Origin of the sequence: Streptosporangium sp. NPDC020145 (assembly GCF_040631275.1) — a bacterium.
Classification (GTDB): Bacteria; Actinomycetota; Actinomycetes; order Streptosporangiales; family Streptosporangiaceae; genus Streptosporangium.
On the sequence record NZ_JBEXZT010000030.1, the window covers coordinates 1 to 82036 of the forward strand.

Consider the following 82036-nt stretch of genomic DNA (forward strand, 5'->3'; position numbering starts at 1 on the left):
TCGCAATCACGAAGGATCACGCGATGGCCGTCCTCATTCACGGCGCCACGCCATCTAGCTGGGGAAACTCATACACCACGTCCGTGGACGCAACCGAGGGTGCTCCCCGCGCACGCAGGGATGGTCCCGCGGGATCACGCTGCTGGTTGGCCGAGATGGTGTGCTCCCCGCGCACGCGGGGATGGTCCCCCGCGAGACATCCGAGACCTGCGCGATGTCTAGTGCTCCCCGTGCACGCGGGGATGGTCCCAAGCCCCAGGTCATCCGGGAAATCGCGCAGCAGTGCTCCCCGCGTATGCGGGGATGGTCCGTGCTCTGGGATGGCGCTTTGGTTGGCCAGGGGGTGCTCCCCGTGTATGCGGGGAAGGGTCGCGTTCGTTCGTTGGGCGTTGTGCGGTGTGACCTCTGCCGAAGGCTTGCCGGTGACCGGTCGGGGTGGGTGCGCCTGCCGTACCTGCGAGTGGGTGACGGTCCCGGCGTGAGGCGTCAGGTGAGGAGGTGCATGACCCTTTTCGCCTGGCGCCTCAGGGTGTCCGGTGGGTTGTGGGGGGTGGCCGGGCCGGTGGGGCCCAACTGGAGGAACCACAGCAGGGCGATGAGGCGGCGGAAGCCGTTTACGCGGTTGGCCTCTTCCAGGGTGAGGGTGAAGTGAGCCAGGAGTTTCTCCGCGTCGAGGGTGCCGTCGAGGCGGGAGATGTGTTCGACCACCTCGCCGAGTTCGAAGGCGCGGTCGTTGTGGCCGGAGTCCTCCCAGTCGACCAGCCGGATCCGGCGCTCGTGGTCGTCCCAGAGGTAGTTGGCGTGGTTGCCGTCCGCCAGGCCGATGACGGGTGGGAACGGGTTCACGGTGAGTTCGTCCGGGGCGGTCGAGGACAGCCAGGCGACTCCCGCGCGGTAGGCGTGCCGTACGAGAGGGTCGTCGCCGAGGTCGAGGCACCTGTCGGCCCAGGTACGGGCCTTGTTGACGGCCACGGCGGGACCCCAGGGGGCGGGCTGGAGCGTCCGCGCCACCGTGGCGGGAATCCGGTGGAGCCGGTTCAGGGCGGCGGCCAGCGCGCCGATCTGCTCGTCGGTGGCGTGTGTTCCGCGCAGGACACGGCCGGGGAGCCTGCTCATCGTGATCGTCGGTGGGTCGGCGCCGAGCGTGGCCCTCACGGGGGTGGGGGCGAGGCCGGGGGCGTGTTCGGCCAGGAGTGTCAGTGTCGTCCACTCCCGGTGTGGCTCTCCTCGGTCCCACGAGGCGTATCGCTTGGTCACGACGTTGTCGCCGAGTTCGAGGTCGTGGGTGCTGAACCGGTCGGCCATGCGTTCGCCGTACGCCTTCTCCGTTGTCCGGGATGGGACGGGACGAGGTTATCGAAGGGCGCCGTTCGGCAGACGGGAAACGTTCTTCTCGGGCGGGTCGGGTACGGCGGACATTCCGTGTCCTCACATGATCGGTATGACGTCTGCCCCGGTGGCGGGATCGGAACGGTCGGCCGTGCACGTATGTGACGGAGTTTCGGTCACTCGCCTTCCGGGTCGGTCTTTCGTGTGGAGAGGGAGGCGGCGATTAATGTCGCTCCGCCGGCGACGATGAGGACGGTGATCGGGATCCGGACAAGGCTCCTCGTGTCCGTGCAGCCGCTCTGAGGACCGATATTCCGAAACGATTCATCCTCGGACGTGAAATCGGTCTCGAAGAACACCGAACCGCATTCTCCTCCTTCTGCGGTGACGGGCATCATTCCGGCGAGGACGCCTGAACCCACCAACAGGAGGCCGATGAAAGCGAGCACCTTGGCGTTCATGCATTTCCCTTCGGTCGGTCCTGGTCGCAGCGGATCATTCCATGACGGCCCGTGCGGGGGAAGGCCGCCGGTGAAGGCGCCGTGGCCCTGGTTGGGCGCCGCCACCTGTCGACCCCTGGTGAACCGGGCCCGCCCCGTCCGTTCACCCATGCCGCCGGTTCGGTGAAGGCCGTCCGGTTGGCGAGTTTCCGGTCTGCCGTAACTCTTGGGGCGTGATTGTAAACGAGCCTTCCAAGCCATCCGTAAACGTTTCCATAGCGCCATTGCATGGAAATTTGTGGGGTATTCCAGATTCGAATTCGGGACCAGCTTGAGGGCAGGTTCAGGCCCATTTCATCCGGGCTCTCTGCAATCCCTTCACCCCCCGAGGGAACTGTGAGAGGAGTCATCGAGAGTGAACCGCATTCACAGGACAGGTGCGATCGCCATGCTGGCGGCGGCGGCCATGACCGCGGCCTCGACGTCCAGCGGCGCGCTCGCCGTCGCATCGGGTGCCGTGCCGTACGGCAAGGCCGCCTCCGCCGGTACGCCGGTGTTCGCCCCCTCCGACCCCCAGTCCCGCCTGCGGGCCGAGTCCGCGGCCGACGTGGCCATCGCGGCCCAGGCCAAGCGGCTTCACAAGGGAAGCGGCGAGACGCTGACCCTGGCCGAGAACGTCACGGGCGCGTTCGGCGTGCAGTATCTGCGGTATTCACGCACCTACAAGGGGCTGCCGGTGTACGGCGGCGAGGTCGTTGTGGGCACCGACCGGTCGGGCGGCGTGGTCCAGCAGGTGACCACCGGGCAGACGGCCGACATCACCGTCGGCACCGTGGCGAAGGTCACCGGCGAGCGGGCCGTCGCGATCGCCCGATCCCAGCTCGCCACCGTGGAGAGCGCGGGCGTGCCCGCGTTGGTGGTCCACGCCACCACGGCGACACCCCGGCTGGCCTGGGCGGTCGACGTGTCCGGCGCGACCACGAGAGGCCCGAGCGTGCTGCACGTCTTCGTGGACGCCCGCACCGGCGCGGTGATCGACAAGGTGGACGAGGTCAGGGAAGGTACGGGAAACAGCTACTACAACGGCAACCCCGTCACCATCTCCACGTCCGGATCGTTCGGGTCGTACACCATGTCCGACCTGACTCGGCCGGGCCTCAAGTGCGGCAACCAGAGCGGGCAGGTGTACGCCCGAGCCTCCGACTCGTGGGGCAACGGCACCGGGACCGACCTCGTGACGGCCTGCGTGGACGTCATGTTCGCCGCGCAGACCCAGTGGAACATGCTCAAGAACTGGCTGGGTCGTAACGGTCACGACGGATTGGGCCACGGCTTCCCCGGCCGGGTCGGCCTCAACGACGTCAACGCGTTCTGGAACGGCAGTTACACCAGCTTCGGCCACTCCAGTGACAACCTGCGCCAGGTGACCTCGCTGGACACGGTGGGCCACGAGTACGGGCATGCCATCTTCCAGGGAACGCCGGGCGGAGCGGGCAGCGGTGTCGAGACCGACGGCCTGAACGAGTCCGCGGGCGACATCTTCGGCGCGCTGACCGAGGCGTACGCCAACGAGCCCGTCACCCTCGACCCGCCGGACTACATGGTCGGTGAGGAGGTCAACCTGGTGGGAACCGGGCCGATCCGCTACATGTACAACCCCTCCCTCGCGGGCGACCCGAACTGTTACCCGTTGCCTTCGAACATCGATCCCCACAAGGCTGCGGGGCCGCAGAACCACTGGTTCTACCTGCTGGCCGAGGGCAGCAACCCCGGAGGCGGCAAGCCCAGCTCCCCGATCTGCTCGGGCGGGCCGGTGGAGGTGGTCGGCATCGGCATCCAGAAGGCGGGATTGATCTTCATGGGAGGGCTGCAGGGCAAGACCCAGCCGTGGACCCATCGCGCGTCGCGCATCGCCACGCTCAGGACGGCCAAGACGCACTTCAACTGCTCCTACGAGTTCAGCGCGACCAAGGCCGCGTGGGACGCCGTCGGCGTGCACGCCCAGTTCCTCGAACCGACCTGCCCGTAGCGCACACGTGACGGCCACAGGAGGGCCCCGGACGGGAATCGGCACGCGTCCGGGGACACTCCTGGAGCCGCCCTGGCGCCGTCAGTAGTACCCCTTCTGTCCGTCGAGGAGTTCGCGCATCGCGTCCAGGTGGCCGACGTGGCGGGCGGTCTCCTCGACCATGTGGATCAGGATCCACCGCAGGGTCGGGGCGTAGTCCGGCTGCCCGCCGACGTCGTCCAACGAGTGGGCCGCGGTGATCTCGTTCGAACGCGCGTACTGCGCCTCGAACTCGTCCAGCAGCCGGGCCAGCGGTACGCCGTCGGCCATCATGTCGGCGTTGAACGGCAGATCCTTCCGGAACTGCGGGTTCGTCTCCTCGGGCTCACCGAGGAAGATCACGTTGAACCAGCAGTGCTCGGTCCACCGCATGTGCGAGACCAGCCCGGCCGGTGTCATCAGCGGAGACTCCGGCAGCACGGCACGGTGCTCGTCCTCGGCCCGCAACCCCTCCAGCTTGTGGCGCACCAGCACCCGCTGCAGGTCCAGCCACCCGACCAGCTGGGTCCGCTCATCCGCGACGAGGGGAGGCCGTCGCTCGTAAAGGCTCATGCCCGGAACCTAACCGCCGGACAGGCCCGCCGTACGGCCGGAGCGGACGTCGATCGTCAGGCCCGGGGGAGCCGCAGGACCAGCCGTGTCTGCGGGCCGTCTCCGACGCTGAGGTCGCCGCCGTGGTCGCGGGCGATGTCCCGGGCGATGGGCAGCCCGAGCCCGGTCCCTCCGGCGTCGCGTGAGCGGGTGCGGTCAAGCCGGGTGAACCGTTCGAACACCCGCTCCCGCATCTCCGGTGGAATCCCCGGACCGTCGTCCACGACCTCCAGTACGGCCTCGTCGCCGTGGCCCCGTACGACCACCCGCACCATCGAGTCGCCGTACCGGTCGGCGTTGGACAGCAGGTTGGTGAACAGGCGGGCCAGCCGCAGCCGGTTGCCCCGCACGTACACGCCGGGCTCGACGTCCAGTGTCAGTGAGAGCCGGCAGGGCCGCCGCCCGCTCTCGTCCTCGACCATTCGTCCCAGGTCGAAGCGCTCCTGCGAGACGGGCGCCCCCGCGTCGAGCCGGGCCATGAGCAGCAGGTCCTGCACGATGTCGGCCAACCGCTGCACGTCGTCCAGGGCCGCCCGCCAGTCGGCCTCGGTACGCTCCTCCATCCCCGCCTCCAGGCGCACCATCAGACCGCTGATCGGGGTGCGCAGCTCGTGGGAGGCGTCGGAGACGAAGCGGCGCTGCCGTTCGACGGCGTTCTCCAGCCGGTTCAGCGTCTCGTTGGCCGTGGCGGCCAGTTCGGCCACCTCGTCCCCGGTGGACGGAACCTCGACACGTCCGCTGAGGTCCTCGGCGCTGAACCGTTCCAGGGCTTGCCTGATCCGTTCGACGGGTGCCAGGACGCGGCCGACGCCGTACCAGGCGCCCCACCCCATCAGGGCCAGGAGCAGCGCGGACGAGCCGAACAGAAGGGCGGGCAGGAGGGGCGAGTTCACCATGAACGGTTCTTCCATGGCGGCGTAGGCCACGACCGGGCCGTACACGGTGGCGCGGTTGCTGGTGCCCACGATCACCATGCAATGTGACCCCGCGCACACCCGGTCGTCGACCCGCGAGTCGCCTCCGGTCGGCCTGGCCCGCGTCAGTGGCGGACGGCCCTCCAACCTGCGGGAGGAGACCAGGACACGGCCCTGGTCGTCCACGATCTGCAGGAGCCGGACGTCGCCCTGCGGTGGGATCTGCCCGGGGAACCGCCGGTCGTCGATCATGGTGGTGAGGTGGCGGCTGGCGGCGGCGGCCTGGTCGGTGAGCTGGGCCCGCACCCGCGCCGGGTAGGTGACCGAGATCGTCGCCGCTCCACCCAGGATGACCAGGCCGAACGCGACCACCGTCGTGATCGTCATCCGGGCTCTGATGGAGTGAGCGCGCGCCATGTGTCCGACTGTGCCAGGACCACCACAAACACCAGGTCAAATGCCCTTCCGGGGGTGAACTCGTGGTCGAAAGGTCACCGGCCGAGTGGTACGGCTTCCGCACCCTGACGACCTTCATGGGGTTTGGGCGTGGGGCCTGGACGTGAAAATCGACGATGGACAAAGCTCTACGTGTTTGATTCATTACATAAGGTGTTGGAAATGCTTGAGTGATCTTCCCGAATCGGTCGAAAAGGAAAAATCACGATGAAGGCAACGATCTCCACCGTACGAATCGCCGCCGGTCTGTGCGCCCTGGCAGTCAGCGGGGCGATGCCGGCCGTCGCCCCCGCCGCGTCGGCGGCGACCTCGGTCCCCGCCCCGTTGTTCAGGGCGAAGCTGATGGTCAACCACAGCGGCAAGTGCCTGGACGTCCCCGGCGCGAACCAGGCCGCCGGGCAGCCCGTACAGCAGTGGCACTGCTACGACGCCCCCGACAACCAGACGTGGAACCTCGTCGCCGCCTACAACAGCGACCTCGCGGACGGGTTCGTCGCGGACAACTACTACACGATCCGCGCCCAGCACAGCGGCAAGTGCCTGGAGGTCCAGGGAGGGGCCACCACTGACCAGGCGTCCGTCATCCAGCAGGCCTGCGACACCACCTACCGCACGACCCAGCAGCAGTGGAAACTCGTCCAACGGCCCAACGGCTACTTCAGCCTGGTCGCCCGTCACAGCGGCAAGTGCCTGACGGTCCCGCGAGGCAACCTCACCGACGGCGTCCTCGTGGTCCAGCAGGACTGTTCGAACGACCTGCCCTACCAGGAGTGGAAGCTCCTCTGAACCACCTGTCATGACCGGCCGCCGCGCTGTGGAACCGCTGACAGGTCCTCGCGCGGCGACCGGTGGGTGTCGGTACCGGCTGACAAGATGACCGCCATGCCTTACGACCCCGCCCCAGCCCCGGTCCGCGAGGAGTTCCACGGTCTTCTAGAGCACCTCGACGCCGTTCGGAGTCGGCCTTCCGGCCGTGTCCTCACGGGCATCACCGACCTTGACGCCCTTCTCGTCTCCCTGAGTCCCGGCACCCTGTCCGTCGTGGCCTCCCGTCCCGGTGTGGGAAGCACGACCCTGCTGCTCGCCTTCTGCCGAGGCGCCGCCCTCACCGACGACACTCCTACTCTGCTGGTCAGCTACGAGTCCTCCCGGCGTGACCTGCTCACCCGCATCGCTTCGGCCGAGGCCCGCGTCAGCCGGCACGCGATACGCCGCGGCACCCTGAACGACATCGACCGCGACAGGCTCGCCCAGGTGACACCCCGCATCGCCGAAGCCCCGCTGTTCCTGGCCACTCCCGCCGACTGGACCCTGGGCGAGCTGAGCGCCCGCATCACCCGTGCCTGCACCGACGAGCCCGCGGCCCGCCTGGTCGCCGTCGACGGCCTGCGGCACATCCGCCCCGACACGCGCGGCGGCACCCACGAGCAGGAGATCGCCGAAACCGTCCAGACCCTCAAGGCGCTCGCCGTACGGCTGGAGGTCCCCATCATCGTCTCCACCGACCTCGACCTCCCGTCCGAGGCGGGTTCCAACCGGCCGCCGGACATGTACACCGACCTGTGCGCTCCCGTCGCCCGCACCGCCGACCTTGTCGTCCTGGTGCACCGCGACGACGCAGCCGAGCGCGAGTCCTCCCGTGCGGGGGAGGCCGACCTGATCGTGGCCAAGGACCGCAACGGCCCCACGGCCTTGGTCACCGTGGCCTTCCAGGGGCACTACGGTCGCTTCGTCGACATGCCACATGATGTGGACATGCCTCCGCACGGCTGATGTTCCGGCTCGCGGTGGGGCGGACGGCCGCGCGCTGTCGGGTTGTTGGCGAAGGGGTTTTCGATGATCGGCAGGCTGCAGTGCGTGGTTCTGGACTGCCCGGACGTTCTGGAACTCGCACGGTTCTACCGGGCGCTTCTGGGCGGCGTGGTCAATCGGCCCGATCCTCGGTGGGCGGTCGACGACGACTTCTCGACCCTGCACACCGGTTCTGGTCTTGTGCTCGCGTTCCAGCGGGTGGAGGACCACCGGCCGCCCCGATGGCCTGACAGCGCGCACCCGCAACAGTTCCACCTGGACATCGACGTCCCCGACCTCGACCGGGCCCAGAACGAGGTCCTCAGCCTCGGCGCCACCCTGCTCCACACGGACCCCCGAGGCTGGAGGATCTTCGCAGACCCGGCGGGTCACCCGTTCTGCCTGCTCAGGGGGTGAGGCGGGGGCCTGCTGTGAACCGTCCCCACGTGCGCGGGGACGGCCCCAACTAGACAGGATCGACGCCCACCACTGGAAAGTGCTCCCCGCGCACGCGGGGATGGTCCCCCGGGGTTGATCGGGAGCGTGATGTCGTACTGGTGCTCCCCGCGCATGTAGGGATGGGGTCGTAGGGTCGGGGGATGTTGGTTTGGGTTAATGGGCCTTTTGGGGGCGGGAAGACGCAGACGGCTCATGAGCTTCGGCGGCGGTTGCCGGGCAGTGTGATCTGTGATCCGGAGCATGTCGGGTTCGGTCTGCACCGGATGCTGCCGCCGGAGCTGCGGGGCGACTTCCAGGACCTTCCCGCCTGGCGGCACGGGGTTCACGAAATGCTTGAGCTGGTCCTCGGCAAGTACGACGGGCCGGTGATCGTGCCGATGACGGTCGTGGAGCCGGAGTACTTCGGGGAGATCGTCGGCCGACTGCGGGAGAACGGCCACGACGTACGGCACTTCGCGTTGCTGGCCGACCGGGCGACCGTGTTGCGGCGGTTGCGTGAGCGCGGCTTCGGCCAGGTCGTGCGGTTCTTCGCAGGGCGCAAGGTCGCACTGAGGAGGGAGAGCTTCGCCGTGGCCAAGCTCGACCGGTGCCTGGAGCGGTTGCGCGGTGAGGAGTTCGCCGAGCACATCTGGACCGACCACATCACCGTCGCCCAGGTCGCCGACCGGATCGCCGCCTCGACCGGCCTGAAGCTCGCCCCGAACACCGACGGCCGACTACGGGGTCGTGTCCGCCGGGCGGCGACGGGCCTCAGGCACATTCGTTTCGACTGAGCGCCGCCTCGGTACGTGAGCGGACCGTCTCCCGGGGGTCAGGCGCATTCGTTTCGACTGGGTGTTTCCGTACGTTTCCGAGGGTGAGGCGAATTCGTGGCAGGTGGAAAATTCTTCCCGGGAGGCTGAAAATCGCCTTCGGAAAATAGAATGATATTCATGGAGGACGAAAAGGGGTACACGGAACGGCACGCTCTGTCATTCGGGGGTGTCGCCCAGGTTTACGACGACGCCCGGCCGGATTATCCGGACGAGCTTTTCGAGTACATCGCGGGAAGGCTCCCCGGGCCGAAGGTGCTCGAAGTCGGGGCGGGCACGGGGAAGGCCACGATGGGGCTTGTCGACCAGGGGCTCACGGTGACGGCCGTGGAGCCCGATCCCCGGATGGCGGCCATCCTGCCGAGCCGCGCCGGGGGGCAGGTCGGGGTCGAGGTGGCGACCTTCGAGTCGTTCGCGGCGGCCGGGCCGTACGACGGGCTGGTCAGCGCGCAGGCCTGGCACTGGACCGACCCGGAGACCCGGATGGACCGGGCCGCCGCCCTGCTGCGGCCCGGCGGGTTCCTGGGGCTGGTCTGGAACTGCGGCCCGCTCAGGCAGGAGGAGGTCGTCGCCGCGATCCGCGCGATCTACGACGACTTCGGGCTGTCCGACCTTGAGCGGCCCGCCGAGCCGATCACCGGGGCCGAGGCCGAGGTGATCCAGGATCCGGAGACCTGGCCGGGCGACGAACTCGACGCGCATCCCGGGTTCGAATATCTCGGCAGCGTCCTTTTTTCGTGGCAGGAGACGCTCAGGGCCGCGGAATTCGGCGCCTACCTGCGTTCGACGTCCTATTTCCAGACACTTGGGCCGGAGAGAGGTGAGTCCCTGATCGGGAGAATAACCACGATGATTCACCGGGATTTCGACGACCTGGTGACCGTCGACTGGACCACACAGTGTTATGAGGCCGTGAGGCTGGGCTGAACCAGGGCTCCGGACTCCATCGCGACCCAGATCGCGCCGTCGGGCCCGACCGTGAGCCCATGGGGTTCGGCGCCCTCCAGGGGATACTCCTCGATCCGGCCCTCGGTGGTGACGCGGCCCAGCTTGCCCGCGCCCCACTCGGTGAACCAGAGGGCGCCGTCCCGGCCGGTCACGATGGCGTGCGGCCTGGCGGCGCGGTCGGGCAGCGGGAACTCGCTGATCGCGCCGGAGGTGTCGATCCTGCCCACCTGGCCCGCGCCGATCTCCACGAACCACAGGGCCTCGTCCGGTCCGGCGCAGATGCCCACCGGGGCGGCGCCCGGTGTGGGCAGCGCGTACCGCGTCACCTCGCCGTCGACGGTGACGCGGCCGATCGCGTCGCCCTGGTTGAGGGTGAACCAGAGCGCGCCGTCGGGTCCCGCCGTGATCGCCGACGGCATCGCGCCCTCGGTCGGCAGCCGGTGGAGGGTGATGTCGCCCGACGTGGTGATACGTCCGATCCGGTCGCCCTGGAGCTGGGTGAACCACATGGCCCCGTCGGGGCCCGCGGCGATGCCGTACGGCGACTGCACGTCGAAGGCGGTGACCGTGCCGTCCAGGGTGATCCGCCCGATCCGGCCACCGGCGAACTCCGTGTACCACAGCGCCCCGTCGTGCCCCGCGGTGATCACCGTGGGCTGACCGTCGGCGGGATCGAGCTGGAAGATCGTGGGTTCCTCGCCCGGCACGACCCGCCCGATCCGCCCCTGATGGACGAGCGTGAACCACAGCGCGCCGTCGGAACCGGTGACGACGCCGTAAGGTGAACCATTGATCAACATATGTCGCCCCCTGAGAGTTCGATCTCCGTGCCGGTGAAACGGCGCCGCAGCGCCCGGTCGTGCGTGACCACCACGAGTGCGCCGCCGTAGCCGTCGAGCGCCTCTTCGAGCTCCTCGACCAGAGTGAGCGAGAGGTGGTTGGTGGGCTCGTCGAGCAGCAGCAGGTCGTGCTCGCCCGCCAGCAGTACGGCCAGCGCCAGCCGTCGCCGCTGTCCCACCGACAGGGCGCCGACCTTGAGTTCGAGCGCCTCCGGAGGGAACAGGCCGGTCGCCAGCAGCGCCTCCTCCTCTCCGCCGTAGGTCTCGATGACCGTCCTGTCCGGATCGAACGCCACCTCCTGCGGGAGGTAGCCGGTCCGTGCGCCCGCCTCGGCCGCGATCGCGGCGAGCAGCGTCGACTTGCCCGCGCCGTTGGGCCCGTGGATGAGCAGCCGGTCGCCCGCCGCGATCCGCAACCGGTCGAGGCGCACGAGCGTGCCCGTACGCCCACCGGCGGGCGCGAACGTGCCGTGGAAGCGCAGTGGCCTGGGCGGGCGTGGGACCGGGTTCTCCTCCAGGCGGCGCAGGCGCTCCTGGGCCTGCCGTACGCGTGAGGCCACCGAGCTCTGCACGCGCCCGGCGTTGCGGTCGTAGGCCATCTTGTTGTTGTCCTTCATGGCCCGGCCGACGGCGACGCGGTGCGCGGTGGTCGTGGCGAACTCCTTGACCTGCCGGATCTCCTCCCGCCAGTCGGCGTGGGCCTGTTCCCGGCGCAGCCTGGCCGCCGCCTTCTCGGCGAGGAACCCGCTGTAGCCGCCGCCGAACCTGGTCGTCGTGCCGTCCTCGACTTCGAGGATCGCCGTCGCCACCCGGTCAAGGAAGGTCCGGTCGTGTGAGACCGTCACCACGGTGCCCCTGTGCTCGCGCAGCCGGTCCTCCAGCCAGGTCACCGCCGCCTCGTCGAGGTGGTTGGTCGGCTCGTCGAGCAGCAGGATCTCCGGCGAGGCCGCCAGCACGCACGCCAGCCCCAGCCGCGCCTGCTCGCCGCCGGACAGGCTCGACAGCACGCGTGAGCGCTCGATCCGTGACAGACCCAGCCCGTGCGTCGCCTTGTCCACCCGGGCGTCGGCCTCGTAGCCGTCTCTGGCCTCGAACGCGGTGAGCAACTCGCCGTACCTGTCCATGTCCTGTGCCTCGGCGGCCTCCTGGATGTCGCGTTCGAGCGCGCGCAGCTCGGCCAGGGCGGCGTCGATCGCCTGCTGGACGGTGTGGTCACCCGGCAGGCCGAGGGTCTGGCTCAGATAGCCGACGCCACCCGCCGCCGAGACCGTCACCTCGCCGTCGTCCGGCGTCTCCGTCCCGGCGATGATCCGGAGCAGCGTGGACTTGCCGGAACCGTTCTCGCCCACGATCCCCGCGCGTTCGCCGGGGCGGACGCTGAGGGTGACCTGGTTGAGGACCCGGCGTTCGCCGTAGGACTTCGAGACTCCTTTGAGGGAGAGCTGTGTGGTCAGTGAAGAACTCCAATCGCAACTCGTGTTGCTTTAGGCTAGCAGGGTCAAGGCGCCTAATGCAACTGGAGTAGACTTTGGAGCAGCGTCCCGGTGGTCGCAGCGCTCGCGTGCGCGACGCCGTACGGCAGGCGACCCTCGCCGAACTGGCCGAACGCGGTTACGGCGGACTGACGGTGGAGAACGTGGCGATCCGCTCAGGTGTCCACAAGACGACCGTGTACCGCCGCTGGGGGAGCGTGGAGGGGCTGATCGCGGACGCGCTGGAGCTCGCGCGTGAGGAGCCGTGGCCGATGCCCGACACCGGCTCCTTCCAGGAGGACCTGCGGGAGATCGTCCGGCTGGTGCAGAGCGGGTTCGCCGACCCCGTCGCAGGCCCGGTCTCCGCCGCGTTCGTGACGGCCGCCGTGCAGAACGGCGACGCCGCGCGATCCCTGCACGACTTCTTCACGGCCCGCCACGAGCAGGCGGCCGAGGTGGTACGGCGGGCCGTCGAACGGGGCGAGGTGCCCGCGGGCACGGACGGCGCCGACGTGATCAGGACGGCCGTCGCCCCGGTCTACTACCGGCTGTTCGTCACCCACGAGCCGGTCACCGAACACGACGCGGTACGCGCTGCCGACGCCGCTGCCGCCGCCGCCCGCGCGGGCGTCTTCTCGGCACTCCAGCCGTAGACCCTGACCACGGCCCGCGAACGGCCCGCCGTCGGCGACGGCCGATCCGGGCACGGATCGACGTGGGTCTCCCGCGCTTTTTGGGAGAGACGTGCGCCAGGCCCCCGGGTTTCCCGAGCCCCGGGGGCCACTCGCATCCAGGGATGCCCTTACCCGGCGGCTCCCAACAGCACTGCCGATCCCTGGCTCCCGAACCTCGTGTGGTGGGTGGGGGAAGATGCCGTTTCCGCCCTCCCACCGACCGAGGAGACCCCGCTGAGACGGGGGACGCCGTTGCCCGTCCCGGGAGGCACCGCAGTCCTTTCCGTACTCCACGAGGTGGGAGGGCGTCATGGACAACTCTGTGCCGACGGCGGACGCCGAACAATCCGGGACGACATCCGTAGGGGTACGTGGTTTTTGCCCGCCGTACCCACGGACCCCACCGACCCCACGACCCCGTGGCTCCCGGTCCACGATCCCCCGTGAAGAAGGGTCAGTCGTCGAGTAGGTCGGTTCTGGATTGTTTGCCGAGTTTCTTGAGGGTCCTGGCGACGTGTTGTTCGACCGTACGGGGAGACAGGAACAGCGCCTGGGCGATCTCGCGGTTGGTCCGGCCCTTCGCCAGCAGTCTGGCCACGTCCTGTTCGCGGGGGGACAGCACGTCGCCGTACCCCCGGCGGCCCCGTTTGGACGGTTTGACCGTGCCGTGGCTGCGCAGGCGGTACCTGCACCGGTCGGCGTCGCGGGGCGCGCCCATCGCGGCGAAGTCGTCGGCCAGCGCGGACAGTTCCTCGGTCGCCCGCGCCGCCTCGGCGCCGCCCCGGTCCATCCGGCACAGCGCGGCCTGTTCGGCGGCCAGCGCCGCGTAGTACGGCGCGGGCAGCGCGCGGTAGAGGTCCCTGGCCCGTTCGTAACCGTCGAGGGCCAGGGCCGGGTCGCCGGAGGCCCGGGCCAGCCAGGCCCCGGCCATCTCCAGCGCGGCGGCGGCCATCGGGGTGTCCTTGCCCTTGATATTGCGTTCCAGTTCCCGGGTGAGCTGCCTGGCGTCGTCCGTCCTGCCGACCTCGACGAGTACGGCGACCGCGACGGGGACGAGTTCCCCGGTCCAGGACCAGACGCCCTTCGCACGCGCGACGGCCAGGCCGCGTTCGATCTCGGCCAGGGCGAGCGCGTTCTGCCCCTGGGCGAGCCTGAGCCTGGCCAGGCCGGCGAAGCCGCCGATGGCGATCGGGGTGATGGCGTCGTGCGGGGCGGCGACGCCGGTCACGGCCAGGCGTTCCTCCGCCTCCTCCCAGTCGCCACGGACGATCGCCAGCGAGCCGAGGACGAGGGAGAGTTCGCTGGCGACGGGGAACAGGTCGTGGTACTCGTCGAGCAGGTCGGTGGCGCGTTCGGCCAGGCCGTTCCACTCGCCGAGGAACCAGGAGAGCCTGGTCTGGGTGGCGCGGGCGGTGCTGACGACGAACGGCGCCCCGGAGTCGATGGCCAGCCGCAGGCCCGTCTCCAGCAGGGTCCTGGCCTGGTCGTGGTGGCCGACGCAGGTGCAGGCGTCGGCCATGTTGCAGTGCACGCGGGCGAGGTGCCGCTGTTCGCCGGTGGTCAGCGGGGCGGGGGGCGACAGGAACGCCAGCTCCCGCAGGACGCTCGGGTCGCCGGTCTGTATCAGCGACGACAGGTGGTTGGCCAGCAGGGACAGGCGCACCTCGCCCTCCGCGGCCCTGATCAGCTCGCGCAGCCGTTCCCGCCACAGCAGGACCTGTGCCACCGGAGCCGTGCCGTAGAAGGGCTGCGCCAGGACGGAGACCCCTCTGGCGAGCAGGTGGGGGCGTTCGCCGAGCTCGTCGAGGGCCGTCTCGATCACGGCGCGGCCCGCTTCGAGACCGCCGATCTGCCGCACCAGGAGCATGCCGAGGAAGAGCCGCACCTCGCCCCTGGCGGCGGTCGAGAGCCGGGGGTCGCTCAGCAGCCGTTCCAGGGTGGCCACCGGGTCGTACTGGTCGAGACCGGTGTGCGCGACCTGGCCGAGTTTGACCGCCAGCCGGTCGACGTCACGGGCGGGCAGCCCCGGGTATCCCAGCAGGCGCTGGAGCAGTCCGGTGGCCGCCGAGACGTCGCCGACCTGCGCGGCCAGGTCGGCGGCCCGCTCGCCGTAGCGCAGCGCGAGCGCGGCGTCCCCGGCGTGGTGGCTGTGTTCCGCCATCCGTACCACGGGCCTGGGGACGCGGTGTTCGAGCGCCCGCAGCGCGCGGGCGTGCAGCCGCTGCCTGTCGTAGCCGGGCAGCGTGTCGTAGACGGCCTGCCGGGCCAGCGAGTGGCGGTAGCCGTAGGAGCGCTCGTCGATCTCGTACAGCACGCCGTTGCCGAGCGCGGAGGCCAGGGCCTCGTGACAGCGCCGTTCGGTCAGCCCGGCGACCTCGCTCAGCAGCCCGGCGTCGACGGGCGTCTCCAGTACGGCCGCCGCCTGCGCGAGCCGTACGGCGGGCAGGGGCATGCCGGTGAGGCGTTCGGCCATGGCCTCCCGCAGCAGCACCGGGACCTCGACGTTCTCCAGCAGTTGCCGGGTCGCCCGGCCGCCCTCGGCCGAGTCGCGCAGGGCGAGCAGGGTCTCCTCGACGACGAAGGGGATGCCGGCCGTGCGTTCGTACAGTTTTCCGGCGAACCGGGTGGAGATGGTCCTGCCGAGGAGGGCGGCGGCCAGGACGCGCACCTGGGCGCGGTCGAGGGGGCGCAGGTTCACCAGGATGCTCGCCGCGCCGGGCGGGGGACGGTAGGCGCTGCCCAGCGGCACCCCGCCGGGCACGTCCTCGCGCCGGTAGGTGACCACGATCGACAGGTTGCGCGGCAGGTCGGCCATCAGGAAGCGGAGCAGGTGCCGTGAGCCGTCGTCGGCCCACTGGAGGTCCTCGACGACGAGCAGCGCGGGCCCGACGCCGGAGAGCAGTTCCCTGACGGCGCGGAACAGCCGGTGGCGTTCCGACCGTGGGTCGCCGGTCGGCTCCGGCGCCTCGGGCAGGTAGGCCGACAGTTCGGGCAGCAGCGCGCGCAGCACGCCGGTGACCGGGTTGAGCCGGTTGCGGGCCAGGGAGGGCGGGACGGGCGGGTGGGCGAGACCGCCGAGCGCCTCGATGACCGCGCCGTAGAGGAACGGCTCCCGCAGCGACTGGCAGCGGCCGAGCATGATGCGCAGGTTCCGCAGCGGGGGACGGCCGAGCAGCTCTCTCAGCAGCCTGCTCTTGCCGACTCCGGCCTCGCCCTCGATCATGGCCACCGCGGGCTGTTCGGAGAGCGTCGCGGTCAGTGACTCCAGCTCGGTCTCACGTCCCACGAGGACGGGTGACGCCGTTCGCGCCGGACCGTACGCCTCGTGCCTTGGAGCCGTGGCCATCGCATGCCCCTGTCCGCATCGCCGTGCAGCACCACGTGGAGTGAAAGCGTAAGTGAACTCATAGTGGTTGTGAACACCAGTTTTTCGGTGGATTACGTAGCTCTACGGAGGTTCCTACGGATTGCGTTGTGTTGGTCCCAGGGAGATGGTGCTTCGGTACGGCTGTTGGGCATCCCCTGACGTTCGGACGGGGGGTATGACGAGGAGACGATGAGGACGCGAAATGTCCATGACGGCGCATCGGCAATCTCGTCCGTGCGTGTTCCTTGAGGGTGAGTGCCGGGAGAGGACCCCGGGGCGGTGGGCGACCTGCTGGGCGAGGTGCTGGGCGGCGCGTTGGGACGCGAGCTGGGACGCCCGGTGGGGTACGGTCCGCCCGGTCGGCCTGCGCGCGTTCGCGGCCACGCCCTCCTCGGTTCCCGACGCCCGTGCGTGGGTGCGTGAGCTGCTTGAGGACCTTGACGGCGCGTCCTGCGCCGACCTCCTCGACGACGTGTTGCTGCTGCTGAGCGAGGTGGTCACCAACGCCGTCGTGCACTCCGACTCGGCACGCCACGAGGAGGGGCTGGTGACGGTGCGTGTCGGCGTGGGCAACGGCACGGTCCACGTCGAGGTGCTCGACGCCGGATCGGCGACGGGCGGCCCCACCGTACGGGAGGCGACGGCGGACGGCCTCGGCGGCCGGGGGCTGTTCCTGGTCGACCTGCTGTCGGCCGACTGGGGCTCGCACTGCGGCGACATGGGCGGCGCCGTGTGGTTCAGGGTCGGCGCCGACCACTCCAGGAGAAACACCCTGACGGGCTGATTTCCCGTAAGGGACACGTCGTCCGGCGGGACTCGCTTCCCTCCCGTCGATAGCATGGGGCGCGTGGGAAGGCGCTGATGCTTACAAGACTAGAGGTCGACGGATTCAAGAATCTCCTGCAGTTCGAGGCGGATCTTGGCCCTTTCACGTGTATCGCGGGCGTCAACGGCACCGGAAAGTCGAATATCTTCGACGCCATTCAATTCATCAGTCTCCTGGCGGACAAGCCTCTGATCGAAGCAGCCCAGGAGGTTCGCGGTGTTCACGGTGAACGCCTGGGTGATCCGCGCGATCTTTTCTGGAACGGATACTCCGGTTCTCGTCACACGATGCGGTTCGCGGCGGAGATGATCGTTCCAAGTGAGGTCGAAGATGATTTCGGCCGTCTTGCCATGCCTACGACCACCTTCCTGCGCTACGAGCTGGAGATCGGCTACATTCCCCCAGGGGGGATCGAGAAGATCGGCCGCCTCAGCCTTCTGGCGGAGAACCTCCGGCACATCAAGCTGGGGGACGCGCCGGACAGGCTCCGTTTCCGGCACAGCGCCGGTCGTTTTCGTAAGGCGGTGCTTCACGGGCGCAGGGCGGGCACCGCCTTCGTCTCGACGACGAAGGACGCCGACGGTCAGCCGATCATCAGCATTCACCAGGACAGCGGCAACAGGTTGAAGGAGATTCCCGCTGCCGCGTTCCGGGCACCCGCGACGGTCGTGAGCACCGTCACGAGCACTGAGGATCCCACCATTCTGGCCGCCCGGAGGGAAATGCAGTCCTGGCGGCGGCTGGCCCTCGAACCCTCCGCGCTCCGCACGGCTGACCGCTACGTCGACCAGCGGCAGATGGACCCGACGGGGCGGCATCTCGCGGCGGCGCTTTTCCGCATCGCCTACGAGGACGGTGACCCGGAGCGGGTCTACGCGAGGGTCGCCGGTCGGCTGGCCGACCTGTCGGGTGTCGACGTCAGAGGGCTTCGGGTCGACCACGACGACGTGCGGGAACTGTTCACGGTGCAGCTCGTCGAGTCGGGTGGGCTCGTCCTGCCCGCGAGGAGCCTGTCCGAGGGGACCCTCCGCTTTCTGGCCCTCTGTGTTCTCCTGGAGGATCCGTCGGTCGAAGGGCTTCTGTGCATGGAGGAGCCGGAGAACGGCATACATCCGGCGAATCTCAATGCGATGGTTCATCTGGTGGAAGATCTGGCGGTTGACGCCGAGGAGGCGCCGGGTCCGGACAATCCATTCCGACAGGTGATTGTGAACACCCATTCGCCCGCGGTGGTCCAGTTGGTCGATCCCCAGGACCTTCTTTTCGCCGAGGCAGATATCCGACAGGCACCGGACGGCACGATGACGCGCGCTCTCCAACTGCGCCCTCTCGCGGGTTCCTGGCGGGACAATGAGAATTCGACGGGCAGGGCCGTTACCAAGGCGGATATACTGCCTTACCTTACGGCCCCGCCCGGAGCTCAACTCACCCTGGGGATCGCGTGATTCTGCGTGTCTTGTTTCTTGGCGAAGGAAGCAGTGACGGCGGTATCACAACTCATATCAGGCGTATAGCGACCGAATACGGTTTCAGGGTCGTCGTCACCGATCCCCTCACGGAGAGATTCCCCCAGTCGCGCCAGAGGACGGTCAGGTCGAAACTGGAGACGATCAAGGAGATCGGCGGCGTCTACGAGCTGGTGATCGTCCACCGTGACGCCGACGGCGACGGCAGGGAGCGTCGTCTGCATGAGATCAGACAGGCCGTCGAGGCGGTCATGCCGGACACTCCCTTCATGGGAGCCATCCCGATTCGCATGACCGAGGCGTGGCTCATGTTGGACGAGCGCAACATCCGGCAGGTCGCGGGAAACCCGAACGGCAAGATGGACCTGGGGCTCCCGAAGCCGGCGTTCGTGGAGAGGATTCCGGACCCCAAGGCCATGCTCGCCGAGAAACTCGCTCTGGCCTCGGGGCTGTCCGGCCGGAGGCTGGACAAGTTCAAGAAGCGTTTTCCCGAGCATCGCCGTCAGTTGCTGGACCGCATCGACCCGTTGGGTCCCATCTGTGAGGTCTCCTCGTGGAGAAGCTTCAACGAGGACCTTCTGGCCGGTCTGAGCCAGGCGGCCGGTCTGAGTTCGGGCTGATTCCCTGTCCGGTCAGACGCCGAGTTCGTCGCAGAGGTCGGCGTAGCGGTCCAGGTGGTCGGGGTTGCTTCGGTAGGTGCCGAGGCCGATCGTGTCGAACTCGTCCATCGGGGGTTTCGCCTGGACGCCGAGCAGGGCGAGGGCGTCGTTGATCGAGGCCTGGTCGGCCGTCAGCCGTCGCTCACCGGCGAACGCCACGGCCCACTGGTCGCCGAAGCCGGCGAAGTACTCGGTCTGGATGATCCCGAACCGTGGCTCCTCGGCGCCGGTCACCTCGCGGACGAGGTCGCACAGCACCGTCTCGCCGGGGAAGGTGGCGGGGAGGCCGTCGGGCAGGTCGAGTCGTGTGTCACGGTCCCGGGTCGCGGCCCAGTAGGCCGAGAAGTAGTGGTCGATCGGGAGGACGCTGACGCCGTCGCGCACGAGTTCGGCGCGCAGCCCCACCGAACGGGCTCGGTCGGCGTCGATCCGCCCGGCCACGACGAGAGCGCAGATATGGTGTCCCACGCCCGAATCCTACTGTCCGGTTACATGCCCTTTCGGGGGGTAACCGGTGTTGAACGGCAATGTTGGACGTTCCGAAATGGCCCGCTGAGCTGCGGATATATGGCGAGAAAAGCCTTATGTCATGAGATCGATATCACATTGACATTGCCCTGAAATATCAGCTCCATCACTGTGCGTCGTCCGAACTTGTTCCGGAGTGCCGTTTACCCGGAATGTGGCGGCAACGGATGTAATCGCTGCTCGGGGAGGCGGTGCCATGCCGAGGCCTACGGCACTGGTCGTGCGCCGCGCGCTCAGTGAACCACTGCTGTTGTTCGCGGCTTTCGGGGCGATCCTGCTCGCCACGACCACACTGGTCGGGCTGAGCGTCTACGCCACCTCGGTGGTCGACGCGGGTGTCCGCCGTACGCTGGAGACCGTTCCCATCGAGGTCTCCGGCGCCATGGTCAACGCGCCGGTGCACGAGGGCACCTTCGAGGCGACGGACAAGGCCCTGCGCGCGCAGGTCGCCGAGACCTACGCGGGCCTGCCCGTCGTGGTGACGGTGCACGGTCAGTCGGACTCCTACGCCATGCCCGGCCAGGAGCGCAGGTCCAAGCCGGAGCTGCTGAGGTTCGGCACCCAGCAGGGTCTCGCCGAGCACGCCCGGCTCGTCAAGGGCGCCTGGCCGAAGACCGGGACCGAGGTCGTCGAGGCCGCGATCACCGGCGTCGTCGCGCGGGACACCGGAATGGCCGTCGGGGACTCCTTCACGGTCGAGGGACGACTCGACAAGTCGAAGGTCCGCGTCAGGATCGTCGGTGTCTTCGAACTGAAGGACTCCCACTCGGGCCGCTGGGCGGGGCAGCCGTTGCTCACCCGGGGCATCGAGGTCGGCGGCTACGTCACCCACGGACCGCTCATGGTGTCCGAGGGGGTGTTCCTCGACCGGTTCGCCGCGGGCACCTCGGTCTCCTGGCTGGCCGTTCCCGACCTGCGCTCCCTGCCGAGGGAGGGGCTGCGTCCCCTGGCCGCCGAGGTCGGCGCCATGCAGGGGGTGCTCAAGCGAAGGCCGGGCTGTGAGGGCTGCACACTCGCCACCCGGCTGCCGGAGCGGCTGAACCAGCTCGCGACCGCGACCCTGGTCGCCCGCTCGACCATGCTCGTGCCGGTATTGCAGCTGCTGTTGCTGGCCGCCTACGCGCTGACGCTGACGGCCCGGCTGCTGGCCGACCACCGGCGCACGGAGACCGCGCTGCTGCGCTCCCGGGGCGGCGGTGCCGTACGGCTGGCGCTGCTCGCGGCGGGGGAGGCGCTGCTGGTCGCGCTGCCGTGCGCCGCGCTCGCCCCACCGCTGGCCCTGCCGCTGCTCAGGGCGGTCAACGCCATCCCCTGGGCGGGGGCGTCGGGCACGTCGGTCGCGGTCGACGTCGGGCCGTCCGGTTACCTCACCGCCTACGTGGTCTCGGTCGCGGTGGCGCTCGGCTGTGCCGTACTGATGACGCTGCCCGCGCTCAGCGGCTCCCGCCGCACCTATGTGGCCGAGCAGACGGCGCGTGGGCGCGGCCAGCGGTACGGCCCGCTCCAAAGGGCGGGCGCGGACGTGGTGCTGCTCGTCGTCGCGGCGCTCGCGGTGTGGCAGCTGCAGCACTACGGCGCCCCGGTCACCGCGACCGCCGGGGGCGAACTGGGCATCGACCCGCTGATCGTGGCCGGTCCCGCCGTCGCCCTGCTCTGCGGTGGCGTGATCGGGCTGCGCGTCGTGCCGCCCGTCTCCAAGGTCGCGGAACGGCTCGCCGCCCGCCGCGTCGACCTGGCGCCCGCGCTCGGCGCCTGGCAGGTCAGCCGCCGTCCGGGACGCTACTCGGGGCCCGCGCTGCTGCTGACCATGGCCGTCGCGATCGGTGTGGTCAGCATGGCGACCACCGCCACCTGGCGCGGCTCCCAGGAGGACCAGGCCAGGCACCAGGCCGGGGCCGACCTGCGGGTGGCCGCGCCGCCGGAGAACGCCGAACTGGGACCGCTCGGCAGGGCGGCGGCCTACACGTCGCTGCCCGGCGTGACCTCGCTCAGCCCGGTCTACCAGAGCGGCGGCGAACTGGCGGGTGAGGAGACGACCCTGCTGGCCGTCGACGGGAGCGAGCTGCCCGGCATGCTCAAGCTCCGTCCCGACCTGTCGAAGGAGACGATCGGCACGCTCGCCCGCGGGCTCACCGCGGCCCGCCCCAAGCTGCCCGGCCTGGCGGTCCCCGGACGCCCCGACCGGCTGCTCGTGCGGACCCGCCTCACCGTCCAGGACCCCGCGAAGACCGAGGACTACGCCAACACGGGGCTGATGCTGACGCTCGCCGACGGCGCGGGCACGAGGTATCCCGTCCGCTTCTTCCCCGGCCTCGGGGAGCGGGAGACGGCACTCGACCTGACGCCGCTGCGCGGGCGGAGCGGGCGGCTGACCTACCCGCTGACCGTCGCCTCGATCGTCGTCGACGTGCCGCTGCCGATCGAGGGGGCCGGATTCGAGGCGGCCGTGCTCGGCGTCAGGACGGGAGACGGCGCCCAGATCACCGTGCCGGAGGGGACGCGGCTGGTCCACGGGCTCTCGGCCACGACCGCCAAGGAACGCGGCTTCGAGACCGGGGAGGGGCTGTTCACCGCCTCGTTCGAGGCCCCGCCGCGCCGCGAACCGTTCGACGCGCTCGCCCCGCAGCGGGTCACGGTCACCCCCGTGGCGAAGGAGGTGCGGGAGGAGACGGTGTTCTTCAGTGAGGGAACCCCGCAGGGCGACCATCTCGGCCCGCTGCCGATCGTCCTCACCGCCGACCTGGCCGCCAAACTTCGCCTGACCACGGGCACGACGGCCAAGGTCACCTTCGACCGGCACACCACCGTGATCAAGGTCGCCGGGATCGTGGAGGGGGTGCCGGGGACGACGTCCGGTGTGCCCGCCGTACTGCTCGACTGGCAGACGATGCAGGTGTGGGACATGCTCGGCCATCGCAACCCGCGCATGCCGACCGAGTGGTGGCTGAGCACGGACGGGGCCGAGACCACCGGGGCGGCCGCCGAACTCAGCCGCCACCCCGGCTGGGAGACGACCGTGGTCGACCTGTCCTCGCTGGCCGACGGCCTCAGGGACGACCCGCTCGCCGGCGGGCTCAGGGGGGCGCTGACGCTCGGCTTCCTGGCCGCGCTCTCCTTCGCCGTCCTCGGCTTCGTCGTCAACGCCGCCGTCGCGGCCAGGGAGCGAACGTCCGAGTTCGCCATCCTGGGCGCCCTCGGCGTCGGCTTCCGGCAGGTGTTCACGATGCTCGCGGTCGAACAGGCCTTCCTGATCGGCCTGTCCCTGGCGGCCGGGACCGGGGTCGCCGTGGTCGTCGCGTCGCTGGTCGTGCCGTACATCGTGCTGACGGGCCAGGCCACGGCCGTGACCCCGAGGGTGCTGCTGGACATCCCGTGGCCGGCCACGCTGGGGCTGCTGGTCACGGTCGCCGTGCTGCTGTTCGCGATCGTCGCCGTGCTGGCCCGTGCGCTGCGGCGCCGGGGCATGGGCGGCGCCCTGCGGATCGGGGAGGACCGATGAACCCCTGGACACAGGTACGGGTCAACCGGGGCGTCGCCGCCGTGCTCGGCCTGCTGGTGCTCAGCGCCTGCCTGCTGGTCGCCGCCGTGCCCAAGGTCACCCAGACCGCCTACGACGAGGCACTGCGTGACGCCATGGCCAAGAGCGAGCCGAAGCGTACGGACCTGACGGTGGTCAGCAGGCGCAACGGTCCCCCGCAGGAGCCGCTCACCCCGGCCGTGCTGCTGGACGCGGACCGGAGGTTCAGGGCGGAACTGCCCTCCGCACTCCGCCGGGCCGTGGCGGCGCAGGGCGCCGGGAGCAGCCACCACATGGTGCGCAAGAGCGAGAACCCCGTGTTCGCCGTGGACGGCGAGGTGCGCTCCTACCAGTACCTGAACCTGGGCTGGGTCTCCGGCACCGAGCGGTATGTCCGCTATGTCGAGGGCCGTCCGCCGGGAGAGCCGAAGAAGCTGGACGACGGACCGCTGTTCGAGGTGGCGCTGGCGAAGCAGGCCTCCGAGGAGATGCGGATGCCCGTCGGCTCGACGGTGCAGCTCGGCGGCCTGCAGAAGCTGTCGGCCACGGTCACCGGGCTGTTCGAGCCGATCGAGCCGGACAGCGGCTACTGGCGGCACAACGAGGCCTTCCGCCGGGTCATGAAGATCCGCAAGCCCGGGGCCGACACCGACGACTGGTACGCCACCGGGCTGGTCGCCGGAACCGCCCTGCCCGAGCTGGGCGCGATGTACCCCAACGTCACCTACCAGTGGGTGATCGGCGTCAACGGCCCCGCGGTCACGACCCTGCGGGCACCCGAACTCGCCGAGGCGGTGCGCGCCTTCCGGGGGGCCGTCCCGGTCGTGCTCGACGGCACCTCGCCCGGCTCCCTCGACACCGGGCTCGACTTCCTGCTCGACGAACACCTGAGCCGCATGCGCGTGGCGGAGTCGCTGCTGCTGTTCGTCATCGGGGGCCTGCTCACCGTGTCGCTCGGTGTGATCGCGCTGGTCGTACGGCTGCTGGCCGAACGCATGCGCCACAGCCTGGTCCTCATCCGGGCCAGGGGAGCCTCCCTGCCCGGGATCGCCGCGACGACCGCCGCGACGGTCGCGGCGGTCGCGGTGCCCGCCGGGGTGGCGGGCTACGCCCTGTCCTACGCGCTGCCCGGACCGCTCACCCTCTTCGTGCACCTCGGCCCGCTCGTCGTCGTGGCCGTCACCGCGCTGCTGGCCGCCGGGCAGGCCCTGGACCACCGGTGGCCGCGCGCCGACCGGCGTGACGACGTCGCGACCTCCCGCCCCTCGCCCCGGCGGATCACCGCCGAGGCCGCGGTCGTCGTGCTCGCCCTCGCCGGGACCTACCTGCTGCGTCAGCGCGGACTCACCACCCAGACGGGCGAACGGGGCTCCGACCCCTTCCTGATCCTGGTGCCCGCCGGGCTGACCGTGGCCGTCGCGCTGGTCGTGCTGCGCTGCTACCCCTACCCGCTGCGCCTGGCCGTACGGCTGGCCGCCAGGCTGCGGCCCGCGGTGCCGTTCCTCGGCCTGACCCTCGCGGCCAGGGCCAGGCCCGCCGCCACGCTGTCGGTGCTGATCCTGCTGCCCGCGCTGGCGGTCGCGGTGTTCGGCACCGTGATCTCCGGCGGGCTGGCCACGACGCAGCAGGCCTCGGGGTGGCAGCAGGTCGGCGCCCGCGCCCGGCTGGACAGCGCCCTGCCCCTCACCCCGGAGGCGGTCGAGAGGATCAGGCAGGTTCCCGGGGTCAGGAACGTCGTCCCCGCGACGCGGAGCACCGCCATGGTCAGACCCGACATGCAGCAGGTCATCGTGCTCGGCGTCGACACGCGCGCCTACCGGGCTCTGCTGTCCGGCAGCCCTCTGGTCCTGCCGGACGCGCCGGTGCTGGTCTCGCCCGACCTCGCAGGCCGGGGGCCGATCGAACTGGTCGCCAGGACCTCGCGCGCGCTGACCCCCGGCGGCGTCGCCGTCGGCCTGCCCCGCATGTACGGCGGCGGCCCCCTGGTCGTGGCCCCGCCGGACGGCTCCCCGGTCAACACGGTGTTCATCGACGGCTCCGGCATGGACGCCAAACAGCTGAGGGCCGCGGCCGGCATGCCGGACGTGCAGGTGACGAGCCTCGACGACGTCCTCGCCGACATCGTGGGGGCGCCGTTCACCGCGACGATCGAACGGGCCTTCACCGTCGTCACGATCGCCCTGGTCTGCTACGCGCTGGCCGCGGTACTCGTCGCCCTGGTGACCGGCGGCGCCGACCGCACCGGCACCCTGTCCCACCTGCGGGCCCTGGGACTGTCGACGGCCCAGGCCCGCCGGCTGACCGTGCTTGAGATCGCCCCGATGATCGTGCTGACCGCGCTGGCCGGGATGCTGCTCGGCCTCGCGCTGCCCGCCGTACTGGGGCCCGGGATCGACCTGCGGGCCTACACCGGGGGTCTCGCGGTCGAGGTCTATCCCGCCGACCTGACCACACCGGTCCTGTTGACCGCGGGCCTGGCGGCGGCGGCCGTCCTCGGGGCCTTCGTGTACGCGACGCTCGGGCGCGCGGTCGCCCCGCGCCTGAGAGAGGGAGAGTGACGGTGAGCGGACTGGCGGACACCTCGCTGGCGGAGCTTGAGGCCGAGGCCGTACGGCACGGCCCCGCCTTCGGGGAGGGCGCGCACATCCTGTGCGACAACCTGGTGCGCATCTACAAGACCGAGGGCGTCGAGGTGGTCGCCCTGCAGGGTCTCGACCTGCTGATCGAGAAGGGTGAGCTGGTCGCGATCGTCGGAGCCTCGGGCTCGGGCAAGTCCACGCTGCTCAACGTGCTGTCCGGGCTCGACGTGCCGACCGCCGGGGTGGCCAGGGTCGCCGGGGTCGACCTGCTGGCGATGACGGCGCGCGACCGGCTGAGGTACCGGCGCCAGGTGGTCGGCTTCATCTGGCAGCAGACCTCCCGCAACCTCCTGCCCTACCTGAGCGCCGCGGAGAACGTCGAACTGCCGACGCGCCTGGCGGGCAGGCGGCGGCGCGACCGGGCCACGGAGCTGCTCGACCTGCTGGGCGTCGGGTACTGCGCCAAACGCAGACCGGCGGAGATGTCCGGCGGCGAACAGCAGCGGGTGGCCATCGCGGTCGCCCTGGCCAACTCCCCGCAGGTCGTCCTGGCCGACGAGCCGACCGGAGAGCTGGACAGCGAGAGCTCGGAGGCGGTGTTCGCCGCGCTGCGCGGGGCCAACCGCGAACTCGGCGTCACCACGGTGATCGTCACCCACGACGCCATGGTCTCCGGGCAGGTGGACCGGACCGTCGGCATCAGGGACGGGCGGACCAGCAGCGAGACGCTCCGCCGCGCCTCCTCGGACGGGCTGGTCGTGGCGGAGGAGTACGCCGTGCTCGACCGCGTCGGCCGCCTGCAGCTGCCCAGGGACTTCACGAGCGAGCTGAACATGGAACGCCGCGTCCGCCTGCGGCTGGAGAGCGACCACATCGGCGTCTGGCCTGAGGAGGTCGCCGACGGTCCGGGCAGGAAGGCCGGCGAGATGGAGGACGAGGATGGGGACTGAGGAGTCGCTGGTCGCCGTCGAGGGGCTGCGCAGGGTCTACCGGAGTGGCCCCAAGGAGGTCGTCGCCCTGCGCGAGGTGTCCTTCGAGGCGGCCCCCGGGGAGCTGGTCGCGGTCAGGGGGCGTTCCGGGTCGGGCAAGACGACCCTGCTCAACCTGGTCGGCGGCCTGGACCGGCCGGACGCGGGCCGGGTGACGGTCGCCGGGCACGAGGTGACCGCGCTGCCCGAGGAGGGGCTGCTGGCCCTGCGCAGGGACGTGGTCGGCTTCGTCTTCCAGTCGTTCGGGCTGATCCCGGTGCTGTCGGCGGCCGAGAACGTCGGGGTGCCGATGCGGCTCAGCCGTACGCCGACGGCCGCGCGTGAGGACCGGGTGCGGGTGCTGCTCTCCCTCGTCGGGCTGGCCGAGCACGCCGACCAGCGGCCCTACGAACTGTCCGGAGGCCAGCGGCAGCGGGTGGCCGTCGCGCGGGCGCTGGCCAACCGTCCCCGGCTGCTGATCGCCGACGAGCCGACCGGCCAGCTCGACTCGCAGACCGGCCGCCAGATCATGCGGCTGATCCGCGCCCTGGTCCGCAGCGAGGGCGTCACGGCGCTGGTCGCCACGCACGACCCCGCCCTGATCACGCTGGCCGACCGGGTCCTCGAACTCCGTGACGGGGTGCTGGCCCCCGCCTGACCGGCGTCAGGGCATGTGGACGACGCGCAGGAAGGCGGGCAGCAGCCAGGGACGGGGCCCGCCGATCGTCACCCGGCCGCTGAGCAGGGCCCGCAGCTTGCCGATGCGGCCGAACATCATCAGGTTGAAGACCGCCGGGTCGAAGGTCACCCGCACGTCCGGCCGACGCCCCGGTTCCCCGAGCGTCACCCGCCCGTCGCGCAGGACCATCGTCACGGTGGTGATGTACGGCGAGCGGAACTCGACCGCGATCGGGCGTTCGGAGCGGGGCTGGCCGGTCTCCAGCAGTCGTCCGGAACCGTGGCGGACGACCCCGGCCATGAACAGCTCGACGAAGAAGGCCGCGTCCGCGGAGGCGATCCGCCACGTCATGCCGAGGGCGCGTCCCATGTCGTGGCCGTGCAGCAGCAGTTCGTTGAGCAGGTGGGCGAGGATCCCGGCGACCGGGACGCGGGAGCCGCCGAGCCAGGAGACCGGCAGCGTCGGGTCGAAGTCCTCGGTCGAGGTGAGCAGGTCGTCGATGTGGGTGTTCAGCAGTTCGGCGAGCCTGTGCGGGTCGCGTTCGGTGAAGTCGCGCAGCGTCAGCTCGTTGAAGTCGTCGATGTCGTCGACGGTGATGTCGTCCAGCCACCCGTCCAGGACGGGGAACGGGTTGGGCACCTCCGCGGGCCGTACCAGGGAGGTGTAGAGCCAGGCGACGACGGTCAGGTGGGCGGCGGTCTCGGAGACCGACCAGCCGGGGGTCACCTCCGCGCGGGCGTCGGGCGCCGAGACGACCATCTCGGTGAACCGGTCGCCGACCCGCCTGAGGGAGGAACGTACGGACTTCCACTGGTCATGGGTGATGGGCGCGGCCACGTCTGCCTCCATGTTTTCGCGTGGGGGTTCGTGAAAGGCGTTTCGCGGGCCGGAATGGCGTTTCCCGGGAGGGGAAGCCGATCCGCCTCCACGAGACGGGAGCGGCCGAAAACTCCATCACCGTAACATCCGAACATACGAACCTAATGGCCGATGACGTGGTTTCTCCACCAGGAAGCAGCCCGATGGGGGATATTCCGCGATCAGGTATGGCCTGACCTTGAGAAACGCCCGGGGAACGCGCTGTGGGCCGAGTCGGTCCCCTTTCCCCGGGCGGGCTCGGTCGGGTACCGGCCGGCGGTCGGGGCTCGGATCGCCTTTCTTCGGCCGCCGTTGTGAGGCCCGTGTTCTCGGCGTGAGGGGCGGACGGGGGTCCGGAGGCCTGAGGGGCGCTCCGGTGCGGGTCCAGGGCGGGGCGCCGGACGGGCATCAGGGTCGGCCAAAAACATACTTTCGTGACCTATGTCCATGTTTCGGATGCTTAGGGATGTCGTAGTCGCCGGTGGATTGCCATCTTTGCCCAGGTAACACGACAGACCTATTCCAAACGGGCGCTGTCAACATATTCTCCGAAATAGAGCAATTTGGAAGATGTGCAACCCGAATCCGGCGATGATGTTCGCTCTGCGAATTGGTCGTGTTGAATCCGTGTTTTCGGTCGCGCACACCGGGAGATCGGAGGGTTTTTCGATTGATGGTGGCGTTTTTTTCGGGCCGCCGTATTCGCCTGACCCTGTTCACCGCACTCCATGCTGGAGGTTTGTGCATTGGTATCCCATCACCATTTGGGCACGTCGTTCGGCGCTCCGGCGTCGGACTGGCTGAACGTCATCACTCCGGCTGAGGGACGGCCAGGGCGGTACGGCGCCACGTTGTGTGTGGACCAGAACCACCCCTTCTTCTTCGACCACCCCCTCGACCACGTCCCGGGCATGTTGCTGGTGACCGGACTGCTCGACCTGCTGCGCGACCACGCGGTCCTGTCACGGGACCACCGGGTGCGCCTGTCGTTCGAGTTCACCTCGATGTGCGAACTCGGTCCCGGGATCGACCTGTCCGCCGAACTCTCGGACGAGCGGGGGGAGTGGACCGTACTGGCCCTGCAGGAGGACCGGCCGGTGTGCGCGGGCACGGTCGCCCTCACGGAGGAGCCGAGGTCGGAGTCCCCCGAGGAACAGGGCCCCGTGGTGTCCCCGGCACCGATCGAGGGAGGGCTCGCGCACCGCGCCGACCCGAGGAACGTGCTGATCGGCGAGCCCACGATCTCCCACGACGGTGAGAGCACGGGTTCCCACGACGGTGAGCGCGAGGAGTACGTGGTGCCGCTCGTCCCCCCGCCCGTCGGGCACTTCCTGTTCAGGCACGGCAACGAGCACTACGGCCTTGAGGAGATGATCGAGGCGGGGCGGCAGTTCGCGACCGCCGCCAGTCACCTGGCGCACGAACGGCCCCGCGACGCGGTGATGCTCTGGCTCAGACTGGCCGCGGACCTGCCCGCCGCGCCCCCACGCGCCGAACGGCTCACACTGCGCTGGCCGACCCAGCCGCCCCGGGGCAACCGGGGCACCTTCGACCTCACCGTGAGCCGTGGGACGGCGACCGGCCAGGGCGTGCCGATCGGCTCGCTGTCCTACGGCTCCAGAGCCCTCAGCCCCGCCTCCTACCAGAGGATTCGCCAGAACGGAGAACAGGAGTGAGCGGCACCCCCTCACCGGTCACACCCAGGGCGTGGACCGGCTACATCATCCCCGTGCTGTTCCTGCTCGCCGTGACCGCCAACGTCGCCGGACTGGTCGTGCACCTCGGCCGGGCGGGTGAGCCACCGCACCTGGCCGCCGCAGTCTTCGCCGTGGCCAACCTGGTCTGGGTCGCCCTGGAGACGCCCGTCACGTTCCGCAGGCCGTCCGCCCCGCCCCGCGAGGTCGCCACCCTCCTGTTCTACGGAGGCGCCAGGGTCGCCGTGATCGCCGCGGCGCTCCTGGGGCCGTTCCCCTGGCAGCGGCTGAGCCCGCTGGCCGTACTGCCCGCCCTGATGTTCGTCTCCGGGGTGGCGCTGCGGCAGATCGCGATGCGCACGCTCGGGCAGTTCTACTCGCACCACGTGATCCGCCGCGACGACCACGTGATCGTCCGCACCGGGCCGTACCGGGTGGTCCGTCACCCCGCCTACGCGGGCATGCTGCTCGGGCACACCGGGCTGGTGCTGTTCTTCCTCAACCCGTTCAGCGTGGCGCTGCTGGTCGTCCTGGCCCTGGCCATCGCCAGGCGCATCCACGTCGAGGAGCGGGAGCTGCTGGCCATCCCCGCCTACCGCGACTACGCCACCGGCCACCCCCGCGTCGTCCCCGGAGTGTGGTGACCGTGACCCCCGACGAACTGCTCACCACGACCAGAGCCGTACGGCGCGGCCTCGACGAGAGCAGGCCGGTCGACCTGGAGCTGGTCAAGGAGTGCCTGCGCCTGGCCCTGCAGGCCCCCAACGGCTCCAACAAGCAGAACTGGCGCTGGATCGTGCTGACCGACCCCGGCCTGCGGGCCGGGATCGCCGACGTCTACCGCCGCGCCTTCCTCGAACGGATGGCGCCCCTGTTCGCCCGGCTCGACGAACTCGACCCGCGCACGCGACGCATGGCGACCGACGGCCGGGACCTGGCAGAACGGCTCCACCGCATCCCGGTGCTCGTCATCCCCTGCCTCGAACTCGCCGACGGGCACCTGCCGGAGGGCAACCAGGCCGGGCTGTGGGCCTCCCTGCTGCCGGCCATGTGGAGTTACGCGCTGGCCGCGCGCAGCCGGGGCCTGGCCACGACCTGGACCAGCGTCCACCTGGACCGGGAGAAGGAGGCGGCCGAACTGCTCGGCCTGCCGCCGAACGTGCGCCAGGGCGGCCTGCTGCCGACCGCCCACAGCCTCAGGACCGACTTCGGGCCCGGCCCCCGTCTTCCCCTTGAGGAGGTCCTGCACATCGACGGCTGGAACGGCCCTCTCAGAGACGGCCCTCGCGAAGGCGGTCCCCAGGACGGCTCTCGCGAGGACGGCCCCGGGAAGGAGCAGAACCCGTGACCCCCGTCCCGGAGCCGCCCGTGCTGCGGGTGGACCTCCACGACGTGACGCGGGTCGGCAACAAGTTCGCCAGGCTGGAGTCGATGCGGCTGGCCGGTCTGCCCGTGCCGCCGCTGTACTGCCTGCCCGCCGAGGCGTTCGACCTGGTCGTGGGGAAGGTCCGTGACGGCCTGCCCGCCGTGCCGCCGCTCGGTGACGCCGGGGCGGTGAAGGCCTGGGGCGAGGCCGCCACGGCGGAGGTGGCCCGGCTGGCCGTCCCCGGCGAGCTGGCCGATGCGGCGCTGGCCGCCTTCGACGAGGTGATCGGCCCCGACGGGCTGGCGGCCGTACGGGCGTGCGTGGTGCCCGCGGCCGGTCTGACCGGTGAGGACGACGCCGCCGACCCGTTCGCCGGGATGAGCGACAGCTTCCTGTACGTGCCGCGCCGTGACCTGCTCACCAGGATCGTGGGCTGCTGGGCCTCGGCCTACAAGCCGGAGGCCGTGCTGTACCGGCTGCGCGCGGGCGCCGACCCGACGGCGACGCGGGTCGCCGTCGGCGTGCAGCTGATGGTGCCGGGAACCCGCTCCTTCGTCGCCTTCAGCCGTGACCCGCGTGACGGCTCCGCCCGGCACGTGATCGCCGCGGCCCTCGGGATCGGTGAGGGCGTGGTGCAGGAGAAGGCCGACGTGGACCACTTCTTCGTCAGCCACGCCACCGGCGAGGTGACCGAGCGGACGGTCCGCAAGAACCGGATGGTCGGCCCGCCCGGCGAGGACGGCTCCGGGGACCTCGCGCTGCTGGCCGTACCGGACGAGCTGGCCGGCAAGCCGGTGCTCGACCGGGAGCGGATCTCCCGGATCGTGGAGGCCCTCACCAGGATCGAACGGCACTTCGGCTGTCCACAGGATGTGGAGGGCACCTTCACCGAGGACGGGCGGCTGTACGTGGTGCAGGCCAGGCCCATGGCGGAGCCCCCAGAGGAGAGACCGCGGACCCGGCAGGTGCTGTGGAGCAACCACAACATCACCGAGAGCTACCCCGGGGTCTCCGGGGCGCTGACCTACTCCCTCGCCCGCGACTTCTACCGGTGGATCTTCACCGACCTGTACCGGCGGATGGGCGTGTCCGAACGTTCGCTGCGCCGCGACAGGCACCACCTGGAGCGGATGGTCGGCATGGTGGACGGGCGGGTCTTCTACCGCCTCGACGCCTGGTACGCCCTGCACGGCAGGCTGCCGGTCTTCGAGTTCGTCAGGGGGTGGTGGGAACACTCGATGGGGCTGGCCGACGACCCCCGCTCGGTCCCGCCCCGCCCCGGCTGGCCGCTGCGGGCCCTGCGGATCGCCCCCGGCTACCTCCGCAGGGCGCTGCGCCACCCCCGTGACGTGCGCGAGTTCATGACCTGGTGGGACGGGGTCGCAGCCACGGCCCACGAGCGCATCGACCACGCCGAACCTGCGGAACTGGTCGCCTTCTACCGGCGGCTGTGGGCGCAGGTCGCGGTGCGCTGGGGGATCACGCTGACCAACAGCGTCTTCAGCATGACGGTCGCGGGCACCCTCGACCGCCTGCTGCGCCGCTGGGCCGGGCAGGACGGCCGCGCCCTGATGCTCGGCCTGCTGTCCGGCGGCCCGGACAACCGCTCGCTGGCCGCGCTGCGTTCCGCGATCGCGCTGGCCGAACTGGTCGGCGCGAACGGGCCCGCCCGCGAGCGGGTCCTCGCCGCCGAACGGCCCGAGGACGCCAGACGGGCGTGGGAGGAACTGGTCGAGGGCCGGTACGGCTCCGCGATCGCCGGGGCGGCCGCCGCGCACCTGCGCCGCTACGGCGACCGCGCGGCCGGTGACCTCAAGCTTGAGGAGCCGACCCCCAGGCAGCGGCCGTGGATGGTGCTCGACATGGTCCGCCCCTTCGTCAGGCAGGGTCTCACGGTCGCCGCGAGCCGGGCCGAGGAACTGCGGGTCCGCCGGGAGGCGGAGCGGGAACTGCGCGAACGCTGCCCGGGTCTGCTGCGCCGTACGGCGTTGCGGCTGCTGGCGGCCGCGATGCGCGGGCTGGTCAAGGCGCGGGAGGACACCAGGTTCTGCCGCACCGAGCTGTACGGCCTGTCCCGGGGAGTGCTGTTCCGGCTGGGGGCCGAACTGGCGAAGGCGGGTCACCTCGACCGGGCGGACGACGTGATCGACCTGACCGTGCAGGAGGTCCTCGGCGCCTTCGAGGGCACGCTGCCCGGCGCCGACCTGCGTCCGCTGGCCGCGCACCGCAGGAAGGAACGGGAGTTCAACGAGACCCTGCCCGCCCCGCCGTCCCGCCTGCTCACCGGCGAGGGCCTCGCCAGGGACGTGGGGGCACGGCGGACGGAGCCCCGGGAGCAGGAGGGAGATCCCCGGCTGCTGCGCGGCCTGGCGTCGAGCGCCGGAGTCGTGCGCGCCCGCGCCAAGGTCGTGGCACACCCCTCGATCCCCCCTGAGGCCTGCCAGGACAGAATCCTCATCGCCAGGGAGACCGACCCCGGGTGGCTGTTCCTGATGAGCGCCGCCAGGGGACTGGTCGTCGAACGCGGCACGCTGCTGTCCCACACCGCCATCACCGGCAGGCTGCTCGGGGTGCCGACCGTCGTCGCGGTCGCGGGCGCGACGACCCGCATCCCCGACGGGGCCCTGATCGAGCTGGACGGAGCCGCGGGGACCGTACGCGTCCTCTCCGAGGAGGGCGAAGAGTGATCAACCGCCTCGGGAGATACGTGCTGGGCAGCTACCCGCCCGCCTTCTACCTTCCCTACGGGGTGAGCTGGGCCGTCGGCGTCACGGCCCTGTTCGCCCTGGCCGACCCGCGCGTCACCGGCTGGCGTCCCGACGTCGGGGTCGTGGTCGCGGCGCTGACCTTCGCGATCGACCTGCTGCTGATGCGGGCACTGGACGACATCAGGGACCTCGACTACGACCGCGAGCACAACCCCGGACGGCCGCTGCCCAGCGGCGCCGTCCGGGTGGGTGACCTGGCGGTCCTCATCGCGGCCGGTGTCGTGGTCGTGCTCGCGCTCAACGCGGGCCGGGGAATCGCCCTGGTCATGCTGGCCGTGCAGCTCGGGTACGCGCTGCTGGTGCTGGCGGCCGACCGGCTGCTCGGGTGGCCGCGCGGCGACGACGTGGTGACCGGCCTGCTGGTCAGCTTCCCGGTGCAGATCGTGATCAACCTCTACCTCTACGCCGGGGTGCTGCACCAGACGGGCCTCGGGCCGGACTGGCACGCGGTACCGGTGCTGCTGACCGCGGCGACCGCCTACCTGCACCTGGAGTTCGCCCGCAAGGTCACCCGTGAGCTACGGCCCGGCGAACGCAGCTACGTCACGGTGTGGGGAGCGGAGCGGACGGCGGTCATCTCGACGGTCAGCGCCGTGGTGTCCGTCGTGGTCGCGCTCACGATCACCCCGGCGTGGGGATGGCTGCTCGTGCTGCCGCTGGGCTTCGTCGTTCTCGGCGCGAACCGGTTCTGGAGGGGCCGGGCCGTACGGTGGCCGGTGCTGCCGCCCGCCCTGTTCCTGCTGTCCAGCTTCGTCCTCTATCTGGTCGTGGCCCTGCTCGGAAAGGACACCGGATGACCACCCGCCGCTTCCCCTTCCCCGAGGGGCCGGACGCCCGGCCGCCGAAGGAGTACGAGGAACTGCTCGGCCTGCCGGGCCTGCCCGAGGTGACGCTGTCGAACGGCAGGCAGGCGCTGCTGGTCTCCCGGCACGCCGAGGTCAGGGCGGTGCTGTCCGACGACCGGTTCAGCCGGGCCGCCTTCTCCGGGCGGCCGATGTTCGCCCGAACCCCCGAGTCGCTGGCGCTGGCCACCAGCGACCCGCCGGTGCACACCCGCAGGCGGCGGGCCGTACTGCACGCCTTCACCGCGCGCCGGGCCAGGCAGCAGACGCCCTGGCTGCGCGAGGTCGCCGGGGAACTGCTCGACGACCTGGAGAAGGGCGAACGGCCGGTCGACCTGGTCGACGGGTTCACCGTGCCGCTCGCGCTGCGCGTCATCACCGAGATGCTCGGCGTCCCCTGGGCGGACCGGACCATGCTGCGCCCGCTGGTGGACAGGATGATGTCCGCGGGCCGGTTCGCCCCCGAGGAGGTGGCCGAGGCGCACGCCGAGTCGCGGCGCTACTTCACCGCCCTGGTCGCGGCCAGGGGCGAGGAGATCGCGGCCGGACGGCCTGGGCCCGACCTGCTGACCGAACTGCTGACCGCGCCGGAGGAGGAACGGCTCAGCGTCGAGGAGATCGTGGTCTTCGGCGCCGGGCTGCTGATGGCGGGCTACGAGACGACCGGCAACCAGCTGGCCATGTGCGTGCTCACGGTGCTCCAGGACCCGGCCCTGGCCGCCCGTCTGCGCGCCGAACCGGACGCGCTCGCCCCCGCCGTCGAGGAGATGCTGCGCTGGAACGCGCTCGGCTCGACCGGCGGAGCGCCGCACGTCGCCACCGAGGACGTACGGCTCGGCGAGACCCTGGTGCGCGCGGGCCAGGTGGTGGTGCCGCTGATCGACGCCGCCAACCGGGACCCCGGGATGTTCGCCGAACCGGGACGGTTCGACCCGGCCCGCGAGGTCAACCCACACCTGGCCTTCGGGCACGGCAGGCACTTCTGCCCCGGCGCCCACCTGGCCAGGGCCGAGATCCACGTCGGCCTCGGAGCACTGCTCGAACGCCTTCCCGGGCTGACGCTCGCCGTACCGGCCGAGGAACTGGTGTGGCGGCGCGGCATGTTCATCCGGGGACTGCGGGAGCTTCCGGTCCGCTGGTGAACCCTCCCCGCCCGGTCACGGCCGGGCGGGGTGTTCCTCTTGCGGGGTGCCGCCGGCCCGTCAGGGCCGAGCTGGAGGAACCACATCAGGGCGATGAGGGACCTGCGCCTCGCCCAGGGACGCTATGGCGTCCTGCGGGGCGGCGGCTGGAATGAACATGCGTCGGCAGGTGCGTACCGCCTGCCATCCGACCTACAGCACCTGGGCGACCGGGTTTAGCTGCGCGGCAACGCGTGTGCTGAGCCGTCCGATTTTCCAGGTCAGGCGGTATGAGCGCCCTTAGGCTGCCGGGCATGAACACACTCGTCACCGGCGGTGCCGGATTCATCGGCTCCCACATCGTCGATGCCCTTCTCCAACGGGGCGACACCGTCCACGTGATCGACGACCTCTCCAACGGCAGGACAAGCCGCCTGCCCAAGGGCCCCATGCTCTGGGAGATCGACGTCACCGACGCCGCCTCGGTCACCGCCGTGGTCGCCGAGACGCAGCCGCAGGTCATCTATCACCTGGCCGCGCAGATCGACGTCCGGACGTCGGTCACCGACCCGGCGCGCGACGCGGCCGTCAACATCGGCGGCACCATCAACCTGCTACAGGCCGCCCGTCAGGTAGACGCCAAACTCGTGTTCGCCTCCACCGGCGGAGCCCTGTACGGGACGGAGGCGCCCATCCCCTCCGACGAGCAGGTCCAGCCCGCGCCCGAGGCCCCGTACGGCACGGCGAAGTACTGCGCCGAGCAGTATCTCGGCCTGTTCAACCGGCTGTACGGCACCCGCCACACCGCGCTGCGGCTGGGTAACGTCTACGGGCCCCGCCAGGACCCCGCAGGCGAAGCCGGTGTGGTGGCGATCTTCTCCGGCTGTGCCCATACCGGCCGACGACCCACGATCTTCGGTGACGGCACGCAGACCCGCGACTACGTGTACGTCGGCGACGTCGCCGCCGCGTTCCTCGCCGCAGGCGACACCCGGGTGGGTGGGGTGTGGAACATCGGCACCGGCCAGGAGACCAGCGTCGTGGAGCTGATCAAGCACATCGGCCAGGCCGCCGGCCGCGACATCGAACCGGTCTTCGCCGCCGCCCGGCCCGGTGAGCTTCAGCGCAGCGCCCTGAACGCCGTCGCCGCCGAACGCGACCTGGGATGGACGGCCACCACTCCCATCGAGCAGGGAATCGCCCGCGCGTACGCATGGGTGCGCGACGGCCAGCCCGAGCGGGCGCTCTCCTAGGGAACGCTTCCACAGCGTGTCCCCCGTCATCACTGTGTGAGCGCTCCCCGACACGCGCAAGGCCTCGGTACCGTGTCAGCACCGAGGCCTTGCGTGGAGGTGGGTGGTCAGGCGTCGAAGGCGCCGGTGTTCACGCGGCCGATGAACGAACGCCACTGGGCGGGGGTGAACGCCAGGGCTGGGCCGGAGGGGTCTTTGCTGTCGCGGACGGCAACCAGGCCAGGGAGGTTGGTGGCGACTTCGACGCAGTTGTTGCCGCTTGTGCTGAGGCTGGATTTGCGGAACTTGGCACCGTGCAGATCAGTGGAAATCATGCTCGCTCCTCGCCGCAGCGATGAAGGCCGCGGACTCCTCGGGGGACAGCGCCACGTCGGCCAGGCGCTCGAAAAGCAGCATAAGACGTCGGACCTGCCCGTCGGCTTCGACGTACACCTCTCCCGCAGGACCTTCCGCGTAGCCCACATCCGGGTCGCCCGAGTCGCCGAAGGACATCACGCAGAAGCGACCTTCCATGCTGGCCACCACGACGGTCGCGCGGATGGGCAGAACCTGGATGATGATGTTTGGCCAGTCCACAACCTGAAGGATGTCGTCAAGCTGGTGCTTCATGAGTTCGGAGCCGCCCAGCGGACGTTGGAAAACAGCCTCGTCGATGACCGCGTGCAATGTTGGGGCCGAGGGTCCTACCATGCGCAGTTTGCGGATCATGCGGGCGTCCACTCGGCGCTGCACTTCAGGTTTGCTCAGGTCAGGGCGTCCGGAACTTATGACTTCTCGGGCGTAGCCCTCGCTTTGGAGTAGGCCAGGAATCAGTAGCGGCTCCCACATGCGGATGAGCTTGGCCTCGGCTTCGAGTGCGATGTAGGAGCCGGTGAACACGTCCGAATAGGCCGTCCACCAGCCACGTTGACCGGCTTCGCGGCACAGTTCGATCAGGCCGGCCTTGGTCGCGGAGTCCGCACCGTAGAGGTCGCAGGCGTTGGAGACGTCTGTGACGGACGGTGCGGTCCTCGCGTTCTCGATCCTTGAGATTTTGGCGGGGGACCAGCCGAGCCGCCGGGCTGCCTCGTCCGCGAGCAAGCCCGCTTTTTCACGGAGTTGGCGCAGGTCACGGCCCAGGCGACGGTGGCGGACTGTGGGGGACTTCATGGGCATGGGCACCAGTGTGGAGGGGTGCCCGCGTGGATTTCCACGGATCTCGTTTTCGCGTTCCCCTTGCACGCGTGCAATTGCACGCGCATCATTGGGTGCTGTGGCCCGCGACAGTGAGTGAGGGTGTCGTGACAGGATTCGATGGAGAGAGTGCTCAGGCCGCGAGGCCAGGGCCGGGCCTCTGCTTCAACGGAGGGCATCTCCGTTGGGCGCAGCCCAAGCCGCCGCGGTCCTCAATCTTTCGTGTTCACGACTCGGGGCCGGAAACCTCGATCTTCGTCTCGTGCGCGGGCAGAATCCGCGTCTCCTCACCGATTTCCAGCACAAGGACCGGCACCCCCTCAGGCATGTCGAGAGATTCCTTCTCGTCCGCCGATGGCATCCGTGCCGAGATCAGAGCCGGTCCCTCCACCGTCAGCACTACACGCTCAGCTTGCTCCCGTATGTAGCTGCCTTCGCCTCGAACCGTACGAACCACTCCTTCGGTTCGTAGTAGGGCCAAAGCATCTCGTACGGTGTCCACCCCCACTCCGTACTTGTGGGCCAAATCGGCTTCGGCTGCCAGTCGCTGGCCCGGCGAAAGCGTCTTTTTGGCGATTTGCTGCCGGAGATCGTCCGCGATCTGCCGATACAGAGGCACGTGGCGACGCAATCGAGGAGGCATTGCCCTATGGCATCAGGCCATAAGGGTGCTCGGCCTTTGGGCCATATGGCCATAGGCCATGGATGAAAAACGGACCTGCCCGACGTCGCGACCGCCGGGACAGGCCCCCTATCAGGAAGGTGTCTCCTGACGTGAGCAACAGTAGTGCTCCGGACTCCAGCCCGAACACGTCGATCCGGGACGGTTGCGGCTGCTTCGCCGGTGCCGTGCCCCTGCCGATGGGGTGCGCCCGGTGTGGGCATGCCCCCTATGCCCACGGATGTTCGCGCCAGGACGGGCACGAGTACGTGCAGCCGTCCGGGCTGTTGATGAACGCCCGTCTCCAGGCCCTCCGCGAGTACGGCCCGCAGCTTCTTCCGGCTCCCCGGCCTCCGGTGGAGGTGGCTCCCGCCGAGGTGGTTCCGTTACTGCCTGCTCAGCGGCGTCCCGAGCCCGATCCCGATCCTGAGGTGCCCGCGATGGTTCCGGCCGCGAGGGCCGTACCGGACGGTCCTGTGGAAAGGGCTGGTCAGGGGCGTTCTGCTTCCGAGCCGGTGTCCCAGGCCGTGACCGTCGTACCGGGTGGTCCTGTGGAGGAGGGCGGCGCTTCCGCGCCGGTGCCTGTGGACAGGCTGGTTGCCGCTCCGGTTGTGCCGGTACGGCCTCCGTTGCCCAGGCGGGTTCGGCGTCCGTTCCCCATGGTTCCTCGGTCGGGGGTCATCTGGACGCGGGTGCACCGGCCCGGCCGCCTGGCCGTACGGCCTCGATGTCCCGTTGCTCGTGCTCGTACGGCCTGTCGGCCTCGGGCTTCGGCTGTTTCTTGTCCCGCAGGGCAGGCCCGTCTGGCGATCACCTCGTCGGTAAGAGCCTCTGATCGGATCACGGAGGTCCAGATCATGCACGACACCCCCAACCGCCCGGTGATCCCGGGCTGGCGGTTGATCATCAGTGACGCGGGCCGGTTCTGGGCCTTCCGCAACCACCTCTTTCCCCGCGTCGCCGTACGGGCCGGGGCGCAGTCGGCTGTGGACGCCGACACCTTCGACGAGGTTCAGGAGGCCGTGGCCGAGCAGGAGAGGACCGCCCACGACGCCGTTGCGGGGGTGACCTCGTGACCGGACGGCACAGGGACGGTCTGCCGTACGCGCCGGTGTATCGGCGGGTGTGGGATGGGCCCGCGCGGGCGGAGGCCGAGCGGATCGACCTGGCGTGGGCTGACTGGACGGTGCTCTACAGCCTGGGGCGGCGCTGTTTCTACGCGGTGGCGGCCTGGGAGGGCCCCCGGCCGGTGATCGTGGAGGACCCCACGGGTGACGGGTTGGAGGAGCGGATGCGGGAGGCGGAGATGATCCGGGCGATGCGGCTCTCGCCGCGGTCTTCCCCGGCGCCGGTTCGGCGTAAGAGGGGCGGGGCCGGTCGTCCGTCCTCTGGGGCGCGGAACGAGGTGGTCGGCGGGGAGCAGGGTTCGCCGGGTGAGGAGACGGCATCGGCTGGGGGACGGCCTTCGCCGGGTGGGGAGACGGTGTCCGCCGGGGGACGGCGTTCGCCGGGTGGGAGGGCGGCATGATGCCTCTCGTCGAACCGACGTGTCCAGTGGATGGTGTCGCATATCCCAGTTGCGACAGCTTGCGACGGGCTCATCCTGACTGGCTGGTTTTCCACAGCTCACGGTCCGGACTGTGGAGCGCCTATCGGAGTGTCCTGTCCGGCAGGCCGTGTCCCGGGGACGTGCTGCTGGTGCGGGCCGGGTCGGTCGGGGAGTTGGAGCGCAAGCTGACCGCCCAGGCACCTCCGGTGGTGCCGCCGAGCATCCAGGCCGTGGCCGTCGCCCGCGCGCTTCGGACTCGGACCGCTCGGGTCGTTCAGGCCGTATGCCCTGGTCAGGCCATCGCGCCTGGTCGGTCTACGGCGTTGCGCAGGTTGCTGCGCTCCCCATAGCCGGTACGGCGGCTCGCCGTACTCCTTGAGCGTGCGGTCCAGGGATGAGGGACCTGGACCGCACACAACTCCGGAAAGCCGGTACGGCGGGCGGGAAGGCTCATGACCCGCCGTACCTCCTCAGACGTGCGGCTCAGGTGGGAGGGACCTGGGCCGCACACCCTCGCGAGACGGCTTCCGCGCACGCCGGGACATGGCAGGGCGTGTTGGGGAAGAGGGAGCCGTCTGGCGCGCCGGTCCCGTGTCCCCACACGCGGGGCCGGTCCTCCTCCAGGGTGCCCGGCCGTCGTGCTCCCCGGCTCGGGGCCGGGCACCCGCCCCCTCACCCCGACAAAGTCATGAACTCCGGACCCCCACTGAGTCTCACAACCCAAGCGATCAGAAGCCCAGCCCGCACACCCTCCGCCAATGAAGGAGAAGCTCCTTGTCCCCCCTCAAGGCCGTCGCACCGGATGGCACCTTCACCACCGGCCCCGACACCACAGAACGCCTCCTCACCCCCGGCGAGGTGGCCCGCGTCTTCGGGGTCGACCCCAAGACCGTCAACCGGTGGGCGCTCACCGGGCGCATCCCCTCGGTCAGGACCCCCAGCAACCAACGCCGCTACCGCCAGAGCGACATCGACGCCCTTCTCAACCCCCCTGACGGCCGTTCAGGAGGCCGGGATCGATGAAGGGCGAACAGAGGAACCAGCTGGCCGCCCTGTGAACGTCGCCGAAACAGTCTCCCCGCCCGGTCGAGGCCGGGCGGGGAACCCGTCAGCGCGGGCCCAGGTTGATCGAGCCGAACACGTCGCCGGCCTGGATGACCGTCCCGTGGATCGTGGCGTCGCCGCCGATGGTGTTGGAGACGTCGTGGCTCTGCCGTACGACCTTGGCCGTCTCCTGTGCCCAGGCGGCCAGCTCGTCGGCGAAGGCGGGGTCGGCCGTGGCGCGGTCGATGAGGATGCCGGTGATCTCCTCGGCCTGCCCGGTGGTGCCGCCGGGGGCCGCCTCAAGGGCGGCGACCTCGCCGGAGTCGCCGCCGAAGCGGTTCCTGGCCAGGGTGACCAGCGAGGTCCAGGCGCTCTTGCCTACCTCACCCGCCGCGCCACCGACGAGGGCGGTGACGATCGCGGTGAGTACGGTTGGGTCCATGACGGCGCTCCTGTGCTCTGATCGGCTGCCCGCGGGCGGGATGCCGCCCGCGGATCGATCATGGCCGAAGTCGGGAGCGTCAGGGAATGGGTTTGTCGGGATCGCGGAGTTCGGCCAGCAACTCGTCCCGGTCGGCCAGCAGGTTCGCCAGGATCCTGCGGGTGGCCACCATCAGGTCGGCCAGGTCGGGGGTCGAGAGCGCGTACACGACGGTCGCCCCGTCACGGGTGGCGTTCACGATCCCGGCGCGGCGCAGTACGGCCAGCTGTTGGGACAGGTTGGAGGCCTCGATGTCGAGTTCGACCAGGAGGTCACGGACGGGCAGCGGGCCGCGTTGCAGCAGCTCCAGAACCCGGATGCGGAGCGGGTGCCCCAGCGTGCGGAAGAGGTCGGCCTTGACCTGGTAGAGCGGCGCGGGCATGATCAGGACGCCCCGTCGGCGTGTGCCCGCGGCCTGGCCGCGAACGCGTTGACGCCGCCCACTTCTCGTGGACCGATGACCTCCTGCTGGATCCAATCGAGGAACACAAGACACTTATAATCTGGCAAATTGCATAATTGTTCAAATCGTCAGGTTTCTAGGTAGGATGAGGCCGTGTTCTGTTCCCCAACGCCGCTCGGCAGACCCGATCCCGGTCGATACGAGGATGGGGTAGGGCGTCGCTGGGTACAGGTACCGGCGAACACAGCCTGACCTGCCGCGCCAGGCTGGATTCGCCGGCGACGCGACGGTGACAGTAGGTCAGCACGGCCGTGTGAGGGAGTACAGCCAATGGGGCGGGGTCGAGCCAAGGCGAAGCAGACGAAGGTGGCGCGCGAGCTGAAGTACAGCAGCCACGGGATTGACTTCAACCGGCTGCGTGAGGAACTCAGCGCGACCGGGGGCTCTGCGAAGGAGGACCGGACGGAAGAGCCCGTGGAGGAGCTTCCCAACCGGTAGGTTCCCCGCGCCGGATCGCCGAGCCGTACGGTGCCGGTGAAGCCACACGAGGTCTTACCGCGTTGGCGCAGCCGTACGACACGAACGAGACCGTGTGGCGCGACGGAGCCTTATATGACCGGCCGCCGGAGTCCGGCGGCCGGTCCTTCGGATTCCGTGGGGTCAGGGGGTCATCGGGAAGAGGCCTCCGACCAGCAGCGCGCCGATCGCGATCGTCAGCGCGTACGTCTCAAGCGGGACGAGGTCACGTTCCCCCGAGTGCGTACGGCTGCCCGCGAACAGCGCGAAGAAGCACCGCATCACGGTCATGCCGTTGACGCCGACGGCCCCGGCCAGCGCGAGCCAGACGACCGGTGACCCGGTGACCGAGCCGTGGATCAGCAGGTGGCCGCCCACGAACCCCAGGGAGAGCGGGAAGCCGACCGTGGCGAGCCCGCACAGCAGGAACGCCACGGCCAGCCGGGGGGTCCTGGCGAAGTTCCCGCTCGGCGCGCGCAGCGACAGCGTGCCGCGCCGCGCCTCAAGGGCGGCCAGCGTCATGGCGAGCCCGGAGACGGCCAGCGCGGAGGCCTCCCAGGTCAGCACCGCCCCGGAGACCGCCTCCGGCGAACCGCCGAGCCCGCACGTCACCAGCCCGGTCTGGCTCATCGTCAGGAAGGCCAGCGCGCGCCTCGCCTTTCCCTGGACCACTCCGAACAGCGCGGCCACGACGGCGGTCGCGCCGCCGAGCAGCGCCACGTCGTGGGCGAGCGGAACCGGCAGGTCGAGCTGGGCGAGCAGGCCGAGGGGCGCGGTGTGGAAGACGACCACGACCCCCAGCGGGACCCGCTCGACGAAGCGGGGATACCAGCTGTGCAGCGGGACGACCGCGAACCTGGCCATGATCGCGAGCACCACGAGGACGCCGCCCGCCGTCCGCCAGCCGGTGGCCGACAACGCGGTGCCCACCCCGAAGAGCAGGACGCCGGGCAGGTGGTAGGCGGCGAAGAGCCGGTCGAGCCGGTCGCCGCCCCGGCTTCCCTCGCCGCCGCGCAACCCGGCCCACACCAGCCAGGCCGACAGAGCCCACAGCACGACGTCGACCGCCTGGTGCCGTACGGCCACGAAGCCGCAGGAGACCGCGAGCAGCCGCAGGATCCTGGCCAGCGTCGCGGGCGGGTGGGAGGCCAGCGGGCTCATCGCGACGACCAGCAGGCCCGCCGCGCACGTCGCGACGACGACGAGCCTGGTCGTGCCCTCCGGCAGCGGGGCGTGTTCACCGGAGAGGAACGGGACGAACCCTCCCGACCAGGGCAGTACGACGGACAGCGCCGTCGCGGCCGACGCGCAGGTCACCGCGGTACGGCGGGCGGCCTGCCGGTCGGCCACCCGGGCGACGACCACGGAGGACACCAGGAACAGCACCGCGACCAGCGAGGGGACAAAGGTGATCATGACGTGCGCCCCTCTCTCACGGGAACGGTGGTGTCACCGGCGCTCAGCAGCCGCGCCCACCGGTCGTCCAGCGACTCGGCCCGCCTGACCAGGCGCGCCAGCCCGCCGACCAGGTGGTCGCGCAGCCACGCGTCGAAGTAGCCGCGTTCGAGCGCGTAGCGGTACAGCCACGCCCGCGGGCCCGCCGGGACGAGCCGGTCCAGGTGCCTTCCCGTCGGCGGCAGCGGCGCGCCCAGCGCCTGTTCGAGGTGGTGGTGGTCGTGGATCAGGCTCGGCGAGCGCAGGATCTGGGCGGTGCGCAAAGCGGCGTGCGCGACCAGGTGCGCCAGCGCGAGGTACCGCAGCCCGAACCCGACCTCGACCAAAACCACCCCGATCTGGGTCATCGAGGCGTAGGCCAGTGTGCTCTTGATGTCGGTCTGGGTACGGCCGACCAGGGTGGCGTGCACGGCGGTCAGCGCGCCGACCACCACGATCGCCGCCCGCACCCCCGGCGCCCCCGACCAGGCCGACTCGGTGCGCAGCAGGAGGTACGGCCCCATGCTGACGGAGATCGCGCCGTAGAAGACGGCGCTCGACGGCGTCGGCCCCTCCATGGCGCGGGGCAGCCAGCCGCCGAGCGGGACCTGGGCGGCCTTGCCCATCGAGGCCCACAGCAACGCCAGGCCGACCACGAGCGCGTCCCCGCTCGACGTGGGAGGAAGGAAGAGCGCCCACCCACCGCCGTTGACCCCGGCCACGCTCGACGAGCCGGTGGCGTGGTGCAGCCACACCACCGCGACCAGCAGGCCCACGTCACACGCCCGGTAGACGAGGAAGGCCCGCAGCCCGTGCTCGACCGGCCTCCTGCGCTCGTGGAAGAACGCAATCAGCAACGCCGAGGACAGCCCGGCCAGCTCCCAGCCGACGAGGGACAGTTCGAGGGCGCCCGCGAGGGCCACCAGCTCGACGCCCGCGCCGAACAGCGCCAGCAGCATGTAGAAGCGCAGGTAGCCGGGCTCCCGGTGCAGGTAGCGCCGGGAGAAGACGCCGATCAGGCCGCACAGCAGCGCGGCCAGGATCGCGAAGGGCAGCGAGAGCCGGTCGCCGACGAGCAGCAGGTGGAACTCCGACTCCCCGCTGCCGAACCAGGTGCCGACGGGCACCGTCACCAACGTCCGCCCCTCGCCGACCATGACGCAGGCCAGCGTGAGCGCGGCGGCCGTCGCCAGCCCGAAGGCCAGCGCGACGGCCGTCGAGACGGCCCGCTCGACCCGCCGCCGCCCCTGCCAGGCGAACACCGCCATCAGGGCGAACGCCCCGAGCGGGAACCCGGCGACCGAGAGCAGCAGAAACCGCTGGAGGGTGTCGTTCACGACGCCTCCTCTCCGACCAGCTCCGGCTGCGGTGCCGTATCGAGGGCCGCCGTCACGTGGGCGAACCCCAGGTGCTCCCGCCTGCCCGCGTAGAACTGCGCAGAGCGGTGCACCGTGGGGAGGGCCTCCCCCTCGGGGACGTACGGCACGAAGCCGCCCCGCTCGAAGACGTGCATCGCGTCCGACGACGGGCTCCACGCGACGAGCTGGATCCACCCGTTGCTCACGAGCCGCTCCAGTACGGCGTGCGCCCCCACGATCGCGGCCAGCCGCTCGGGCTCGGTCTCGACGACGAGCAGCAGCCGTACCGGCTCGTGGATCTCGACCATCTGCCAGGGCAGGCCCGTGCGCAGGTCGGAGGCGTGGCCGTCCATGACGCCGAGCAGGCCGACGATGTTGTGCGGCAGTTTCGTGCCGCACCCGTACCCCGCCGGGTCGACGTAGCTGAAGTAGTACTCCAGGTTGATGCCCGCGCAGACCGGTCCCGCCGCGAGCAGCAGGTTCGTCAGCAGGTCCCCCGACGGGTCGCCCTCCGGGTCGTAGGAGACGAGGAAGGCCCGCCGGTCGAGGAAGAGCCCCCGGGTGCGCGACCTGCGCCCGACGACGCCGATCGCGTTCGTGGCGTGGCCGTACTCGGGCCTGGGCTGGCCCAGGTCGACGGTGTGACTCTCGACGTGGGCCAGCGCCGCGTCGAGCGGCAGGTCGAGGGGGGCCGACTCGAACCTCCGGCAGCGTTCGTGCGCGTCCAGGACGCACGCCCGCGCCATGATCCGCTTCGCCTCCTCGACCGCGTGTCTCGACCGCTCGGGGACGAGGTCCTCGTCGTAGTAGGTCATGGAGTCGTCGCAGGTGTTGTGGTACGCCCCGACGAACCAGGTGCCGTCCGGGATGTCCAGGCCCAGGTCACGCAGCCCGGCGCGCACTCCCGGGTGGTTGGCCATCGCCGCGAACGCGCGCGCGTTGGGGCCGCCGCGCCCGCCGCCGGTCGCCCCGCAGTCGTGCGCCGACTCGTGCGGGTTGTTGAGGCTTGAGGAGCCGTGACCGACGATCAGCACGACGGGCGCCAGTTCACGGCCGAGCCCGGTCGTCCGCAGGGCGGAGGAGACGACCTGCGTCATCTCCGGCACGGAGTACCCCCGCCGCAGGCCGTCCTCGGTCTCCACGGCGCCGGGGGCCCGCTCGATCGCCAGCCTGGTCACGGCCCCGCCGCCGGGGTCGTGGTCCAGGCGCCGGGACCAGCGGTGGAACCGGCGCGGGAACAGGCAGCGGCCGACCAGCGTGACGACCTGGGTCGCCCCGAGGCCGAGGGAGATCACGCTGCCGCGCGCCAGGGTCCTGCTGCCCACGGCCAGGCCCAGGCTCAGCCCGCCCCGGCCGTGTCGTGAACCCGGCTGCCGTGGCGTGCGGGACTCTGCGGGTTCCTCGACGACCAGGTGCGTCGGGGTGACGACGACCGGGCACAGCGGGCGCGGGCGCACCTCGCCCGTCCCGAGGTAGGTCATGGCCACTCCGAAGAAACCGGCGTAGCCGTAGGTCCTGGCCTGCGGGAAGTGCTCCTCAAGGTGTCTGCGCAGCGACTCCTCCCGCTCGTCGATGCAGAACACGGCCTGCATCGTGACGGGCGGCGCCTCGGTTCCGGCCGTGAACCGCCGGTGGGCGTCGAGCGCGTCGAGCGCCCCGACCCGGTGCCGCCGTTCGTAGGCCAGGTGCAGCAGACGGCGCCGTTCGGTCTCGTCGCAGGCGGCGACCGCCCCGAGCCAGGCGGCGGCGTGCTCCGGCCTGGCGAGGACCGTGACGTCCACGGGCATCAGCTGTGCCAGGACGAACGCCTCGTAGACCAGTTCGAGGCCGGGCCGTACCGTCGTCCGGTCGGCCGTGGCGGGCCCGCCGGGGTGGTTCCGCATGACGTGCCGTGCGGCCTGGACGTCCAGGACGAGCTGGACGGCCAGGTAGTCGAGCAGCCGTGCCGCACGCGCCTCGACCGGCGCCAGGTCGGGCCGGTGCTCGAACTGACGCATCATGCCCGCCCAGCCGCGCAGCGACAGCAGCGTCGTCTCGATCGCGGCGCCCCGGGCCTCCTCGGGTACGGCCAGCTCGTCCAGGGCCCAGACGACCGTCCGCTCGGCCGTCCAGCCCTCGGCCTCCTGCCGTCTCAGCTCGGTGCCGAGACCCCGCAGGAACCGGTCGGGCGGGCCGCCGGCCTGGCCGTACAGGCGGCGGAAGGCGCGCAGGAAGCCCAGTTCGCGCTCGGGCATCGGCCAGTAGGCGATTCCCTGGTCGAGGAAGGCCGCCGACAGCCGGATCAGCAGCGGGTGCACCAGTTCGTCGGTGTCGGTCCCGGTCTCGGCGAGGATCCGGTCCCGCCCGCGCGCCGGGGGAGCGCCCGCGCCGGGCACCGTCGGAGCCGCCGCGGCCAAGCCGTTCCACAGGGTGTCGAGAAGCCGCGCCTGCGAGGCCCGCGCAGTCTGTTCGGGCGTCGTGGTCCAGTCGCGGCCGGCCTGCGCGAGCAGCTCGGCGCGTCGCCGGGGGTCGAGAAGGTCGCTGAGGCGGGTTCGGGCGTCGGTCTCCAGGAGCAGCCAGTCGAGCGCGGCGCCGCTGGGGATCTCGAACAGGTTCCGCAGCCGCAGGGCGAGGAAGCGCGCCCGCGTCGGCCCGCCCGGCACGATCGGGGCACCGCCGGGTGCCTCGGCCTCGGCGACCGCGTCGATGTCCGAGGGACGGATCCGTCCGGAGCCGACGTGGTCCCGGAAGGCCGCCTCACTCTGGAACGGCTCGGTGCCGAACACCCGCGCCGCGCTGACGACGGCCTCGTCGAAGGGCAGGTGCTCGAAGGCGTGCAGGGTGTTGTGGTGGACGAACGTCTGCAACGGAGCCTGCTCGGGCAGCAGCCTCGCCGCCCGTTCGACCAGCTCGGTGACGTCCGTGACGCGGTCCCCACGTCCGGGGGCCGCGGCGATGTCCAGATGGGTCATGCTCGCCTCCGGCGTCTGGTCGCCTGCGGGTGGGCGGAGACGGGGACGAGCCCGTCGAGCCCGCGCAGGGTGAGGGTGGCCCGCCACTCACGTGACATCGTGGCCAGCCCGGAAAGGAAGGTGTGGTCGACGAGCGTCGCGTCCGTCACGTCCACGACGACCTCGGTGACGCCGCCGTCCCCCGTGTCGTCCTTGGTGGCCCCGTTGACCGTACGGCGCAGCGGCAGCAGGGCGGTGAAGACGGCGGCTGCGGGGACGCGGACGTTCAGCACGCTCCCCGAACGGACGGCCACGGCGCGGGGCCGCAGGAAGGCCACCGGCGGCACCCCGCGGACCAGGTGCAGCACGATCTTCAGGGCGAGACCGGCCGCGACGCCCATGAGCAGGTCGGTGGCGAGCGTGACGAACATGGTGGTCAGGAACAGGGCGAGCTGGTCGAGGCCGACCTCGCGGGCGTGGGCGAACTCGCGGGGGGAGGCGAGCCTGGTGCCGGTGTAGACGAGCATGGCGGCCAGCACCGCCAGCGGGATGGTCTGCAGCAGGCCCGGCGCCAGGGCGACGAACAGCAGCAGGAAGACGCCGTGGAAGAAGTTGGACCCCCGGGAGACGGCGCCCGCGTCGATGTTGGCCCGGCTGCGGACGATCTCCGAGATCATCGGCAGGCCGCCGATCAGCGCGGAGACGAGGTTGCCGCCGCCGAGGGCGAGCAGGTCGCGGTTGAGGTCGGAGGAACGCCTCTCGGGGTCCATGGAGTCGACCGCCAGCACGGTCAGCGTCGACTCGATGGTGCCGATCAGGGCGAACATCACCACGTACTTCAGCGACGTCCCGCTGAGGATCACCGAGAAGTCGGGGAAGGCCACGGCGTCGAGCAGGGTGCCGGGGAGCCGGACGAGGAACTCGGGGCCGAGGTGGTAGGTCGTGGTCATGAACCGGTAGTCGTGCGGGACGCCGACGTGGAACCACAGCGCGACCGGCACGGTCACGGCGAGCACGACCAGCGGCGCGGGTACGGCCCTGGCCCACCTGGCCCTGATCAGCGGCATGCCGAACATGATCAGCAGGCCGAGCACGCCGAGCAGCAGGACGCGGGGGTTGGCACTGGCGACGCTGTGCGGGATCTCCGCGATCAGGCCGAGGGTCTCCTTGCTCTCCGGCTTGACGCCGAGCGCGACGTGGGCCTGCTTGGAGATGATGATGATCCCGATCGCGGCGAGCATGCCGTGCACGACCGAGGGGGACATGGCGATGCCGACGGTGGCCACCCGGCACAGCGCGAAGGCGATCTGGACGACCGCGGCGACGACGCCGACGGCCAGCGCCCGCCGGTAGCCGACCGCGAGGTCGCCTCCGCCGAGTTCCTGGACCGCGCCGAGCGCGATCACGATCAGGCCCGCGGCGGGGCCCTTGATGGTCAGGGGCGCGCTGCCGAGCAGGCTGACCAGCACACCGCCGACGATCGCCGTCAGGACACCGGCGACCGGCGGGAACCCGCTGGCCAGCGCGATCCCCAGGCAGAGCGGGAGCGCGATGAGAAAGACCAGGAAGCCGGACTTGACGTCGGCCGTCTGGAAGGCGCCGCGGCGGGGCGCGGTGGCTAAGTCGTCATGGGCCTTCAGGCCGTGCTGTTCTGACGTCACTGAGATCCTCACAAGGGCGTGGGCGGTCTGCTCCGGCCGTGTTCGGCCGGAGGTCGTGCGCACGGGAAACGCCTGCTCGCAGGCGTCCTGGGCGCACGGGGGGACCGCGGGCCACGCTCGTTTCGAGGATCGTCTCCGACGGCCGCTCCTGGTGGATCGCGACGGTGACGTCGCGTACCGGAGAACGGGAGTCGGTGGTCTCACTGTCGGTGAAGTCGTCCTTGACCTCACGCGAGTCGTTGCCGAAGGTGTCGTGCTCGTCGCCGAAGGCGGTGGCGACCGGGGAATCGAGGCTTCCCATGGCCGTCCCGCTGATCGGGCCTCGCACCGGGGTCGGTGGGACGGCCCTGGTGCGGTCGAGCTCTTCGTGGTGGTGGTGATGGCGCGTGTCCGCGCAGGCCACGGAAAAGGCCCTGGCCGGGGCGATCGTCTCGACCCATGACGTCATCGCCATCACGACCGCGAGCGCCGCCCCCACCGCACGGAGCAGTTTCCGCCCATGCCGGGATGATGCCCTGACAAAAGGGGCATTCGGCCGGTCGAGGGATGGCGGGGTCACTTTGGCTCCGGGCCACGATATGGGTCGGGATGAAGCCTCATGATTGATCCAGAAAAGGATTAAATCGGTCAAGACCTACGAAGAGTGGTTGTTCACTCTCCATCCGTGGCTTCGCGGCGCACGCGACCGTACTCTAGCTGCGATGATCTGCCGGTTACCGGAAATTCTCCCGGTCAATGTCACTATGACTTTCTGTAAACGCCGCAGGTCGTGAACAGGGAAACGTTACCAAAGCGTTATCGGAAGGGCTGCGGGATCGCTGTTTTCTCTACACGGATATCGGCATTCGCTGTGATGCCCGGCTATAACCCAAATACCTAACATCGTCTTTTCTATACGATGAATGCCGTAATTTCGTGTGCCATAACGCGTTTCCCTAACATGGGAAGAATGTTGGGTTCCTTATAGGGAACGCGCCGGTCGTTCTCCTGCGCGCCGCCGTCCGGTGCGCGTCCGGAGACGGGGACGTCGGGCCCGACGAATCCTCAACGAATCCTCAACGCCCCCCGGCCTACGGTGCCCGTGTCATTCCGCTTCCGACAAGGAGAGCCGAACATGCGCGCACCAAGCTCCTCTCTGAGAGTGACCGCCGTGGCGGCCGTCGCGGCGGCCGGGCTGCTCACGGCGGTCGGCCCGGCGAACGCGGCCCAGGCGCGGGTCCCTCAGGCGCCCACCGCGGTGGCCGCCTCCGACTGCGGTGGAACGATCACCCACAAGGACACGCACAGGTACGGCAGGCACACCCGTACCTACCGGATCACCTGGGCGAACTGCGGCTCCCGCACCTCACGCAAGAAGGTCGACATCCGCTGGGCCCGTGACCTGCCCTGCAGGACCATCCCGGGGGGCTCCACGGTGACGTGGACCGCCACGTACCCCATCAGGGCCTTCGCGCCGTACCCGCGGTCGATCAAGAACTGCTGACCACGACGGCACACCGCCCGGCCGGAGTCCCAGGGGCGTCTCCGGCCGGGCCCCGCGTTCTCGCCGAGCCGTACGGCTCAGGCGGGGAAGGCGACGGCCTTGCCGATCAGGTCGGCGTAGCCGTTCTCCAGATCCTCAGGGAGCTCGTCCACAGGGAAGAAACGCAGGGCGCTGTGCTCCTCACTGACCTGGAGCGAGGCGGAGCCGTCGACCGTGGCGCGCACCGCCACGATGAGCACCTTCGACTTCCCGATGCTCATGATCTCCGCGCCGACGACGGGGCCGACGACCACGTCGAGGCCGCTCTCCTCGCGGACCTCGCGCCTGACGACCTCGGCCAGGGTGTCGTCCTCCCTGTCCGGCCACCCGCCGGGGAGCTCCCATTTGTCCCGGGGGTTCCGGCAGAGCAGGACACCGCCGTCCACCAGCACCACGGCCTTGATCGAGGCGTGCATGAAGTACCAGCCGGTCTCGGCGTCGATCACGGGACGGTCCTTTCGACGGTGACGGTGTGGATCTTCCACCTCATCACCGATACCGGGGGAGATCCACCCTCCGCCATCGCGGCCCGGCACGGCCTCACGAAAGTCGGCCGACGCGGCCGGGCCGGTGGCGTTCAGCCCTGACGGTCGTACGGCGGTGACGACGGGACGGCGCGGCCGGCGGTGCTAATCCGTGTCGTCGGCCGGGGTGTCGAAGAGGGTCGGTGCCTCCCGCTCGCCGGGGGAGAACAGGCGGATCACGCCGTACTCGCCGTCGAACCCCGGCTCCCTGATGACCTCGCCCCGGCGCAGCCTGCCGATCGCCTCCCCGAGCCTGGGGAGCCGGGCCTCCAGGTCGCCGACCGGCACCTCCTGGAGGATCCGCAGTTCGGGGCCGAGGGCGGCGACCAGCCGGTCGGCCTCCCCGGCGACCTTCTTGCTGCCCGGCCCGACACCCAGGATCTCGCCTACGATCTCCGGCAGCGGGACGAGCTCCTCGGAGACGGAGACGTCGCCCGCGGGCCGTACGCCCTCGGAACGGTCGGCCAGGTCCTCGACGCGACTCAGCACGCCGACCGTGAGCGGTTTGCCGCACACCGGGCAGATCCCGCCGAGGCGGCGCGTCTCCTCGGGCTCCAACCTGACGCCGCACTTACGGTGCCCGTCCAGGTGGTAGCGGCCCTCCTCGGGGAAGAACTCGACCGTCCCCTCGTAGCCCGCGCCGGTCCGCAGCGCGTCCAGCACCGCGAAGTAGTCGAGATCGGTGTCGAGCACCGTGGTCTCCCGGCCGATCCTGGGCGGCGAGTGCGCGTCCGAGTAGCTGACCAGGCGGTAGGCGTCCAGCATGGAGACCCGCCGGTTCATCTCCGGGTCGCTCGACAGGCCGGTCTCCAGCGCGAAGATGTGCCCGGACAGGTCGCCGTAGCACTCCTCGACCGTGTCGAACCCCGACTTGGAGCCGAAGACCCCGAACCACGGCGTCCAGACGTGGGCCGGGACCAGGTAGGACCCCTCGCCGCTGTTCAGGGCGATCTCCAGCAGGTCGCGGGAGTCGAGGCCGAGCGTCGGCCTGCCGTCGGCGCCCAGGTCGCCGACCTTGCCCAGCTCACGGTTGAACGTCTCGGCCGCCTCGAAGCCCGGCACGTTGACCAGGTGGTGGAGCTTGCGGGTACGGCCGCCACGCCGGTAGACCGTGGACACCTCGACGGTGAGCATGAACCGCACCGGGGCCGAGGCGACCGAGGACGGCAGCGTCCTGGCGACCTCCCGGTCGAGGTCGTCACGCAGCCGGAACAGACCCGGCTCGGCGGGTACGAGCCCCTCGCGCAGCAGCGCGAACCAGGACGGATGCGTGAAGTCGCCCGTCCCCATCAGCGTGACACCCTTGTGCCGCGCCCACCTGGTCAGATGCGCCAGGTCGCTGTCCCTGCTGCACGCCCGTGAGTACTTCGAGTGGATGTGCAGATCCGCATGGAAGCGCATTCCAGACACTTTTCCATGGAAAGGCCCCGCTAATCCGTGCGGGGGTCGTGCCCGGAGGGAAGATCCGCCGCCAGTTCCGCCAGGTGTACGGTCCGCACCTTCGATCCTCTGCGGCGTAGTCCCTGGTCGAGCTGGCGGTAGCAGCCGGGGTTGACCACGGCCACGTAGTCCACCCCGGCCGCCTCGATCTCGTCGAGTTTGGCGTCCAGGACCCTGCGGCTGTCCTTGGGCCTGACCAGGGCGTAGCTGCCGGCCGCCCCGCAGCAGGTCCCGGCGGAGGGCAGCTCGACGTACTCGCCGATCCGGCCCAGCAGCTCCCTGGGCTCACGCCAGACCCCCAGGCCGTTGCGCAGGTGACAGGAGTCCTGCAACGCGATGCGTATCCCCGGCCTCGACGGCTCCTCAGGCGTGCCATCCGTTCCGGTACGGCCCGCAGAAGTGCGGTCCGCGGAAGGACGGCCCGTGCTCGGTTCGGGGGTCGTCTCGGAGGTGGCGGTCAGGTACTCGGAGATCTCCCTGACCCTGTCTCTGCCGAGCACGTCGGCGAGGTGGGCCGCGCAGCCGCCCGAGGTGGTGACGATCACCCCGGGCAGTCGTTCGCCCAGTTCGACGGCCAGTTCCCGGCCCCTGGCCGAGTCGCCGTTGTGCGCGTGCAGCGCTCCGCAGCACCCCTGCGAGGCCGGGGCGGAGAGCTCGGGCAGAAGGGCGCGGGCGGCCCTGCTCACCTTGGGATACAGGGCCCGTTCGAAGCAGCCGAGCATCAGGTGGGGCCCCTCGGGTGAGGGCCTGGTCCGGGCGTGGCGGCGGAACAGGCCGAGCAGCCACACCCTCAGGCGCGAGTTCACCGCGAACGTCAGCAGCCTGACGATCAGCGGACGTCCCGGCCCCCGCCACTGGTGGTCGCGCCACTCCTCAAGGAGCGCGCCGTACTCGACCCCCGCGGGACAGACGGTCTCGCAGGCCCGGCAGCCGAGGCAGAAGCTCGACTCCTCCTGAAGGCGCAGGTCGTTCTCCGGCAGTGTGCCCTCCTCAAGGGCGCGCATCAGGGTGATCCGGCCCCGGGGGGAGGACGTCTCGTCCTTGGTGAGCGCGTACGTCGGGCAGGCGGGCAGGCAGAAGCCGCAGGAGATGCAGCGGTCGAGCAGTTCGGGGGTGAAGACACCCCGGGCCGACGGGTCAGGAGACGGTGTGGTGCTCACGGGCCGAGCCTCCCTGGTTCACGGGCTGAGCTTTCCTGAGGGGCACGGGCTGGGTTTCCGGTTCACGAGCCGAGCTTTCCCGGGTTGAGGATGCCCGCGGGGTCGAAGGCGGCCTTGATCCTGCGCAGCAGTGCCATCTGGTCCTCGCCGAGCCGTTCGGCCAGGTAGGGCAGCTTGGCCGCGCCGACGCCGTGTTCGCCGGTGATGGTGCCACCCAGCTCCATCGCGGCGCGGAAGATGTCGGCGAAGGCGTGGTGGGCGCGTTCGGCCGCGTCGGTGTCGCCCGCGTCGATCACGCAGGTCGGGTGCAGGTTGCCGTCCCCGGCGTGGCCGAAGGTCGCGATCGTGAGGCCGTGCCGTACGGCCAGGGCGTCGACGCGGTCGACCATCTCGGCGATGCGCGGCCTGGGCACGCTGGCGTCCTCAAGGATCGTGACCGAGCCGAGGCGGGAGAGCGCGGGCAGCGCGCACCGCCGCGCGGCGAGCAGCGCCTCGGACTCGGCCGCCGCGCCCGCGACGACGGCCTCCGTCGCCCCTTCGCCGAGGCAGATCTCCGCCATCCTGGCCAGGTGGTCGGCGACCGGTGCGGCGGCGCCGTCGTCGCCGAACAGCAGCAGCGCGCCCGCGTCCCGCCTGAGGCCGAGCCCGGCGTAGTCCTCGACGGCGGCGACGCACTTGGCGTCGAGGAACTCCAGCGTCGCCGGGACGATCCCCGAGCCGATGATCCGGGCCACGGCCCGTCCCGCGTCGGCCAGGGTGGCGAAGTAGGCCAACCCGGTCCCGGTGGTCTCCGGCGCGGGGGTGAGCGCGACCGTCGCCTCGGTGATCACGCCGAGCGTGCCCTCTGAGCCGGTGAGCAGGCGGGTCAGGTCGTAGCCCGCGACGTCCTTCCACAGCCGCCCGCCGGTGCGGACGATCTCCCCGGTCGGCAGTACGGCCTCAAGCCCGAGGACGTGGTTGCGGGTCACGCCGTACTTCAGGCCGCGCAGGCCGCCGGCGCAGGTGGCGATGGTGCCGCCGACGGTCGCGACCGTCCTGCTGCCGGGGTCGGGCGCGTACAGCAGGCCGTGCGCGGCGGCGGCGTCGGCGAGTTCGGCCGAGGTGACGCCGGGCTGGACGACGGCGAGGAGTTCGTCGGCGCTGATCTCCAGGATGCGGTCGAGCCTGGTCAGGACCAGGACGATGCCGCCGCTGAGCGGGACGGTCGCCGCGCACAGGTTGGACCCGGCGCCCCTGGGGACGACCGGCACACCGTGCGCGCAGGCCAGTTTGAGCACCGCGGCGACCTCCTCGGCCGAGCCGGGGTGGACGACGGCGCCGGGCATGGCGGAGAACAGCGGGGTGGCGTCCCTGGCGTAGGCCGCCACGTCCCCGTCGGCGTCGCGGACGTGGCCCGCGCCGACGATCGCGCGCAGCTCACGCAGCACGGCGGCGTCGATCCTCATGGAAGTCTCCCTCCGGTAGGGCGGGTCACATGATCGCCAGCTGGCCGCCGTCGATCACCAGCTCGGTGCCGTGGACGAACGCGGCGTCGTCGGAGGCCAGGAAGGCGTATCCGGCGGCGACCTCCTCGGGCAGTCCCGCCCGGCCGAGCGGGATGTGGTCGCGCTCGTAGGCGGAGACGAAGTCGTCGGCCAGACCGGCCGAGATCTCCGCGTTCAGCGGGGTCTGGATGTAGCCGGGGCACAGCGCGTTGACGCGGATGCCGTACCTGCCCAGCTCGACGGCCATGGTCCTGGTGAGCAGCAGCACCCCGCCCTTCGACGCGTTGTAGTGGGCGTAGTCGGCCTCGCCGCCGATCCCGTTGGTCGAGGACATGTTGACGATGACCCCGCCGGTGCCCTGCGCGACCAGGTGTCTGGCCACGGTCTGGGCGACCTGGAACATGCCGCCGAGGTTCACGGCCATGATCCGGTCCCAGTGTCGCCTGGTGATGTCGAGGAACGGCTCGCGCCAGGCGGTACCCGCGTTGTTGACCAGCACGTCGAGGCCGCCGAGGGCCGTGACGGCCGCCTCGACCAGCCGGTTCACGTCGGCCTCCGTGGCGACGTCCCCCGCCAGGCCGCCGATCTCGCCGAGCGGGGCCAGCTCGGCCACGGTCCGCTCGACCTCGTCGGCGTCGAGACCGCCGACGAAGACCCGGGACCCCTCCTGGAGGAACCTGCGGGCGGTGGCGGCGCCGATGCCGCTGCTGCCCCCGCTGATCAGCACTCTTTTCCCGGTCAGGCCGCGCATCTTCTCCCCATTTCGTCTCTCACGGCTGTCATCGCACGGCGCCGCGGGCGGCGACGCGCAGCTCGGTGACGACCTCGCCGTCCTCGACGACGTGCGCGACGTCGAAGAGGTTGAGCACCGGGCAGGCGTGGCTCGGGACGAGCCGCACCCGGCTGCCCACGGGCAGCTCGCCGTAGTTGGCGTGCCCCGGTTCGAGATGCGCCACCCCGTGCTCCTCGTTGAGGAACTCCATGTGCAGGTACGGCAGGCCGACCGCGGAGATCCAGCCGGGAGAGCCGAGGCCGTCCGAGGTGAGGCACTTGGTCCCGGCGTCGAGCACGACCCGCTCGGGGGAGGGGCGGCCGACGACCGTGGCCAGCACCCTGGCGCCCGTGGTCTCCTCGGTGGCCACGCCGAGCCGCATCATCGTGGTGTCGTTGAAGATGTAGGTGCCCGGCCTGATCTCGGTCACCCCGGGGACCTCGGCGGCGTAGCGGGCGGTTGGCGTCGAGCCGACGCTGATCTCGCGCAGCTCGACGCCCTCACGGGCGCACAGCTCGGCGGTCGCGACCAGGTCCTCGCCCTCTCGGCGGGAGATCTCCAGCAGTTCCTCCCACGAGCGGGAGCGGTAGGCGTGCCCGGCCAGGGTGAGCAGGCCGACGACCTCGACGCCGGGGATCGCGGCGATCTCCGCGACCAGGTCGGCGGTCTGACGGCCCGGCGGACGGCCGAGCCGGTGCATGCCGGTGTCCACCTCGACGAGGACCTCGACCGGGGAGCTCGTGCGGAGTCCCAGCCTGCCCAGTCCCGCGGCGACGTCGGGTGAGTCGAGGCTGACCCGCACCCGGGCGCGTTCACGCAGCGCGGCCAGGCGGCGCAGCTTGGGTTCGCCCCAGATCGGATAGGCGAGCAGGATGTCGTCGATCCCGGCGTCGGCCATCACCTCGGCCTCGCCGAGCTTGGCGCAGGTGATGCCGACGGCGCCCGCCTCGATCTGCATGCGGGCCAGCTCTGGGATCTTGTGGGTCTTGATGTGCGGCCTGAGCCCGACGTCGTTCGTCATGGCCACCTTGGCCATCTCCGTCACGTTGGCCCGGACCACGTCGAGGTCGATGACCAGCGCCGGAGTGTCGATTTCTGGATACATCGCTTGACCGCCCCTCCCGGCTGTACGGCGATTCCGGTCAACGTAGCATAGTTCCACAATGCGGTCTAGGATTCCGTTATACGGAATACGATCGGAATCTCCCAGAGGGAAGGGGTTGTGGCCGGGGAGAAGTCCGAGGTCGCGGGGATGGTCAGGAAGGTTCCGTCGAACACTTGACAGCGCGTTCGTCCGGATGTTCTGCTGTCGCATGTTCGGAATAGCATTCTGCGATACGGAATGGAGAAAGTTGTGAGGCTTGGCACGGTGCGGGTCGGGGAGGACCGGTTCGCCGCGGTTGAGCGCGAGGGGCGCTGGTACGCGCCGGGGGTCCCGGCGGGCACGCCGCTTGAGGCCGTCCTCGCGGCCGGGGCCGGGGAGGTCGCGCGCCTGGCCGCCTCGGCGACCGAGCCGATCGAGGGCGCCGTCCCCGTGGCGCCGCTGCGCCCCGGCAAGATCGTGGCGATCGGGCTGAACTACCTGGACCACATCCGTGAGGCCGGGATGGACAGGCCCGAGCGCCCGCTGATGTTCGCCAAGTTCCCGTCGAGCGTGATCGGTCCCGGCGAGGAGATCGTCGTCGACGACGAGCTGACGGAACGGGTGGACTGGGAGGTCGAGCTGGCCGCCGTCATCGGCTCCCCGCTCAGGCACGCCGACGAGAAGGAGGCCCTGGCGGGGATCGCGGGATACACCGTGGCCAACGACGTCTCCGCCCGTGACCTGCAGTTCGCCGACGGCCAGTGGACCAGGGGCAAGAACCTCGACACCTTCTGCCCGCTCGGCCCGGTCATCGTGACCCCCGACGAGATCGACGACCCCCAGGCGCTGGCGCTCAGGACCGTCGTCAACGGGGAGACCGTCCAGGACTCGACCACAGCCGAGATGCTCTTCGGCGTCGCCGAACTGCTGGCGTACTGCTCGCGCGCCTTCACCCTCGAACCCGGCGACGTGGTGCTGACCGGCACCCCGTGGGGATGCGGCGAGTTCATGACCCCCCGCCGCTCGCTCAGGCCGGGAGACGTCGTCGAGGTGAGCGTCGAGGGCATCGGCACCCTGCGCAACCCCGTCGTCGGCCGCCGATGACCCTCCCCCCGCAAAACCCCCAAATTTCCCGAAAAATCCCCCATACAGGAGTTTCCGTGAGACAGGCACATTCGACCCCCGGCGGCCCACGGTGAAGGCCCTGGTGTTCACCGGCCCCGGCACCGTCGAGATGCGCGAGGTGCCCGAGCCGGAGCCGGGTCCCGGCGACGTGCTGGTGCACGTGGTCACCTCCGGCATCTGCGGCAGCGAGCTGCACGGCGTCAGGACACCGGGCTTCCGGGTGCCGCCGCTGGTGATGGGCCACGAGTTCGCGGGCCGTACCGACGAGGGACGGCCCGTCATCGTCAACCCGATCCTGTCGTGCGGGGAGTGTGACGTGTGCGCGCTGGGCCTGCGCAACGTGTGCAGGAAGCGGCGGATCGTCGGCGTGCACACCCCGGGAGGGTTCGCCGAGCGCGTCGCCGTACCGGAAAGCGCACTGGTCGCGCTGCCCGAGGGGCTCGACTGGACGGCGGCCGGGGTCGTGGAGCCGGTGGCCAACGCCGTACACGCCTGGGCACTGGCCGGGACCCCGAGGGGGGCGCGGGTCGGGGTCATCGGCGCGGGCGCGATCGGACTGGCCTGCCTGCAGGTGGCCGTGTCCGGGGGAGCGGGCCGGGTGGAGATCGCCGACCGCTCCGACAGCCGCAGGGCGGTGGCGGCCGGGCTCGGGGCGGACGCGGCCGTCGCCGAGCTGACCGGGGAGTACGACGTGATCTTCGACGCGGTCGGCGCGGCGGCCACCCACGAGCAGTCGCTCGCCCGGCTGCGTCCCGGTGGGATCGCGGTGTGGCTGGGGCTCGCCGACCCGGTCTCCGGGTTCGACGCCGCCGACCTCGTGCGCGGGGAGAAGCGGGTGACCGGCTCCTTCGCCTACCGCGACGCTGACTTCGCCGAGGCGGTCGAGCTGGTCGGGGGCTGGGACCTGAGCTGGGTCTCGACCTTCCCGCTCGCCGAGGGCGCCGAGGTCTTCACCGCGCTGATGAACGGCCGCGCGACCCCCGTCAAGGCCCTGCTGGCTCCCTGAACCCCGGGGAAACCTCTGAGCCCTGTGGCGCCCCCGTCGAAACCCCACCGAAGCCCCCTGAATCGAGGTACCCCATGGCCCGGATCGTCCTGGTGGGCGCCGGAAGCATCACCTTCGCCAAGAACCTGCTCTCCGACATCCTGACCTTCCCCGAACTCGCCGAATCGACGGTCGTGCTGCACGACATCGACGCCGAGCGGCTCGCGACGGCCGAGGCCATGGCCACCTGGATGGTCGGGGAGCTCGGGATCGGCGCCAGGGTCGAGGCCCACCTCGACCGCCGCGCCGCGCTCGACGGCGCCGACCACGTCATCAATGAGATCGCCGTCGGGGGCATGGCCGCCGTGCGCCGCGACTTCGACATCCCCGCCCGGTACGGCGTGCGCCAGACGATCGCCGACACCCTCGGGATCGGCGGCGTCTTCCGCGCGCTGCGCACGATCCCGGTGATGGTGGGTCTGGGCAACGACCTGGCGGAGTTGGCGCCGGACGCGACGCTGTTCACCTACACCAACCCGATGTCGATGATCCCGTGGGCGGTCTACGCGGGCACGCCGTTCCGCAACGTGGTCGGCGTCTGCCACGCCGCCCGCGACACCCAGCGGACCCTGGCCAGGATGGTCGGCGTGCCCGAGGAGGAGGTCTCCTTCCTCACGGCCGGGGTCAACCACCAGGCGTTCGTGCTGCGCTTCGAACGGGACGGGGAAAATCTCTACCGTCGTCTGGACCGGCTCATCGAGGCTGATCCGGAGCTGCGCCGCAGGGTCCGCGTGGAGATTTACCGAAATTTCGGTTATTTCCCTACGGAGTCGAGTGAGCACGGCGCGGAGTACCTCCCCTGGTTCCTCTCCAGGCCCGACCAGATCGAGCACTACCGCATCCCGGTGGGCGTCTACCTCGACTGGCTGGCCGACGGCTTCACCGAGTACGAGGAGCAGAGGCGCTCCCTCGACGCGGGCCGGGGCGTGACCATCCAGCGCGGTGAGGAACTGGCCTCGCTGGCCATCCACTCCATCGAGACCGGGACCCCCAGGCTCATCCACGGCAACGTCCGCAACGGCGGCCTCATCTCCAACCTCCCCGAGGACGCCTGCGTCGAGGTCCCCTGCCACGTCGACCGCTCGGGGGTGAGACCGACCAGGATCGGTGAGCTGCCCGCCCAACTCGCCGCGCTCAACCGGGTCACGCTCAACGTCAGCGAACTGACCGTGCGGGCCGCCCTCGAAGGCCGCCGTGACCACGTCTACCAGGCGGCCCTGCTCGACCCGAACACCGCCGCCAGCCTGCCGGTCTCCCGGATCCGCGAGCTGGTTGACGAGCTGATCGCCGCCCACGGCGACCTGCTGCCCGAGGGCGTCAGGGACCGGCCGTGAGCACGCCCGACATCCCGCTGTCGCGTTACCGCCCGATCTCCCGGCTCAGGGTCCCGGTCACCCACGTCGAGCGGGCCAAAACGCCCGTCGTTGACGCGCACGTCCACCTCGGCCGCTGGCTCACCGACGACGGTGGCTGGATGGTCGGGGACGTGCCCGCGCTGCTGGACACGATGGACGCGCTCAACGTGCGCGGCATGGTCAACCTCGACGGCCGATGGGGCAGGGAGCTGGCCGAGAACATCGAGCGCTACGACGCCGCCCACCCCGGCAGGTTCGCCACCTTCTGCCACGTCGACTGGTCGCAGGCCGCCGAACCCGGCTTCGGTGAACGGCTGGCCGCCCAGCTGCGCGCCTCGGTCGCCGAGGGCGCGGCCGGCCTGAAGGTCTGGAAGGACCTCGGCCTGCACGTACGCGACCACCGCGGTGAGCTGCTCATGCTCGACGACGTACGGCTCGGCCCCCTGTGGGCCGCCGCGGGCGAGCTGGGCATCCCCATCGCCCTGCACACCGCCGACCCCGTCGCCTTCTTCGAGCCGGTCGACGAACGCAACGAGCGCCTCGAACAGCTGACCGCCCGCCCCGACTGGGCGTTCTCGGGCCCTGAGTTCCCGCCGTTCGAGCGGCTGATGGAGGCCATGGAGGCGATGGTCGCCGACCACCCGGCGACGACCGTGATCGGGGTGCACGCCGGATGCTGGCCGGAGAACCTCGGCTGGGTCGGGCGCATGCTCGACGAGCACCTCAACTTCCACATCGACATCGCCGCCCGCGTCGCCGAGCTGGGCAGGGCCCCGCGGGCGGCCCGCGCGCTGATCACGAGCCACCCCGACCGGGTGCTGTTCGGCACCGACGAGATCCCACCGGACCCGGAGGTCTACCGCATCCACTTCCGCTTCATGGAGACCGCGGACGAGGCCTTCGCCCACTCCCTGGAGGACCCGCCGCCGATGGGCCGCTGGACGATCTCCGGCCTCGACCTGCCCGACGACGTCCTCACCGGGGTCTACGCGGGCAACGCGCTCAGGCTCGTACCGAGACTCGACCCCCGCCCGGAGGTGGTCACCGTGACACGGGACTGAGGGACCGGCCGTCCCCCCGCAGCGGAGGGACGGCCGACAACAGGATCACCGACAGGGCGTGTACGGCAGGTCGTTCAGGTCATAGTCCTTCGACTTCTTGATGGCGTTGAAGTCGAACGTCGTGGAGTTCGCCTTCGGGCAGAAGGTGTTCGGCGCCGTGAGGTACTCCACCTGGAAGACCGGTTTGCCCGCCGTGACGAAGGGCTTGAGCTCGCCGCACTCGTCGTGCTGGAAGCACTCCTCGTTGATCGCGAAGTCGAAGTCCGCGACCAGGTCGGCGATCTGGCTCAGGTCGTTCTTGAGCCCGACGGCCAGGCCGTACCGGTGGGCGATGTCCGCCAGGGCCCGGTTGTAGGTGAGCTGGGTCGCGGGGCTGATGTTCCAGCCGGTGACCGAGGCTCCCTCCTCGTGCGCGTGCACGACGTCGAACTCAACTCCGTCGAACCCGGCGCTCGCGCACTTGGCGACGCGCGCCTCCATCATCTGCAGCAGGAAGTCACGTTGTCCCTTGTCGTTGTTGATGTTCGCCCAGCGCTCGTTCGGGAACGTGGTGCTGAACGGCTTGCCGAGCAGGGACTTGCCGTGGCTGTTGTGCCAGTCGAGGAACTGCTGGTAGTCAGGACGGAAGTCCTCGATGGACCCGGCGTCGACGTAGCAGATCGCCTTGGCGCCGCGGGCGTGGACGGCCTTGACGGCCTCGGTGTTCAGGGTCGTGTTGTTCCCCACGTTGGTGTAGAGGTCGATGTCGTACACGTCGGGCCGCACGCAGGCGCCACCGGTCTGCGGCACCGAGCAGATGCCGACGTTGACGCCACCGGTCGCGGGGTAGGCCGAGTTGGCCTCCAGCTGGTACTGCCAGCGGCTGCGGAGCGCGGGGCGCCAGATGTCACCCTTGGGCGCGGCCGTGGGGCTGGCCGTGGGGCTCGGGACGGGCTTGGCCGTGGGGCTCTTCGTGGGCTTCGGCTTGGGCCTGTAGCGCCTGTGCCCGTCGTCGGGCTTCGCGGTGGGCGTGACGGTGGGCTTGACGGTGGGCGTGACCGCCGTGACGGCCCCCGTGGCTGCCACGCCGGTCCCGGTGGTGGAGGTGGCGCCCGCGGCGAGGGCCGAGGCGACGATCGTGGTCGCGGCGACACCCACCAGGACACCCAGGCGGAGCGGGGTCCGCCTCGGAGGGGAGAACTTGCTCAAGACGTTCACTCTCTTTCCGTATAACAGAATGGAGTTCCGTGATCAAGGAAAGCGAGTAAGAGGGAGGGATGTCAACCCTGGAAGAGGCGCCAGAAGGGTCTCTGGCGTCGTGGAACGTGACAGATCGTCAACGATCTTTGATCCCGGAGCCTGGTTCTCAAGTTATTCCGTATAACGGAATGCTGGTCCGTATAACGGACGGTCGCTATACTCACCGCACGCAGCGGTTAACGCCGCCGTGCTCTGTGGAAGGAAAAATCCCATGGCACGCATCGTGTTCGTCGGCGCGGGCAGCGTCGAGTTCACCAAGAACGTCCTCTCTGACATCCTGACATTTCCGGAACTGGGGGATTCCACCCTGGTCCTGCACGACATCAATGCCGAAAGGCTGGCCACCGCCGAGGCCATGGCCGGTTGGATGGTCGCCAAGCTCGGTCTGGGCGCCAAGGTCGAGGCCCACCTCGACCGCCGGGCCGCCGTGGACGGCGCCGACTACGTCATCAACGAGATCGCGGTCGGTGGACACGCCGCCACGCGCGTGGACTTCGAGATCCCGCGCCGGTACGGCCTGCGCCAGACGATCGCCGACACCCTCGGGATCGGCGGCATCTTCCGCGCGCTGCGCACGATCCCCGTGATGGTCGGCCTGGGTCACGACCTGGCCGAACTGGCTCCGCAGGCGCTGCTGCTCAACTACACCAACCCGATGGCGATGATCCCCAGGGCCGTCTACCAGGGCACGCCGTTCAAGAACGTCTTCGGGCTGTGTCACTCGGTGCGCGACACCCAGGCCCGCCTCGCCTCGCTCGTGGGCGTGCCCGAGGAGGAGGTCTCCTATGTCACGGCGGGGGCCAACCACCAGGCGTTCGTGCTGAGGTTCGAGCACCGGGGCCGCGACCTCTACCCCGTGCTGGACGAGGTCATCGAGCGCGACCCCGAGCTGCGCCGGACCGTCCGGGTGGAGATGTACCGCCGTTTCGGATATTTCCCGACCGAGTCCAGTGAGCACGGTTCCGAGTATCTCCCCTGGTTCCTGCACCACGACGACCAGGTCGAGCACTTCCGCATCCCCGTGGAGATCTACCTGCGCTGGTCGGAGGAGAACCTCGACACCTACGAGGAGACCAGAAGACGCCTGGCCGCGGGCGAGGGCGTCGAGATCGAACCCGCGATGGAGCTGGCCTCCGAGGTCATCCACTCCATCGAGACGGGCACCCGCAGGGTCGTGCACGGCAACGTGCGCAACAACGGCCTGATCTCCAACCTGCCCAAGGACGCCTGCGTCGAGGTGCCCTGCCTGGTCGACAGGTCCGGGATGCGGCCGACCGCGATCGGCGAGATGCCCGCCCAGCTCGCCGCGCTGAACACGACCTTCCTCAACGTGGGCGACCTGACCGTGCGGGCGGCCCTCGAAGGCCGCCGCGACCACGTCTACCACGCGGCCATGCTCGACCCGAACGCCTCGGCCACGCTCACCCTCAAGCAGATCCACGACCTCGTGGACGAGATGATCGCGGCCCACGGCGACCTGCTTCCCGAGGGGGTCCGATGAGAAGGGTCCTCACCGCGGCCACCTCCCTGGCCGCCGTCGTCGCGCTGACCGCCACCGGCTGCTCCGCCTCGGGCGAGAAGGCGTCGGGACCCGCGGAGATCGTCATCTGGCACGGCCAGGAGGACACCTCGGCCAAGGCGATCGAGAAGCTGGTCACCCGGTTCAACGACACGCACAAGGACGTCAGGGTCCGGGTCGAGTCGGGCGGCGCGACCGCGGACGGCATGCTTCCCAAGATCACTGCCGCGCTCACCTCGGACGCCTACCCCGACATCGCCTACCTGTACGGCTCGTGGGCGCCCAACGTCGCCCGCAACCCCAAGGTGGCCGACCTGACCGCCTACACCAAGACCCAGGAAGCCAGGTGGCAGGACTTCTGGGCCAACGAGCGCGAGGCGGTCACCGTGCAGGGCAAGGTCATCGGCTTCCCCGCCGTGGTGGACAACATGGTCGTCCTCTACAACAAGAAACTGCTGGACAAGGCCGGGATCGAGCCCCCCAAGCCCGACTGGACGTGGGCCGACTTCCGGGAGATGTCCAGGAAGATGACCGCCCCCGGCGACGGCGTTTTCGGCGCCACCTGGCCGATCAGCGGCGGCGAGGAGGCCGTGTGGGGCCTGTGGCCGATGCTCTGGCAGGCGGGCGGCGACATCCTCTCGCCCGACCAGAAGAAGGCCACCTTCAACTCCCCGGCGGGACAGCAGTCCCTCGACCTGCTGCGGGCCATGGCGGTCGAGGACAAGTCCCTCTACCTGGACTCAAGCCCGGCCGAGAAGGGTCAGAAGCTCTTCGAGTCGGGACGGCTCGGCTTCTTCATGTCCGGTCCCTGGGTGCTTCCCGACCTCCAGGCGGCCAAGGTCGACTACGGCGTCGTGCGGCTGCCCGGGACCAACGGCAACCACGAGACGGTCTCCGGACCGGACAACTGGGTCGTGTTCAACCACGACGAACGCCGGGTCAAGGCCGCGACCACCTTCCTGAGCTGGCTGACCGCGCCGGAGCAGGAGCTCGAATGGATGACGGCCACCGGATCACTGCCGATCCGTGAGTCGATCACCAAGCTGCCCGGCTACCAGGACTATCTGAAGAAGTACCCGGGAGTCGACGTGATCTCGGCCAACCTCGCCAACGCCAAGCGGGTCAGGCCGCCGACGACGAAGTACCCACGGGTCTCCTCCTTCGTGGCCGACGCCATCGCCAAGACCCTGCTCGGCAGGACGACCGCCAAGGAAGCCCTGGACGAGGCCGCCACCAAGGCGGACGCGGCGCTGGCCGTACCGGGATCATGAGCAACGTGCAGGCGCTCAGCCGGACGGAGACCGCGGCCCCGAAGCGGAGACCCGACCGCAGGAAGCCGGCCGACAACGTCACGGGATGGTCGTTCGCGGGTCCGGCGACGGTGGTCATCCTGGGGTTCTCGCTGATCCCCATGGCGTGGGCGCTCATGCTCTCCTTCACCGACTCCGACCTGATGACGCCGGGGCGCAACGTCGGGCTCGACAACTACCGGGCGCTGTTCCAAGACCCGGTGTTCTACCAGGCGCTCAGGAACACCGGGCTGCTGGTCGTGCTCTACATCCCGGCCTCGCTGATCGCCGGCCTGCTGGTCGCGGTGCTGCTGAACAGGAAGGTGCGCGGCATCGGGTTCTACCGGGCCTGCTTCCTGGTGCCCTACATCGCCTCGGCCACCTCGGCCGGTCTGCTCATGGGCTACATCTTCGACCGTGACTTCGGGCTGATGAACGGCCTGTTCGTCAAGCTCGGGCTCCCGGTCCAGGGCCTGCTGAGCAGCCCGTCCCAGGCGATGTTCGTGCTGACGCTGATCTTCTTCTGGACCCGCTTCGGGTTCTCCGTGGTGATCTACCTGGCCGCGATCCAGGAGATCAGCAAGGAGGTCCTCGAAGCGGCGGCCATCGACGGCGCGAGCAGGTGGGCCACGTTCTGGCACATCATCGTGCCCTCGGTACGGTCCATGACGATCTTCCTCGGGGTCTGGGGACTGATCGACGCGCTGCAGTTCTTCGACCTGATCGTGACCACCACCAAGGGCGGTCCCGCCAACTCCACGGTGACGATCGTCTACTACGTCTGGCAGCTCGCCTTCAGCTTCTTCACCGCCGGGTACGGCGCGGCCGTCGCCTACGTGCTGTTCGCCGGGACCCTGCTGCTGATCGTCGCGGGCCTGCTGGTCGCGCGCAGGAGAGGGGCCATGCGATGAGGCGTCGTCTGCCCAGCGGGTGGCATCTGGTGCTCGTGCCGATGTCCGCGGTGACCGTGCTGCCGTTCGTCTGGATGGTGCTCAGCTCGTTCATGACCCAGGGCGAGCTGAACCGCTTCCCGCCCTCGGTCTGGCCGGAGGCCCTCGACCTGGGTGGATACCGTACGGTCCTGGGGGGTTCCGACTTCCCGCGCTGGTTCCTCAACAGCGTGCTCGTCTCGGGCGCGATCGTGGTCGCCCAGCTTGCGCTGTGCAGCATGGCGGGCTATGCCTTCGCGAGGATGCGGTTCATCGGCTCCAGGATCACCCTGGTCCTGGTGATCGCCACGGCGCTGATCCCCTTCCAGCTCACGGTGATCCCGACGTTCCTGATCTTCAACAAGGTCGGGCTGACCGACACGCTGGGCGCGCTCATCGTGCCGCAGCTCAGTTCGGCGGTCGGCATCTACCTGATGACCGCGTTCTTCCAGTCCTTCCCCAAGGAACTGGAGGAGGCGGCCAGGATCGACGGATGCTCGCGGTTCGCGGTGTTCTTCAGGGTCGTGCTGCCGGTGGCCAAGCCCGCCCTCGCCGCGCTGGCCGTCATCACCTTCATCACGGCCTGGAACGACCTGTTCTGGCCGCTGGTGGCGATCAGCTCCGAGGCGAACTACACGGTCCAGGTCGGGCTGACCACCTTCCAGGGCCAGCACAAGGCCGACTGGCCGGCCGTCATGGCGGGCACCGTACTCACCACGCTCCCCGTTCTGGCCGTCTTCCTCTTCGGCCAGCGCCGCTTCGTCCAGGCGCTGACCGGCGCGGTGAAGGGCTGACCCCCTTCACCGGACCCCCGGTGGGACGGCGGGGGCCGTCCCACCGGGGCCCACCTGACGCGCGTCCCCGCGTCCGAAGGCGCCCTGCCCCGAGTGGAAGAGCCCGTTCACCCGTTCTCCCGGTAGGGGTTGGCGGGCAGGCCGGTGAAGGAGGTCGTGCACCGGAACAGCTCGCCACCCGTCCTCCCGTCCCAGGCGCTGGTCACATACAGCACGTCCAGGTCCGGGCCGCCGAACGCGCAACTCGTCACGTTGGTCGCGGGGATCTCCACGGTCAGGTCGAGGCTCCCGTCAGGACGCAGCCGCAGTACGGCCCCGCCGCCCCACAGCGCGACCCACACGTGCCCGGCCGCGTCGACGGTGAGACCGTCGGGCATCCCCCTGGAGATCACCGCGAACACCCTGCGGTTCGCCATGCCTCCGTCGGCCGGGTCGTAGTCGAAGACGTCGACCCGGCCGGTGAGCGTGTCCACGTAGTACATCAGCCGTTCGTCCGGGCTCCAGGCCACGCCGTTGGAGATCGAGACGTCGGCGACCACGCGCTCACAACGCCGTCCCGGCCCGAGCCGGTAGAGCGCCCCGGCGCCCGGGGTGTCGTCCTCGGACATGGTGCCCGCGAAGAACCGCCCCGCCCGGTCGCAGGCGCCGTCGTTCATCCGGTTCCCCGGTCGTTCGCCCGCCGTGACCGGCGCGACCACCTCCAGCCCCTCTTCCGCGAGTACGGCGAAGCCGTCCCTGACGGCCAGGGCCAGCCCGCCCTCCACCCTGGGAACCGCGGCCCCGACCGGCATGCCCACGTCGATCACACCGTGTGAGCCGTCCGCCGGATCGAGGCGGTGCACCTGCCCTGCGGGAATGTCCACCCACAGCAGGGTCTGGGTGTGCCCGTCCCAGTGCGGCCCCTCGCCCAGTGACGCGCGGGGCCCGGGGACGACCTGCGGTTCGGAGACCGGGGTGAGGTTCATGAGGCGTTCCTATTCCATATAGCAGAACGGTATTCCAAATAGATCTCAGCAGACCACCACGGTGAACGACCTGTCAAGAGTCAGAGATGCTCGGCCACGGCCCGCCGCAGGAAGTCGCCGCACTCTTCCATCCGGGCCTGTGACATGCGGTCCTTGAGGGCCGTCACGCTCACCGCGGCGACGGGGGCCGACTTGCCCATGAAGACCGGAGCCGACACGCACCGCACCCCGGGCTCGTTCTCCTCAAGGTCGAGCGCGTAACCGCGCTCCCTGATCTGGGCCAGGTTGGTGGCCAGCCGCGCCGGGCTGGTGATCGTGTTGCGGGTCCGCGAGGCGAGCGGGCCGTACCGCTCGGCCCACGCCTTGATCGCCTCGTCGGCGGGGTACGTCCAGGCCAGCAGGGCCTTGCCCACCCCCGTGCAGTGCGCGAGGTTGCGCCCGCCGATCACCGAGGTCATCGTGATCGAGCGCACGGCCTCGACCTTGTCGAGGTAGACCACCTCGGCCCCGTCGAGCATGGCCATGTGCACGGTCTCGGTGAACTCCTCGCTCAGCCGCGTCAGCAGCGGACGCACGAGAGTGCGCAGGTCCATGGTCTCGTAGAACCTGAAGGCCGTGGCCAGCATCTCGGTGCCCAGGTAGTAGGGGCCACTCGGCTCGGGCTGCGCGGCGAACCCGCGATGCTTCAGCGCGCTGAGCAGGCGGTGCAACGAACTCTTCGGCAACCCGAGCCGGGTGGACAACTCGTCGAGGGTCGCCCCTCTGCTGTGCCTGCCGATCTCCTGCAGGATCAGCAGGGCGCGATCGACGCTTCCCACCGGTGACTGGACCTCACCCATGATTCTCCTCGCCTATTCCGAATAATGGAATGCTATAGCGTTATACGGAATTATCACCAGTCAACGACCGAGAGTCGAGGGAAGGCCCACCGGAACCGGTGAACAGGGCGCCGAACACGGTCCGCGAAGCCTACCCTCAGTCTGTCGCTCTGAGAGACCACCCCGTTACCCTCTCCACCCGGGTACGGCGCGCACGCGGCCTTCGGACCGGCAGGCGCCGGGTCCGCACAGAGGTGAACGACCCATGCGCCACCGAACGATCACGGGTGTGAACCCTCAAGGGTGATGAACGATCCAGGTCGTGGGGATCGACGTGAAGGACAGCTGGAAGTCGCGAACCCTTGAGGGTGATGAGCGATCCGGGTCGTCACGATCGAGATCAAGGACAGTCGGAAGTCACGAACCCTTGAAGGGTGATGAGCGATCCGCGTCATCGCGATCGAGATCAAGGACAGCTGGAAGTCACGAACCCTTGAAGGGTGATGAGTGGCACGCCGGGCCGTCGGTCGTACGTTCGGAAGCCCGGAGCGGCCCTCTCCCGGCGGAGCCGGAGCAGGTGGGGGACAGCGTAACTCACGATGAGGGGGCGGGCGAGGCTGGCGGGGGGCCGGATCACACGGCGAAGGAGAGCGAGAACGCGGTGGTGTCGCAACATGTCACGGGGTGGATGCGGTGGCCGGGGTTGACGATCTCAAGGGTCGTGCCGAGAACGTTCATCATGCGCTCCTCCCGGTCACCGCGTTGCGCGCCTTTCGGGGCGATGAGAAAGCGTGGCCTTACGGCTCGCGTTGTGAACCCTTCAGGGCGGTGAGGGGCGCGGCTGGATAAAGCATCGGACTTCTCATCCTCTGGTGCGAGCGGGGAGTCCCCGCCCGCACCGCGACGGGTCCTTTACTGCGGCGGGTTCTCCTCCGCGTCTCGTAGTGCCTGCCCGGAGGCGCCCTTGAGTCTGCCGACCCAGGCGTCGAGCCTCCGTTTGAGCGTGGGGTCGGCGCCGCCGTAGGAGTTGTCGAGCTGGTGGGGATCGGCCGACAGGTCGTACAGCTCGTGTTCGCCGGTGTCGTAGGCGACGTAGTTCAACGCCGCGTTCACGCCGAGCGTGTTGGGTTTGGCCCGCAGGCCGACGTAGACGGGGGCGCCGCCGGAGGCGAGCGCCTGCGCGTCACCGGGATCCTGGGGTTCCAGCAGGTCGTTCAGGGTGTTGGTGTTCAGGGTGCTGGGCCCGGCGTGCTCGTTGAGGAACGCCAGGCGCCACGGCGACGGCGTGGTGCCGCGCAGGAACGGCACGAGTGAGCGGCCGTCGACGAAGGAGGGAGCGGTCGCTCCGGCCAGTTCGGCGAAGGTCGGCGCGAGGTCGACGTTGAGGGTGAAGGCGTTGACGACCGCCCCGGCGGGGACGCCGGGTCCGCGGATGACCAGCGGAACGTTGAGATCCTCCTCGAAGGCGGTGTTCTTGCCGGAGTTCAGGCGGTGCTGACCCTGGTGGAAGCCGTTGTCCGAGGTGAAGACGATGTAGGTGTTGTCGAGCACGCCCTGCGCCCGCAGGGTGTCGATCGTGTCCTGGACGAGGTCGGTGACCGCGCGCAGGGATTCTCTGCGCTTTTCGTAGAAGGCGTCGATGTTGCTGATCTGGGCGGCGGTGAGCTTGGGCTTGTTGCGGATCCAGGCCGGCTTGTCGCTGACGTCGTCCTCGTTGAAGGACGGAGTGCGCGGCGCCTTCGCATTGGGGTAGATGCCGTCGTAGCGCGGCGGCGGCGTCGCCGGTCCGTGCGGGATGTAGGGGGCGACGTAGGTGAAGAAAGGCTTGTCCGGGTAGTTGGTTGTGGTGTTCCTGATGAACGTGGTCAGTTTGCGGGAGATCACGTCGACGCCGTAGTCCGAAGACGCGCCGCCGAAATGGACGGTCGTGCCGTTGTCGTTGACGTCGTAGTCGTACTCCGAATACGGGCTTCCACCGTTGGGGCTGAACCAGCGCGTCCATCCGGGCGGAATGTAGGTGTTGCTCGGCGCTCCGTTGGGGTACCCGTTGAGGTATTTACCGAAGAATCCGGTACGGTATCCGGCGCTCTGCAGCCAGGTGGCGACGGTCGAGTTCTCCAGTCCTTTGTTGTGGAAGGACTGGAATCCGCCACCGGAGGCGGCGTCGTTGGTGTAGATGCCCGTGTTGTGCGCGAACTGCCCGCGCAGCGTGGACACCCGCGACGGGCAGCACAGCGACAGTTCCACGAACTGCTTGTTGAACGTCGTTCCCTGGCTGGTCAGGAGCGTCTGGAGCCCGGCGTCCTTGCCGAAGACGTCCTCGTTGAGGTCGTCGGTGAGGATGAAGACGATGTTGGGCCGGGTCGTCGTCGCCGACGCCGGTGCACTGTCGAGTTTCACACCCGCGTAGGCGATGACCGCGGACGCGACGAGCAGGACCCCCAGGAGTTTCGATCGGCGACGATGTGGATTGAGGACGTTCATACCGCACCCTTTCTCGGAATACCTGTTCCATCGTTTGGCGTCGATGAATGCGTGCCGAGGCATTCCAGCCTCGAACAGGGTGGAGTTAATCCAGGGGTGACAGCGGTTGCGGGCACGGGAATTCGCACCCGAAAAGGAGGCCGGAGAATCAGTGGGAGAGAACCGGGCGACACATGGCGCTGCTCACACGCGCCAAGTCGATGTGACGCCGCACAGTGGCGTGGAAGCCGTGTCCACTCCAGGCGGTCGATGTCATGACCACATCGAATCCGAAATATCCCTACCGGTCAAGTGGGTAATTGTGTGAACTCGCCACTGAACCGGCGTCGCGTGCGGCGTTCGTTCTGTTCACGACCTCGCGTAGCCGTTTGTCGGCGGCATACCTGTTTCGTCGGAACATGCCGCTCCGGGCCTCGTGGTCGAGAGCGGGAAAAAGGCTTCGCGATGCGAGGGCACCGGATGGCAGGGTGCGACGCATGGCACCCCAGTACCAGGTTCGCGCGGACTACGACGCTGACACGATCGTGGTCTACCAGGCGTACGCGCCCGCCATAGCCGACGCGGCGCTGCGGGCGGGCCGCTTCGTCGCGCCGTTCTCGTTCCACAGGATGACCTGGATCAAGCCCTCGTTCCTGTGGCTCATGCACCGCAGCAACTGGGCCCGCAAACCCGGTCAGGAGCGTGTCCTCGCGGTGCGGATGACCCGGCGGGGCTGGGAGGAGGCGCTGTCCCAGGCCGTGCTCACGACCGCGGATCCGGCAGCCGTGGCGCGGGCGGCCGTACATGTCCAGTGGGACCCGGAACGCTCGTCACGCGGAGCGGCGCTGAACCACTACAGCATCCAGGTCGGCGTCGGCCGCGATCTGATCCGCACGTTCACCGACGACTGGACCGTCGGCCTCACCGACCTCACCCCCCAGGTCCGCAAGGCCGCGGCACTGACACAGACCGGGCACGCCGCCAAAGCCCAGCGGCTGTTTCCCGCGGAGCGGGTGTATCCATTGCCGCGGACCCTGGAAAGCCGCCTTTCCCCAGGCAGATGACGTTTGGTGCGGTGCCGCCGGGCGTACGCTGTCCGGATGATCAACCCGATCGAGCTCGTCATATTCGACTGCGACGGTGTGCTCATCGACAGCGAACGCCTGGCCGTACGCCTCCACGTCACCGTGGGCGCCGAGCTGGGCTGGCCGCTGACCGAGGCCGAGGTGATCGAGAAGTTCATCGGCCGGTCGATCGTCTCCAACGGAGAGCGGATCGCCGCCCGATTGGGCCCGAGCCAGGCCGCACTCTGGCTGGAGAGGTTCGAGCGGCTCCATCACGCGGCCGTCGCCGCCGAACTCACCCCGGTCGACGGCATCCTCGACGTCCTCGACACCCTCACGCTCCCCAGCTGCGTCGCCTCCGGCAGCAGCCATGACACGATGCGCCGCACCCTGGGCCACACCGGGATCCACCGGTACTTCGAAGGCCGCGTCTTCAGCGCCGCCGAGGTGGCACACGGCAAACCGGCCCCCGACCTGTTCCTGCACGCCGCCAGGCGGATGGGCGTCCACCCGTCGGCCTGCGTCGTCGTCGAGGACAGCAGATACGGGATCCAGGCGGCCCGCGCAGCCGGCATGCGCGCCCTCGGATACACCGGTGGCCTCACGCCCGCGCGATGGCTCGAAGGGCCGAACACCTCGGTCTTCGACGACATGCGCGAACTCCCCCGACTCCTCGCCGAAGCCTGACCGCCCACGACCTCGCCACGCCCCCATCAGAGGCCATGGGGTTCCTGTTCCGCGTGGTGCAGGCCGCGCGGGCGGCGGTGAGCAGTGCCGTACCGATCCCCGTGCGGCGTGCCGACTCCGCGACGTACAGCATGCCGACGAAGCCCTGCTCGAAGAAGGTGTACTCCAGGGCGCAGTAGCCCACCGGCGTGCCCCCGAGCTCCGCCACGAGGGCCGAGCCGTCACGGCACCACCGCGTTATGCTCTCGGCCCGCGCACGGTCGTCGTGGGCCACCAGGTCGAAGGCGACGAGCGCCTCGACGTCGGTCGGGGTGCCGGGACGCACGGTCACGTTCATGGGACTCCTTGACAGGTCGATCGCCAGGCGCTTGATCACATCCCATCACCGAATCGAGTCCCCACCGCCCGGGCTGGGACGCTCCAGGTCACGGGCCGGGCGGGGCGGGCCGTCGTTACGGTAGCCAGGTCTCGTGGAGGTGCAACCAGGTGGTGCCCTGGAAGACCACCGTGGACTGCCGGGTCCGATCCGGCTGGACCTCCTGGTAGGTGGCCACGACGAAGGCGCCTTCGGAGGCGACGATCCGTACGTTGCGGATCTCGATGGTCACCCCCGGCGCGCTGCCGTGGAGCGCCTCGACCTCGGTGAGGACCTGGTCGCGGGAGAGCGTCGGGCCGTCGGGGGTGCTGAGCGTGAAGCCGGGGCCGTGGGCGTCGGCGAAGGTGGCGAACTCCTCCCGCGCGAGGGCGCCGGTCAGCCAGCGTTCGATGACCTCGTGGTGGCGGACGATCTCCGCCTCGACGCCGTTCACCGGGTCGCCCACGGCCGGGCGGCGATCCAGGCGCGTAGCGGCGTCAGCCGCAGGCCCAGCAGGTCGGCCACCGTGGGGTCGGCCGCGAACAGGTCGCGGTCGGTGGCGGCCCAGCGGTAGGTGTCGGCCACCGCGGCGGCCGTCGGCGCGCCCAGCGCCGTCGCCAGGCCCGACTCGAACTCGGCCGGATCCTGCGCGGCGTAGCGGGCGCCGAAGGCGGCCGCCAGTTCGTCGCCGGTCACCACGTCGGCCCCGCCGAGCCTCAGCACGGCGCCCTCCAGACCGTCACGGACGAGCGCGGCGTGCGTGGCGGCGCCCAGGTCGTCGTGCGAGAGCCAGGCCACCGGCAGGTCGGCGGGCAGCGGGTAGCGCAGCACGCCCTCGGCCGCCAGCGGACCCGTCACCCACGGCGCGGCCAGGTTGTCCAGGTAGAGGGGAGGGCACAGCACCACGACCGGCAGACCTGCCGACCGCAGCGTCCGTACCGCCCACCGGCGTGTCTCGAAGGCGGCCACCCGCGTGGTGGCCTCGGGCAGCCGGTTGGCGGTGTTGAACACCAGCCGCCGCACCCCGGCCGCCAGCGCGGCGTCGCGCACATGGTGGACGTAGGCGGCGACCGTGTCCGGCTCGAAGACCATGGGCAGCGTCACCGAGGCGTACGTCACCCCGGCGAAGGCCGCCTTCACCGCCTCGGCGTCGCCGAGGTCGCCGACGACCGGCTCCACTCCGTGCGGCACCCGGCCGCTCCTGGTCAGGCCGCGCACCGTGTGTCCCTCGGCGACGAGCCGCCGCGCGACCGTGCCGCCCTGGGCGCCTGATGCGCCGATCACAAGAAAGGTCATGCCGGAAAGTCTCGACCGAATCCGCGATACGCTCGATTAAGTGAAATATCGGGTTATTTAAGGATCGTCCGGTGGATGATGACCTGCTGAGCGCCCTGCTGGCCCCGCTGCGGCTGGAGGGGGTCTTCCACAGCCGCTGGCAGGCGGGGTCACCCTGGGGCATCGCGGGCGAGGCCGAGGACTGTGCGCTGCTGCACTACGTGCAGGAGGGAACCTGTGCCGTCGAACTGCCCGGCGCCGAGCCCGTCCTGCTGCACGCCGGAGACCTGGCCGTCTTCCCGCACGGCAACGCCCACCGGCTGGGCGACCGGCCGGGGCGCCCCGCCGTACCGCTCTCCACGCTGCTCCCCGAACGGCCACCGGGCGGCGTGACCACCGTCGAACTCGGCGGGCCCGGCGAGCGGACCGTCCTGATCTGCGGCGGGCTCCACTACGACCGGTCCGCCATCTCGCCGATCTACCGGGCGCTGCCGTCCGTCCTGGTGCTCGACAAGGCCACACTGGACGGTCACGGGCTGCTCGGCGGCACCCTCGGACGGCTGGCGGGCGAGTGGGACCTGGCCGAACCCGGCGCGGCGCTGGTCGCCCTGCGCGCCTTCGAGCTGGTCTTCGTGCTGGCGTTGCGGGCCGCGGTGGGGGAGTTGGCCGAGGGGTCGCCGGTCCTGCGGGCGCTGCGTCACCCCGCGATCGGGATGGCTCTGCACGCCGTACAGACGAGGTTCGCCGAACCCTGGACGGTGGAGTCACTGGCAGCCCAGGCCGGGATGTCGCGCTCGGCGTTCGCGGCGACCTTCCGCGAACTGGTCGGCGAGGCGCCGATCCGGCACCTGACCGCCCGCCGCATGCAGGAGGCCGCCCGCCTGCTGAGCGAGACCACACTCGCCCACAGCCGGATCAGCGAACGCGTCGGCTACCACTCGACGGTCGGCTTCCACCTGGCCTTCCGCCAGTGGTACGGCACCACCCCCGGCGACTACCGCCGCCGCTGGGCCCCCGGCTTTCAAGAAGACTGAACAGCGGCTCCTTCACCCACTGGCGCCCCCCCAACGGCCAGGAACTCCCACGGCCTTGGTCGTCACTCGGTCGTCAGGGGGTACGGCGACGCGGCGCCGAACCTTGGTGGCCTTGGGGATGGCTTCGACCCCTTCAGGGTGATGAGGAATCCCTGCAATCACGGGTACAGCCATGTCGCCGTCTACACGTTGCGAACCCTTCAGGGTGATGAGAAACAGACCCTCGACCGGGGCTCACTGTCCTGGATCGAGTTGCGAACCCTTCAGGGTGATGAGGAACCTGACCTTCAGGAGCCCCCGTGAACGCCAACCAGATCGCGTTGCGAACCCTTCAGGGTGATGAGGAACCCGAGGGTAAAGTCCCAGGTCGGGTGGGGTCGTGGAGGGGCAGGAAGGACTGTTTCTGCAGCAGTCCGGCGGTAGTGCAGATATGCAGGTCAGAGCGTTGACCATCTTTAGGGTACGGCCTCGGGACGTGGGGCTCTGTCCATGATGGCGGGCTCGTGGGTGAGAAGTCGAATGTTCCGAGTTTTGCGTCGTCTATGAAGGCATTCCATTCGGAGGCGATGAAGGTCAGGGCTGGGTTGGAGGGGTCTTTGCCGCCCTGGACATCTTCAGTTGTCCGGGCTCTCTGCTTTCCTCGGGCGGTGGGATGTGGTGAGGATGTGTTCATGGGCCAGGCAGAGATGAGCCGTCTCAGTCCCGGGGAAGCTCGGGAGCAGTTCGATGAGATTCAGCAGGTCTACGCTGTAGCGTTCCCGAATTACGACCTGGGCGACCATCGGCGGCGGACTCTTCGGCAGATCGAGTCGGCGGGGTTCGAGGCGGTGACGGTGCGGGAGAACGGGGTGTTGGTCGGCTTCGCCTACGGCCTGCCGCTCTCCGCGCGTTCGACGTGGTGGAACGGGCTCCGGCCGCTCCAACCTGACGGTTTCGCCGTCGAGACCGGGCGGCGGACGTTCGCGGTGATCGACTTGGCGGTGTTGCCGTCCCATCGTGGCCGGGGGCTTGGCAGGCGTCTCATGGATGAGCTTCTCAGGTCGCGTCCCGAGGAACGGGCGACGTTGGCCACCGTTCCTGACAATCGCGAGACGCAGCGTATGTATGAACGTTGGGGGTGGAGCCTGGTAGGCCGGGTTCCGGGAGTCGAGGGCGAAACCTCGGACGCGTTCGACCTTTACGTGATCGCTTTGCGGCCTGAGGCACCGACCAACTCCCGATAGTCGGCTACCGCGTGTGTACGCCATTCAGCCGTGGGCACCGCTTCAAGAACCCCGTGGGCCAATCGCGTCACCATGATGGTTCGTTGCTCGGCCGGATAGGCCTGATAGACAGCCTGAGCGTGTCGGATTCCCTCGGTCACATCGCCGGAGCGCGCGTATCCCGCAGCCTGAAGAAGAGCTAGTTGAGCACGAAAACGAGGGTTGGGGTCAGATGGGTCCAGCGCCTCGTGCGTGTGGCTCACGGCTTCGTCGAGCCGCCCCCGATTACCGAGATACGAATGCACCCATGCTTGGGTGTAATTCAGCCTCTCGACTCCCCAGCTTTCGATGGTTCGACCTTGGCGGGTGTTTGTGACCGAATCAGGCAGGCGTTCGAATATCTCGCCGCAGCGGCGGATTTCGGCCGCCGCTTCGGCGGACCTGCCGAGGGTCGCCAGCACCTGCGCGCGTGCGGCCGAGATCCCGGTGACTCCCCGATAGGCGGAGTCGCCGTGTTCGTTGAGCGCGGCGTCAGCGTGACGCAGGAGAACCGGTGCGGGGCGCTGGTCGTAAAGTCCGTGGATCAGTTGCTCCGCTTTGATCCATGAGCTCAGGTCGGGGTCTCCGGATAGCTCCGCAGCGTTCAAGGCGGTTGCCCACCACTGTCGGGCCTGCCGGGACTGCTCAAGGTTGCACAACGTCTTCGCCATGAGCAGCGACAGGCCGCCGGTCACCCGGCACCATGAGCGGAACATCCGGCTGTGTTCTCCCGCACGGGACATGGCCTGCTTGACCGCGACGAGATCGGCTGCCAGCTCACCGAGCATCTGCTGTGGAGGGGTCAGCCGATAGCCGTAACCGTGCTCGGAGACGGTCTCCTCCCACATCTCCACATCGAGACGCTCGTCGCGCCCCAGCGACAGGCCGACGCTGTCCCGGATCGTCTGGAGCGAGTCGAAGACCGGCGGCGAGGCGACGCCGAGCGCCGCCAGTGCTTGCAGGAGCCTGCGTCGTTCCATCTCACCATCCTCATGTGACGCCCTTTTCTTGGAGAATAGGACGTCTTCGTGGAGATTGAAGACCTGGGCATAGACGGCTGCCCAGTCGCGGGGGTAATGCTTACCTTTCTCCCAGTCACGGATCGATCGGGCCAGGGAGTTGACCGTCGAAGGGTCGTGCCCGGCCTTGGTGATCAGGCGGCGGGCCATCTCACTTTTGTTCCACCGGCGCTTTTCACGCTCGGACTGCAAGCGTGATGCCCATGCCGGACGTTCTGGCAGAGATGTCCCCATATCACCCGCCCATCGGAGAAAGGGCGGGGAGAAAGTCTCCGCCCATGTCTCCGCCATTTTCCGTTACGGACGGTGCTTTCGCTGGGGTTCACTGTCAAAGCCCTGAAACGACAGCGGCCCCGGACGCGGTGATAACAGCACCGGCCGGGGCCTTGATCAGGAAGGTATCTCCTGACGTGAGCAAGAGTAGTGCTCCGGGCTCCAGCCCGGACACGTCGATCCGGGACGGCTGTGGCTGCTTCGCCGGTGCCGTGCCCCTGCCGATGGGGTGTGCTCGGTGTGGGCATGCCCCCTATGCCCACGGCTGCCCACAGCAGGACGGGCACGAGTACGTGCAGCCGTCCGGACTGTTGATGAACGCCCGCCTCCAGGCCCGCCGCGAGCACGGCCCGCAGCTCCTTCCCGCGCCTCGGCCTCCGGTGGAGGTCGCTCCCGCCGAGGTGATTCCGTTGGTGCCTGCTCAGCGGCGTCCCGAGCCCGATCCTGAGCCGGAGGCGCCCGCGATGGTCCCGGCCGCGAGCGCTGTACCGGATGGTCCTGTGGGGGTGGCTGGGTCAGATCTGGTGCTGGGGCCTGGTCAGGGTTGTCCTGTTCCCGGGCCGGAGGCGCCCGCGATGGTCCCGGCCGCGAAGGCCGTACCGGACGGTTCTGCGGAGCCGGTTCCTGTGGACGGCCCGGTCATGGTTCCGGAGTCCACGCCTGTCGCGCCGGTACGGCCTGCCCAGGCTCCGGTGTCCAGGCGGGTTCGGCGTCCGTTCCTCACGGTTCCTCGGCCGGGGATCATCTGGACGAGGGTCCGTCCGCCCGGCCACTACGGTGTACGGCCCGCGAGCGGCGGGCCGCCTCGACGCGGAGACCGATGTCACGTTCCCCGTGCTCAGGCGGTCTGTCGGCCTGGTGCTCGTGGTCCTCGGTCTTCGGCTGTGCCGTACGGCGCGCGGCTTCTTTCTTGTCCCGCAGGGCAGGCCCGTCTGGCGATCACCCGTGCCAGGCATGCCTCTGGTCGGATCGTGGAGGTCCAGATCATGCACGACACCCCCGGCCGTCCGGTGATCCCGGGTTGGCGGTTGATCATCAGTGACGCGGGCCGGTTCTGGGCCTTCCGCAACCACCTCTTTCCCCGCATCGCCGTACGGGCCGGGGCGCAGTCGGCAGTGGACGCCGACACCTTTGAGGAGGTCCAGGCCGTCATCGCCGAGCAGGAGAAGACCGCCCGCGACGCCGTTGCGGGGGTGACCTCGTGACCGGACGACACCGCGACGGCCAGCCGTACGCCCCGGTGTACCGGCGGGTGTGGGACGGCCCGGCACGCGCCGAAGCCGAGCGGATCGACCAGGCCTGGGTGGACTGGACGGTGCTCTACAGCCTGGGACGACGCTCCTTCTACGCCGTGGCCGCCTGGGACGGCCCCCGGCCGGTGATCGTCGAGGACCCCACGGCTGACGGGTTGGAGGAGCGGATGCGGGAGGCGGAGATGATCCGGGCCATCCGGCTCACGGCTCCCGTGCCGAAGCCTTCCCCGGCGCCGGTTCGCAGGAGGGCTTCCCGCAGGCGGGGAGGGCCCTCCGGAGGGGCGGTCGTCGAGGAGTTCGGTGGGACGCGAACCGAGGTGATCACCAAGGAGCCCAGTGGGGAGCGGGGTTCGTCGGGTGGGGGAACGGCGCTCGTCGGGGGACGGCCTTCGTCAGGTGAGGGAATGATGTCCGGTGAGAGACGGTCTTCGCCGGGTGGGGAAACGGTTTCCGCCGGGGATCGGCGTTCGCTGGGCGGGAGGGCGGCATGACGCTTCCGGCCTGGACGGCCCGTCAAATTTCTGAGTTTTCTGATCGAACCTGTGCCTCCCTGCAGACGGCTCATCCCGGATGGCTGGTCTTCCACAGCTCGACGACCGGGTTGTGGAGCGCCTACCGGAGCGCCCTGTTCGGCAGGCCGTACGCCGGGGAGGTGCTCCTGGTGCGGGCCGGGTCGGCCGAGGAGTTGGACCGTAAGTTGGCCGCTCAGGTGGTTCCGGTGGTGCCGCCGAGCATTCAGGCCGTTGCCGTCGC

The 82036-nt window shown here is 70.0% G+C and carries 75 protein-coding genes; 41 read left to right on the forward strand and 34 right to left on the reverse strand.

Annotation, left to right across the window (positions count from 1 at the left end):
• Positions 1-486: 486 nt before the first annotated feature.
• The gene (locus ABZ463_RS34970; RefSeq protein WP_362782953.1) at positions 487-1305 is read right to left on the reverse strand and encodes an aminoglycoside phosphotransferase family protein; all 819 of its coding nucleotides are present in this window, start codon (positions 1303-1305) and stop codon (positions 487-489) included.
• A 200-nt stretch (positions 1306-1505) separates the two neighbouring features.
• A complete protein-coding gene (locus tag ABZ463_RS34975) occupies positions 1506-1790 on the reverse strand; it encodes a hypothetical protein (protein WP_362782956.1) in 285 nt (94 codons plus the stop codon).
• Between the two features lie 394 nt (positions 1791-2184).
• Between ABZ463_RS34975 and ABZ463_RS34980 the strand changes: the two genes are divergently transcribed.
• Positions 2185-3798 (forward strand): M4 family metallopeptidase, encoded by a 1614-nt coding sequence (locus ABZ463_RS34980; RefSeq protein ID WP_362782959.1) that lies wholly within the window; start codon positions 2185-2187, stop codon positions 3796-3798.
• A gap of 81 nt (positions 3799-3879) precedes the next feature.
• On the opposite strand, the gene ABZ463_RS34985 is transcribed toward ABZ463_RS34980, so the two are convergent.
• Both ABZ463_RS34985 and ABZ463_RS34990 read right to left on the reverse strand, forming a co-directional pair.
• On the reverse strand, positions 3880-4389 hold the full coding sequence (locus tag ABZ463_RS34985; protein ID WP_352015800.1) for a DinB family protein: 510 nt from the start codon (positions 4387-4389) through the stop codon (positions 3880-3882).
• Between the two features lie 56 nt (positions 4390-4445).
• Positions 4446-5729 carry a HAMP domain-containing sensor histidine kinase gene (locus ABZ463_RS34990; protein ID WP_362782963.1) on the reverse strand — a complete coding sequence of 428 codons (1284 nt, stop codon included), beginning with the start codon at positions 5727-5729 and terminating at the stop codon, positions 4446-4448.
• A 276-nt stretch (positions 5730-6005) separates the two neighbouring features.
• Here ABZ463_RS34990 and ABZ463_RS34995 point away from each other — a divergent pair, with 276 nt between their 5' ends.
• The 5 genes from ABZ463_RS34995 (at position 6006) to ABZ463_RS35015 (ending at position 9787) form a co-directional block, all read left to right on the forward strand.
• Positions 6006-6584, forward strand: coding sequence for an RICIN domain-containing protein (locus ABZ463_RS34995; RefSeq protein WP_362782966.1), 579 nt, complete (start codon positions 6006-6008; stop codon positions 6582-6584).
• Between the two features lie 96 nt (positions 6585-6680).
• Positions 6681-7571, forward strand: coding sequence for a DnaB-like helicase C-terminal domain-containing protein (locus ABZ463_RS35000; protein WP_362782968.1), 891 nt, complete (start codon positions 6681-6683; stop codon positions 7569-7571).
• Between the two features lie 63 nt (positions 7572-7634).
• Positions 7635-8006 (forward strand): VOC family protein, encoded by a 372-nt coding sequence (locus ABZ463_RS35005; protein ID WP_362782971.1) that lies wholly within the window; start codon positions 7635-7637, stop codon positions 8004-8006.
• Positions 8007-8188: 182 nt separating this feature from the next.
• Positions 8189-8821 carry an AAA family ATPase gene (locus tag ABZ463_RS35010; protein ID WP_362782974.1) on the forward strand — a complete coding sequence of 211 codons (633 nt, stop codon included), beginning with the start codon at positions 8189-8191 and terminating at the stop codon, positions 8819-8821.
• 159 nt (positions 8822-8980) lie between these two features.
• Positions 8981-9787, forward strand: a complete 807-nt coding sequence (locus ABZ463_RS35015; RefSeq protein ID WP_362782977.1) for a class I SAM-dependent methyltransferase — start codon at positions 8981-8983, stop codon at positions 9785-9787.
• Here ABZ463_RS35015 and ABZ463_RS35020 read toward each other — a convergent pair.
• Both ABZ463_RS35020 and abc-f read right to left on the reverse strand, forming a co-directional pair.
• Entirely contained in the window at positions 9763-10608 is an 846-nt protein-coding gene (locus ABZ463_RS35020; RefSeq protein ID WP_362782980.1) for a virginiamycin B lyase, read from the reverse strand. The genes ABZ463_RS35015 and ABZ463_RS35020 overlap by 25 nt on opposite strands.
• Positions 10602-12101, reverse strand: coding sequence for a ribosomal protection-like ABC-F family protein (abc-f, locus tag ABZ463_RS35025; RefSeq protein ID WP_362783141.1), 1500 nt, complete (start codon positions 12099-12101; stop codon positions 10602-10604). Before abc-f ends, ABZ463_RS35020 begins: the two co-directional genes overlap by 7 nt.
• Positions 12102-12175: 74 nt before the next feature.
• Between abc-f and ABZ463_RS35030 the strand changes: the two genes are divergently transcribed.
• Positions 12176-12772, forward strand: coding sequence for a TetR/AcrR family transcriptional regulator (locus ABZ463_RS35030; RefSeq protein ID WP_362782983.1), 597 nt, complete (start codon positions 12176-12178; stop codon positions 12770-12772).
• Positions 12773-13247: 475 nt separating this feature from the next.
• Here ABZ463_RS35030 and ABZ463_RS35035 read toward each other — a convergent pair whose 3' ends face one another.
• Positions 13248-16139: an AAA family ATPase gene (locus tag ABZ463_RS35035; protein WP_362782986.1), complete on the reverse strand. Its 2892-nt coding sequence runs from the start codon at positions 16137-16139 to the stop codon at positions 13248-13250.
• 259 nt (positions 16140-16398) lie between these two features.
• On the opposite strand from ABZ463_RS35035, the gene ABZ463_RS35040 reads away from it, so the two are divergent.
• The 3 genes from ABZ463_RS35040 (at position 16399) to ABZ463_RS35050 (ending at position 19072) form a co-directional block, all read left to right on the forward strand.
• The gene (locus ABZ463_RS35040) at positions 16399-16944 is read left to right on the forward strand and encodes an ATP-binding protein (RefSeq protein WP_362782989.1); all 546 of its coding nucleotides are present in this window, start codon (positions 16399-16401) and stop codon (positions 16942-16944) included.
• Positions 16945-17021: 77 nt separating this feature from the next.
• A complete protein-coding gene (locus tag ABZ463_RS35045; RefSeq protein ID WP_362782991.1) occupies positions 17022-18431 on the forward strand; it encodes an AAA family ATPase in 1410 nt (469 codons plus the stop codon).
• Entirely contained in the window at positions 18428-19072 is a 645-nt protein-coding gene (locus ABZ463_RS35050; protein ID WP_362782994.1) for a hypothetical protein, read from the forward strand. Before ABZ463_RS35045 ends, ABZ463_RS35050 begins: the two co-directional genes overlap by 4 nt.
• Before the next feature lie 12 nt (positions 19073-19084).
• Here ABZ463_RS35050 and ABZ463_RS35055 read toward each other — a convergent pair whose 3' ends face one another.
• Positions 19085-19579, reverse strand: coding sequence for a hypothetical protein (locus ABZ463_RS35055; protein WP_362782997.1), 495 nt, complete (start codon positions 19577-19579; stop codon positions 19085-19087).
• A gap of 256 nt (positions 19580-19835) precedes the next feature.
• On the opposite strand from ABZ463_RS35055, the gene ABZ463_RS35060 reads away from it, so the two are divergent.
• The 4 genes from ABZ463_RS35060 to ABZ463_RS35075 are packed head-to-tail and all read left to right on the forward strand — an operon-like array spanning position 19836 to position 27361.
• Positions 19836-23138 carry an ABC transporter permease gene (locus ABZ463_RS35060; RefSeq protein WP_362783000.1) on the forward strand — a complete coding sequence of 1101 codons (3303 nt, stop codon included), beginning with the start codon at positions 19836-19838 and terminating at the stop codon, positions 23136-23138.
• Positions 23135-25714 (forward strand): FtsX-like permease family protein, encoded by a 2580-nt coding sequence (locus ABZ463_RS35065; protein ID WP_362783005.1) that lies wholly within the window; start codon positions 23135-23137, stop codon positions 25712-25714. Before ABZ463_RS35060 ends, ABZ463_RS35065 begins: the two co-directional genes overlap by 4 nt.
• A 2-nt stretch (positions 25715-25716) precedes the next feature.
• Positions 25717-26685: an ABC transporter ATP-binding protein gene (locus tag ABZ463_RS35070; protein ID WP_362783008.1), complete on the forward strand. Its 969-nt coding sequence runs from the start codon at positions 25717-25719 to the stop codon at positions 26683-26685.
• A complete protein-coding gene (locus ABZ463_RS35075) occupies positions 26675-27361 on the forward strand; it encodes an ABC transporter ATP-binding protein (RefSeq protein WP_352015817.1) in 687 nt (228 codons plus the stop codon). Before ABZ463_RS35070 ends, ABZ463_RS35075 begins: the two co-directional genes overlap by 11 nt.
• Before the next feature lie 6 nt (positions 27362-27367).
• Here ABZ463_RS35075 and ABZ463_RS35080 read toward each other — a convergent pair whose 3' ends face one another.
• Complete coding sequence (locus ABZ463_RS35080; RefSeq protein ID WP_362783011.1) at positions 27368-28219, reverse strand: maleylpyruvate isomerase N-terminal domain-containing protein; 852 nt, start codon at positions 28217-28219, stop codon at positions 27368-27370.
• A 785-nt stretch (positions 28220-29004) separates the two neighbouring features.
• Here ABZ463_RS35080 and ABZ463_RS35085 point away from each other — a divergent pair.
• The 7 genes from ABZ463_RS35085 (at position 29005) to ABZ463_RS35115 (ending at position 37284) form a co-directional block, all read left to right on the forward strand.
• Positions 29005-29916 carry an AfsA-related hotdog domain-containing protein gene (locus ABZ463_RS35085; RefSeq protein WP_362783014.1) on the forward strand — a complete coding sequence of 304 codons (912 nt, stop codon included), beginning with the start codon at positions 29005-29007 and terminating at the stop codon, positions 29914-29916.
• The gene (locus ABZ463_RS35090) at positions 29913-30578 is read left to right on the forward strand and encodes an isoprenylcysteine carboxylmethyltransferase family protein (RefSeq protein ID WP_352015823.1); all 666 of its coding nucleotides are present in this window, start codon (positions 29913-29915) and stop codon (positions 30576-30578) included. Before ABZ463_RS35085 ends, ABZ463_RS35090 begins: the two co-directional genes overlap by 4 nt.
• 2 nt (positions 30579-30580) lie before the next feature.
• On the forward strand, positions 30581-31282 hold the full coding sequence (locus tag ABZ463_RS35095) for a nitroreductase family protein (RefSeq protein WP_362783017.1): 702 nt from the start codon (positions 30581-30583) through the stop codon (positions 31280-31282).
• A complete protein-coding gene (locus ABZ463_RS35100; RefSeq protein WP_362783020.1) occupies positions 31279-33987 on the forward strand; it encodes a PEP/pyruvate-binding domain-containing protein in 2709 nt (902 codons plus the stop codon). Before ABZ463_RS35095 ends, ABZ463_RS35100 begins: the two co-directional genes overlap by 4 nt.
• Positions 33984-34865, forward strand: a complete 882-nt coding sequence (locus ABZ463_RS35105; protein WP_362783023.1) for a hypothetical protein — start codon at positions 33984-33986, stop codon at positions 34863-34865. The genes ABZ463_RS35100 and ABZ463_RS35105 overlap by 4 nt, the downstream gene beginning before the upstream one ends.
• A complete protein-coding gene (locus tag ABZ463_RS35110) occupies positions 34862-36052 on the forward strand; it encodes a cytochrome P450 (RefSeq protein ID WP_362783026.1) in 1191 nt (396 codons plus the stop codon). The genes ABZ463_RS35105 and ABZ463_RS35110 overlap by 4 nt, the downstream gene beginning before the upstream one ends.
• Before the next feature lie 293 nt (positions 36053-36345).
• Positions 36346-37284 (forward strand): NAD-dependent epimerase/dehydratase family protein, encoded by a 939-nt coding sequence (locus ABZ463_RS35115; RefSeq protein WP_362783029.1) that lies wholly within the window; start codon positions 36346-36348, stop codon positions 37282-37284.
• Between the two features lie 107 nt (positions 37285-37391).
• On the opposite strand, the gene ABZ463_RS35120 is transcribed toward ABZ463_RS35115, so the two are convergent.
• The 3 genes from ABZ463_RS35120 to ABZ463_RS35130 form a co-directional block, all read right to left on the reverse strand.
• A complete protein-coding gene (locus ABZ463_RS35120; RefSeq protein WP_362783031.1) occupies positions 37392-37598 on the reverse strand; it encodes a DUF397 domain-containing protein in 207 nt (68 codons plus the stop codon).
• Positions 37585-38439 (reverse strand): helix-turn-helix transcriptional regulator, encoded by an 855-nt coding sequence (locus tag ABZ463_RS35125; protein WP_362783034.1) that lies wholly within the window; start codon positions 38437-38439, stop codon positions 37585-37587. Before ABZ463_RS35125 ends, ABZ463_RS35120 begins: the two co-directional genes overlap by 14 nt.
• A gap of 244 nt (positions 38440-38683) precedes the next feature.
• The gene (locus ABZ463_RS35130; protein WP_362783037.1) at positions 38684-39076 is read right to left on the reverse strand and encodes a GntR family transcriptional regulator; all 393 of its coding nucleotides are present in this window, start codon (positions 39074-39076) and stop codon (positions 38684-38686) included.
• Between the two features lie 899 nt (positions 39077-39975).
• Here ABZ463_RS35130 and ABZ463_RS35135 point away from each other — a divergent pair.
• The 3 genes from ABZ463_RS35135 (at position 39976) to ABZ463_RS35145 (ending at position 41690) form a co-directional block, all read left to right on the forward strand.
• Positions 39976-40194 (forward strand): hypothetical protein, encoded by a 219-nt coding sequence (locus ABZ463_RS35135; protein WP_362783041.1) that lies wholly within the window; start codon positions 39976-39978, stop codon positions 40192-40194.
• Complete coding sequence (locus ABZ463_RS35140; protein ID WP_362783044.1) at positions 40191-40646, forward strand: hypothetical protein; 456 nt, start codon at positions 40191-40193, stop codon at positions 40644-40646. The genes ABZ463_RS35135 and ABZ463_RS35140 overlap by 4 nt, the downstream gene beginning before the upstream one ends.
• Positions 40647-41441: 795 nt before the next feature.
• Positions 41442-41690: a BldC family transcriptional regulator gene (locus tag ABZ463_RS35145; protein ID WP_362783047.1), complete on the forward strand. Its 249-nt coding sequence runs from the start codon at positions 41442-41444 to the stop codon at positions 41688-41690.
• Between the two features lie 85 nt (positions 41691-41775).
• Here ABZ463_RS35145 and ABZ463_RS35150 read toward each other — a convergent pair whose 3' ends face one another.
• Positions 41776-42153 (reverse strand): hypothetical protein, encoded by a 378-nt coding sequence (locus tag ABZ463_RS35150; RefSeq protein WP_352015834.1) that lies wholly within the window; start codon positions 42151-42153, stop codon positions 41776-41778.
• Positions 42154-42232: 79 nt separating this feature from the next.
• The gene (locus ABZ463_RS35155; RefSeq protein WP_352015835.1) at positions 42233-42574 is read right to left on the reverse strand and encodes a metalloregulator ArsR/SmtB family transcription factor; all 342 of its coding nucleotides are present in this window, start codon (positions 42572-42574) and stop codon (positions 42233-42235) included.
• 351 nt (positions 42575-42925) lie between these two features.
• Here ABZ463_RS35155 and ABZ463_RS35160 point away from each other — a divergent pair, with 351 nt between their 5' ends.
• Positions 42926-43093 carry a DUF3073 domain-containing protein gene (locus ABZ463_RS35160; protein ID WP_352015836.1) on the forward strand — a complete coding sequence of 56 codons (168 nt, stop codon included), beginning with the start codon at positions 42926-42928 and terminating at the stop codon, positions 43091-43093.
• Positions 43094-43255: 162 nt separating this feature from the next.
• Here ABZ463_RS35160 and ABZ463_RS35165 read toward each other — a convergent pair whose 3' ends face one another.
• Genes ABZ463_RS35165 through ABZ463_RS35185 form a run of 5 tightly spaced genes read right to left on the reverse strand, consistent with a single transcriptional unit; the run spans position 43256 to position 50972 of the window.
• Positions 43256-44527 (reverse strand): proton-conducting transporter membrane subunit, encoded by a 1272-nt coding sequence (locus ABZ463_RS35165; protein WP_362783050.1) that lies wholly within the window; start codon positions 44525-44527, stop codon positions 43256-43258.
• The gene (locus ABZ463_RS35170) at positions 44524-45882 is read right to left on the reverse strand and encodes a proton-conducting transporter membrane subunit (protein WP_362783054.1); all 1359 of its coding nucleotides are present in this window, start codon (positions 45880-45882) and stop codon (positions 44524-44526) included. The genes ABZ463_RS35165 and ABZ463_RS35170 overlap by 4 nt, the downstream gene beginning before the upstream one ends.
• The gene (locus tag ABZ463_RS35175) at positions 45879-48854 is read right to left on the reverse strand and encodes a DUF2309 domain-containing protein (RefSeq protein ID WP_362783057.1); all 2976 of its coding nucleotides are present in this window, start codon (positions 48852-48854) and stop codon (positions 45879-45881) included. Before ABZ463_RS35175 ends, ABZ463_RS35170 begins: the two co-directional genes overlap by 4 nt.
• Positions 48851-50494 (reverse strand): SulP family inorganic anion transporter, encoded by a 1644-nt coding sequence (locus ABZ463_RS35180; RefSeq protein WP_362783060.1) that lies wholly within the window; start codon positions 50492-50494, stop codon positions 48851-48853. The genes ABZ463_RS35175 and ABZ463_RS35180 overlap by 4 nt, the downstream gene beginning before the upstream one ends.
• Positions 50460-50972 (reverse strand): hypothetical protein, encoded by a 513-nt coding sequence (locus ABZ463_RS35185; RefSeq protein WP_352015841.1) that lies wholly within the window; start codon positions 50970-50972, stop codon positions 50460-50462. The genes ABZ463_RS35180 and ABZ463_RS35185 overlap by 35 nt, the downstream gene beginning before the upstream one ends.
• Positions 50973-51608: 636 nt before the next feature.
• On the opposite strand from ABZ463_RS35185, the gene ABZ463_RS35190 reads away from it, so the two are divergent.
• Complete coding sequence (locus ABZ463_RS35190; RefSeq protein WP_362783064.1) at positions 51609-51977, forward strand: hypothetical protein; 369 nt, start codon at positions 51609-51611, stop codon at positions 51975-51977.
• Between the two features lie 77 nt (positions 51978-52054).
• Here ABZ463_RS35190 and ABZ463_RS35195 read toward each other — a convergent pair whose 3' ends face one another.
• From ABZ463_RS35195 to ABZ463_RS35220, 6 genes are all read right to left on the reverse strand, one after another.
• Positions 52055-52462, reverse strand: coding sequence for an NUDIX domain-containing protein (locus tag ABZ463_RS35195; RefSeq protein WP_362783066.1), 408 nt, complete (start codon positions 52460-52462; stop codon positions 52055-52057).
• 183 nt (positions 52463-52645) lie between these two features.
• Positions 52646-53941 carry an endonuclease Q family protein gene (locus ABZ463_RS35200; RefSeq protein ID WP_362783068.1) on the reverse strand — a complete coding sequence of 432 codons (1296 nt, stop codon included), beginning with the start codon at positions 53939-53941 and terminating at the stop codon, positions 52646-52648.
• A 29-nt stretch (positions 53942-53970) separates the two neighbouring features.
• Entirely contained in the window at positions 53971-55140 is a 1170-nt protein-coding gene (locus tag ABZ463_RS35205; protein WP_362783071.1) for a (Fe-S)-binding protein, read from the reverse strand.
• Positions 55141-55202: 62 nt separating this feature from the next.
• Positions 55203-56585, reverse strand: a complete 1383-nt coding sequence (locus tag ABZ463_RS35210; protein WP_362783074.1) for an FAD-linked oxidase C-terminal domain-containing protein — start codon at positions 56583-56585, stop codon at positions 55203-55205.
• Positions 56586-56610: 25 nt separating this feature from the next.
• Complete coding sequence (locus ABZ463_RS35215; protein WP_362783077.1) at positions 56611-57375, reverse strand: SDR family oxidoreductase; 765 nt, start codon at positions 57373-57375, stop codon at positions 56611-56613.
• Positions 57376-57403: 28 nt separating this feature from the next.
• A complete protein-coding gene (locus ABZ463_RS35220) occupies positions 57404-58501 on the reverse strand; it encodes an alanine racemase (RefSeq protein ID WP_362783080.1) in 1098 nt (365 codons plus the stop codon).
• Between the two features lie 249 nt (positions 58502-58750).
• Here ABZ463_RS35220 and ABZ463_RS35225 point away from each other — a divergent pair, with 249 nt between their 5' ends.
• From ABZ463_RS35225 to ABZ463_RS35240, 4 genes are all read left to right on the forward strand, one after another.
• On the forward strand, positions 58751-59584 hold the full coding sequence (locus ABZ463_RS35225; RefSeq protein WP_362783082.1) for a fumarylacetoacetate hydrolase family protein: 834 nt from the start codon (positions 58751-58753) through the stop codon (positions 59582-59584).
• 91 nt (positions 59585-59675) lie between these two features.
• Positions 59676-60611 carry an alcohol dehydrogenase catalytic domain-containing protein gene (locus tag ABZ463_RS35230; protein WP_362783084.1) on the forward strand — a complete coding sequence of 312 codons (936 nt, stop codon included), beginning with the start codon at positions 59676-59678 and terminating at the stop codon, positions 60609-60611.
• Between the two features lie 74 nt (positions 60612-60685).
• Complete coding sequence (gene melA, locus ABZ463_RS35235; RefSeq protein WP_362783087.1) at positions 60686-61984, forward strand: alpha-galactosidase; 1299 nt, start codon at positions 60686-60688, stop codon at positions 61982-61984.
• Positions 61981-63066 carry an amidohydrolase family protein gene (locus tag ABZ463_RS35240; RefSeq protein ID WP_362783090.1) on the forward strand — a complete coding sequence of 362 codons (1086 nt, stop codon included), beginning with the start codon at positions 61981-61983 and terminating at the stop codon, positions 63064-63066. The genes melA and ABZ463_RS35240 overlap by 4 nt, the downstream gene beginning before the upstream one ends.
• Positions 63067-63111: 45 nt before the next feature.
• Here the strand turns inward: ABZ463_RS35240 and ABZ463_RS35245 are convergent, their stop codons facing one another.
• The gene (locus tag ABZ463_RS35245; protein WP_362783093.1) at positions 63112-64254 is read right to left on the reverse strand and encodes an endo alpha-1,4 polygalactosaminidase; all 1143 of its coding nucleotides are present in this window, start codon (positions 64252-64254) and stop codon (positions 63112-63114) included.
• Between the two features lie 262 nt (positions 64255-64516).
• Here ABZ463_RS35245 and ABZ463_RS35250 point away from each other — a divergent pair, with 262 nt between their 5' ends.
• Genes ABZ463_RS35250 through ABZ463_RS35265 form a run of 4 tightly spaced genes read left to right on the forward strand, consistent with a single transcriptional unit; the run spans position 64517 to position 68836 of the window.
• Entirely contained in the window at positions 64517-65806 is a 1290-nt protein-coding gene (locus ABZ463_RS35250) for an alpha-glucosidase/alpha-galactosidase (RefSeq protein ID WP_362783096.1), read from the forward strand.
• Positions 65803-67095, forward strand: coding sequence for an ABC transporter substrate-binding protein (locus tag ABZ463_RS35255; RefSeq protein WP_362783099.1), 1293 nt, complete (start codon positions 65803-65805; stop codon positions 67093-67095). Before ABZ463_RS35250 ends, ABZ463_RS35255 begins: the two co-directional genes overlap by 4 nt.
• A complete protein-coding gene (locus ABZ463_RS35260; RefSeq protein WP_362783102.1) occupies positions 67092-68024 on the forward strand; it encodes a sugar ABC transporter permease in 933 nt (310 codons plus the stop codon). The genes ABZ463_RS35255 and ABZ463_RS35260 overlap by 4 nt, the downstream gene beginning before the upstream one ends.
• Complete coding sequence (locus ABZ463_RS35265) at positions 68021-68836, forward strand: carbohydrate ABC transporter permease (RefSeq protein WP_362783105.1); 816 nt, start codon at positions 68021-68023, stop codon at positions 68834-68836. The genes ABZ463_RS35260 and ABZ463_RS35265 overlap by 4 nt, the downstream gene beginning before the upstream one ends.
• Positions 68837-68943: 107 nt before the next feature.
• Here ABZ463_RS35265 and ABZ463_RS35270 read toward each other — a convergent pair whose 3' ends face one another.
• The 4 genes from ABZ463_RS35270 to ABZ463_RS35285 all read right to left on the reverse strand — a co-directional run bounded on the left by ABZ463_RS35270 (position 68944) and on the right by ABZ463_RS35285 (position 73359).
• Positions 68944-69801 (reverse strand): SMP-30/gluconolactonase/LRE family protein, encoded by an 858-nt coding sequence (locus tag ABZ463_RS35270; protein ID WP_362783108.1) that lies wholly within the window; start codon positions 69799-69801, stop codon positions 68944-68946.
• An 80-nt stretch (positions 69802-69881) separates the two neighbouring features.
• The gene (locus ABZ463_RS35275; RefSeq protein WP_362783111.1) at positions 69882-70640 is read right to left on the reverse strand and encodes an IclR family transcriptional regulator; all 759 of its coding nucleotides are present in this window, start codon (positions 70638-70640) and stop codon (positions 69882-69884) included.
• A gap of 891 nt (positions 70641-71531) precedes the next feature.
• Positions 71532-73103, reverse strand: coding sequence for a sulfatase (locus ABZ463_RS35280; protein ID WP_362783114.1), 1572 nt, complete (start codon positions 73101-73103; stop codon positions 71532-71534).
• Positions 73104-73251: 148 nt separating this feature from the next.
• On the reverse strand, positions 73252-73359 hold the full coding sequence (locus ABZ463_RS35285; protein WP_352015862.1) for a putative leader peptide: 108 nt from the start codon (positions 73357-73359) through the stop codon (positions 73252-73254).
• Between the two features lie 220 nt (positions 73360-73579).
• On the opposite strand from ABZ463_RS35285, the gene ABZ463_RS35290 reads away from it, so the two are divergent.
• Together ABZ463_RS35290 and ABZ463_RS35295 are read left to right on the forward strand one after the other, a co-directional pair.
• On the forward strand, positions 73580-74146 hold the full coding sequence (locus ABZ463_RS35290) for a DUF4291 domain-containing protein (RefSeq protein WP_362783117.1): 567 nt from the start codon (positions 73580-73582) through the stop codon (positions 74144-74146).
• A 36-nt stretch (positions 74147-74182) separates the two neighbouring features.
• A complete protein-coding gene (locus tag ABZ463_RS35295; RefSeq protein WP_362783119.1) occupies positions 74183-74833 on the forward strand; it encodes an HAD family hydrolase in 651 nt (216 codons plus the stop codon).
• Here the strand turns inward: ABZ463_RS35295 and ABZ463_RS35300 are convergent.
• The 3 genes from ABZ463_RS35300 to ABZ463_RS35310 form a co-directional block, all read right to left on the reverse strand.
• Positions 74748-75170 (reverse strand): GNAT family N-acetyltransferase, encoded by a 423-nt coding sequence (locus ABZ463_RS35300; protein WP_362783121.1) that lies wholly within the window; start codon positions 75168-75170, stop codon positions 74748-74750. The genes ABZ463_RS35295 and ABZ463_RS35300 overlap by 86 nt on opposite strands.
• A gap of 115 nt (positions 75171-75285) precedes the next feature.
• Entirely contained in the window at positions 75286-75654 is a 369-nt protein-coding gene (locus tag ABZ463_RS35305) for a DUF4440 domain-containing protein (protein WP_362783123.1), read from the reverse strand.
• Positions 75639-76484: an NmrA family NAD(P)-binding protein gene (locus tag ABZ463_RS35310; RefSeq protein ID WP_362783126.1), complete on the reverse strand. Its 846-nt coding sequence runs from the start codon at positions 76482-76484 to the stop codon at positions 75639-75641. The genes ABZ463_RS35305 and ABZ463_RS35310 overlap by 16 nt, the downstream gene beginning before the upstream one ends.
• Before the next feature lie 71 nt (positions 76485-76555).
• Between ABZ463_RS35310 and ABZ463_RS35315 the strand changes: the two genes are divergently transcribed.
• Together ABZ463_RS35315 and ABZ463_RS35320 are read left to right on the forward strand one after the other, a co-directional pair.
• A complete protein-coding gene (locus ABZ463_RS35315) occupies positions 76556-77497 on the forward strand; it encodes an AraC family transcriptional regulator (protein WP_362783129.1) in 942 nt (313 codons plus the stop codon).
• A 671-nt stretch (positions 77498-78168) separates the two neighbouring features.
• Entirely contained in the window at positions 78169-78720 is a 552-nt protein-coding gene (locus ABZ463_RS35320; RefSeq protein WP_352015868.1) for a GNAT family N-acetyltransferase, read from the forward strand.
• Here ABZ463_RS35320 and ABZ463_RS35325 read toward each other — a convergent pair.
• On the reverse strand, positions 78675-79949 hold the full coding sequence (locus ABZ463_RS35325; RefSeq protein ID WP_352015869.1) for a hypothetical protein: 1275 nt from the start codon (positions 79947-79949) through the stop codon (positions 78675-78677). The two genes, ABZ463_RS35320 and ABZ463_RS35325, sit on opposite strands and share 46 nt — an antisense overlap.
• Positions 79950-81001: 1052 nt before the next feature.
• On the opposite strand from ABZ463_RS35325, the gene ABZ463_RS35330 reads away from it, so the two are divergent.
• The 3 genes from ABZ463_RS35330 to ABZ463_RS35340 form a co-directional block, all read left to right on the forward strand.
• Positions 81002-81235 (forward strand): hypothetical protein, encoded by a 234-nt coding sequence (locus ABZ463_RS35330; RefSeq protein WP_362783133.1) that lies wholly within the window; start codon positions 81002-81004, stop codon positions 81233-81235.
• The gene (locus tag ABZ463_RS35335; protein WP_362783136.1) at positions 81232-81774 is read left to right on the forward strand and encodes a hypothetical protein; all 543 of its coding nucleotides are present in this window, start codon (positions 81232-81234) and stop codon (positions 81772-81774) included. The genes ABZ463_RS35330 and ABZ463_RS35335 overlap by 4 nt, the downstream gene beginning before the upstream one ends.
• The coding region (locus ABZ463_RS35340; RefSeq protein WP_362783139.1) for a hypothetical protein at positions 81771-82036 on the forward strand (266 nt) is incomplete at its 3' end. The genes ABZ463_RS35335 and ABZ463_RS35340, both read left to right, overlap by 4 nt.

Excerpts from the sequence above, each read along its gene's own strand:
- ABZ463_RS35010 (WP_362782974.1), top strand. The coding sequence starts at position 8,189 with ATGTTGGTTTGGGTTAATGGGCCTTTTGGGGGCGGGAAGACGCAGACG.
- ABZ463_RS35160 (WP_352015836.1), top strand. The coding sequence starts at position 42,926 with ATGGGGCGGGGTCGAGCCAAGGCGAAGCAGACGAAGGTGGCGCGCGAG.
- ABZ463_RS35260 (WP_362783102.1), top strand. The coding sequence starts at position 67,092 with ATGAGCAACGTGCAGGCGCTCAGCCGGACGGAGACCGCGGCCCCGAAG.
- ABZ463_RS35250 (WP_362783096.1), top strand. The coding sequence starts at position 64,517 with ATGGCACGCATCGTGTTCGTCGGCGCGGGCAGCGTCGAGTTCACCAAG.
- ABZ463_RS35220 (WP_362783080.1), bottom strand. The coding sequence starts at position 58,501 with ATGTATCCAGAAATCGACACTCCGGCGCTGGTCATCGACCTCGACGTG.
- melA (WP_362783087.1), top strand. The coding sequence starts at position 60,686 with ATGGCCCGGATCGTCCTGGTGGGCGCCGGAAGCATCACCTTCGCCAAG.
- ABZ463_RS35045 (WP_362782991.1), top strand. The coding sequence starts at position 17,022 with ATGCTTACAAGACTAGAGGTCGACGGATTCAAGAATCTCCTGCAGTTC.
- ABZ463_RS35060 (WP_362783000.1), top strand. The coding sequence starts at position 19,836 with ATGCCGAGGCCTACGGCACTGGTCGTGCGCCGCGCGCTCAGTGAACCA.
- ABZ463_RS35210 (WP_362783074.1), bottom strand. The coding sequence starts at position 56,585 with ATGAGGATCGACGCCGCCGTGCTGCGTGAGCTGCGCGCGATCGTCGGC.
- ABZ463_RS35275 (WP_362783111.1), bottom strand. The coding sequence starts at position 70,640 with ATGGGTGAGGTCCAGTCACCGGTGGGAAGCGTCGATCGCGCCCTGCTG.
- ABZ463_RS34995 (WP_362782966.1), top strand. The coding sequence starts at position 6,006 with ATGAAGGCAACGATCTCCACCGTACGAATCGCCGCCGGTCTGTGCGCC.
- ABZ463_RS34985 (WP_352015800.1), bottom strand. The coding sequence starts at position 4,389 with ATGAGCCTTTACGAGCGACGGCCTCCCCTCGTCGCGGATGAGCGGACC.
- ABZ463_RS34975 (WP_362782956.1), bottom strand. The coding sequence starts at position 1,790 with ATGAACGCCAAGGTGCTCGCTTTCATCGGCCTCCTGTTGGTGGGTTCA.
- ABZ463_RS35115 (WP_362783029.1), top strand. The coding sequence starts at position 36,346 with ATGAACACACTCGTCACCGGCGGTGCCGGATTCATCGGCTCCCACATC.
- ABZ463_RS35165 (WP_362783050.1), bottom strand. The coding sequence starts at position 44,527 with ATGATCACCTTTGTCCCCTCGCTGGTCGCGGTGCTGTTCCTGGTGTCC.
- ABZ463_RS35110 (WP_362783026.1), top strand. The coding sequence starts at position 34,862 with ATGACCACCCGCCGCTTCCCCTTCCCCGAGGGGCCGGACGCCCGGCCG.
- ABZ463_RS35155 (WP_352015835.1), bottom strand. The coding sequence starts at position 42,574 with ATGCCCGCGCCGCTCTACCAGGTCAAGGCCGACCTCTTCCGCACGCTG.
- ABZ463_RS35190 (WP_362783064.1), top strand. The coding sequence starts at position 51,609 with ATGCGCGCACCAAGCTCCTCTCTGAGAGTGACCGCCGTGGCGGCCGTC.
- ABZ463_RS35255 (WP_362783099.1), top strand. The coding sequence starts at position 65,803 with ATGAGAAGGGTCCTCACCGCGGCCACCTCCCTGGCCGCCGTCGTCGCG.
- ABZ463_RS35020 (WP_362782980.1), bottom strand. The coding sequence starts at position 10,608 with ATGTTGATCAATGGTTCACCTTACGGCGTCGTCACCGGTTCCGACGGC.
- ABZ463_RS35320 (WP_352015868.1), top strand. The coding sequence starts at position 78,169 with ATGGGCCAGGCAGAGATGAGCCGTCTCAGTCCCGGGGAAGCTCGGGAG.
- ABZ463_RS34990 (WP_362782963.1), bottom strand. The coding sequence starts at position 5,729 with ATGACGATCACGACGGTGGTCGCGTTCGGCCTGGTCATCCTGGGTGGA.
- ABZ463_RS35005 (WP_362782971.1), top strand. The coding sequence starts at position 7,635 with ATGATCGGCAGGCTGCAGTGCGTGGTTCTGGACTGCCCGGACGTTCTG.
- ABZ463_RS35215 (WP_362783077.1), bottom strand. The coding sequence starts at position 57,375 with ATGCGCGGCCTGACCGGGAAAAGAGTGCTGATCAGCGGGGGCAGCAGC.
- ABZ463_RS35120 (WP_362783031.1), bottom strand. The coding sequence starts at position 37,598 with ATGATTTCCACTGATCTGCACGGTGCCAAGTTCCGCAAATCCAGCCTC.
- ABZ463_RS35280 (WP_362783114.1), bottom strand. The coding sequence starts at position 73,103 with ATGAACGTCCTCAATCCACATCGTCGCCGATCGAAACTCCTGGGGGTC.
- ABZ463_RS35295 (WP_362783119.1), top strand. The coding sequence starts at position 74,183 with ATGATCAACCCGATCGAGCTCGTCATATTCGACTGCGACGGTGTGCTC.
- ABZ463_RS35290 (WP_362783117.1), top strand. The coding sequence starts at position 73,580 with ATGGCACCCCAGTACCAGGTTCGCGCGGACTACGACGCTGACACGATC.
- ABZ463_RS35300 (WP_362783121.1), bottom strand. The coding sequence starts at position 75,170 with ATGAACGTGACCGTGCGTCCCGGCACCCCGACCGACGTCGAGGCGCTC.
- ABZ463_RS35150 (WP_352015834.1), bottom strand. The coding sequence starts at position 42,153 with ATGGACCCAACCGTACTCACCGCGATCGTCACCGCCCTCGTCGGTGGC.
- ABZ463_RS35000 (WP_362782968.1), top strand. The coding sequence starts at position 6,681 with ATGCCTTACGACCCCGCCCCAGCCCCGGTCCGCGAGGAGTTCCACGGT.
- ABZ463_RS35285 (WP_352015862.1), bottom strand. The coding sequence starts at position 73,359 with ATGACATCGACCGCCTGGAGTGGACACGGCTTCCACGCCACTGTGCGG.
- ABZ463_RS35035 (WP_362782986.1), bottom strand. The coding sequence starts at position 16,139 with ATGGCCACGGCTCCAAGGCACGAGGCGTACGGTCCGGCGCGAACGGCG.
- ABZ463_RS35075 (WP_352015817.1), top strand. The coding sequence starts at position 26,675 with ATGGGGACTGAGGAGTCGCTGGTCGCCGTCGAGGGGCTGCGCAGGGTC.
- ABZ463_RS34970 (WP_362782953.1), bottom strand. The coding sequence starts at position 1,305 with ATGGCCGACCGGTTCAGCACCCACGACCTCGAACTCGGCGACAACGTC.
- ABZ463_RS35175 (WP_362783057.1), bottom strand. The coding sequence starts at position 48,854 with ATGACCCATCTGGACATCGCCGCGGCCCCCGGACGTGGGGACCGCGTC.
- ABZ463_RS35200 (WP_362783068.1), bottom strand. The coding sequence starts at position 53,941 with ATGCGCTTCCATGCGGATCTGCACATCCACTCGAAGTACTCACGGGCG.
- ABZ463_RS35270 (WP_362783108.1), bottom strand. The coding sequence starts at position 69,801 with ATGAACCTCACCCCGGTCTCCGAACCGCAGGTCGTCCCCGGGCCCCGC.
- ABZ463_RS35125 (WP_362783034.1), bottom strand. The coding sequence starts at position 38,439 with ATGCCCATGAAGTCCCCCACAGTCCGCCACCGTCGCCTGGGCCGTGAC.
- ABZ463_RS35265 (WP_362783105.1), top strand. The coding sequence starts at position 68,021 with ATGAGGCGTCGTCTGCCCAGCGGGTGGCATCTGGTGCTCGTGCCGATG.
- ABZ463_RS35135 (WP_362783041.1), top strand. The coding sequence starts at position 39,976 with ATGCACGACACCCCCAACCGCCCGGTGATCCCGGGCTGGCGGTTGATC.
- ABZ463_RS35310 (WP_362783126.1), bottom strand. The coding sequence starts at position 76,484 with ATGACCTTTCTTGTGATCGGCGCATCAGGCGCCCAGGGCGGCACGGTC.
- ABZ463_RS35015 (WP_362782977.1), top strand. The coding sequence starts at position 8,981 with ATGGAGGACGAAAAGGGGTACACGGAACGGCACGCTCTGTCATTCGGG.
- ABZ463_RS35065 (WP_362783005.1), top strand. The coding sequence starts at position 23,135 with ATGAACCCCTGGACACAGGTACGGGTCAACCGGGGCGTCGCCGCCGTG.